Consider the following 115,343-nt stretch of genomic DNA (forward strand, 5'->3'; position numbering starts at 1 on the left):
GTGGCCGACGACTTCTGGGAACGGGCCCGCCAGTTGCAGCGGCAGCTCTGGCGGGACATGGCACACAGCGACGTCACCGCGGTCCGGGTCACCCGGGAACTGGCCGCCCGTCGCGGCTGGACCAGTCGCGCGGCGCTGCCGTACGTCTTCAACAGCATGCTCGCGCCGCGACGGCCCGGCGGCGACGTGGTGGGCCGCCCGGTCTGCCGGCAGGTCGACAGCCACCTGCGCACCCCGCAGGTGCTGGTCGACAACCAGCTCCAGGACACCCCGGACGGGGGTGTGGACTGCATCTGGGACGTGGTGGACGATGCCTTCCCGCCCGGGCTGGCCGACCTGGCGTTCGAGGCGTACGAGCGGACGCTGCGGGCGCTGGGCCAGGACGCCGCGACGCCCGCCGAGCCCGTACCGCCCGCCCACCGCACGGTGGTGGCCCGGGACAACGCGCCGGCCGGACCGCCGCCGGCGGGGCGGCTGGAGGACGGCTTCCTGCGCCGCGCCACCGAGCGGCCCGACCACCCGGCCGTGATCAACGACGCCCGAACGCTGACCTACCGGGAGTTGGCGGCGGCCTCGGCCGGCGTGGCCGAGCTGCTGCGGCGCCACGGCGTGGGCCCGGGTGACCTGGTGCCGGTGGTGATGGCCAAGGGCTGGGAGCAGGTGGTCGGCGTCCTCGGCGTGCTGCGCGCCGGCGCCGCGTACTGCCCCGTCGACGTCGCCCTGCCGGCCGAGCGGATCGGCCACCTGATCGACGAGTGCGCGGCCCGGGTGGTGCTGGTCCAGTCCCACCACCCCGCCGACCTGGGAGGCCGGGACGTCACGGCGGTCGAGGTGGACCGGTTCCCGTCCACCTCGGACGCGGCGTCGACCGCCGGGGAGCCGGCCGCGCCCGCCGGGCCGGGGACCGACCTGGCGTACGTCATCTACACCTCCGGCTCCACCGGCCGGCCGAAGGGGGTCGCGGTGGAGCACCGGGCCGCCCTCAACACGGTGCTGGACATCAACCACCGGTTCGGGCTGGGCCCGGACGACCGGGTGTTCGGCATCTCGTCGCTCAGCTTCGACCTCTCGGTCTGGGACGTGTTCGGCGCCCTCGCGGCCGGGGCGACGCTGGTGCTGCCCGCCGGGGGCAGCCGCCCCGACCCGCTCGGCTGGGCGGACGCCGCGACCCGGCACGGGGCGACCGTGTGGAACTCGGTGCCGGCGCTGGCCCAGATGCTGGTCGAGGTGGTGGCGAGCCGGCCGGCCGGGGATCGGCCGCCGATCCGGGCGTTCCTGCTCAGCGGGGACTGGGTGCCCACCGGGCTGCCCGACCGGCTGCGCGAGACCTGGTCCGGCAGCCGGGTCACCGCGCTGGGCGGCGCCACCGAGGCGGCGATCTGGTCCAACAGCTACGAGATCGGCGCCGTCGACCCGGCCTGGCGGAGCATCCCGTACGGCCGACCCCTGCCGAATCAGACCATGCGGGTGCTCGACGACCGGTTCCGGCTGCGTCCACCCTGGGCGGTCGGCGGCATCTACATCGGCGGGACCGGGCTGGCCCGGGGCTACTGGCGGGACCCGGAACGCACCGCCGAACGGTTCGTCACCGACCCGGCCACCGGGGAGCGGCTGTACCGGACCGGCGACCTCGGCCGGTACTGGCCCGACGGCACGATCGAATTCCTCGGCCGGGAGGACCGGCAGGTCAAGGTGCAGGGATTCCGGGTCGAGCCGGGCGAGATCGAGGCCACCGCGCGTACCCATCCGGCGGTCGTGGACTGCGCCGTCACCACCCAGCAGGTCCCGGGCGGGCAACGCCGGCTGGTCGCGATCGTGGTGCCCGCAGCCGGCGCCACACCGGACCCGGCGGAACTGCGGGCGTACCTGCGCGAGCGGCTGCCGGCGTACCTGGTGCCGGCGCGGATCCACCTGCTGGACCGGCTGCCGCTCAGCGGCAACGGCAAGGTGGACCTGGACCGGGCGCTGGCGGCGGCCGAGGCCGCGACGCGGGCCGACACGCCGGGCGACGCGCCGGGCGACACGTCGGGCGACGCCCCGGCGGTCTCCGCACCGGCCGACTCCGGCCACCCGAACGCCCTGACCGAGCGGCTCTGCCGGATCTGGGCCGACCTGCTGGAGGTGCCGGCGATCCGGCCGGACGACGACTTCTTCGCCCTGGGCGGGAACTCGCTGCTCGCCCTGCGCCTGGTGCAGCGGCTGCGCGGCGAACTCGGCACCGAGGTGCCGTTCGGGCAGATCTTCGACGCGCCCACGGTACGCGGCCTGGCCGCCCGGCTCGCCGCCGGCGACGGCACCGTACGCTGCGCCGTGCCGCTGGCCGACGGCACCGGCCGGCCGCTGTTCCTGTGCCATCCCGTCGGCGGATCGGTCGCCCGGTACGCCGACCTGGCCCGCGCCTGGGCCGGCCCGGTGTACGGCTTCCAGAGCCGGGCACTGGCCGGCGACGACGCCGGGGCCGCGCCGAGCCTGGCCGCCATGGCCGCCGGATACCGGACCGAGCTGCGCCGGCTGGCGCCACACGGGCCGTACCTGCTCGCCGGCTGGTCGATGGGGGGCGTCCTCGCCCACGAACTGGCCGCCCAGCTGCGGGACGAGGGCGAGGCGGCCCAGGTGGTCCTGGTCGACAGCGACATCCGCACCCTGCGGATGCCGGCCGACGACCGGGAGCGGCACCAGGAGTTCCTCACCGACCTGGCCGGCGGCCGGCTGCCCGACCCGGTGGCCGGCGCCCTCGCCACCGCCCCGGAAGCCGGACTGGCCGGGGCGGCCCACGCCGCGGCCCGAGCGGCCGGGCTGCTTCCTGCCGAGCTCGACGAGGCCGGATACCGGCGGCTGGTGAGGGTGCACGGCGACAACCTGGCCGCGCTGGCCGCCCACCGTCCCACCCCGGGCGTGGCGCCGGCTCTGCTCATCGTGGCCGAGCAGGTCGACCGCCCCGACCCGGTGCCCGCCTGGCAGGCGGTCTGCCCGGACCTGACGGTCGAGCAGTGGCCGGAGGACCATCACTCGATCGTCTCGGCCGCCTCATCGGCCCGGCTGGCCGAGCGCATCGCCGCGTTCGCCGCCGAGACCGCGACCGCCGAAGCCACGCCGCACGCGCTCGGCGTACCGTCCGGGCGGGCGCCGAGCGGTCGGTAGGGCGACGCGGGATGCGGCACGTCGGGGTCTCCCGGAGGCCGGATACTCCGACATGCCGCACCTGACGGTGGACCCGGACGGCCTCGCGTCCCCCGGACGGCGGTGACCGGCCGGGAGACGAGGGCGGCGGTCAGGACCAGTCGAAGGCCTGCGCGTCGGAGAAGAGGTAGCTGCCGTCGACGGAGTCCGACCAGGTGGCGTACCGGCGCAGGCCATACAGCAGGGGGCGTTGCGGACGCAGCCGGGTCACCGCGCGGACCCGACCCAGCACCACGACGTGGTCGCCGACCACGCTGTCCTCCACCACCTCGCAGTCGGCGATGGTGTGCGCGGCGTCGAGCAGGTGCGGACCGGCGGCCTCGCCGTCGGCGCTCCAGCGGACCTGCTCGAAGCGGTCGACCGCACCGGAGGCGAACAGCTCGGCGAAGGCCCGGGCCTGCTCGTGCAGCAGGTTGACCGCGAACGACCGGGTGGCCGCGATGGCCTCCAGGGTGGGGCTGCCGCAGCGCAGGCAGACCAGCAGGATGGGTGGGTCGAGGGAGACGCTGCACAGCGAGGTGCAGGTCATCCCCCACGGCCGACCGTCGCTGTGCAGCGCGGTGGTCACCGTGACGCCGGACGGGAAGCTGGCCATCAGGGGTCGCATGTCGACTGGCGCGGTGCTCGACGCCGAGGTGGGATCTGCCGGGGCGAGGCGGTTCGTCGTGTTCAAAGCGCACTCCTCAAACCGGGCGACGCGGCCCCGGCGGCGACCACGCCGGGAGCGGGCTGGGGGGTGGACCGGAGCACCGCGCGGATCTCCGCCACCAGCGCGGCGGTGAAGGACCCGAACTCGGCGCCGAGAAAGTGGAAGTGGCCGCCAGGAAAGAGTAGCCGCCGAAACGGTCCCGTGGTCTCCTCCGCCCAGGCCGCGATCGCCGCCGGCGGGGCCCAGTCATCGGCCGTGCCTCCGAAGGCGGTGAGCGGCACGGTCAGCGGCGGCCGGTCCGGCGGCGGCGCGTACGCGGCCAGCGCCCCGAGGTCGGCGCGGACCAGGCGGAGCAGCTGGGCCCGGAATTCGGGCACCTCGTGGATCCGGTCCGGCATGCCGCCCAACTCGAACAGGTGCCGCATCATCTCGTCATCCGAGACGTCGTGCGGCAGGGACGCCTTCGGCCCCCGGTAGTCGACGGCCGGCCGGCCGGACACCCCGACCCAGAGCGGTTCGACGCCGAGCGCACCAAGCGCCCGGGCGGTCTCCGCCGCCACCACCGCGCCCAGGCTGTGCCCGAACAGGGCCAGCGGCGCGTCGGCCCAGTCGAGCAGGTCCTGCACCAGCCGCGTCACGATGGCGGGGATGTCCCGCAGCGGCTCCTCCCGATGGCGGCGTCCACGGCCGGGCAGGTCGGGCAGGAGCAGGTCCCACTCCGCGGGGACGCCCTGGCTGACCGGGAAGTAGGCGCTGCCGGAACCGCCCGCGTGGTGGAAGACCACCAGGCGCAGGTCGGGGTCGGGGACCGGCCGCGGCCGGAGGAACGCGCTCACCGCTTCACTCCCGTTCCCCGGCCGCCACCGGGCGGCCGGTGATGTGGTCGGCGATCGTCGCCAGCAGTGCCGCCAGCGGGCGGTCGATGGGCAGGTCGTCCGGGGTGAGCGCCACCTGGAACCGTTCCTCGATCCGGGTCATGAAGAGGGTGGAGACGAAGGAGTCGCCGCCCGTCTCCAGGAAGGAGCGGCTCGGGTCGAGTTCCTCGTCGGCGCGCAGCACATCGCGCAGCTCGGACATCAGGTACGCCTCGATGCCCGCCCGGTCGGTGGGCAACGGCTCGTCGGCGCCCGCGCCGGGCTCCGCGTACGCGGTGGTCGCCGAGCCGACCGGCTCGTCGACCCAGAACCGGCGGCGCCGGAACGGGTACGTGGGCAGGTCCGGCCGGAACCGGGCGCCGGCCGGTCGCAGGTGGTCGAAGCGGACGTCGAGCCCGGCCAGGAAGAGCGCGGCGAGGGCATCGAGCAGCAGCCCGGGAGCCGCCTCGGGCACGGCGGTGACCAGCGGCGCGACGTGTGCCGTACCGTCCACGCCCGGCCACTGTAGGCGGGCCACGTCGGCCGGTCGGCCGGTGTCCCGGCGGCACCGGACCCGGACCCCGAGCCGGCCGAGCAGGGCCACCCACCGGTCGGGGACCTCCGCGCCGGCGTCGGGCGGCAGCAGCCCTGGATACCGGGCGTGGAGCGCGTCCAGCGCCACCGCCAGCGCGGTGTGGTCGGCGGCTACCCAGAGCGTGACCGGGCGCAGCCGGCCGACCGGTTCGGCCGGGCGCCGTACCGCCGCCGCCACCCGGACGGCCAACTCGTCGGCCGTGCCGCCGACGACGGCCACCCGATAGCCGAGCGGCGCGCGGCCGCTGCGCAGGGTGTGGCAGAGCGCCGGCAGGTCGGCCGGGTCGGTGGTGCGCAGCCGCGCCACCACCGCCGCGCCGAGGGTGGCCAGCGCCTGCGGGTCCCGGGCGGAGAGGGTGAGCAACTCCGGCCCGCCCGTGTCGGCCGGCCCGTTCTCCTCGCCCGCCGGCTGGTACGCCTCGAGCACCACATGCGCGTTGGTGCCGCTCATCCCGAACGAGTTCACCCCGGCGACCCGGCGGGGCAGTTCCGCCGGCCAGGGCGCGTTGCGCCGGGGCACGGTGAAGCCGAGCCGGTCCCACGGGATGTGCTCGTTGAGCGGGCCCTCGGACTCGCTCAGTGCCGCCGGGATCTCGCCGTGGTGCAGCATGAGCACGGTCTTCATCAGCCCGGCCACCCCGGAGGCGGCCTCCAGGTGGTTGAGTCGGGCCTTGACGCTACCGATCGCGAGCGGTACGCCGCGCTCGCGGACCGCGTCGCCGAGCGCGGCGTCCAGCGCGCCCACCTCGACCGGGTCACCGAGCAGCGTCCCGGTGCCGTGCGCCTCGACGCAGCCCACGTCGGCCGCGCCCACCCCCGCGTCGGCGAGGGCGGCCCGGACCACCTCCTGCTGGGCGGGGCCGCTCGGCACGGTCAGCCCGGAGGCGGCGCCGTCGTGGTTGACCGCGCTGCCCCGCACCACGGCCAGGATGGGGCGGCCCTCCCGTTCCGCCTCGTCCAGGCGCATCAGCACCAGCACGCCGACGCCCTCGCCCCGGCCGTACCCGTCGGCGGAGGCCAGGAACGACTTGGAGCGACCCTCGGGGGACAGCGCCCGGCTCTGGCACAGCGACACCATCAGGTTCGGCGACAGGAGCAGGTTCGAGCCGCAGACCAGCGCGTACCGGCACTCGTCGGCGCGCAGCGCGCGGCTGGCCAGGTGCAGCGCGACCAGTGAGGACGAACAGGCCGTGTCCACGCTGACCACCGGGCCGGCGAAGCCCATCACGTAACTGATCCGGCCGGCGCCGAAGCAGAGCCCGCCGCCGGTGGCGTAGTACGGGTCGAGTGGCGTCTTGTCTTCCTGGACGGCGAGCCGTTCACCGTACTCGGAGGCCATCATGCCCAGGAAGACACCGACGTCCAGCCGGTCGGCGCGGCGGACCGCCACCCCGGCCCGCTCCAGCGCCTCCCAGGCGGTCTCCAGCAGTAGCCGCTGCTGCGGGTCGAGCAGCTCGGCCTCGCGCTGTGAGATGCCGAAGAAGTCCGCGTCGAAGTGGCCGATGTCGGTCAGGAAGGCCGCCCGGTCCACGTAGGACCGGCCCGGCCGGACCGGCCCCGCCTGGTACGCGGCCCGCAGCCCGGGCCGGTCGTCGGGGATGCCGGTGACCGCGTGCGCGTCCCCGCGCAGGAAGTCCCAGAGCTGTTCCGGCGTACGCAGGTCACCGGGGAACCGCAGGCCGAGCCCGACGACAGCGAGCGGTGGCCGCCGTTCCTCCTCCAGCTCGCGGATCCGGGCCTGCTGCCGGCGGGAGAGCCGGAGCTGCTCCTCCACGAGTCGCCGCAGCTCGGTCGTGTCCATGGTCACGTCCCTCACTCCTCCATGGCCAGGTCCGCCCGGACGGCCCGGACCAGCTCGTCGATCGACAGGTCCGCCAGGTCGTCGGCCGTCCCGGCCGCGTCGTCCGCCGCGCCGGGCCAGCCGCCGACGCGGGACGGCTCGCCGGCCGGTTCGTCGTCGGGATAGAGCAGGTCGATCGCGTACGCGGCGACCTGCGCGATGGTCGGATGGTCGATGGCCACGGTCGCGGGCAGGTCCGCCGCGAGCGCGTGCGACAGCCGGGTCCGCAGGTCGATCACCATGATCGAGTCGAGGCCGAGGTCGGCGAAGCCGGCCTCGTCGTCGAGCGCTCCCGGATCGCCCAGCGCGTCGCCGGCCACCCTCCGCACCGCCGCCCGGAGCCGGTCCTCCCGCTCGTCGGCGGCCGTCCGGTCCAGTTCCTCGCGCAGCCAGCCGCGCGGCGTCGCCGGTGTGGCGGCCCGTGCCGGCCGGGCGTCCCGGTCGAGCAGCGGGAGCAGCAGCGCGGCCCTCGGGTGGCCGGCCGCCCGGTCGACGTACTCGCGGGCGTCGACGGCCACCGCGACGAGCCGGTCCCGCCCCGCGGTGAGCGCCGCCCGCAGGATGGTCTCGGCCTCCTCGTCGGTGAGGGCCCGGACACCCAGCCGGTCGATCGCCCGCCGGGTCGCCTCGGTGGCGGCCAGACCTCCCTTGCCTCGGGGGGTCCACGGGCCCCAGTCGATGCTCACCGCCGGCAGGCCGTGGTCACGCAGCCGGGTGGCGAGGCCGGCGAGGTAGCCGTTGGCGGCGGCGTAGTTGGCCTGGCCGGCCGAGCCGAGCACCGCGGAGACCGAGGAGAAGTGCACCAGCGCCGCCGGTCGCCGCCCGGCCATGGCCTCGAGCAGCCGGTCCGCGCCGGCCGCCTTGCCGGCGAACACCTCCTCGAACGCGGCCTCGGTGAGCTGCGCGAAGGCACCGTCGGCGGTGCTTCCTGCGAGGTGCCAGACACTGCCGATGGTGCCGTCGCGTTCCGCTTCGGCCACCATCCGGCGGCAGTCCTCGGCGTCGGTGACGTCGCCGCGTACCACCCGAATCCGGGTGCCGACGGCGGTGATCTGGTCGATGGCCGCGCTGGCGGCCGGATCGGGGGCCGAGCGGCCGACGAGGGTGATAGCCGGCACGCCCTGCCGGGCGAGGAAGCCGGCGACACTCAGCCCCAGCGCGCCGAGCCCGCCGGTGACCAGCGCGGTGCCGGTGGTGACGGCGTCGGGCAGATCGACGTCGGGGGTCGGCAGCGGTCGCAGCCGGGCCACCTGCAGCCCGTCGCCGTCGATCCGCAGCCGGGTCTCCGGCAGGCCGCGGCGTAGCTCGTCGAGGAGCAGCCCGGCGGCCGGCCCCGGCTCGGCGTCGGCGGCGAGCACGACCCGGACCAGGCGGCGGTCCGGCTGCTCCGCCTCGACCGCGGCGAGCATCCCCCACAGCGCCTCGCGCACCGGGGCGGCCTCCGCACCGTCGGCGCAGACCACCAGGTACGGCACGGACGCGGGGGCGGTCCGCAGGTCGTCGACGAGCCGGCGTACGGCCAGGCGGGCCGCGTCGGCCGACGCCGCCGGCTCGGCGGCGAACCGCAGGTCGAGCACCAGGTCTGGCGGCTCCTCGCCGGGGTACGCGGCGTGGTCGGCCAGCCCGGCGACCGCGTCGGCGAGCGGCGGCAGAACGTCGTCACCGAGCACGGCGACGCGCACCGGCGTCGCCGGCGTCGGCGCCGGCCGGTCCGACTCCGGCGGGGTCCAGGCCAGCTCGTGCACGTGGACGGGGGTGTCCCGCAGCGACCGTTCCAGCAGTTCCCGGGGGGCGTGCCGGATCCGGAACCCGTCGACCGCGAGCACCGTCCGCCCGCGCCCGTCGAACAGGTGCAGGTCGGCCTCGTGCACCTGCCGGCCGCCGTCCGGTGCGGTGGTGGCGTGCCGGGCCCGCACGTGTCCCCAGAGTTCGCCGGCGTGCTCGGGCCGGCGGGCCAGGGTGAGCCGGGCGGCGGCGAACGGGATCGCCAGTCCGCTCCGGCCGGCGTCCGCCGCCGTGCCGTCCGCCAGGTGCGGGGCGACGCCGAAGGTCACCGTGCTCTGCAGGCAGGAGTCGAGCAGGCCGGGGTGGATGATCCAGCCGGCCGGGTCCTCGTTCATCCGGTCCGGTTGGGCGTACCGGACCAGGGCCTCGTCGCCGTGGATCCACACCTCGTCGATCCAGCGGAACGACGGGCCGAGCAGGTAGCCGATCTCCCGGAAGTGCTGGTAGAAGTCCGCGCCGGCGAGGTGCCGTTCGGCGGCGGCCTGGAAGGCGGCGAGGTCGGGCACCGGTCGTGGTTCGACCTCCGGGTCCGGCAGCAGCCGGGCGGAGAGGTGCTCCTGCCAGCGGTTCCGCTCCGGGTCGACCAGGCTCTGCACGCTGACCGTACGGCCGCCGTGCTCCGGCTCGGCCTCGATGACCTGCAACTCGTAGCGCTCGCCGTCGTGCAGCACGAGAGCCCGCGGGAAGACCAGGTCGGCGAGGGCGGGCGGGGTGCCGTCCCCGGCCAGCGCGGAGAGGGCGGTGGCGGTCTGCGACGCGCCGGGCACCGAGACGGTCCCGTACAGCCGGTGGTCGGCCAGGTGGGGCGGGTACGTCGTGCTTCGCTCGGAGTGGAACACCCGGCCGCGCAGGGCCGGCGAGCGGACCGGCGTACCCCAGGCGGGCGCACCGGCGGGCGGGCCGGCCGGCACCGGTTCCCCGGCCGGTGCGGCGGCGGCCCAGTAGCGGGTCTCGGCGAACGGATAGCGCGGCGCCTCGACGCGCCCGCCCGGTCGGCGGCGGGGCTGCACCCGGTCCCAGGTCACGTCCTGGCCGAGCGGGTAGAGCGCGCCGACCGCGGCGAGCAGGGCACCCCGGTCGGCCGAGCCGCGGCGCAGCGACGACACCAGCCCGCCGGCGGGCGCGAGGCCTGCGGCACGGACCAGGTTGACCAGGGTACGGTCCGGACCGATCTCCAGGCACGCGTCCACGTCGAGCGCGGCGAGCTGCCCCGCCCCGGCGTGGAAGCGGACCGGCTGGCGGGCGTGGCGCACCCAGTAGTCGGCGTCGTAGGTGTCAGGGCCCGCGACCGCACCGGTCAGGTTGGAGATGACCGGGATGGTCGGCGGCTGGTGGCTCAGCCCCACACAGACCGTCCGGAACTCGTCCAGCGCCGGGTCCAGCAGCCGGGAGTGGAAGGCGTGCGAGACGCTCAGCGCCCGGTGCCGGACGCCCTCGGCGCGCAGCCGCTCGGCCAGCGCCTCGATCTCCTCCGGCAGCCCGGAGACCACGGTCGCCTCGGGGCCGTTGACCGCCGCCACGTCCAGGACGGTGCCGGCGATCAGGTCGCGTACCCGCTCCTCGGTGGCGGTCACGGCGAGCATCGCGCCCGGCCGGGTGGCCTGCATCAGTCGGGCCCGTTCGACGATCAGGTCGAGACCGGCGGGCAGGTCCAGCACGCCGGCCACCACGGCCGCCGCGATCTCGCCGACGCTGTGGCCCATCACCACGGCCGGGGTCACGCCCCAGGAGCGCCAGAGCTCGGCCAACGCCACCTCGAGGGTGACCAGGGCCGGCTGGGTGACCCGGGTCTCGTTGATCGCGGTCCGGTCGTCGCCGCCGAAGACCAGGTCGGCGAGCGAGCCGCCGAGGGCCGGCGCGAGCCGCCGGTCGCACTCGTCGAAGACCGCCCGGAACACCGGCTCGGTCTCGTAAAGTTCGCGCCCCATGCCGAAGAACTGGCTGCCCTGCCCGGAGAATAGGAACGCGATCCGGGGCGGACGGGACGCCGCCACCGGGTCGGCCGGCGGCTCGGCGGCGGCCACGAGCCGGTCCCGGTCGCGGCCGGACAGCGCCACCCGGTACGGCAGGTGGGCGCGGCCGGATCCGGCCAGCGCCGCCAGGGCGGGCAGGTCGGCCTCGGGACAGTCCGCGATCCGGTCGCGCCAGCGGGCGACCAGCCGCCGCAGCCCGTCCGGGTCCGGGGCGGACAGCGGGACGAGCAGCGGGACGCCGCCCGGGACCGTCCCGTCCCCGGCCGCCGGGGATGGCGTCACGGGGACCGGGGCCGAGCCGTTCACCGCCTGGCCGGGCCCCGGCACCGCCGGTGTCGAGCCGTTCGCGGCGTGATCGGGTCCCGGTGTCGAGCCGTTCGCGGCGTCATCGGGCTGCGGCAGGGCCAGCGTCGACCCGGCCGCCGGGTCGGCGGGCGAGAGGCGGGTCGCGGCCGATTCCGGGTCGGCGAGCAGGACATGGGCGTTGGTGCCGGTGAACCCGAAGCCCGACACGCCGGCCAGCCGGGACCGGTCGGTACGCGGCCAGGGCAGCTCGTCGGCCACCACCCGCACGTCCATCCCCGCCCAGTCGATGTGCGGGTTGGGCTCGCTGAAGTGCAGGTTGGCGGGGATGCGATCGTGCCGCAGGGCGAGCACCGCCTTGATCACCGAGGCCATGCCGGCGGCCGACTCGCAGTGGCCGATGTTGCTCTTGACCGCGCCGAGGTGCAGCGGCCGGTCGGGCGACCGGCCCGGGCCCAGCACCCGCCAGGCCGCGCCCACCTCGACCGGGTCGCCGAGGGAGGTGCCGGTGCCGTGCGTCTCCAGGAAGTCCACCGCCGCGCCGGTCACACCCGCGTCGGTGAGCGCGGCGCTGATCACCTGTTCCTGCGCGCGGCCGTTCGGCGCGGTCAGCCCGGAGGAGCTGCCGTCCTGGTTGACCGCGCTGCCGCGGACCACCGCGAGTACGGCGTCGCCGTCCCGGCCGGCGTCGGCGAGTCGCTTGAGGACGAGAACGCCGCACCCCTCGGCCCGGACGAAGCCGTTGGCGTCGGCGGAGAAGGTCCGGCATCGGCCGTCCGGGGACAGCATGTGTGCCCGGCTCACCGCCACCGAGGCCAGCGGGTCGACGATGACGTTGACCCCGCCGACGATGGCGGCGTCGACCTCTCCCGCGCGCAGCGCCCGGACGGCGAGGTGCAGCGCGACCAGCGAGGAGGAGCAGGCGGTGTCCACGGCGAGCGCCGGCCCCGCCAGGCCCAGCACGTACGCCAGCCGGCCGGCGACCGCGTTGAGGGCGGTGCCGGTGCTGTAGTACGCGTCGAGCCGGTCCACCCCGGCGCCGGCCAGCACCCGGGCATAGTCGCCGTTGCTCACCCCGACGAAGACGCCGGTGCGGGTTCCGGCCAGCCGTCCCGGGTCGATGCCGGCGTCCTCCAGGGCGTGCCAGGCGCACTCCAGCAGCAGCCGCTGCTGCGGGTCGAGGTTCTCCGCCTCCCGCGTCGGGATGCCGAAGAACGCGGCGTCGAAGCGGGCCACGTCGCGCAGGAACCCGCCCTGGTCGGTGGTGATCCGCGGGCCGGTTTCCGGGCCGGCGGCGTGGAAGGTCCGGTGGCTCCAGCGCTGCGGGGGCACCGCGCCCACCGCGTCCCGGCCCGAGCGCAGCAGGTCCCACAGCTCCTCCACCGAGTCCGCACCGGGGAAGCGACCGGCCATCCCGACGATCGCCGCCGGCTCGGCCGGGGACGCCACCGACCCGGCCACCGCGGCGACCGGGGCCGGGTGTTCCCCGCCGTGCGGCGCGACCGGGGTGGCCGCGACGTCGCGGTCGGCGGCCTCGGTGAGCGCCGCCGCGACCGCCCCGGTGGCGGCCGCCGCGGTGGCCGGCCCGCCGTTGAGCGCCGGGGTGGTGGTGCGGACCCGGGCGGGGTCCGCCGGTCGGACGCCCGCCACGGCCGGCGCGGGTACGGCCGCCGGGCCGTCGCGCAGGGCCAGCAGGTGTGCCGCGAACTGGTGGACGGTCGGATGGTCGAACACGTCGGCGACCTGCAGTGGGACCTCGAACGCCTCGGCGAGCCGGCGGGCCAGGTCCACCGCCATGATGGAGTCGAGCCCGAGGTCGAAGAATCCGTCGTCCTCGCGGATGACGTGGCCCTCCGGGTGCCCGAGCTGGGCGGCCAGCAGCCGCGCCACGTGCGCGCGCGCCCCGGCCGGTCGGGCGCCCACCGGCAGCGCGTCCAGCTCCGCCGCCACGGACGGCTCCCGCTCCTCGCCCGGGGTGGCGTCGACGGCGACGGACGCGACGGCGACGGTCGGCGCGGACGCGAACAGGCCGCGCGGGCGCAGCCCACCCAGCACGCTGTCCAGCCGCGGCCGGTCGAGCGGGCAGGCCACCAGGTAACCCTCCGAGGCGGGCACCTCGGCCCGCAGCACCGCGCACCCGGTGGCCGGGTCCAGCGCGCCCACGCCGATCCGGGCGAACCGCTCCCGGGAGTCGCCGTCAGCCATGCCGGACACCGCCCACGGCCCGTACGCGATGCTGACCGCCGGCAGCCCGCCCGCGCGCCGGTACGCGGCCAGCGCGTCCAGCCCGCCGTTCGCGGCGGCGTACGCCGCGTAGCCCTCGGTGCCCCACAGCGCGGAAACCGAGGAGACCAGGATGAAGAAGTCCAGCGGCAGGTTGCGGGTCAGCCGGTGCAGCCACCAGGCGCCGCCCACCTTGGCCCGCAGCGCGTCGGCGATCCGCCCGCTGTCGAGCTCGACGGCGGGCACCCGCTCGATGGTGCCGGCGGCGTGCAGCACCCCGCCCAGCGGCGGCATCCCGCGCAGCGCCGCGACCACCTGCCGCCGGGAGTCGGCGGTGTCGAACCCGCCCCCGACGTAGCCGACCCCGATGCCGTCGCCGCGCAGCCGGGCCAACAGCTCCCGGGCGTCGACGTCCAGCTCGGACTCGGCGCGCCGGCCGATCAGCAGCAGCCGGCGGGCTCCCCGCCGGACCAGGTCGGCCACGAGTTCCCGGCCGACCGCGCCGAGCGCGCCGGTGACCAGGTAGGTCGCGTCCGCGCGGACCGGCAGGCGGGCGGGCGCCGTGGTCGCGTCCCCCAGCCGGGCGGCCTGGATCCGCCCGCCCCGCACCGCGACCAGGTCCTCGAGGACCGGCCCGGTCGGCGCGGCGAGCAGGTCCAGCACCGGGTCGAGGTCACCGGGGGTCGGCTGCCACGGCAGGTCCACCACCCCGCCGAACGCCGTGCCGAACTCCAGCCCCAGCACCGGCGCCAGACCGTGCAGCGGCCCGTGCGTGGTGGCCGACACCTCGTCGGCCGGTCCGGTGCGGCGGGTGCCCCGGGTGAGTACGACGGCGCGGCGGCCGGCGACCCCGCTGCCGGCCACCGCCGCCACCGCCGTGGTCACCGCCGCGACGGTGTCCGCTGCGCGGCGTACCGGGTCGGCCGGGTCGTCGGCGTCACCCCCGGCGTCGGCCGGATCGTCGGCGTGGGCGTCGTTCTCCGCCGGGGCGGCGTCGTCGAGGACGGGATGCGCGACGGGCACGAGCACCAGGGTCTCGGCCGGTCCGTCCGGGCGTCCGGCCCAGAACCGCGCCCAGCCCTCGGGGTCGGCCGGCAGCGGTGCCGTCCGCCAGCCGGCCGGTGCGGCGACCGGGTCCGGGCTGAGCAGCGTGCCGGGTCGGCCGTGGGCCGCCGCGGCGGCCGCCAGGTCGGAAAGCAACGGCGCGTCGTCGCCGGCGAGGACCAGCGGATCGGCGTGGCCGGCGGGGGACGGCCGGTCCAGCTCGACCCAGGCCACCTCGTGGCTGTGCGCGGCGGGCACCGGACGGTCGGGCTCGCCGGTGGCGGGCCGATCCGGGGCATGCCGCTGGCGCTGCCAGGGGTAGGTGGGCAGGTCCAGCACGGCCCGCCGATCGGCCGCCGCGGCCAGCACGGCGGGATCGATCTCGACCGGCGGCGCGCCCGAGGCCAACGCGGTGAGGGCGGCGTACGCGGTGGCCGGATCGGTGGCGGCGACCCAGGCGGCGACCGGCAGCCGGCTGCGCCCGGTGTTGGCGGTGGCGGCGAAGGCGGGATAGTCCGCCGCCGGCAGCCGCAGCACCCGCTGCGCGTACGCGGCGGCCAGCTCCCGCAGCGCGGCCGGCGTACGGGCGGAGACGACGAAGCCGGCGACCGGGCCGCTCGATGGTGCCGGCCGTTCGGCCAGCTCGTCCGGCTCGACCGGGCCGAGGAGCAGGTGGGCGTTCGTGCCGCTCATCCCGAACGAGCTCACCCCGGCCAGCCGCCCGGCGCCGTCGGCCCAGTCGACGAGCCGGTCCGGCACCACGATGCCCGTGCCGTCCAGGTCGATGCGGGGGTTGAGGGTACGCAGGTGCACCACCGGCGGCACCTGCCGGTGCTGGATGCAGAGCACCGCCTTGACCAGCCCGGCCACCCCGGCGGCGGCCTCCAGGTGACCCAGGTTGGTTTTCACCGAGCCGACCGCCAGCGGGGCGCCCCCGTTGCGCCGGCCGAGCACGGTGGCCAGCGCCTCCAGCTCGATCGGGTCGCCGAGCGCGGTGCCGGTGCCGTGCGCCTCCACGTAGCCGACGTCGGCGGGCCCGGCCTCGGCCCCGGCGAGTGCCTGCTCGATGAGGGCCACCTGGGAGAGCACGTTCGGCGCGGTGAACCCGCTGGACCGGCCGTCCTGGTTCACGGCGGAACCGCGGATGACGGCGTGGATCCGGTCACCGTCGCGGACCGCGCGCGCGAGGGGCTTGAGCACCAGTGCCCCGGCGCCCTCGCCGCGGGTGAAGCCGTTGGCGCGGGCGTCGAACGCCTTGCACAGCCCGTCCGGGGCCAGCGACCGGGTCTGCACGACCAGCCTGGTCGAGCGGGGCGACATGATCAGGTTGACGCCGCCAGCGATCGCCACCTCGCACTCGCCCCGGCGCAGCGCCTGCACGGCGAGATGCACCGCGACCAGGGACGAGGAGCAGGCCGTGTCGACGGCCATCGCCGGGCCGGTCAACCCCAGGCTGTACGCGAGCCGGCCGGCCGCGAAGCAGTGCCCGTTGCCGGTGGCCCAGTAGGCGTCCGGCTCGCCGGGCAGCCAGTCCCGGTAGTCCTGGCCGGTGATGCCGACGTACAGCCCGACGGGCCGGCCGACGAGCTGGTCCGCCGGCGCCGCCGCGTTTTCCAGCGCTTCCCAGGCGACCTCCAGCAGGAGCCGGTGCTGCGGGTCGAGCGCACGGGCCTCGCGGGGGCTGATGCCGAAGAAATCGGCGTCGAAGTCCAGCACCTCGTCGAGGAACCCGCCGCGCTGCGGCAGTTCCGTCCACTCGGCGGCGAACGGGCCCTGCCGCCGCGACGGCATCGGGCCGACCAGGTCGCGCCCGGCGGCCAGCGCGTCCCAGTACGCCTCGGTGCCGTCGATCCCGCCCGGCAGCCGCAGGCCTACCCCGACGATGGCGACGGGCTGGTCACCGCCCTGCTCGTCCAGTCGGCGGCGGAGCGTACGGATGGTGGCCAGGGCCCGCTTGAGCTGGGCGTCCTGCCGCTTGGTGGCGGCGTTGTCGGTGTCGTCCATGACCTCGGTTCCTCGCGGCGGGTGCGGTGACGCGGACATCAGCCGGCGGTGCTCGGCGCGTGCTGGTCGGCGGGGTCGCCGTCCGGGCCGGCCCCGGTCTGTTCCGCACCGGACGGCTCGGCGGTCCGGGCGAGTTGCTCGCAGAGCGCCCCGGCAAGTGCCTGGGCGGTGCCGTACGTCCACAGCAGCGTGGGCGACAGCCGCAGGCCGAACGCCTGCTCCAGCCGGTTGCGCAGTTCGAGTCCCATGAGCGAGTCCAGGCCGAGCTCCTTGAACGGTGTCTCCCGGTCGACCCGGTCGGCGTCCAGCCGCAGCACCCGGCCGGCGAGTTCGCGGACCTTGGTCTCGGCCAGCGGGGCCCGCTCGGCGGCCGGCGCCTGCAACAGGGCGGCGCGGAAGCCGTGCGACGGGCCGGCGGCCTCGCCGTCCCGGGCCGCCGCCCGCAGCCACTGCCAGCTGGGCAGCCCGGCGGTGTCCGGGTACGCGTCGAACCAGCGGCGCAGGTTCAGCGGCACGTACCCGACGACCGGCTCGTCACGGCCGAGCATCCGCAGCAGCGCTGGCCACGCCTCGTCGGTGGCGAAGCTCTCCATGCCCCGCTCGGCGAGCCGGGCCCCCCGGTTCTCGTCGGCCGCGGCCAGTCCGACGTCACCGAACGGTCCCCACTGCACACTGAGCGCGGGTCGTCCGGCCCGCCGCCGGGCCTCGGCGAAGGCGTCCAGCCAGGCGTTCGCCGCCCCGTACGCCGCCTGGCCGGCGTTGCCGATCAGCGCGGCGGCCGAGGAGAAGAGGACGAACAGGTCCAGCGGGTCGTCGGCGGTGACCGCCTCGAGGGCCAGTGCCCCGTCCACCTTGGGCGCGAGCACCCGCCTCACCTGCTCGGCGGTGAGGGTGCCCACGGTGGCGTCGTCGAGCAGGCCGGCGGCGTGGAACACTCCGCGTACCGGCGGCAGCCCGCCGCGTACGGCGTCCAGCGCCCGGCGCAACGCGGCCTCGTCGGCGACGTCGCACCCGAGCACCTCGACGGCCGCCGAGCGACGCAGCGCCGCCACCCGGGCCTGCGCCGCGGCGTTCGGCGCCGAGCGGCCGAGCAGCACCAGCCCGCCGGCACCGTGCGCGACGAGGAACTCGGCGAGCGAGAGGCCGAGCGCACCCAGGCCACCGCTGATCAGGTACGTGTCGGGGCGGAGCCGCCCCGCCGGCAGCGGCACCGCGGCGACCGCGCCGACGGTGGTCGGGTCGGCGACCACCAGCTTGCCGATGTGGTTGCCGTGCGACATCTCCCGCAGCGCCTCGGCCGCCTCGGCGAACGGGCTGACCCGGGTGGGCAGCGGCGACAGGGTGCCGTCGGTGATCCGGTGCCAGACGTCGGCGAGGAGCCGACCGAACCGCTCCGGCCGCCGGTCCATCAACCCGGCCAGGTCGACGGCGCTGAGCGTGATGCCCTTGCGGAAGGCGTCCAAGCCGATCGGCCGCCCGGCGTAGATGTCCTTCTTGCCGATCTCCACGAACCGGCCGTCCTCGGCGAGCAGGTCCAGCCCGAGCGGGATCGCCGCGCCGGTGAGCGAGTTGAGCACCAGGTCCACGCCCCGGCCGCCGGTCGCCGCGCGGACCTGCGCGGCCCAGCCCAGGTCGCGCGAGTCGAAGACGTCGGCGACGCCGAGCGCCCGCAGGTGGTCGCGCTTGGCCTCGCTGCCGGCGGTGGCGACGACCCGGCCGCCGAGGGCGTGGGCCACCTGGACCGCGGCCAGGCCGACCCCGCCGGCGGCCGAGTGCACCAGCACCGTCTCGCCGGGCGCGAGGCGGCCCAGGTCGGCCAGGGCGTACCAGGCGGTCGTGTAGGCCAGCGGAAGCGCGGCGGCGGCGGCGTCGGCCAGTTCCGCCGGCACCGGCCGGGTGTGTTCGGCCCGTACGGTGACGTGGCTGGCCAGCGACCCGAAGGCGCAGGCGACCACCCGGTCGCCGGGCCGGGGCTCGGTGACGCCGTCGCCCACGGCGACGACCCGCCCGGCGCACTCGCCGCCGAGTGCGTCGGCCCCGCCCGACGGGTCGGGGTACGTGCCCACGGCCTTCATGACGTCGATGAAGTTGAGCCCGGTGGCGGTCACCTCCACCTCCACCTCGCCGGGGCCGGGCGCGCGCCGGGCCAGCGGGACGGGGACCACGGATTCCCACCGTCCCGGCCGGGCGGCGGTGACCCGGAACGGCTGCGCCGTCGTCCGCGGGGCGGACAGCTCACCGCCGTCCTCCTCGGCGAGGTCGCCGCGGGCCAGCCGGCCGACCCGGCGCCCGTCGGCGCGCAGCGCCACCTGGTCGTCCTCCCCGCCGAGCAGCTCGGCCGCGCACCGGGCGGCCCAGTCGGGGGCAGCCGGATCGACGTCGATCAGGCGTGGGTCGAGTTCGCCGTGTTCCCGGCGCAGCGCCCGCAGGTAGCCCCAGTACAGGGCGGCGCCCGGGTCGGGCCGGTCGTCGGGGGTGACCGCCTGCGCCCGCGCGGTGACCACGGCGAAGCGGGGCGGGACGCCACGCCCGGCGCAGGCGCGGGCGACGGCGGTGAGCCGGAGCAGGCCCTGCCGCTGCGCGCCGAGCCCGGCGTCGGCGTCCGGCGCGACGAAGATCACGCCGGTCGTCTCCGCGCGGGTGTCGGTCGCGAGCACGTCGTTGCCGTCGTCGACCGGGTCGGCGCCGGCCGCCCGCAGGGCGGTGACCAGTTCACCGCGCGGGGCGGGTCCGCAGACCAGCCACCGGCCGGTGGCCGCCGGCGCGGCGGGCGGCTCGCCCGCCGTCCAGGCCAGCCGGTGCAGCCGCCCGGCGTCGTCGGTGTCGGCCACGGTCCGGGTCAGCGGTCGCAGCCGCAGCCCACGCAGGGTCAGCACCGGCTGCCGCTGGTCGTCGAAGACGCGCACGTCGTAGTGCTCGGCGTCATGCCGGATCACGTGCGAGTGGACGGTGGTCGGCGGGTTGTCGAGGTCGGCGTGGAGCAGGATCCGGTCGACGGCGACCGGCACCACGGCGTCCTCGCCGGGGCAGAGCGCGAGCGCCACCTGGAGGGCGCCGTCGGCGAGCGCCGGATGCAAGGTGTGTGGGCGGTTGCCGGCCCGCAGCCGGTCCGCCAGAACCACCTCGCCGACCGCCTCCGCGCCGTCCGGGTGCACCCGCAGCGCGCGGACCGGCCGGAACGCCGGGCCGTAGCGCAGACCGCGGGCGGCCCAGTCGCGGTAGAAGTCGTCCGCGGTCGTCGGGTCCGCGTCGTTTGCCCAGGCGGGATAGCCGTCGGCCGGGTCGGTGACCGGCCGGTACGAGGCGCGGGCGGTGGCCGCCGCCGTCCAGCTCCCGCCACCGTCGGGCAGATGCAGCAGGCGTACGCTGCCGCCCTCGGTGACGTCGTCGCGCCACTCCACGGTCAGCCGCACGTCCTCGCCGGCGAAGGTGATCTCCCGGGCGAACGCGACCTCGTCGAGGCTGCCCGGCCGGCCGCCGGTACGCGCCCGCGCGGCCAGCAGCAACAACGCCAGCATGGCGGCGCCGGGCAGCACCACCGCGTCGTGCACCCGGTGGTCGGCCAGCCAGGGCTGCTCGGCCAGCGTCAGCCCGACCGGGGCGTGCCAGGTGTCGACCTGCCCGGGCGCCGGGGAGAGCTCGACCTCGAAGCCACGGCTGCCGCTGCTGCGTCGGGGTCGGTCCGCCGGCCAGTACCGCTCCGGCTGCATCGGGTAGCCCGGCAGGTCCACCCGGCGGCCCCGGGGCAGCCCGCCGAAGGGGGCCAGTCCGGCGACGTACGAGCGGGCCAGCGCCCGGGCCATGTCCTCGGCGGTGCCGTTGTCCCGGCGCAGGGTGGACAGTACGGCGACCGGCTCGGCGCGCTCGGCGGCGAGCTGCTCGACCGCGGGGGTGAGCACCGGGTGCGGGCTGACCTCGACGACGTGGGTGATGCCGTCGTCGAAGGCCTGCCGCATGGCGTCGGCGAACAGCACCGGGCGGCAGAGGTTCTCCACCCAGTACGCGGCGTCGAGTTCGGTGCCGCCGAGCAGTCCCACCTGGACGGTGGAGAGCAACGGGACGGTGCCGGCGACCGGGCGTACCGGCGCCAGCGCGGTGAGCAGGTCGTCGCGGAGTTCCGCCATCTGGGGGCTGTGCGAGGCGTAGTCGACGTTGACCAGCCGGCAGAAGACCTCCTCGGCGTCCAGCAGCTCCTTGAGCATCAACACGTCGTCCCGGTCGCCGGAGAGCACGCAGGAGCGTGGCCCGTTGTGCACGGCGAGGGAGACCGTCTCCTCGAAGCCCTTGAGCGCCTCGCGGGCGCCGTCCCGGTCCAGGTCCACCGCGAGCATCAGGCCGCGCCCGGAGGTGCGCCGGGCGATGGCGCTGCGCCGGGCCATCAGCAGCGCGCCGTCTTCGTACGAGATCGCGCCGGCCAGGGTGGCCGCCGTGATCTCGCCCTGGCTGTGGCCGAGCACCAGGTCCGGGTGCACGCCGTTGGCCCGCCACAGCTCGGCCAGCCCGAGCGACATCGCCCAGAGCGTCGGCTGGAGCATGTCGATCCGGGTGGTCCACTCGTCACCCGCCTGGTCGGCGACGATCGCGCTCAGGTCCCAGGTGACGTGCGGGCGCAGCGCCTCGGCGCAGCGGCGGATCACGTCGGCGAAGACCGGGCTGGTCTTGTAGAGGTCCCGGCCCATCCCCCGCCACTGCGAACCCTGGCCGGGGAAGACGAACGCGGTGCGCCGGTGCGGCACCGCCCGGCCGGTGGGCAGGTCGGGCTCCTCGGGCTGGTCGGCACCGGCGGCGGCGAGCCGGGCCAGCCCGTCGCGCAGCGCGGCCGGCCGGTCGGCCAGCACGGCCGCGCGGACCGGGAAGTGGTCCCGGTGCCAGGCCAGGGCACCGGCGACCTGGGCGACGTCGGCGTCCGTGCCGGGGAGCCGGTCGGCGAGTTCCCCGGCCAGCCGGGCCAGCGCCGGCTGTTGCCGGGCGGAGAGCGGCACCACCGGTGGCAGCCCGGTGTCCGGCGGTTCGACGATCGGGGTGCCGGTGGGTGCGGGGGCCGGGCCGACCACGACGTGGGCGTTGGTGCCGCCCCAGCCGAAGGAGTTGACCCCGAGGTAGACCGGCTCGTCGGTGGGGAGTGCCAGCTGCTCCCGGACCACGGTGACGTTCAGCTCGTCGAACGGGATCTCCGGGTTCAGCGTGGCGGAGTGCAGGCTGGGCGGCACCGTGCGGTGCCGCAGCGCGAGCAGGACCTTGAACAGGCCGGCCATCCCGGCGGCCGCCTCGAGGTGGCCGATGTTGGTCTTGACCGAGCCGATCGGCAGCGGCCCGACGGTGCGGTCCCGCCCGAGCACCTCGCCGATGGCGCCGGCCTCGATCGGGTCGCCGCGGCCGGTGCCGGTGCCGTGGGCCTCGACGTAGCCGACCCGGTCCAGCGGCACCGCCCCGTCGCCGTACGCGAGGCGGAGGAGTTCGCGCTGCCCCTCCGGGCTCGGGGTGACCAGGCTCTCCCCGCCGCCGTCGTTGTTGACCACCGAGCGCACCAGCACCCCGTGCACCCGGGCGCCCTCGCGCAGCGCCCGGTCCAGCCGTTTCACCAGGATGGCGGCCACGCCCTCGCCGCGGACGAAGCCGTTCGCGTCGGCGGCGAAGGCGGCGCACCGGCCGTCCGGGGAGAGCCCGCCGAAGTGGGTCAGGCCGATCGACACGTCGGGCGCGAGGATCAGGTTCACCCCGCCGACCACGGCCGCGTCGATCTCCCCGGACCGTAGCGCCTGCGCGGCGAGGTGCAGGGCGACCAGCGAGGACGAGCAGCCGGTCTCCACCGTCAGGCTCGGGCCGCGCAGCTGCAGCGCGTACGACACCCGGGCGGCGATCACGTCGAGCGCGTTGCCCACCAGGCTGTGCTGGCTGGTCGGGGCGCCCCGGTCACGCCGGGCCATCTCGTAGTCGTGCCAGGACGCGCCGACGTAGACGCCGGTGCGGGTGCCGGCGAGCCCGGCGGCCGGCTGCCCGGCGTCCTCCAGCGCCCGCCAGGTCATCTCCAGCATGAGCCGCTGCTGCGGGTCGATGTCCTCGGCCTCGCGCGGCGAGATGCCGAAGAATCCGGCGTCGAACTGGTCCACGCCGTCGAGGAATCCGCCCACCGCCTGGACCTCGCGTTCCGGGTCCAGCTGTGCCGTGGCGTCCCACCGCTGCGCCGGTACGCCGACGATGGCGTCGCCGCGCCCGGCCAGCAGGCGCCACAGGGCGTCCGGGTCGTCGGCGCCGGGAAACCGGCCGGCCATGCCGACGATCGCGATCTGGTCTGCCGTGTCGAAGTCTGCCATCGCGTCCATTCACTGCCTTTTTCGTCGACGGGACCACGGCGGAAGATGCAGAAATTGCGGGGGGTGTGATCGACCGTTCGTCGCCGAGGCTGCGGGAATTCCACGGGGCGGCTGAATTGTCGCCGCCACCAGAATCTACGCGGGCGACGAATGGGCGGTAACCCCGATTCGACCTGTCCGTACCCGAGGCCGACCCCTATCGCGACCAGCCGAAGACAACAACGGAGAGCAATGTGGACGGAGCCCGTACACACGTCGGCGGCGGTCCCGGTGAAGACACCAGGACCGCCGCCGGGGCGGGCAGCGGGGCGCGGTCAGGGGCGCAACCGCATCCGGACCAGGCCGGCCGTGGCCCGGGTCATCATGCCGCCGATCTCCTTCGGAGCCTTGCTCCGGCTCCACACCGCGTTACGCGCCATCTTCGACGGGGAGGCGCTGAAGCAGCGGTTCGCCGGGGTACCGAAGCCGAACGACGGGGGCAGGTAGTCGGCCGAGGCGATCTTGGCGAAGATCCGCGTGGCGCCGTCCTTGGCGGAGAGGGTGCCGGCCTCCACCGCCTGGCAGGTCTGCCGGGTGAAGATGCCCAACTCACTGAACTTCTCGCTGACCGGGAACGGCGAGCCCGGGTGCCGGCTGTCCTCCAGGTCGAGGAAGACCTTGTCGTCCCCGCTACGGGAATAGCGGAAGTAGGCATCCTCGATGACGACATTCCCAAGCATGGTGCCGAGCTGCCAGGTGCGGTTCACCGCATTCCACAATTCGTAGTCGCGGAACGCGACGAACGAGCTGTAGACGATGTCGTCGTGGAAGTCGAACAACCCCTGCTGGAGCGTCTCCAGGTACTCGAACCGCTCCATGGCCCAGTTGCCGTCCCGGGAGGCGGCGATCAGCCGCCAGGCCATGATGTTGATCAGTTCAAGGGTGTTCGTCATGCCGCGCGAGTAGAGCGGGTCGATGAAACCCGCCGCGTGCGAGGTCAGGCAGAACCGCTCCCCCACGATCTGCTTGGCCGAGTACTGGAGCCGTCCGGTGGACACCCAGGGGCGCACCGGCTTGGCGTCCTCGAACTGCCAGGCGATGTCCGGGAAGCGCTTCAGGAACTGCTGGAACTCCTCGGCCGGCGGCAGGTCGGTCTTGGGATGCACCCGAGGGTCGAGGGTCAGGCCGACGCTCACCAGCGGGTTGAGCGAGTCGGGGTGGTTGTCGAACGGGATCACCCACATCCACCCGCCGTCGAAGACATGGTGCAGGGTGCCATGGTGCCACGGGTTCGGCTGGTCGTGGCCGCGCGCGGCGGCCGGCGACCGGTCGTACGGGCGGACGCCGATGAGGTGGGTGAAGACGCTGCGTGAGTGGGTCCGGGCCCGGGTGGGCACCTCGCGCAGCTCGAACTTGTCGGCCAGCGGCGAGCGGAACCCGCCGGCGTCGACCACATAGCTCGCCCGGAACTCCTCACCCCGGTCCGAGCGCAGCACCGCGCCCTCGTCCGGGTCGATCTCCACGTCCACGATCCGGGTGTTCAGCCGGGTGTCCGCGCCGTGCTTGACCGCGACCTGGAACAGGTAGTTGTCCACGTCCTGCCGGAACAGGTGCGACTCGGTACGCAGCATCGACGGGACGACCAACTGGTTGACCTGCTTCGGGTCCTGCGGGGACCCCTCACGGTGGTAGATGAAGCCGAAGTTCTGCTTGCGGCCGCAGTTGCGCGACACGTGCTTCTGCACGCCGCGGAAGCTGGACAGCGGCTTGATCTCCGGTACGCCGTAGCGGTCGGCGATGATCCGGGTCATCCCGGACGTGAACGGGATGGTGGACTCCCCGATCGCGAACCGTGGATGGGTGCCGGCGTCCAGCAGCAGCACCTTGACGCCGTTGCGGGCCAGCACCGCACCGAGCATGCCGCCAGCGATACCACTGCCGAGGATCGCCACGTCGTACCGGTCGTCGCGCCCCGCGCCGGAGCTGTTGAGCGGCAATCTTCTCACCTCCTTCTGTTCGGGAAACGGTGTGCGGGGGCCCGGCGACCGGCGGGGATCAACCCGCCACCGCCATGTCCAGCACGATCTCTTCGGGCAGGTCCGCCCGGGTCTTGACGCCGAGCTTGCGGAACGTCCGGGTCAGGTGCTGCTCCACCGTGCTGACCGTGATGCACAGCCGGCGGGAGATCTCCCGGTTGGTGTGGCCGCGCGCCGCCAGCGCCGCGACCCGACGTTCCGCCCCGGACAGCAGCGACAGCGCGGCGACCCGGCTGACCTGCTCGGCCGGGTCGGCGGGTTCGGGGCGGGGCGGTCCCGCCTCCAGCGGCAGCCGGCGCAGGATCGGCCGGGCTCCGCACGCCCGGGCCAGCCGCGCCGCGGTCTCCACCAGCGGCCGGGCCCGGGCCGGACGGCCGGCCTGGTAGTGCAGGCAACCGAGGTCGCCGAGCGCCTGGGCGAGCTGCGCCTGGTCACCGCAGCCACGCAGCACCTCGACGGCCTCGGTGAGCAGATCGGCCCGTTCCCCGGGCGGGCTGACCGAGGCCAGCACCCGCAGCGACATCCCCCGGGTCCGCGAGGGCCGCGTACCGATCAGCGCCACCTGCTCACGGGCGAAGGTCCGGGCCCGCGCCACATCGCCGGCGAGCAGGTACGCCTGGGCCGCCTCGGCCCGCCACGGCACCAGCGCCGGCCGGTCGAAGCCCCAGGCGGTCATCAGCTGCCCGCAGGTGACGAGATCGTTGAGCGCGGCGTGCGGGCGGCCGTTCTCCATCTGGAACCGGCCGCGGGCGTGCAGGTAGTACAGGCCGAACCGGCTCTTGAACATGCCCTCCGGCACCGGCATCTCCAGGTACGTCGACGCCGCCTCGTGGTCCCCGGTGTCGGTGGCGGCCTGCACCAGGTTGGCCAGCGGCCCGCCGATGCACACCCCCCAGCTCTCCAGCGGCACCTGCTTCAGCGCCGCCTCGGCGAGCTGCCGGGCCAGCAGCGGGTTGCCCTGGCGCAGCGCGATGCTGGCGCGCATGGAGGCGAACTCGGCCTCCCAGAGCGGCACCTGCCAGGCGCGCGCCTCGGCCAACCAGTGGTCGCACCAGCTCGCCGCGGCGGGCAGCCGGTCGGCGAACTGGAGGGTGGCCACCGCGCACATCAGCGCTTCCTGCGTCTTCTTGGTCAGCCGCATCGCCCGCATGCACGCCTCGGCGTCGGCCACCGCCTCGTCCTCGTCGCCCCCGGTGAGCAGGGAGGACAGCGCCGCGGCGCTGCGTACCCGTGGGTCGCGGGTGGGTCGGGCGGTCGATTGCTCCTGCGGGCGCAGCCGGCCGGACACCAGGGCCGGGTACGACGCGGCGAGGATCTCCCGGGTCGCGCGCAGTTCGGCCGAGCCGGCCGGGTCGCTCTCCTCGCCCCGGGCGACGATCCGCTCGATCGCCTCCGCCGCCTCGTCGAAGCGGCCGTGCCAGAGCAGGTACTTGGCCAGCATCAGCGCGTGCCGGTCGCCGAGCCGCCCCTCGCGCAGCGCGTCGGCCAGTTCCCCGAGGTGCCGGGCGCTCATCGACGGGTTCAGCAGCCAGGCTGCGCTGGTCAACAGGGCCTTGAGCGGTACGCGCAGACTCTCGTCGTCGCAGATCCGCAGTGCCACCTCGACACAGGCGTACGCGTCCGCGGCCCGGTTCTCCACCAGGTGCCGCTCGGCGGCGGACCGCAGCACCGGCAACGCCCAGCCGGGCAGCCCCCGCTCGGCGGCGACCAGGTGGCGGGCCACCCGGGTCGGCGGCGCGCCGTCGGCGTAGAGCAGCTCGGCCGCGCGCCGGTGCAGCCGGGTCCGGTCGTGCGCCGGCACGGTGGCGCGCAGCGCGGACGCCGCGACCGGATGCCGCAACGCTCCCCGGTCGAGCAGGCCCGCGGCGTCCAGCGCGGCCAGGCCGCCCCGGACCGTGGCCGGCTCCTCGTCGTCGAGCAGCCGGACCGCCAGCGGCGCGCTGTCGGTGCCCTCGTCGAGCACGGCGAGCGCCTGGGCCAGCCGCATCAGCACCGGACGGCCGCGGAGTACGCAGCTGAGCACCGCGTCGCCGTACGCCTCGTCCACGCGGGGTCGGGCGCCGACGGCGGGCGGCCGCTCGGCACCGCGCTGGTCCTCGACGAGCGCCCGGACCAGCAGCGGGTTGCCGGCGCTGACCTGGTGAACCTCGGCGGCCAGCGGGACGGCGGTGTCCGGGTCCAGGTGGCGGTGCAGCACCGCGCCCACGCCGGCCGGGGACAGCCGGTGCACCGGAACCCGGCGGTAGTTCGGCAGCCGCAGCAGCTCGGCGCGCAGCCGGGGGCTGGTCGGCCGGGACAGCACGCACTCGGCCACGACGAGCGCCACCCGGGCGCTGCGCAGCCGGCCGATGAGCTGGATCAGCCAGTGCTGGGACACCGCGTCGGCGAACTGCACGTCGTCGACGCAGATGAGGACCGGGACGCGTTCGGCCACCTGGAGCACCTCGGTGCAGAGCTGGTGCAGCGCGGCGGTGGTGGCCGCGTCGAGGGTTTGCGGCTCCGCCTCCGGGACCGGCCCGCCGGAGCCGAGCCCGTCGAGCTGCTCGGCGATCCGGTCGGGCGACGCCCATGGCGCCTCGGCGTAGCGGAGCAGCTGCCCGAGGACGCCGCCGGGCGACTCTCGCTCGGCCCAGCAGCCCACCGCGGCGAGCACCACGAAGCCGTCCTGCTCGGCCCGGGCCCGCACCGCGTCGAGCAGTACCGACTTTCCGCAGCCGATGCCGCCGGTGACCAGGACGGCCCCACCGGTTCCCGCCGCCGAGGCGGCCAGCACCTCCGCCAGCGCGGCCAGCTCCGGTCCACGTTCGACAAGGTCCATCTGTTCTTCCTCCTATGCCGACGACCGGGCCGCCGGCACCAGGTCCGACGCCCTTTCCGGGGTGGCGATCTCCACCGGCCGGCGGTAGATCCAGGCGAGCATCGGACCGGTCATCGCCGTGGTGACCAGCGCCATGACGACCATCAGCGAATAGAGGGAGTCGTCGAGCAGCCCGATCCGCAGCCCGACGCCCAGGATGATCAGTTCGGTGAGACCCCGGGTGTTCAGCAACGCGCCCAGGGCCAGCGATGCGCGGGGCGGCACCCCCTGCAGCCGCGCCGCCAGATAGCTGCCGCCCAGCTTGCCGGCGACCGCCACCAGCAGGATCGCGCCGAAGTCCAGCAGCCCGTCCAGACCCAGCCCACCGAGGTCCACCTTGAGCCCGGCCACCACGAAGTAGACCGGCAGCAGCACGGCGGTGAGCTGGCTGGTCTGGCGCTGGATGGCCTCGCCGCGTTCCGCCGCGCCACCGGTCGGCATCACGAGTCCGAACAGGAACGCGCCGAAGATGAAGTGCATCCCCATCGCCTCGGTGGCGGCCGCCGACAGCAGGGCCCCGCTGAGCACTGCGGCGAGCCGGGGGACGCTGACCGGGTTCGCCGGATCGCCGCCGGTCAGCAGCCGGCCCAGCAGCGGACGGACGACCAGGAACATCACCGCGATGTACGGCAGGAGCAGCAGCACTCGCCAGTGCCCGTCCTCACCGCCGATGGACGCCTGCACGGCGGCCAGGGCGATCCAGGCGACCACGTCCACCACGGCGGCGGTGGCCAGCGCGAAGGCGCCGACGGTGGTCCGGGCCAGCCGCCGGTCGGCGATGATGCGGGCCAGCACCGGGAACGCGGTCACCGAGACCGACAGGCCGACGAAGACCACGAAGGCGCCCGCTCTCCCGGAGCCGTGGCCGCTCAGCAGGTGCCAGCCGAGCCCGAGTCCGAGGACGAAGGGCACCAGGATGGACCCGGCCGCCACCACGGCGGTGCGCCGGCCCATCCCGCGCAGCACGCCGCGTTCCAGCTCGAGACCGACCACGAACATGAACAGGGCCACCCCGACGTCGGCCATGCCGGACAGCAGCGGCCGGACCGACAGCGGGAAGAACGTCTCGGCGATCCAGCCGCCGAACAGCGTGGGCCCGAGCAGGATCCCGGCGAAGATCTCGCCGACCACCGGCGGCTGCCCCAGCCGCACGGCGAGCACGCCGAACCCGCGGGCGAGCAGCAGGATCAGCGCCAGGTCGACGAACAACATCTGGATCGTGTGGCTGGTCATCAGGCCCCAATTCAGGTCCGGTACGGGGCCACGCGGCAGCCGCCGGGGCGGCTGCCGCGTGACACGTCAGGCTCCGACCGGGGCGGTCGCGGCGCGCTCGGCGATGAGGTCGTCGACGTTGATGTTGAACAGCGGGTGACGGCCGCTGAGACCGGAGACCAGGGTGACGAAGTCCTCCCGCGGGTCGCGCTCGCGGCTCGGGTCGACGATCGTCTGGGCCTGCTCCCAGTAGAACTCCTTGTACTTCGTCCGGTCGTAGAACTTCCCGACGAACTCGCGGATCTCCTCGAAGAACGCCCGGTACGCGGTGGCGTACCGCTCCAGCGCGTCCTTCTCGATCTCCGGGTGCTCCAGCACCTTGTCGACGATCTTCGACAGGGCGCTGCCGGCCAGGGTGGCCAACGCCACGCCGGTGGAGAAGAGCGGGTCGACGAAGGCGGCGGCGTCACCGACCAGCGCCCAGCCCGGGCCGTAGAACTGGTCGCAGGTGTACGACCAGTCCCGGGCGGACCGGAACCCGCTGGACTGACGTGCGTTCTGCAGCAGTTCCTTGAGCTGGCTGGAGCGGGCGAGCTGGGTCCGGAACAGCTCCTCCAGCGAGTCGTCGGAGGCGGCCGCGGCGGCGGACGCCGTGACGTAGCCGACGCTCATGGTGCCCTTGTCGATCGGGATGCCCCAGAACCAGCCACCCTCGAGACCCTCGATGAGGATGTTGGTGTACTCGTCGCCGGGCAGCCGGGCCGCGTTGTCGAAGTACGTCCAGACCGCGACGTTGCGCATGTCCTCGTGCCAGTTGACGTTGGTCAGCTTTCGGCCGAGCACACGGGCCTGGCCGGAGGCGTCCACCACCAGCGTCGCCCGGGCCTCCTGGACCTCCTCGGAGCCGCGGATCGTGTAGCGAACGCCGACGATCCGGCCGTCCTCCTCGATGGCCTCCTTGACGGTGGCCTCCTCGATCACGTGCGTGCCCAGCTCCCGCGACCGGTCCAGGATCAACGAGTCCAGGTCGGCCCGGCGGACGTGGTACGAGTAGCTGTACGGGCCACCCTCGATGAAGGAGAAGCCCCACGGGATCTTCTGCGCGCCCCAGACGAGCGTGCCGCCGTGCTTCTTCTCGAAGCCGCGCTGCTCCAGCCGGTCGAGGAGCTTCAGCTCCTCCATGGGGCGCATGAAGCCGGGGATGAGCGACTCCCCGATGTGGTAGCGCGGGAAGCGCTCGCGGTCCAGGACGAGGACCCGGCGGCCGCGCTCGCTCAGCAGCGCTGAGAGGGTGGCGCCGGCGGGGCCGCCACCGATGACGACGACATCGAAGTCGCCTGGGATTCCGTAGAGATTGGACGGCATTCGCAACTCTCCCTTTATCGGGCCACGGAAGGGGGCGGGCGCCCCGGGAGGACCGATGCCTGACGACCGGCCCCCGCGGTCGCACGAGCGGGTCCCCGGGGTGCGCCACGCCAGTCTGCGGAGTGGGCTCTGCAGACCCTCTGGATGCGGTCTTAACGGTGTCTCTCGATGGGTGCCGCTGTCCGGTCGGCGGCTGCCCGGCATCGGACGGGGCGTCGCCGACGCGCTGCCCGAACCGCGGCGCCCACCGGCATCAGTGCAGCTCAACGCCCTTCGAATCGGTGTCGGGGGCACCCCTGGCCGGGTCGGGGACCCGGCTCGCCGGCCCGCCGACCAGCCCCGGCAAATCCCATGTGGCGGGATCTGGGCGTCCGTCAACCTGACCCAGGTCCCGCGCACGGGACCGGTCGCCGAGCCTGCCCGGCCCGAGATGGCACCACACGGCTCCGCGGCCGGAAGGGGGCGTCGGGCCGAAAGGCCCGGCATCCGGTCCGGGCTCCTGTTGCCCTGCGCTGGGCACGCCGGGACCGCTGGTCCCCCGTCGACGGATTCCTGGTCCGACTGCCACGGTTCGTCCCGGTAACCGGCACCCGATCGGGGCCCTCGTCGGCCACGGCTGCCGGCCGGTTTCCCGCCGGCCGGCGCGGTCGCGCGGCTGCCGCCCTCGAAACGGCACCAGGGCTGCGTCAGGCGGATCGATCCGCGACGGCCGGAGCGGGCCGCCGTGCCGTCCGGGCCGGGCCGGTGGTGGGCGGCGGGCCGAACCGGCCGGTGGCGGCGATCCCGGCCGCGAGCAGCGCCAGCCCCGCACCCACCAGCACGGCCGCGTGCAGGCCGTCCAGATAGGCGAGCCGGGCGGCCGAACGCAGTCCGGCGCCGGCGGAGCCGGCCTCCGTCGCCCGGTTCAGGGCGGTGCCGAGGTGCGAGCCGATCACCGACGGGTGATCCCGGTACACCAGGCTCAGCGTCGTACCGGCCAGCACCACGCCGACCGCTCCGGCGACCTGGCGGACGGCGGTGGTCCACCGGACCACGCCGAGCAGGTCGTCCGGCGCGTCCGCGGTGGCCGCCCGGAGCGCCGAGGTGAGCATCGCGCCGAGGCCGGCCCCGACGGCGACCAGGCCGGCGGTGACCCGGGCGGCGGCGGTGGCGGTGCCGACCGTGGCGAAGACGGCCAGGCCGGCCGCGAGCAGCAGGGCACCCGCCACCGCGGGTGCCCGGGGTCCGACTCGCGTGCCGAGCCGCTCGCCGAGCGCCGCGCCGAGCAGCAGCGCCCCGACCAGCGGCAGCAGCCGCACCCCGGCCGCCAGTCCACGGGCGGAACCGACGCCGTCAAGGTATGGGGTCAGCACGAACAGGAACCCGGTCATCAGCACGTACACCAGGGCCAGCACCAGCACCGGGCGGCTCGGCCGACGGTCGGCGCGGGCGGCCGGACTCGACGCCCGCGACTCGGGGAACAGCGCCAGCACGAGCAACACGGCCAGCAGCACGATCGGCACGTCCACCAGGAAGACCGAGCCCCACCAGTACCGTTGCAGCAGCGCGCCGGCGACCAGCGGACCGAGGCAGAGACCGAGGCTGACCGCGGCGGACGCGACCGCGAAGGCGCGGGCCCGCTCCGCCGGCGGAAAGAGCACCGGCAGCATGGCCATCGCGGTGGGCATGATCACCGCCGCGCCGAGGCCCATGCCGGCGCGGGCGAGCAGCAACGCGGAGGCGTCCGCGGCCAGCGCCGCGCCGGCCGCGCCGAGCCCGAAGAGCAGCAGTCCCGCCAGCAGGACGCGCCGGCGGCCGATGCGGTCGGCGAGGGCTCCGAGCGGCATCATCAGCAGGCCGAAGGTGAGCAGGTACGCGACGAAGACGCCCTGGAGCTGACCGGCCGACGCGGGCAGCGCGATCATCAACTCCGGCAGCGCCAGGAAGACGGTCGTGGTGTCGAGACCGATCAACAGCAGGCACGCCACCACCGCGGCCAGTGCCCACCAGCGTCGCGGCTGGGGCGGAGTCGACGGTGACACGGGGGCTCCTCGCTCGACTGTGGACGGTCTGGACGGCGATCGGTGGACGCGCCGACGGACGGGCCGGCGTACCAGCGCACGGCCCGTCCGCCGGGGCTCAGGATCCGGGCGCGGCGATCTTCGCGGCCACCGCCGCCCGGGCCGGCGAGCGGCGGGCGGCGCTCAGTGACCGCGCCACCGTGGCCGGCCGCAGCAACGCCGACGGCGGGACGAGCAGATGCTGCAGGTCGAGCAGGACGCGGTGCACCTCGGGCGAGACGTGGGCGGCGAGCATGGCCTCGCGGGCGTACCGGTTGACCAGGTCGGTGCCCAGCGGCTTGGGGCCACTGGTCTGCGGGTACGCGAAGTCGCCGCCGGTGGCCATCCGCCAGGGTGTCTCCAGCACCTTGGCGGCGGCGCGGTAGTAGTGGCGGGCCATCTCGGCCGAGGTGTTGCCGAACTTGTCGAGGCTCCGGCCCAGCGCGAGCGCCTCCAGGGTGGCGGCGGTCATGCCCTGCCCGTAGAGGGGGTTGAAGCTGCAGACGGTGTCGCCGAGGGCGACGTACCCGGCGGGCAGTTGGCGGAGACGCTCGAAGTAACGGCGGCGGGCCGCCGGGAACTGCCGGGTCTCGATCTCGCTGAGCGGCTCCGCCTTCTTGATCAGGTGGGCGATGTGCGGTGACGGCAGGCCTTCGGCGAAGGCGAGGAAGCCGGCCGGGTCGGCCGGCGCGTGGTCCTTGTGCCAGCCGCCGATGGTGACCACCCACCGGTCGCCCTCGACCGCGAAGGCGGCTGCGGCCCGCTTGTGGTGCGGCGGCACCGCGGCCATCAGCGCGAGCAGCGCGCCGTCGGGCAGGTCGCCGGGCTGGCGGCTGTACAGCCGGCTGGTGTAACCGACATCGATCCGGACGACGGCGTTCTCCGGGGCCGGGCAGTCGAGCTTTTCCAGCCAGCGGTCCGAGCGTCCGCCGCTGCGGCCGGTGGCGTCCACCACGAGGTCCGCGTCGAGGGTGCGGCCGTCGTCCAGCTCCACCCCGGTGACCCGGCCGCTGACGCCGGCCAGGCCGGAGACGGCGAGCCGGTCCATGATGGTCACGTTGGGCAGCCGGAGAACCCGCCGGCGTACGGTCAGCTCCAGGAACGCGCGGGTCTGGCTGATCCCGAGCATGCCGCTGGTGAACCGGACCCGCATCGCGCCCATCTGGTGGAACAGCAGGTCGGCGCCGGGGTCGAAGGGCACCGCGCCGCCCGCGATCAGCTCCTCGGTCAGGCCCGGGTACAGCTCCTCAAGCGCGAGCCGGCCGCTGATCAGCAGCGCGTGCGCGTGCATGCCGTGCGGTACGCCCCGGCGGTCGCGCGCCTGCTCGGTCGGCAGCGCGTCCCGGTCGATGACGGTGACCCGCTCGAACCGGCGGGAGAGGGCGGTGGCCGCGACCAACCCGCCGATTGAGCCACCTGCGACGATGGCGTGGCTACCGATCATGCTCACGAACTCTCCTCATGGCTAGCAGTCGGGGAGCGGGACCATTGGCTGGCGCCGCCGGTGGGGCTGCCGCCGCTGCGACGAGTCTGCCGCCGCGGGTCTGAAGGTTCTCTGGTCGATGTCTGCACGGCCGCGGCGGATCGTCTCGGGATCGCGGTCAGGCCGCGGTCTCCTCGAACCGCGGTACGGTCTCCTCGCGGCGCCGCAGGCCGAGCATCCGGCCCAGGGCCGCCATCCGGCTGGCCCGGGTCTCCAGCTCGCCGCACTCGGTGGCGTAGATCCGGACCAGCGGCGGAAACCGGTGCAGGCAACCGCTCACCTCGTCGAGGAGATGGTGGTCGACGAGGACCTGAAGCTGGTGGTGGGCCTCGGCCTGGGTCAGCCCGGCGAGGGCCGCCGCCATCTGGGTGGTGATCGCCGCGCTCGGGCAGCAGCCCAGCATCCGGAACACCCGGGCCGTATCGGGGGGCAGTGCGTCGTAGGACACGGCCAGCGCCGCCCGCACGTCGGTGCTCGCGTCACCGCGTACGGCGAGCTGGTCGAGCCTGGTATGTGGGAGGCGGTAGCGGCGGACCAGTTCGGCCGGGGTGAGGCCGGGGTCGGCCGCCAACGCCCCGGCCGAGATCCGCAGCGCCAGGGGCAGATGCCCGCAGAGCTCGGCGAGCTCGGCGACCTCCTGTTCGCGACCCGCCAGCCGGCCGGTGCCGGTCAGTTTGGCCAACAGCTCGGTGGCCTCCGTCGTGGAGACCGGCCCGAGGGTCAGCCGGTACGCCCCGTCGCGCGCGGCCAGCCCGCGCTGCCGGCGCCGGCTGGTGACCAGGACGCAGGCCGGACCACCGGGGATGAGCTGGCGGACCTGCTCGGCGTCCGCCGCGTCGTCGAGCACCACGAGCACCCGCCGGCCGTGCAGCAGGCTGCGGTAGAGAGCGCTGGCGGCGGAGAGGTCGCTCGGCACCTGTCCCCGCTCGACGCCCAGACTGACCAGCGCGAAGGCCAGGGCGTCCAGCGCGGACAACGATCGGTCACCGTCCTGGGCGGAGCCGCGCAGGTCGACGAAGAGCTGCCCGTCCGGGAAACCGGCGGCGATCTCGTGGGCCAGCTCGACGGCGAGCGCGGTCTTGCCGCTGCCCGGCCCGCCCTCCAGCACGGCGACGGTGGTCGCGCCGGGACACTGCCGGTCCCGCTCCACCAGCTCGCGCAGCCGGCCGAGCTCGGCGTCCCGGCCGGCGAATCCGCGCGGGCGGCACGGCAGTTGCGCCAGGGGGCGCAGCTCACCCGGGCGCGGTTCGACCCCGACCGGGCCCTCGATGTTCGGCTCGGCCGGCATCGGGTCGTCCAGGTCGGGATGCCCGACCAGGATCTGGTTGTGCAGGTCGCGGAGTTCGGGCACGGGTTCGATGCCCAGCTCCTCCAGGAGCAGCTGCCGGGTCTCCCGGTAGAGGCTCAGCGCGTCGGCCTGCCGGCCGCCACGGTAGAGCGAGAGCATCAACAGCCCGCGCAGCTTCTCGCGCAGCGGTTCCTTGGGCACGGCCTCGGACAGCACGGTCACCGCGTCCGCCGGACGATGCAGGTCGAGCAGGAGTTCGGCCAACTCCTCCACCACGCTCAGCCGCAGCTCGTGCAGCCGGGTGCGCTCCACCGCGGCGAACGGCCCGGGGACGCCGAAGTACGCCTCACCACGCCACAGGCGCAGCGCGGCGTGGTAGATCTCCGCCGCGCCCGCGCCGTCGCCCGCCTCGCGCAGCCGTCGGGCGCGCCGCCGCTGGGCCGCGAAGAGCGTCGTGTCCAGCTCGTCCGGGTCCATGAACAGGGCGTACCCGCCACCCGTGGAGACCAGGACCTCGCCCATGTCCCGCCGGCTGCGGCCCGGTTCGATCACCCGGCGCAGGCCGGCGATGTACGTGTGCACCCCGTTCGCCGCGGTTGGCGGGACCTCGTTGCCCCAGACCGCGTCAATGATCTCCTCGAAGCCGACCACGTCGTTGACCCGGCTGGCCAGTAGGCCGAGCACCGCCCGTTGTTTGGGCGGGCCCAGCGTGATCTCGTCCCCGTGGCGCCAGGCCCGCATGGGCCCGAGCACGGCTAGGCACAGTGATTCCTGAAGTTGTCGCACCGAACGCCTCCCCCAGCGTCCGCGCGGATCCCTCGGCCGGTTGGCGACCCGGCCCGTGGGCCCGGCGGCAGACCACCACCATCGTTGCCGCCCACCGTGCTCGGGCTTCGACCAGTCGACCCGCCAGGCGACCGATCTGATCCACGAGCGTCATTTTCGATGGGCGATTCTAAATAGGCTGCCCGCAGGCCGGGATGGTCCCGTCCGGAAAGTGGACAGCCGTATCCTGTCTGTCGATTCTAGTCGTAGGTGAATTGGGCTACTGCGTTTCCTTTTCGGCGACGCCGACCGGCCGGAGGTGGCGGTGGCGACGGCGGGACGCCAGCCCCCGATGCCGGTGACATCGCCAGGATCGGAAAAGACTTTGCCAGGCAGCATCCTTCCCGACCACTCCCAAATTGCTCTGCGCGAGGACATTCTTGCAGAGGGTAGCCATCGGCGGCAATAGATCGGTGTCACGCTTCCGACAAACGCTACATGCGGGGTATGCGGCATACGACCGAATGCGCCATCTGCCCGAAACATTTCTCGACCACGGCGTTTACCGACACCTCGCCGAAAGCTACAAGAAATGCGAGGTGAACAGTTTCGGTGTCAATTCGGAACAGCCGTCACGCCGCGCCGCTGGGCAGGATGTTGTGATTGATCCGGAAAAGGTTCCCCGGGTCGTACACGGCCTTGACCCCGGCCAGCCGCTCGTGGACGGCCGGGTCGAAGGCAGCCCGCACGGTGGCCTCGGTGGCGTCGTGCACGCCGAGGAAGTTGAGCAGAGCACCGCCGGTGCGCCACGGCCGCAGGCGCTCGTGCAGGCCGTCGTGGGCCGCGCGCAGGGTCTCCAGATCGGTGCCGCTGGCCAGGGACATCGACGAGAGACTGAAGCCGGCGTCCCGGCCGCCAACCGCGTTGGGCACCACCGGCGGGCGGGCGTACGCCCCACCGAGGTGACGCAGCTCGACCGCGTACGGCGCGTTGGCGTCGGGACCGGCCGCGGCCAGCAACGCCTCGACCGCCGGCTCCAGCTCGCGCAGGGCGATGTTCCGGCCGTAGCTCGCCGCCGGATCGGTGGGCTCGTGGTGGATGGAGCCGACCCGCTCGTACGGCAGGACCCCGAGGGTGTCCATCAGTGGGGAGGCAACCTTCCGCAGCGGCTCGACCAGCCGCTCCCCCTCCTCCGGCGCGCCGCAGTAGGCGATCCGCAGGTGCATGACGTACTGCCCGCGCAGCGGTGCGGGAGCGGCCTCGATGTCCGGCACCTGGACCATCAGCACCGAGGAGGTCATCTCGTCCGGCACGGTGCCCGCCCACCTCGCGTACGCCGCCAGCGCGTCGGGGACCGCCTCGGCACCGTAGTACAGGCCGCCGCCGTACAGCTGGGCCACCGGGAAGAGGTCCACCTCCAGCGAGGTGACCACCCCGAAGTTCCCCTTGCCGCCGCGCACCGCCCAGAACAGCTCCGGCTCCCGGTCCGCCGTGAGCCGGCGCACCTGACCGTCGGCGGTCACCAGTTCGACGGCCCGTACATGATCCGCGGCGAACCCGTACCGCCGGCCCAGCATGCCGATCCCGCCACCGATGGTGTAACCGATCGCGCCGACCACCGGACTGGAACCGTTGAGCGGCGCGAGCCCGTGCGGCGCCGTCACGGCAAGGACATCGCGCCAGCGCACGCCCGCCTCGATCCGCGCGGTGCGATTCGCCAGGTCCGTCTGCACGCCGGTCATCCGTCCGGTGTGGATGAGCAGCGCGCCGTCGGCCGACACCGCCGGCCCGTGCCCGGTGGCCTGCACCGCCACCGGTCTTCCCTCGGCGACGGCGAGGCGCACCGCGGCGGCCACGTCATCGCCGTCCACCGCCTCGACGATCAGCGCCGGCCGGTGCTCGATGACCCGGTTGTACCCCGAGCGGCGGCTGTCGTAGCCGGCGTCGCCCGGACGGTGGATCCGTCCCGTAATCCCATTCATGGCAGCAACCATAATGGCCGCACGGGTGGTCCGACCGGGTGTTACCTCCTCGTGATCAGAGGCCTTCGGCCCTTTTCAACAAGCAGAACAAGGTGGCGTACGTCGATGGTCCGGGAACCGTCAGGCAGATGTCCGATAGTCGACTCGGCCACGCCGTCCGCGCGCCAACCCGCGAGGTTGATCACCATCAAGGCACTCTGACCTGCACAATCGTCCAGGACCGAGGATCACGGTCGACCGACGGGGCCGAGGGAGCGCCGGCCCGAAGACAGCAATATGCGCGAAGACTTTTCGCGAACCGGGGGACATGCTGAAGCGGGTCGACCGGGCCGTTGGCGCCGCACCGCGTCCATTCCGCGGCACCTATGCCCGCGCCTCCCGTGTCCTTTCCCGCGAGTCGGCGGCCCGTGATTGGTGAACCCATGACGACCAATTCGCACCTGGAAACCCGCGACGCGCCGGACCTCGGCGACGCCGCCGTCGTCCACCGGCACCTGGTCGGCGCGCCCGGGCCGGACGCCCCGGTCGTCCGGCGGCAGACAGGCGCCCGGATCGAGGCCGTTGACGGCTCCTCGTGGCTGGACGCGGCCTCGGCCGGCTTCGGGCCCGGCCATCCCGTGGTGACCGGGAGCCTTGTCGAGCAGGCCGGCCGGGTCGCGCTCTCCAGCCGGATCCTGGTCAGCCGGCCACTGGCCGAGGCGGTCACCGCGCTGCACCAGCTGTGCCCGGATCCGCTGACGGTGTCGTACCTCTGCAACAGCGGGGCCGAGGCACTGGACTCGGCGCTCAAACTCGCCAAGGGCACCCACCGGTCCCGGCGGCTGGTGGCCGGCTTCGCCGGCGCGGAGCACGGCACCCTCGTCCACGGGCTGTCGCTGACCCACGGCTTCCCGCTCCTGCCCGACCAGCCGCTGAGCCCGGTCGCCGTGCCGCGCGACCGCCCCGACGAGCTCGTCGAGCGGATCCGCGACGACGTCGCCGCCGTGGTGGTGGCCGCGGCGGCGCCCGGCTACCGGCTGGCCGAACTGTCGCCGCAGTGGTGGCGTCGGCTCCGGGCCGCCTGCGACCGCAGTGGCACGCTGCTGGTGCTCGACGAACGACTCACCGGGCCGGCCCGGCTCGGCACCTCCCTGGCCGCCAGCCAGCTACCGGTGCTGCCGGACGCGCTGGTGCTCGGCGAGACGCTCGGCGCCGACGCGGTACCGGTCGGCTGCCTGGTGACCAGCCGCGCCACCTACGACCGGGTCTACGCCCGCCGCAACCCGAGCCTGCACGGGTCGACCTTCGGCGCCAACCCGCTCTCCTCGGCCGCTGTGGCGGCCGTCCTCCGGGTGTCCGCCGACGAGCGGCTCGCCGAACGGCAGCGGGACGTCGCCGGCCTCGCCCGCTCCCGGCTGGAGCCGCTGGTCGGCACCGGCACGGTGACCGAGGTCGGCGCCGACGGCTCGCTGATCTGGTTGCGGGCGGTCTCCCCGGCCGCCGCCCGGGAGCTGGTCACCGAGCTGGCCGGCGAACGGGTGCTGGTGCGCCCGCCGGACGGGGACGTGGTCGCCGTGCTGCCCCCGCTCACCGCCGCGCCGGACGACGTGGCCGAACTCCTCGACCGGGTCGCCACCGCCGGCGACCGGCTCGCGACGACCTGGCCCGACGGCCAGCGGGAGGTGCGCCGATGACCGCGCTGGACGACCGGCAGCGGATCTTCTCCGCGCTGGGCCGGCACTGGAACCCCACGGCCGCGACCATGCTGGCCGCCGCGGGGCGGTCGGTGGAGAGCCACGCCAGCGGCACCCAGGTGTACGCCGAGGACGGCACCGCCGCCCTCGACCTCGCCGCCAGCTACGGCGTCTTCCTGGTCGGCCACGGCAACCCGCGGGTGGCCGAGGCGGTCACCGAGGCGCTCCGGCAGGCCCCCGCGGTCCCGCCCGGCGCGGTGCACCCGGCCACCGCCACGCTGTTCCGCGCGCTGCTGGAGATCCTGCCGGCCGGGCTCGACCGGTTCGTGCTGGGCAGCTCGGGAGCGGAGATCTGCGAGACCGCGCTGCGGGCGGTCCGGCTGGCCCGCCCCGACCGGCAGCGGATCGTGGTCGCGGACGGCAGCTACCACGGCAAGACGCTGGCCGCCCTGTCCCTGCTCGGCCAGGGCAACCACCGCGCGCCGTTCGAACCACTCGGCGCGCACCTGGTCGTGGTCCCGTACGGTGACGCCGCGGCCGTGCGCGCGGCGGTGGCCGACGGTTCGGTGGCGGCGGTGTTCCTGGAACCGGTGCTGGGTGGCGCGCACCTCACCGTCCCACCGCCCGGTTACGTCCGCGAGGTCGCCGCCGCCTGCGCGGCCAGCGACACCCTGTTGGTGGCCGACGAGATCCAGACCGGCTTCGGTCGCACCGGGCGGATGTTCGCGGTCGAACACGACGACGTCCGGCCGGACGTCATGCTGCTGTCCAAGGCACTGACCGGAGGTTTCGTGCCGGTCGGTGTCTGCGCGCTGAGCTCCGCGATCGTGGAGGCCGCCGGTCGGCACCCGCGGTGGCACCCGTCGCTGCTGGCCTCCGGCTCCTCGGTCACCGGCGTCGCGGTCGCCGCCGCGGCGGCCACGATCGCCGAGGTCCGCGAGCGGGACCTGCCGGCCCGGGCCGCCGAACTGGGCCCGCGCCTCACCGAGGGCCTGGCGGCCGCCGTACGCCGGCACCCCAAGCACCTGCTGGCGGCACCCGGGATCGGGCTGATGGCCGGCCTGCGGACGGCCAACCCGGCGGTGGAGCTGATGGTCTCGATCGGCATGGGGCAGCGGGGCGTGCACACCGGGCACTCGCTCAACGAGCAGATCAGCGAGCCGGTGCTGCGCACGTACCCGCCGTTGACCTGCACCGCCGAGGACATCGACCAGGCGCTCGCCGCGCTGGAGGAGACGTTGACCTGGCTCGACCGGCAACCCCGCGCGCTCACCCGGGCCGCCACCGCGCTGCTGCGCCGGCAGTACCGGATCCCCCCACGGCTGATGCTGCGGCTGAACCGTTCCCCGATCCGGATGGACTGGCAGGCGGCATGACGATGACCCGATCCGCCACCGCCCTGGGCGGGCCGGCGGCGAGCATCGGCGCGGAGGCCCTGCGGGTCCGCGTCGTGGCACCACCCTCACCCGAATGGGACGCGGCCGCCGCGTTCGTCCGGACCGGGTACGCCGAGATCTACAACGCCCTGATCGACCCGGCGCCGGACTGCTTCGTGGTCGCTACCCGGCGCCGCCCCGGCCGACCCGAGGAGATCGTGGCCTGCGGCGGGATGACCTTCCACTCGCACCAGGGCTTCTTCTCCGAACGCTACCTCGACCAGCCGCTGGAGGAGGTGCTCCAGCGGGTGGCCGGGGCGCCGGTGTCCCGCGACGACGTGGTGGAGGTCGGGAACTTCGTGGCCCACGGCGGCAGCGGCGCCGAGCTGATCCGGCTGCTGCCACTGCTCGCCTGGTGTCAGGGCATGCGCTACGCGCTCTGCACCGCGACCGCTTCGCTGGCCGCGGCGCTGCCGCAGTTCGGGGTGCCGTTCGTGGCCCTCGGGCGGGCCCGGCCGACCTGGATGAGCGCCGGCGAGCGGCTGCGCTGGGGGACTTACTACGACCAGGCGCCGACCACCGGGCTGGTGCCGCTGGACCGGATCGGCGAGTTGGTCCGCGCCTGCACCGGCCGGTACCGCTTCGACAACCTCGACGTCGCGCTACGACGGGACCTGCCCGGGGAGACGATGACCGATGCTCATTGAGGAACGGCTCGCCCGCCTGGCCACCGACGGGCGCGCGCTGGTACAGCGGCTGGACGCGAACGGAAAGGTCGGCGACGCCCTGTCCTACCGGGACGGGATCGGTGCGGCCTGGATGCTGGCCGACCGGCTCCGCCTGGCCGACACCCGGCCGGTGGTGGGGGTGCTCACCGGCAACACCCCGGAATTCGTGGTCGCCGACCTCGCGCTGCTGCTCTCCGGCGCGGTGGAGGTGCCGGTGCCGCTGGCGTTCTCGGCCGACCAGGCGAACAGCCTGCTCCGCGAGGCCACCATCTGCCTGGTGGACTCCGCCGGCCGGCGGCGGCTGGCGGAGTGGGACGCCGACCGGGTGCTGCCGCCGGGCTGCCGGGTGGTGCCGGTGGAACTGCCCGACCTGGTGACCGCCGCGCGGGAGACCACGTCGGAGCGCTCCTGGCCGGACTCCCCGTGGCGCGACGAGCAGGCGATCTGCAAGGTGGTGCACACCTCCGGCACCACCTCCCGCCCCAAGGGGGTACGCATCCGCGGCGCCGGCCTGGACGCGTTGCTCCGGTCGCTGGACCGGGTGATGCCCGCGGGCGCGTACGCCCGCTACCTGTCGCTGGTCCCGTTCAGCCTGCTGATCGAGCAGGTGGCCGCGATCTACCTGGTGATCTGCCACGGCGGCACGGTGCTGCTGCTGCCGCCGGACGAGCCGCTCATCGGTACCTCCTCGTTCGCCGCGAGCGGGGTGTTGCGTTACACCCCGGCAGCCCGGCCGACCGCGCTGGTGGCCACGCCCGCGCTGGCCGAGGAACTGGCCGACCGGGCGGATCGGGCGGCGGCGCTGGGACGGCCGGTGGCGCCCGAGCTGTTCGGCCGGGACGAGGCCCCGCTGATCTGCTGCGGCGGCGCCCCCGTCGACGTCGGGACGCTGCACCGGCTGGACCGGCACGGTCTGGTCGTGTACGAGGGCTACGGACTCAGCGAGAACAGCTCGACCGTCTCCTGGAACGTCCCCGGCAACCGGCGGATCGGCACGGTCGGGCAGCCGCTGGACCACGTCGAGGTACGCCTGGCCGATGACGGCGAACTGCTGGTGCGCAGTTCGTCGCTGTTCGCCGGCTACACCGGCACCGACCCCTCCGCCTGCCTGGTCGACGAGGACGGTTGGCTGCACACCGGTGACCTGGCCGAGATCGAGGAGTCCGGCCACATCCGCATCGTCGGGCGGAAGAAGAACGTGATCGTCACCTCCGCCGGACGCAACATCGCCCCGGAGTGGGTGGAGGCACAGTATGCGACGTTGCCGTTCGTCCGGGCCAGCGCGGTCGTCGGCGACGGGATGCAGACGCTGCACGGGCTCTTCCTCATCTCCGAGACGACCGACGACGTGAGCGCCCGGCGCGGGATAGCGGCCCTCGGCGCCGAGCGACTCTCCGCGGTGGAGCAGGTCTCCGCCGCCTGTGTGCTACCCGCCAGCGACGAGCTGTACGGCCGGTACTTCACCGTGACCGGCCGGCCCCGGCGGGACGAGATCAGGGCCGCCATCGCAGACGGACGGCTGCCCTGCCGGCCGCTGAACTCGCCGACCGAACGGCCGGCATCGACGCCCACCCCCATCGACACCACTCTCGGGAGATGACGGGAATGCTGACGACCACGTTCGCCATGAGCCGGTACGGCACCGGCAACGGACTACTTTGCACCGGGCCGGCCATCGCCGACCTCACCGACCTCGACCCGCTGGTCACCATCCGACTGCTGCGCGAGTCGGGCTTCATCCTGTTCCGCGGCTTCCGCGCCGACCTGGAGCTCTTCTCCGCCCTCGTGCACTCGATCTCCGGCCGGATCACCCTCGACCCGGCCCGGGAGTTCCACGGCGGGGACGTGGCGCAGAAGGTCGACGCCGGAACCGCCGGGGTCGGTCTGCACATCGAGAACGGCAACAGCCCGTTCGCCCCCGATCTGACGTGGTTCTTCTGTGAGAAGGCGGCGGCCGAGGGGTCGGAGACCACGGTCTGCGACGGCTACCGGGTCTGGGATGCCTTCAGCGAGGAGGTCCGCGCCCAGTTCGCCGCGCAGGACATCGCGTACAGCCGGCGGGTCGAGGAGAACCGCTGGAAGGCGTTCGTCCAGCACCAGACCGGCGGCGAGAAGCCGGCCGAGGAGATCACCGTGGACGACATGCGGGCGTTGGCCACCGGGCCGGGCCGGACCGTCATCGAGCCGCTGGACGGGGGCGCGATCCACTACGAGTTCCAGGTGCCGGCCGCCCACCCGACCCTCTTCGGGTCCCGCCTGGCGTTCGCCAACAGCATCCTCGGCCCGTCCTACAACTACGAGAAGCCCCGCATCACCTTCGCCGACGGCACCGAGTTCTCCGCGGAGCTGGCGAAGGAGGTGGAGGAGCGTACGGCGGCCCTGACCGAGAACATCGAGTGGCAGGATGGGGACGTGGCGCTCATCGACAACACCCGGGTGATGCACGGGCGGCGGGACATCCTGGACCCGGCACGCACCATCTACAACGCCCAGAGCTACCTCTCCGAAGAGCTACGCACGGCGGCATGACGGAGGTCGTCCAGGAGCGGATCATCGTACGGGCGCCGGCCGCCGCGGTGTACGCGGCGGTCAGCGACGTCCGTCGGATGGGTGAGTGGAGCCCGGAGTGCGTCGGCGCGACGCTCGACGCCCCGGGCTCCCCGCTCGGCGTGGGCAGCACCTTCCGCGGCCACAACCGGCAGGGCCGGTGGCGCTCCTGGACCACCCGGTGCACCGTGACGGCGGCCGATCCCGGACGCTGTTTCGCCTTCGACGTCCGGCTGGCCGGCACGCTGGTCTCGACCTGGCGGTTCGAGCTGGCACCCGCCGCCGACGGCGGGACGGAGGTCGTCCAGTCGTGGTGGGACCGGCGCGGACCGGCCCGACGCAGGGTCGGCGCCCTGACGTCGGGGATCCGCGACCGGTCCCGGCACAACCGCGACGGTATGCGGCGTACGCTCGCGGCGCTGAAGGTCAGCGTCGAGTGCGTAGCACCGCCTCACCGTTGATCTGCCGCTGCACGAACTCGAACGCGCGGTCGCCGATCTTCCGGCCCATCTCCCACGACGCCTGGATAGCGGCCGGGAAGTGGACCCCGCCCCAGTAGCGACTCATCCCGCAGTCGTGCATCCAGTCGGTCCAGGTGTCCCAGCTCAGTACGAGGTCCTCGCGCGGGGTGATGCCGGGCTCAATCAGCGAGGAGCCGGCCTTCCGCTCGAACCGGAACCGCACCTGGTCGGTGCCGAGGTAGCGGCGGGCCGCCTGCACCTCGGCGGCGCAGAGCGCAGTCGAGCCGGACGGGTACTCCGAGTGGTCGGCCACGAGGAGGTAGGCACGCCACTGCTCGGCGGGCAGGTCGCGGACGGTGCCCTTCCCCGGGCCGCCCCAGGCGGTCACCTTCTGCCCCTGGTAGACGTGGCGGATGGCGGTGAACGGGCGCACCGAGTCGTAGACGTTCTTGTTGTACCAGGCGGCGATGGCGGCGTCGAAGGTCGCGGTCTCCGCTACCGCGTGCAGGTGCACCCATTCGTCCAGGCCCAGCTCGCGGTTCTGGATCGCCGCCCCGACGGCGAGTCCGAGGCTGGCGAACTTGTCGTCGAAGAACTCGGCCTTCGTCTTCTGCTCGTCGGTGAGCCCGGCGGAGGTGGCCAGCATGGCGTCCACCTGCGCCTTGTAAGCCGCCTTGTTGCGGTGGTTGCTGGCGGTCGGCGCCGGCACCAGGAACTCTCTCGGGTCGGTGTAGCTGTACGGGGTGACGTGCTGCAGCTGCGGGGTGACGAACTGCTGCACCTGGAAGATGCCGTTACCCTTGGTGACGATGGCCGGCTGCCAGTGCGACGCGTCGGTCAGCTCGTACGCGGTGTTGCGGGGCCGGTAGCCGGTGTAGTCGGTGTACGGCTGCCGGTTGTAGACCCGACCGCCGTGGTCGCCGAGCTGGTTCATGCCGTCGTGCTCGCGGGCGGCCGCCAGTCCCTTGCCGGCCAGGTTGCCGATGCCCACCGGGGTGCTCGGATCGGTGCTGTCGTCGGCCGGGTCCAGGTCGACCGACTGGAGCATCTCCCGCCAGGTCTGGGCGTACTGCGGCATGACGCTGTTGAACACCCGGAACGAGGCGTACAGGATGGCGATGTTCTTGTTGCGGTTGGTCGCCGCCTCGGCGCGGGGCCGGCGGGGCAGCTGGGTGTAGATGCCCACGGCCGTCGGGTGGTAGGGGGCGATAGCGTCGAACCAGCACAGTTCCAGCATGTTCGCGAACCGGATGATCAGGGTGGCGTCGCTGGGCGCGACGGTGGCGTAGACCGCCGGGCCGGCGAACGGCCCGAGCACCTCCTCGGCGGCGTTGCCGGTGTCGAAGTCGAACGCCGGCTCTGCGGCCGCGGTGGTCGGGGCGGCCGCCGAGGCGGTGCTGGTCCCGCTGAGGGCCAGGCCGGCGCCGGCGCCGGCCGCGCCGAGTAACACCGAGCGGCGGGAGGTGGCGTGCTGGCGCAGCCGGGCCAGCCAGTAGTCCTGCATGGTTCGTCCTTTGGGGAGGGCGCCGGCGTTCGACCGACGCGGGCGGGAGTGGTGGACCGGGCCGCCACCGCCCGACACGGAGGGCCGGCGCGACACCTGACACGCGGTGTCGACGTGGTGGAAGCGGCGACGGGCCGCGCGATCACTGGTGCGGTTGGTCCGACAAGGACGGTCGGGCTGATCCGGAGCAGCCGGACCGGCGCTGAGCAGCTCATGACCGCCCGGCGCAATTCCCATCCTGGGGAGCAGGGACGATCAATGTCTTCTCCCAGATTGCTGGTCGGACGGCACCCCTAAAAACCCCTGTCCGAACGACCGTCCCCCCGTCACCCGAGTGGCCCACCGGCACCCCGCCGGTCACTGCGCCGCGTGGTAGAAGTACGCGCCCAGCCCCACCGTGAACGCCAGCACCCCGTACGCGGCGTGCTCGACCCACACCACCAGCAGCGACCGGGTACGCAGGTAGCGGCGCGCGAACAGCACCCCGCCGACCAGGGTGAGCAGCACCGACAGCCAGGAGCCGAAGATGACGTGGGCGAAGCCGAACGCCCCCGCGCTGGCCGCCACCAGGCCGCCGCCCCGGCCGAAGACCGGAGCGTACCGGTAGCAGAGGAACGCCCGGAAGATCAGCTCCTGCGGATAGACCGAGAGCACCGGATAGAGCACTACCACCGCCACCCAGATCACCGGCTGCTGCCGGGGCAGGTCGAACAGGCGCTCCGGGGTCAGCACCGCCACCGCCGCGACTGCCAGCACGAAGGCGACCGCCCAGAGCCGGAGCACGGCCGGCAGCGCCGGTCGCAGGGCGGCCGGCCGGCCGAGGTCGGCCCGGTCGAACGTCGGCTGCCGGCGCAGCCACCACCAGGCCAGCGCGCCGAGCAGAACCAGCTCCGGGACCGGGCCGCCGGGCACGTCCCACCAGGCGAAGGCCGCCACCGCGCCGTAGAACAGGACCACGTACTCGACGGCGAGCCGTAGTCGGCGCCCCCGGTCCGTCGCACTCCGCCCCGTCGTGGGGCTTGTCAGCGTGCCGCTCATGCCGGGCACGGTACGGCCGCGGCGGGACCGCCGGGAGCGGTCGCGGGCCGGGTCGACCGCTGTTCGTCGAGCGTTCTCCGGCCCGTTCCCGCCGGTACGGGCGAGCGGGTCGCGGCGGCCCCACCACCCGCAGGGGGCGACCATCCGGATAGGGGTCGACCGCGGTCACTAGGGGTTGTTCCCGCCGACCCGGTGCGTTTGGCTGAGTTCGGCTCACGTTCCCGCACGCCGGTCCGGGCCGGGCCGGCGGCGCATCGCCCGCCCGAGCGGGGCGGCCACATCCGGGAGGGATCGTATGACGGTACAGGTCGAGGCGGTCGTCGAGGCACTCTACGACGGGCTGAAGCGGATGGACGCGCCGGCGGTGGTCAGCCTGTTCGACCCTGAGGCGGAGATCGTCACGCCGAAGTCGTTGCCCTGGTCCACCGGCCACTACAGCGGCCTGGACGGGGCGATGCAGTACTTCACCGGCGCGCTGGAACTGCTCGACGACAACCGGTTCGACGTGGAGGAGATCCGCGTCTCCGGCGACAGCTGGGCTGCCGCCATCGGCATGTGGTACGGCCACTTCCGCAACGGTGGCGAGTTCAACGTGCGCTTCGTGCACTTCTGGACGCTGCGCGACGGCAAGGTGATCAAGGGCGAGGGCATCTCCGACACCGACGGCATCGTCCGGGCCAGCCGCGGCGAGACGGCGTCCTGACCCGGGTCACCGACCCTCCACCCACGACCAGCCGCCAGCATCGGACCGATACGTCCGTGCCGTGCCCGGCCCCGCTGCCCCACGGGTCGGGCACGGTCGTGGGGGTGGTCCGCCGTCGCGGACACCATTCCGGCGGTCGCCGAGGGCCAGCGGGTACTGGGCGGCACAGTCGTCTGAGAGGCGGACCGGGCGCGCTCCTCCTTGCCCGGCGCCGCCACTCACGAGCTGGTCGTTCCCGCCAGCAGCGCCAGCCCGGTCTCCGGGTCGACCCGCTTGGCGAGGCTCGCCCCGACCTCGGAGATGACGACCTCCAGCGTCGGCCAAACCTCGCCGCGGAGCAGGTGGCCGCCGACGGTCGAGCCGTCCCGGCGGCCCAGCACGGCGTGCACGTGCAACGCCGGCTTCCCCTCGTGCTCGGCGATGTCACCCAGCAGCGACAGGACCTCGACCTGTTCCCCGACCGGGATGGTCCGGAAGTTGCGCTTCTCGCGCTCGAAGTAGGCGAGGTCCGCCGAGGCGAACCCGCCGACGGCGGTGACCCGGGCGCCGCGAATGCCGTGCCGCTGGGCAGCCTCGTTCACCGCGGCCACCGCGTCCTCGCCCTTGTCGACCACGACCACCAGTACGCGCCGGTCGCCGTCGCCCAGTTCGATTTCTCTCATGGTCACCCTCATCTCGCCGCCGGGCCGTCGATCCACGCCCGGAACGCCCCGGCCGCCGCGGCGGTTCGGTCACTCGCCACGCTATCGGCGCGGCCGGCGCGGACAGGCTCGATCGCCGTACTTGCCGGGTCTGCCCGTCCCGGCTCGGCCTTGGTCGACTCCATGTGCGGCATCTGGTGGTCTGCGCGGCGATGTGGTCTGCGCGGCGATGGAGGCCGCCGTCTGCGGGCGATGGAGATGCCCGGTCTGTGGCCGAACCACCGATGGCACGGGCACCCAGCCCCGGCCGGTGGACGTCACGGGCGGTTTGCCGACGGTGCGGTCGGGAAGCCAAGCGGTTGCCACGGCGCGGGGTCCGGTAGCCGCGCCGACGTTGAGGCGGGAGGTTGACATGGGTAACCAGGATCGACTCCACGACCTGCGCAAGCAGGCCCACAATGCGGGAATCGAGGGCAACTCCAAGATGACCGAGGGCCAGTTGCAGAACGCGCTCAAACAGGTCGGCAAGGGTAAATCGCCGGAGATGGCCAAGCGACAGGCCAAGGGCTGACGTACGCCTCGACGCCGGGATCCCACCGGGGTGCCGGCGTCGAGGCGCGATGCCTGGCCGGTTTCGGCGCCGCGCGACCCGTCGCGGGCAGGTTCAGCGCCGCGCGACCCGTCGCGGGCAGGTTCAGCGCCGCCCGATCAGCGGCGCGTAGTCGATCGCGGTGAGCGGCAGCCGGGACAGTGATCCGTCGGCCCGTGGCACGTCCAGCGGCTGCCCGTCCCGGCGGAAGGTGACCCCGTGCACGTCGGCGCGGCTGGTCAGCGTGCAGACGATCTGGCCGAACGCGAGGATCTGGTCGCTGCGTCCGGTCTCGTCCCCGGCCCCGCCCACCTCGACCTCGGCGACGCCGCCGCTGAGCCGGGCTCCGGCCACGGAGGCGGTGCCGGTCAGGGCGCTGATGAAGCCGGCGTCCCGTTCCGTGTTCCCGGGCCCGGCCAGCAGGTGTCGCAGGTGTGTGTCGACGTCGGGCAGGTAGTCCACCCGCCGCACCACGGTGCCCAGCCGGTCCTCCCGCACGAAACAGAGCGACTCGTTCGCCCGTCCGGCGTTCGAGTCGGCGCCGCCGCTGGCCGTGCTGTTGAAGGGACCGGGCCGGCCCGCCGCGCGGCGAGGAGCGTCGTCCACCGGAACACCGCACCCGGTCAGCAGGAGCGCGGCGACGGCCACGATCAGCACGCGGCGGATCACGGCCGGCACCCCGGCAGCTCCACCCGGAACCGGGCACCGCCCTCGGGGCGGTCCGCCACCACGGCTCGGCCCCCGTGCACGGCCGCGTGTTCGGCGACGAGCGCGAGACCGAGACCGGTCCCGTCGGTGCCGGCCCGGGCGTGGGCCGCCCGACCCCGAACGAAGCGGACGAAGACCACCTCGCGGTCCGGCTCGGGCACGCCCGGCCCGGCGTCGTCCACCTCGATGACGCCGGTGCCGTCGTCGTCGCAGCTCAACCGCACCGCGACCGGCCCGCCGGCGTAACGGACGGCGTTCTCCACCAGATTGAGCAGGATCTGCGCGACCCGACGCCGGTCCACGAACCACTCACCGCCGGCCGGGGTGGACCGCACCAACTCCTCCGGCAGCCCCTGCGCCCGGCAGGCATCCCGGGCGAGCGCCTCGACGTCAACGCGTTCACGGTGCGCCGGCTGCTCCGCCCGGGCCAGTTCGATCAGGTCGTCGACCAGCCGCTGGAAGCGGGCGATCTCGTCGGCGACAAGTCCGGCGGCCGTGGCCGTGCGTTCGTCGTGGTGCTCGCGACGGCGCTCCAGCACACTCGCCGCGGCGGCCAGCGTCTGCAGCGGTGAACGCAGTTCATGGCTGACGTCAGCGGCGAACCGCCGGTCCCGCTCGATGTGCCGCACCAGTTGTTCCACCATCCGATTGAACGAGGTGGAGAGGCGGGTGAGATCAGGATCGGTGGCGGGATCGAGGCGCGTGCTGAGGTCACCCGCGACGATCCGCTCGGCGGCGTCGGCGACCGCGGTCAGTGGCCGCAGGCTGTGCCGGGTCGCGTACCAGCCGAGGGCGGCGCCCGACCCGGCGACCATGATGGCGACCGCGGTCAGCGTCAACCCCACCAACTGGACGGTCTGCTCGACCTCACGCAGCGAGGTGAATTCGTAGTAGCTGGTCGTCGGCGAGAGCGGGACACCGACCAGCAGGGCCGGCTGCCCGTCCGTCCGGATCCGCTGCACGGCCGGCTCGCCCGAGCGGACCATCCGCTGCAACTCCGGCGGGACCGCGCTGGCACCGATCTCCGCGCTGCGCGCGTACCACCCGCCGTCACGATGCAGCAGCGGACGCCGGGCACTGCCCGTGTCCACCGACCGGAGCACCTCCGCGATGTCTGGCGTGTCCGTGTCCAGCCCCGAACGGACGACCGCGGCGTCGAAGTACGCCGCCCGGATCGCGGCGCGTTCCCGCTCGTCCAGCAGCGACCGCCGGGTCAGGTCGTACGAGAAGAGGGCCATCGCCGCCGCGAGCAGCAGCGCGCCGATGGCGAAGGCGGCGGTGACCCGGGCGCGCAGTCCGAGGCGGTTCATCTCTGCAGCTTGTATCCGAGACCACGGAGGGTGACCAGGTGTCGCGGGTTGCCCGGGTCCTCCTCGATCTTCTGCCGCAACCGGCCCACGTGCACGTCGACCAGGCGCTCGTCACCGGTGTCGTATCCCCACACCCGCTGCAGCAACTGCTGGCGGGACAGCACCTTGCCGGCGTGCTGGGCCAGCTCGCAGAGCAGGCGGAACTCCGTCCTGGTGACCGCGACCGGCCGGCCGGTGCGGCGGACCTCGCCGGCGTCCGCGCTGATCTCCAGATCACCGAAGACCTGCACCGCGGCGGGTGCCACGACGGCCCGCCCCCGGCGACGCAGGGCCCGCAACCGGGCGGACAATTCCTTGATCGCCACCGGCTTGACCAGGTAGTCGTCGGCGCCGGCCTCCAGCGCGGCCACGATGTCGTGCGTGTCGTCGCGGGCGCTGACCACCACGATGGGTACGTCGTCGTCGCGGCGGAGCTGCCGGATGCACTCGAACCCGTCCAGTCCGGGCAGCATGAGGTCGACGAGCACGTTGTCCGCCGGGTCCTGGCGTTGCCGGCGCAGCCCCTCCTCGGCGCTGGCCGCCCCGTACGCCGTGTAACCCTCCTCCTCGAGCGCGAGCAACAGTGCGAGCCGGATCCGGTCGTCGTCCTCGATCACCAGTACGGCTGCCACCCGGGAATCATCCCTGGCCTGCCCCCGGATCACCAAGCCCTGATTCTTGACGCGGATTTGTCACACAACTGTCATACCGCCGCGTGACGACCTCCACGATCGGCACCCAGGGTGTGAAACAGCAACGAACCGAACCACAGAGGAGCCGTCAGTGACCGCGCACCACCCGCTCCCACCGGAGTGCCGGGTGCCCCGGGTCGAGCTGGACATCACCACGGAACTCGACCTGCGCCGGCTCTCCGACGTCGGGGCGGTCCTCGACCGGGTCCTGTCCCTGCAGCCCGAGGAGGTCGTGATCGACCTGTCCGGATGCCGGCACCTCGACGCGGCCGCCATCGGGCTTCTGCTCGACGTCCAGCGCCGGCTCACCCGGCGAGGCGGTGCGCTCACGCTGCGCAATCCCCACCCGCGGATCCGCCGCATCCTGGACACGGCCCGTCCTGACCAGCCGCTGCCGGTCGCCGACCGTGCCCCGCATCCACCATCCGGCAGCGGCGACGCGGTCGGCAGCGAGCCGGCGAGACCAGCACTGGGGCGGGCCCGGGTCGTCACCCGGCCCTGAGCCCGCGGGAGCGAAGTCCAAGGAGGAATCAGTGACCGGCAGCGCGCTCCTCAGCGCCCTCGCCATCGGCTTCGGCGTCGGCGTCGTGGGCCGGCTCGTCCTGCCAGGCCCGAAGGCCGCCCCGGTGTGGCTGACCGTGGCGCTCGGCGTGGCCGCCGCGCTGCTGGGCTCCGTGACCGTCCGCCTGCTCGGCGTCGACTCGAACGGGGCGCTCCCCCGGGTGCTCGCCCAGGTCGGCTTCGCGGTCTCGGCGGTGGTGCTCGGCGTCGTCACCGCACGCCGGGGCGCCGGGGACGCCACCCGGTCCTGAGCAGCCGCACCACCCGGCAAACCGCCGGGGCCGCACGTTGGCACGGGCAAGAAGCGAGAGGAGTGAGCATGACGGTCGTACCGGCGGACCACCTGATGAGCTTGATCTGCGACGACTGCGGCGACACGATCACCGGTACCGCCTGCGTCCTGCCTGACGCCGAGGTCGTCTGGACCCTGGTGTTCGAGCACGGCTGGACGGGCTCACCCTTCGCCTCCGGCCCCCATTTCTGTCCCCGGTGCGGCCGCGGGCCGGAGGACGGCGGTGCCGAAGGCGCCGGCTCGGTCCGGAACCACGAGTTCGACGACGCCCTCGGGGTCGGCGACCTCGACGGGGTCGGCGACGGCCGGGCGGCCGGGCACGCGGAACCGGCGGAGGCGGTACGGCGGGCGCTGGCGGAATCGGTCACCCTCGGCCGGCAGGTGCTGGTCGACCTCGTCGAGGTGCGCACCATCGAGTCCGTGGGTCTCGGCCTGCTGGTGCGCGCCCATCAGGAAGCACGGCAGGACGGCAGGGTGCTCTGCCTGGTGGCGCCGTCCCGCTTCGTCCGGACCGTGCTGCACACCATGCGGCTGGACAGCGTCTTCCCTGTCATCCCCACCCGGGCGGCCGCCTTCCGGCGCGCCAGCCGGCCGCCGGTGGGGTCCACCCGCCCCGCCCCCACGACCGGCGCTGCCCGGCCGGGTCGGCCGCGTGGGGAACATCCGCCCGTTCAGCCGAGTCCGACGGCAGCCGCGCCGCCGGTGACGACCACGGAGGTCGCAAGGTGATGCCCTGGCCATACCCCGAGCAGAACCCCTACGTCGGCGACGACGGGGTCCACGACGAGGACCTGCGCCTCGCGGCGCTGGTGGCACAACGGCTGAGCGCGGACTGGACCACCCGCCGCCAGCAGATCTCGGTGAGCGTGCAGAACCGGGTGGTCATCCTGACCGGCCTGGTCGCCGACTCGGCGACCCGGCAGGCGGCCGGCGACCTGGCCTGGGACGTTATCGGCGTCTTCGACGTCTGCAACGCGCTCACCTTGTACGGTCGGAGTCGTGGCCGACGATGAGCTCGGGTCGTCCGGAGCCGGCAACCGGGGGCACGACAGCCGACCTCAGCGGCGGACCGACACCCGCCGGCCCCGCGGGGTGCGCCCGCCCGGCGGCCCGCCGGGGCCGGGGCGCCGTCGTCCCTCCCGGTGAGCCACGACAGCTTCCCTGACGATCGCACCGACGACGCCCTCCGCGCCGTTCGGCGTTCCGTCCTGGCGCGGCGGTACGCGCGGCCGACGCCGGGAACGCGATGGATCTGCAACGATGGGCCATGGCCTCCGGACGACGCGACGGTTGGGATCCGCTGCCGGCGGTCGCCGCCGCGATCGCCTTCGTCATGCTCGGTCTCTACGTCGGACTGATCGCCCAACAGGGCGGCGAGATCGCAGCCTGGTTTCTCGCCGGGTTGGCCGCCGCGGCGCTCGGCTCGGTCTACGGCGTGGTCCGCGCCGCACCACTACGGAGGCCGGCGCTGGCGGTGTCGGGCGTGGTGATGGCGCTGCTCGGGCTGCTCGGCATCCTGTCGATCGGCTGCCCGATCCTCGGCGCCGGCGTGCTGGCGCTGGTCGCCGCCGCGCGGCAGCCGAGGTCCACGGCCTAGCCGACTCGATCCGCTGCCGGCAGCGCCCGGGCCGGAGGTCAGGTCAGCAGCAGCTTCACCAGCGCAGCCAGCCCGACGACCACGATCACGGCGCGCAGCGCCGTCGGCGGCAGCCGGCGTCCCCAGCGGCCGCCGATCAGGCCACCCACCACGGATCCGGCCGCGATCAGCAACGCCGGCTGCCACGCGACCGTCCCCAGCGCGAGGAACAACACGGCCGCCACCCCGTTCACCAAGCCCGCGAGCAGGTTCTTCACCCCGTTGAGCCAGCGCAGGTCGGCGGAGAGCAGCACGCCTAGCAGGCCCAGCAGCAGCACCCCTTGGGCGGCGCCGAAGTAGCCGCCGTACACGCCGGTGCCGAACACGCCGAGGAGCAACAGCGGCCCGGCCCGTCGGCCGTCCTCGCCGCGCCAGCCGGCCAGCGCCCGAGCCAGCCGCGGCTGCACGACCACCAGCACCAGCGCCAGGCCGATCAGCGCCGGGACGATGGCGCGAAACGCGCCAGGGGGCAGGCACAGCAGCAGCACACCCCCGGTGACTCCGCCGAGTACGGCGGCGATGCCCAGCCGCAACAGCAGCCGGCCGTGCCCCGCCAGATCCTCGCGATAGGCGTACGCCCCGGAGAGCGATCCCGGCACCAGCCCCACCGTGTTCGACACGTTCGCGACCACCGGCGGATATCCCAGGGCCAGCAGCACCGGGAAGGTCACCAGCGTGCCCGAGCCCACCACCGCGTTGATCGCGCCCGCCGTAGCCCCGGCGGCCAGCACCGCCAGCCCTTCGGCAGCATTCAGCGCTGCGTCCATTGTTGCCCGCGCTCTCCCCGGGCCGGTCGACGCCCGCGGGTCGCCGCCACCCGGTTACCTCGGTACCAGATGCGGGCGCCAGCATAGGTGGCGGTTCCCTGGCTCCCACCGCCCTGCGTTGAAGATCACGCCTCACGGTCTCGGACGGCGCTAGTCGAGCGAGTTGGCGATCTCGATCGCCTCGGACATGGTGAAGTCACCCTCGAGGCGATAGCTCACCGCCGCGTGCTGCCAGATCAGGGTCGAGGCGGCGAGCCGGGCGGTCTCCACCCGAACGGTGCCGGTTCGGTCCACGTAGGCCACCGAGTGTGGACCGCCGATCCAGATGGCGAAGCCGCCGTCGACCTCGACCCACTCCAGCCCCGGCCCGCTGGCCTGTTTGTGGAAGGCCGGGTCGAGCTGACCGTCGAAGGCGTCGAGACGCAGCGTTCCCCCGCGGTACAGCAGCGTGGCCACCCGGTAGGCGCCCGTGGCGTCGGGGTCGGCGACCAGTACCTGCTCGGGTGGGCCCAGCTTCGCCGGGAGCCGGATCGGAAAGCGCACCTTCCGCTGTGCCTCGACCAGGGCGGCGGGCCGCTGCGCCGGCAGCGGCGATGGAATGCCGGTGGGCAGCGGGCCGGGTGACGTGACGATGGTGATGCCGGCGAAGCGCAGCAGCCCCGCCACGGCGTCGGCGACGGCGGCCCGTCCCGGCGGCAGCACCGCCACGAGCAGCGCGACGAGCGCCGCCACCAGGTAGCGCCATCGGCGTGGCCGGCCATCACGCCGACGACCGGCGGCGGGCGCGGTGAGCCGTGCCCGTACCCGGGCGGCCACCTCGGGCGGCTCGGGAGTCTGCAGCCAGCCGGCGAGGTCGCGCAGCTCCCGCTCGAGGTCATCCACGCCGCACCTCCTCGCGGTCGAGCAGGCCGCGAAGCTTCACCAGCGCACGGGCGGTCCGCGACTTCACCGTGCCCCGGGGCCAGCCGAGCATCGTCACGGTCTCGTCCTCACTCAGATCGAGGAAGAACCGGCAGACGATCACCTCACGGTCCCGCACCGGCAGCCGGCGCAGGGCCTGCACCAGCGCGGTGCGGCGTTCTCCGGCGAGGACCGCCTCGACGGCGAGGTCGCCGGCGACCTCCGGCACCGGGTGGGCCGCCGCGGCGCGCAGTACGAGCCCGTCCCGCCGGCTGCGCGAACGGTGCAGGTTACGGGTCTCGTTGGCCACGATCGCCAGCAACCAGGAGCGGAAGGACGACTCGCCGCGGTAGCGGGAAAGGTTGCGATGTCCCTTCACGAACGCCTCCTGCATGACGTCCTCCGCGTCCGGGCCCGCGCCGAGCAGCACCGCCGTCCGGTACGCGGACGCGGTGTGCCGGGCGACCAGGAGTTCATACGCCTCCAGGTCACCGGCCCGGGCTTGGGTGACCAGCTCTGCGTCGTCCAGGGCAACCTCCGGTGGGGACGAACTCTTGACACCGGCCAGGCCGCGCGGGTTCCGACGAATCCGGTTCGGCGCCCGCTGGCGCCGCGCCCGTCGTCCGCCGCTGGCGGAACCCCGGCCGTTCCGGCGGTGTCACTCGGGCATGATGGCAGGAGAGACGATCTCGCGACGTACCGTGCTGACCGCGCTCGCCGGCACCGGCGTCGCGGCGCTGATCGGCTGCGATCCGATCCGGCGGACCCGAACGGGTACCGCCGCCACGGTCCCCGACCCGCTGCTCGTCCAGGTCGACGGCGGCCTCGGCGTACTGCGCGGCGGCGAGCGGCTGACGATCCCGCGTGCGGTCGCCACCGCCGACGGGCGGGCGGTCTACGCGACCGCGCCCGACGGCGCGGGCACCGCGTTCTGGCGGGTCGACCTCGCCACCGGCCACGCCTCCACCCGGGTCACCCTGCCCGGGCGGTGGCTGCCGCAGGCGGTCTCCGCCGACGGTACGCAGGTGGCGCTCGCGTCGAACGCCGAAACCGCCACCGGCGGACGCCCGGACGGGCGGGACGTGACGCCGGTGTTGATCGCCGACGTCACCGGGGTCCGGCACCGGTTCGAGCTGCGGGGGAACTTCGTGCCGGAGGCGTTCACCGAGGACCTGGCCGGACTGTTCGTGCTCGAGTGGCTGCCGGCGCGGGCTCCGGACCGCTACCGGGTCCGGGTCGTCGATCTCGCCACGAGGGCGCCCGGCCCACTGTCCACCAGGGCCAAGACGCCTGTCCCGCCCGGTGCCGAGGAGGAGATGCGCGGCGACGGGCGGCAGGCCGTACTCGCGCCGAACCGCACCACCCTCTACACGCTCTACACCCATCAGCCCGATCACCGGCACACCCGTGACCTGGTCAGCGGGCGGCCGGGCAACGTGCACGCGTTCGTGCACACGCTGAACCTCGTCGAGCGCTGGGCCTACTGCGTGGACCTGCCGCACCCGTTCGGGGAGGCGTCCGCGAGCGGCCACGCCGTGGCGATCAGCCCGGACGGAAACCGGCTCCATGTCGTCGACGTGACCTCGGGCAGCGTCGCGGAGATCTCCACGGAGGAACTCACCGTACGCAGGACGGCCGTCCTGGCCCGGGGCACCGGCGCCGGCCACGCCACCGCCGGCCACGACCGCCTTTTCGTCGCAGCCGGCACGACGGTACGCGTGGTGGACGTCGAGGCCCTCCGCGACGTCGCCGGCTGGTCGGTCCGTGAACCCGTCACCGGCCTCGCGCTCAGCCCCGACGGCAACCGCCTCTACCTGGGCCAGACCGATGCGGTGAGCTGGCACGATCCGGCCACCGGCGCGGAGCTCGGCCGCGCGGAGGTGCCCGGCCTGGTGGTCGTGCACGGCCTCGCCGGACGCGCCTGACCCCGCACCCGCCGGGTGGTCCGCTCAGGCGACCCGGAGGACGAGCTTGCCGCGCACGTGGCCGCCCTGGCTGAGTTCCTGGGCCTCGGCGGCGTGGTCGAGGTCGAAGGTCCGCGCCACCGGCAGGTGGAAGGCATCCGCTTCGGAGAGCCGCGCCACCTCGTCGAGCGCCTGATACGACCGGCCCTCGGCGCCGCTGGTCATCCGTACCCCGTACCGCTGGGCGTCCGGGTCGGAGATGGTCAGCACCCGGTCGGGCGTGCCGGTGATCTCGACCAGGTCCGGCAGGGCACCCTTGCCGGCGGTGTCCAGGGCCTCGTCCACACCGTCGGGCGCGAGCTCCCGGACCCGGTCCACCAGTCCGGGGCCGTAGCTGGTCGGGACAACCCCGACACCGCGCAGGAAGTCGTGGTTGGCCGGGCTGGCGGTACCGAGCACCGTGGCGCCCCGCACCCGGGCGAGCTGCCCGGCGGTCAGGCCCACCCCGCCGGACGCGCCGTTGATCAGCAGGACGTGACCCTCGCGTACGCCGAGCAGGTCGAGGCAGCGCACGGCGGTCTCCGCGACGACCGGCAGTCCCGCGGCCTCCTCCCACGACATGGTCGGCGGCTTGGCGGCGAAGTGCTCCAGCACCGCGTACTCGGCGTAGCCGTCGCCGGTGGCGAAGCCGAAGACCTCGTCTCCCGCGCCGACCCCGGTGACACCCGCGCCGACCTCGTCGACCACCCCGGCCACGTCACTGCCCGGGATGGCCGGCAACGCGAGCGGCGCCACCTGGCGCATCGCGCCGCTGCGCAGCTTCCAGTCCATCGGGTTGACCCCGACGGCGCGCACCGCCACGCGGATCTGCCCCGGGCCGGCGTGCGGCTCGGGCACCTGGACGGGCCGGAGGACGTCCGGCCCGCCGTAGTCGGCGAACTGCACCGCCTTCACCTGTCACCTCCCCACGTCGGTCTCGGTCAGCCGGCGGACGTGCCCGCCATCTGCGCGAGGATGCCGGTGGCCTGTCCGAGTTCGATCAGGTAGCCGTCCGGGTCTCGCAGGTAGCAGCGGATCTCGACCCCGTGGTCCTTGGGCTCGGTCAGGAACTGCCCACCGCGGGAGCGCCACTGCTCGTAGACGGCCCGCACGTCGGTGACCCGGATGTTCAACGCGCTGCTGAGCGAGTCCGGGTCCGGCGGCGCCTGGGCTTGTACGGTCGGCTTGTCGTCGGTGGGGCCGCCCTCGTTGTTGATCACGAGGTAGCTGTTGTGCAGGCGGAGGATCGCCGGCTCGCGTTCGCGTATCACTGTCGCGCCCAGCACCTGCTGGTAGAACTCGCGGGACCGGTCCACGTCCCGCACGATCAGCAGGTGGGTGAGCACCATGCCATGCTCTGGCCGGAAATAGTCCGGTGCTTCCTGCGTCATCGGCACCTCCCCTGGTCGGCACCCCGGTTACCCGCGGCGGGACGGATGACACCGCTACGCGCCGGCGACGTGGGGCGCCCGCCGGGCGAGGAGCGAGACCGCGACGACCACCACCGCCAACGCGAGCACCTCGCCCAGCACCATCCAGGGGCCGGTCCTGATCTGCTCGTCCAGCCACAGCAACCCGACCGCGATGGACACCAACGGGTCGGTGACGGTGATGGTGGCCAGGGCTGGGGCGCCCATCGGGCCGGCCTGGTAGGCGTTCTGGCTCAGCAGCACGCCGAATGGTCCGAGCACGGCGATCGCGTACACCTGCCACTGGCCGAACACCGCGAACAGATTGGGTTCGGACTGCAGTCCGAGGCTGCTGATCAGCCCGGCTGTCACGCCGTAGCAGATGCCGGCGGCGATGGCCAACGGCAGCGGTCGCCATTTGCGGCCCAGCTTGAGGGCGCTCATCAGGCACAGGCCCACGGTGACCGCCACCGCGACGCCGAGCAGCGCGGCCGACCCGAACGATTCGAACCCCCTGCCCTGGCTGCGGGCCGGCTGCGCGATCAGTAGGAAGGCGCCGAGCCCGAGCAGGCACAACCCCGATTCCAGCAGGCTCCGCGCGTCCGGTCGCTGATGCTGGACCGCGCCGAACAACAGGACGTACCACACCAGGCCGGTCACCAGCAGCGGTTGCACCAGCAGCAGCGGCACCAGGCTCAACGCCGCGACCTGCAGGGCGAAGGCCGCCGCCGCGAGCAGTGTCGACCAGCGCCAGCCCCGGATCCGGATCAGGCGTACCAGCAGCCGCGGCCGCCCGGCCCGTTCCTCTGGTACCGCGCGGGAGGCGCAGAACTGCAGCACCGAGGCCGCGCCGAACGCCGCGGCGGCGCCGATGGCCAGCGGGCCGCCCACCGCCAGCTGTCCCACGTCGTTCACCATGCGCTCGATGCCCTCCCTTCTCGTACGCCACGACGGCCGGCCGAACGTTGGTCGGGACGGCCGGCCGCTCGGTCACGCCGCGGGCGATCCGGCCGCGGGTGGGCGTGACCGCGGCGGTCCCACCGGTCAGGGTGATGGTCGGTCCAGCCGGCGTGGGAGGGGAACGGTCCGCCACGGCACCCGCAGGAGCAGCCGCGCGATCAGCAGTCCGAGCAGGTATCCACCGATGCTGTCGGTGAACCAGTGGTAGCCCAGGTAGGTCGTGCCGATGAAGGTCAGCACGCCGGGCAGCCACTGCACCAGACGGCGAACCGCCACGGGCAGGTACGGCGCGAGCAGCATCGCCAGCACGGTGAAGTAGACGATCGCGTTGCTGACGTGCCCCGACGGGTAGAACTCCTCCGAGCCGTGGCTGAACAGTCGTACCGAGCCGTGGTGCGGTGCGCCTCGTGAGGTCCACCGCTTCAGCCCGACAATCAGCAGTGTACTGATGATCGGGGCCAGCCCGGTCGGGATGACGGGGCGCACCGTCCGGTGGCGCCAGGCCAGCCAGGCGGTCACCAGCAGGGTAACGACGATCAGCGCTCCGCCCTGCCCCAGATAGTCGAAGCCCTGCATCAGCACCTTCACCGGCGGGGGTCGGTGCCGGTCGCACCAGTCCCGTACGGCGAGGTCCACGTCGAGCAGCGGCGACCACCAGACCAGTGCCGCGGTGAGCGCGGCGAGGGCGGCGACCAGCAGGCCGTCGAGCCACCAGCCAGCCGGGACCGGCCGCAGCACGGGTACGCCCAGCGGACGGCGTCGCGCCCGCCCGGTTCGCGGTGTTCCCCCTGTCATGGCACCTCCCCGGCGTTGCCCGACGGGCGTCTGATCTTCGAAGATATCCCATATCTGGGCAAAGCAGCAGTTAAGCTGATGAACGCCTCCGAGGGGCGGCTCCGGACGCCCCTCCCGCGCCTTGCCTGGGAGAGCATCCGACATGTCAGCGACCATGCGCCCCGTGCCGCCCCTGGCCGTCGGAGAGTCGACCGCCACGGACCGCGCCGAGGCCCCGAGTTCGGGAGCGCCGGGCGGCGGCACCGAGCCGATCGCCCGGCGGGTGCTGGTCGTGTCGGCCAACATCGGCGGCGGGCACGACGCCACCGGGCGGGCCCTGGCCGAGCGGGTGGGTGTGTTGTGGCCGGGCAGCCGGGTGGGCTGGGTGGACACCCTCGAGGTGATGGGCCGGGGGGTCGGGCGCTCGTTCCGGCGCACCTACCGCACCAACGTCGCCGCGACGCCGTGGCTGTACGAATTCTTCTGGGCGTCGATCTGGCGGCACCGCTGGTTCGCGACCGCCTCCAAGTGGTTCACGGGGGCCTGGGCCGGTCGCGGGCTCGCCCCGGTCGTCGAGGGGTTCGACCCGGACCTGATCGTCTCCACCTACCCGCTGGGCAGCGCCGGACTCGCCTGGCTGCGGCGGCATCGTGGTCTCGGCGTACCGGTCGGGGCGTGGGTCTGCGACTTCGCGCCGCACCCGTCCTGGGTCTACGCCGATCTCGATCTGGACCTGGTGGTCCACCCGGCGGCGCTGCCGGTGGCGGCGGTCGCCGCGCCGGGGGTACGCCTGGGGGTGTGCGCGCCACCGGTGCTCGACCGGTTCCACCCGGGTGACCGGGTCGAGGCCGCCCAGCGCGCCGGCCTCGACCCGAGGCGGGCGGCGGTGGTGGTGGCCTGCGGCTCGTACGGCTTCGGGCACGTCGAGGAGGCCATCCAGGCGCTGGTCGGCATCGGCGACGCGGTGCAGGTGGTCGCCGTCTGCGGGCACAACGATCGGCTCGTCGCCCGGTTGGAGGCGCTGGGCGAGCCGGCCGACCGGCTGCTGGTGCGGCGTTGGGTCGACGACATGCCGACCCTGCTGCGGGCCGCCCGGCTGGTCGTGACCAACGCGGGCGGGGCCACCGCCCTGGAGGCATGGGCCACCGGCACCCCGATCGTGATGTACCGGCCCATCGCCGCGCACGGCGTCGCCAATGCGGCACTGATGGCCGCCGCCGGCCTGGCCGAGACGGCCAGCACGCCGGACGCCCTCGTCGCGGGTGTTCGCAGCCGGCTCGTCGGCCCGCGGGCCACCGACGCGATCGCGGCCGCAGCCCACCCGCACCTGCCGGACCTCGGGCTACCGGCGGTGGCCGACGCGCGGGGCCCGGCGGACGACGCCCACCCGCCGGCGGCCGGCCGGCCGGCCAGCTGGCCGGTCCGGTCCCAGGACGCGTTCTTCCTGCACGTGCAGTCGAAGACGGTGGCCCAGCAGATCGGCACCGTGCTGGAGCTCGGCCCCCGCAGCGACGGCCGGGCGCTCACCGCGGCGAATCTCATCGCGCTGCTGGAGCGGCGGGTACCCGTCATCGCCTCGCTGCGCCGCCGCCTGGTCGACCGGGGCCGGTGGCGCCGGCCCGGGTGGGTGGTCGACCGGTACGTCGATCCCGCCGCCCACCTCGACGAGGTCACGGTCGGCCCCGGCGACGACGGTGCCGCCGCCCTGGACCGGTTCTGGTCCCAACCGCTGGCCGGTGACCGGCCGCTGTGGCGGATGCTGCTGATCAGCGGCCTTCCGGACGGGCGTACCCGGGTGGCGGTGAAACTGCACCACTGCCTCGCGGACGGGGTGTCCGCGATCGGCCTCATCAGCCGGCTGCTCGACCGCCCCGACGGCGCGGCGCGGCCGGCACCGGGCCCGGTCGAGCCCGCGGCGATCACCCCACCCGAGCGGGGCGAAGCGGTCCGCCGGCTCGGCCTCGCCGCGCGCGGCCTGGCCCGGTTGGCCACCCAGGGACCGGCGCCGACCACCGGATTCAACCGTCCGGCCCGTTCGCCGGCCCGCCGGCTGGTCACCGCGACCCTGCCGGCCGCCGAGGTGCTGCGCGCGGCGCGCGCCTGCCGGGCGCACGCCAGTGACCTGATGCTCGCGCTCACCGCCGCGGCGCTGGGCGTCGTCCAGCCGGCCGGCACGCCGCCGCGGCTGCGGGCGATGTTCGCGGTCTCCAACAACCCACGGCATCGGGCTCCCACCCAGGGCAACTGGACCGGGGCGGTCACTCTCGACCTGCCGCTGGGGCGCCTCCCGGCACGGGCCCGGGTCGCCGCCGTACGGCAGTCGCTGCGCACCGCGCTGGGCAGCGGGGAGGCCGAAGCGGCCGGCCTGGTCATGCGGGCGATGGGCGTCCTTCCCGCGCCGCTGCACGCCGCATTCGCCCGGCGCGTCTACACCAGCCGGCATCAGAACGTCATCGTGTCCTACATGGCGCTGCCGTGGGACACCCGGGTGCTCGCCGGCGCCCCGCTGCTGACCCCCACCCCGGTCGTGGCCCTGGCCGAGGGCGTACCCCTGGGCATCGGGGTGCTGCGGTGCCGGAGGACCTTCGAGATCGGCGCGCTGATGGACGAGTCGCTGGCCGACCGCGCCGAGGCGTTCGTCACCGCCCTGCACACCAGCCTGGCCGAACTGCTCCACGAGGTCGACGCCGGCGCGGGCACTGTCGACACGCCCGGCAGCGGGGCCGACCGGGTGGCGGCCGGCGAACCAGCCGGACAACGGACGGAGCCGGCTCCGCCGGGGGTGCCGCGGTGCGCCTGAGCGGCGCGGTGGTGCTGGTCACCGGCGCCTCCTCCGGCATCGGGGCGGCGGTGGCGCGGCGATTCACCCGGGCGGGCAGCCGGGTGCTGGCCGCCGGCCGGGATCCGGAACGACTCGGCCGGCTCGCCGCCGAGACCGGCGCCGCCGCGCTGCCGTCCGACCTGGCCCGACCCGGCGCCGGGCGGGACCTGGCCGAGCGGGTCCTCGCCCGGCACCCCCGGGTGGACGTGCTGGTCAACAACGCCGGCGTCGGCTGGGCCGGCGCGTTCGCCGAGATGCCGGACGCGGCCGCCGACGAGCTGATCGCGGTGAACCTGCGCGCGCCCATCGAGCTGACCCGGGCCCTGCTGCCCGGGATGCGCCGCCACGGCGGCCACCTGGCCTTCGTGGGCTCGATCGCCGGCCGGCTCGGCGTGGCCGAGGAGGCCGTCTACGCGGCCAGCAAGGCCGGTCTGGACATCTTCGCGCAGAGCCTCCGGCCGGAACTGGCCCGCCACCGGATCACCGTGAGCGTGGTCGTACCCGGGGTCGTGGACACGCCGTTCTTCGCCCGCCGGGGGCAGGAGTACCGCCGCCGCCGGCCCCGGCCGCTGCCGCCGGAGCGGGTGGCCGACGCGCTGGCCGACGCGATCGTCCGGGACCGGGCCGAGGTCTACGTGCCGGGCTGGCTGCGCCTGCCGGTGGCGGTACGCGGGCTGCAACCGGCGGTGTACCGGCGGCTGGCGGCCCGCTTCGGCTGACCGCCGCCGCCCGGGCGTCACGTCGACCGGACGGCCAGGCTCGCTCAGTTTCGCATGGCGCGCAGCGACTGTCGCAGCGAGGACATGGTGGCCAGCACGGCGGTCGGCTCGTACCCGCAGTGCGCCATGCAGTTCGCGCACCGCGCGTCGCGCCCCCGGCCGTAGCTGTCCCAGTCGGTCGAGTCCAGCAGGTCGCGGTAGCTGGCGGCGTACCCGTCGGCCATCAGGTAGCAGGGCCGCTGCCAGCCCAGCAGCGAGTACGACGGGATCGCCCACGCCGTGCAGGGGAAGTCCACCTTTCCCTCGAGGAAGTCCAGGAAAAGCGGCGAGTGGTTGAGCCGCCAGCGGCGGCGCCGGCCCCCGCCGAACGCCTTGCGGAACAGCTCGCGGGTCTCCGTGACGCCCAGGAAGTGCTCCTGGTCCGGCGCCCGCTCGTAGGCGTACGCCGGGGAGAGCATCATCTCGTCCACCTGCAGGTCGTCGTTGAGGTAGTCGAGCACCTCGATGACGGTCTGCGGGGTGTCGGTGTTGAAGAAGGTGGTGTTGGTGGTGACCCGGAAGCCGCGCTGCTTGGCCTCCCGCACGGCGGCCACCGCGGCGTCGAACACGCCGTCCTTGCACACCGCCGCGTCGTGTCGCTCCCGCAGCCCGTCGATGTGCACGGTGAACGCGAAGTACGGCGACGGCCGGAACTTGTCGATGTGCTTCGGGAGCAGGACCGCGTTGGTGCACAGGAAGACGAACTTCTTGCGCCGCACCAGTTCGGCGACGATGGTGTGGATCTCCGGGTGCATGAGTGGCTCACCGCCGGCGATGGAGATCATCGGCGCGCCGCACTCCTCCACGGCGGCCAGGGCCTGTTCCACCGGCATCCGGCGCTTCAGCAGGTTCGCCGGCTGTTGGATCTTGCCGCAGCCCGCGCACTTCAGGTTGCAGGCGAACAACGGCTCCAGCTCCAGCAACAGCGGGAACTGTTTACGGCCGCGCACCTTCTGTTCCATCAGGTAGCTGGCGATCCGCAGGCTCTGGCGCAACGGCATGCTCACGGCTGACGTACCTCCTTCGGCAGGGTGAAAGCGACGTCCTCGACGGTCGTGGTGTGCTCGCTCACCTCCCTCGCCCCCAGTCCGGTGAGCGCGGCGACGACCTCGTCGACCAGCGCGGGCGGCGCCGAGGCGCCGGCGGAGACCCCGACGGTCGCGGCGCCAGCCAGCCATCGCAGGTCCACCCGGCTCACGTCCTCGACCAGGTACGCCCGCGCGCCGGCCCGCTCGGCCACCTCCACCAGCCGTCGCGAGTTCGAGGAGTTGTCCGAGCCGACGACCAGGACGACGTCGGCCTGGGCGGCGACCTCGGTGACCGCCTGCTGGCGGTTGGTGGTGGCGTAGCAGATGTCGTCGGAGCCGGGGCCGCTCAGCGCCGGAAACCGGCGGCGCAGGGCGTCGGCGACCCCGGCCGCCTCGTCGGTCGCGAGGGTGGTCTGCACCAGGTAGGACACCTGGTCCGGGTCGTCCACCTGCACCGTCTCGGCCGCGGCCGGGTCGGGCACCAGGCGGATCCGCCCCGGCGCCTCGCCGAGCGTGCCGTCGACCTCCTCGTGGCCGGCATGCCCGATCAGCAGCACGGTGTCGCCCCGGCCTGCGAAACGGCGCGCCTCGGCGTGCACCTTCGCGACCAGCGGGCACGTCGCGTCGATCACCGGCAACCGCCGCTCGGCGGCCGCCCGGCGTACCGCGGGTGCCACCCCGTGCGCGGAGAAGACCGTCAAGCCGCCCTCCGGCACCTCGTCGAGTTCGTCCACGAAGACCGCCCCGCGAGCCCGCAGGTCGGCGACGACCCGGGCGTTGTGCACGATCTGCTTGCGGACGTACACCGGCGGGCCGTGCTGGCGCAGTGCCTGCTCCACCACCGCGATGGCGCGCTCCACCCCGGCGCAGAAGGAACGGGGCGAGGCCAGCACGGCCTGGCGCAGGCTGCTCGCCGCCGCCCACTCGGCCAGTGCCGACGCCACTTCGGGCAGCACGGCCAGCGCGGTACGCACCCGACGGAGGGTGGCCGGCCGGTACAGCGGCCCGCCTGCGGGGTCGGCGACCACCCGGACGCAGGCCGCGGGCCGCTCGCCGCGGCCGGCCAGCAGCCACGCCGACTCGCAGTCGGCGACCAGCGCGCCGGTCTCGGCCAGCCGGGCCCGGGCCGCGCCGTCGACCAGCCGGTCGGTGCTGACCACGGGCCCGACGTGCACCCGCAACCCGCGACGGCGCAGCGCGGCGGCGAGCAGGGGGGCGTCCGGCAGGAGCACCACGCGCGCCGGGCCGGCGTGCGCCACCGGGTCCACGCGCACCTCGCTGGCCACCACGACGTCGCCCGGCGACAGTCCGGCGGCGAGCCCTCCCCCGATCCCGGCGACGGCGACCGGAGCGCTCCCGACCGGGCGGCGGGCGGCGGTCGACCGGGCCCGCCGCGGCCCGACACCGGTACGGCGCAGCGTCGGTCGTCCGGGCGAGCCGTGCCGGGCCAGCCCGCGCCGCAGCGCCGACGCCTCCATACGCATCGGCGCGTACAGCGTCCAGGGCGGTCCGTCCACGGGTGTGGTCACGGCAGTGCCTCGGCGTCGAGGCCGGTGGCGCGCGCGTCCAGGATCCGGCCGAGGGCGCTGATCGGGAAGACCAGCCGGTACAGGCCATAGTTGATGTAGAAGTCGCCGGGGAAGCCGGTTCCGGTGTACTGCGGCTCGTCCCAACCGCCGTCCGGGCGCTGGGTGTCGACCAGCCAGCGCACCCCGCGGGTGGCGGCCTCCCCCGACCCGTGTCCGGCGGCGTGCAGCGCCAGCAGCGCCCACGCGGTCTGCGACGCGGTGGACTCGCCGCACCCGATCCAGGCCGGGTCCCGGTACGAGCGCAGGTCCTCGCCCCACCCGCCGTCGGGATTCTGGTGCGAGAGCAGCCAGTCGACGGCCCGGCGGATCGCCGGGTGCCCGGGCCGCAGGCCGGCGGCCACGAGGGCCGGCACCACCGCGCCGGTGCCGTAGACGTGGTTGGCTCCCCAGCGGCCGAACCAGGACCCGTCCGGCTCCTGCGCCCGCAGCAGCCAGGCCACCCCGCGCCGTACCGGCACCGTGTCGGCGAAGTTCTCCGCCGCCAGCGCCTCGACGATGTGCGCGGTCACGTCGGCGCTGGGCGGGTCGATGACCGCGCCGAAGTCGCAGAACGGAAGGTCGCCGAGCACCTCGCGGGTGTTGTCGGCGTCGAAAGCGGCCCAGCCGCCGTCGCGGCACTGCATGCCGAGCAGCCACCGGGTGGCCCGCAGCACGGCCGCGTCGGCGGGCCGGCCGGTACGCCGCAACGCCATGATCACCTCGGCGGTGTCGTCGGTGTCGGCGTACCCGTCGTTCTCGAATTCGAAGGCCCAGCCACCGGTCGGGGTGTGCGGCCGGCGCACCGCCCAGTCGCCGCGGACCCGGATCTCCTCGCTGAGCAGCCAGGTGCCGGCCCGGTTCAGGGCGGGGTGCCCGGCCGGCAGCCCGGCGTCGGAGAGCGCGGTGACGGCGAGCGCGGTGTCCCAGACCGGTGACTGGCAGGCTTCCAGCCAGCGCATCGGGCCGTCCGGGCCCGGCTGGCGCACCGTGAACCGGTCCAGTCCGGCCAGCCCGCTGCGGAGCACCGGGTGCTCCAGCGGGTAGCCGAGCAGGTGCAGCGCCATCAACGAGTACACCCAGGGCGGCTGGATGCCGCCCCACGATCCGTCGGCCTCCTGTCGCGCCACGATCCACTCGGCGGCTCGGCGCAGCGCGTTGCGGCGCAACGGGCCACGGGCGATCCGCTCGTAGCCGGCGGCGAGCCGGTCGAGGCGGTGCAGCACGCCCGGCCGGGAGAGCAGCCGGGGTGGGCGCGGCGGCGTGGCCGCGACGTGCAGTTCGTCGACGGTGAAGCCGAGGTTCCGCACCGGGCGCAGCGCGCGGACGATGGACAGCGGGACGATGGTCTGCCGGGCCCAGCAGGCGAAGTCGTAGATGTTGAACGGCATCCAGGGCGGCAGCAGCACCAGCTCGGGCGGCACGGCGGGCAGCCGGGACCAGGGCCAGTGGCCGAACAGGGCCAGCCAGAAGCGGGTGAAGACGCGGCTGGCGGCCAGCCCGCCACGCTCCCGGACGAACGCGGCGGCCGTCGCCATGTGCGGCGCCGCGGGCGGGTCACCGGCCAGCCGCAGCGCCAGGTACGCCTCGATCGTGGTGGACAGGTCTCCCGGGCCGCCGTGGAACAGGGCCCAGGAGCCGTCCGGCCGCTGCTGCGAACGGATCCACCGGGCGGACTCGGCGGTCTGCTCGGCGGTACGGATGCCCAGGAACTGCCGCAGCAGGAGGTCTTCGGCGTCCATGGTGACGTTGGTGGCCAGGTCGCCCTTCCACCAGCCGGCCTCGTCCTGCAGCCCGAGCAGGTGGTCGCGGGCGCGGCGCAGGGCCTCCCGGGCGGCGTCGGACGGCGCTTCGCCCGCCGGCGGGGCAGCGACGACGGACCCGGTGGGCTTCGGCGAGAGCAGTTCGGTCATCAGTGATCCCGTCCGGTGATGAAGGTGGTGATGTCGGCAAGCTCGCGGCGGACGTGTTCGGGTAGGTCCAGGGCGGCCAGTTCCGCCCGGGCCCGCTCGGTCTCCCGCGCCGCCTGCTGCCGCGTCCACTCGTGCGCCCCGGTCGCCTCGATCAGGGCGGTCGCGCGGGCCACGTCGTCGTCGGCCAGCGGCGCGGGCGACCGGTACAGCTCGGCCAGGGTCCGGCCGGCCCGGCCGCCGTCGGTCACCGCCCGGACCACCGGGATGGTGCGCTTGCGGGCGCGCAGGTCGGAGCCGACCGGCTTGCCGGTGCGCCGGGGGTCACCCCAGATGCCGAGCAGGTCGTCGACGAGCTGGAAGGCGAGCCCGAGGTGCAGGCCGAACCGGGACAGCCCGTCGACCAGCGTGGCGGGGCCACCGCAGAGCAACGCACCGAGCGTGCACGAGCCGGACAGCAGGGCGGCGGTCTTGTCACCGGCCATGGCCAGGCACTCGTCGAGGGTGACGTCGTCGCGGTGTTCGAACGCCAGGTCGGCGGCTTGTCCACGGATCAGGGCGCGCACGTCCAGGCCGAGCCGTCGCACCGCCGGACCGCCGCCGGGGACCTCCGCGAGGGCCTCGTACGCCAACCCGATCAGGGCGTCCCCGGCGAGGATGGCCGAGCTGACCCCGAACACGGTCCAGGCGGTGGGCCGGTGGCGGCGTTCGGTGTCGCCGTCCATCACGTCGTCGTGCAACAGGGAAAAGTTGTGCGTCAACTCGACCGCGGCGGCGGCCGGTACGCCGGCCTCGGGTTCCGCCCCGGTCGCCTGGGCCGACAGCAGGGCAAGCGCCGGACGCAGTCCCTTGCCCTGGCAGACAGCGGGTGACCCGTCGGCGTTCCAGTAGCCCATCTGGTAGCCGGCGACCAGCCGGTTGCCCGGGTCCAGCCGGTCCAGCAACATCCGGATGGCCGGTTCCACGTGCGTGTGGATCTGGCTGGTGCTGTGGCTGTGCGCGATGGTCATCGTGCGGCCTCCGTATGGTGTCGGGGCCGGGACGCGAGCTGGCGGGCGACGACGTCCGCGGCCTCCTGGCCGCTGCGCACCGCGCCCTCCATCGTGTCCGGCCAGCCCGTGTCGGTCCATGCGCCGGCCAGCACCAGCCCGGGTAGGCGGGTCGTCGTGGCCGGCCGGTACGCCCGGGTGCCGGGTGCCTGCCGGAAGGTGGCCCGCGGCTCCCGGGTGACGAACGCGTCGCGTACCGGGGTGTGCCGCGCGGCGGGAAACAGCGCGGCGAGCGCCGCGCGTTGGGCGGCCACCAGTTCGGCGGCGGGCCGGTCGATCTCGGTGTCGGCGGCCGACAGGGACACCACCACCTGCTGTGCGCCGTCCGGCAGGGGCCGGGTGAAGATCCACTGTGCCGGGGACTCCACCGCGGCTGCCATGGTCAGCTCGGTGACGCGGTGCGCGTAGCGCAGGTGCACGTTGACGATCGGTGCCGCGCCGAGCCGGTGCCAGTCGCCGGCGCCCGGCGCGGCGACCGGCGGGACCAGCGAGGCCGCGACCTGGTGCGGCACGGCCAGGACGACGGCGTCCGTGGCGATCTCGCCGTCGCTCAGGCCGACGCGGAAGCCAGGGGACTCCGGGTGGATCCACCGGACCCGGGACCGGGTGCGCACCCGGGCGCCGAGCTCGTTCAGCAGCCGCCGGGCCGGGACGGCGTGCAGGTCGGTCAGCGGGACCAGCGGGCGGCCGATGTCGCCGGCGTCGGCAGCGTTGAGCAGTCCGGTACGGAACACGCGGGCGGCCAGCGCCAACGACGCGTGGGCGCTGGGCAGGTTCAGCGCGGCCACGGTGATCAGATCCCAGAGTCGACGCACGGCCCGGTCGCTCTGGCCGTGGGCGGCGAGCCAGTCGCCGAAGCTGCGCGCGTCGGTCTCCGGCAGGTCGGGGTCGACGTGCCGGAGCGCGGCGGCGGCCCGCACGGCGGCGAGCCGCTCCGCGGGGGTGAGCAGCCGGTAGCCGGCCAGTCCGGGCAGCAGGTGCGCCGGCGCCGGCAGCCGGCGGCGGGCCAGCAGGTGCGGTGCCCGTCCGGGAAGCAGCACCGGCACCGCGAAGCGTGGTTGCACGTCGGCGTCGTCGGTGACGCCGAGCCGGTCGAGCAGCCCCTGGTAGGCCTGGTAGCACCGGAGAAAGACGTGCTGGCCGGTGTCCACGGTCAGCCCGTCGCGGCGGAAGGAGTAGGTCGCTCCCCCGAGTTCGGGCCGGCTCTCCAACAGCGTCACGCGCAGCCCCTGGTCGGCGAGCCGGACCGCCGCGGCGATGCCGGCCAGGCCGCCCCCGATCACGCACACGCTGCCGGCGCCGCCCGGCACCCGCGAGGTGGTCATGCGGAACGTCCGACGAGCGCGCGCGCGGCCACCCACGCCTTCTCCCGGCCGGGCAGCGACACCCGGCTGCGGGTGACCGCCAGCGGGTCAGCCGCGATCCGGGCGAGCAGCCGGCGGTAGATGCCGGCCATCGCGGCGGTGCAGGCCGCGCTGCGCCGGTCGAGCAGGGGCAGCAGCCGCAGCCCGGTGTCGTACCACTGGGCGGCCCGGCGCGCCTGGAAGCGGACGAGTTCGGTCAGCCGCTCGGGCGGGTCGGCGAACCGGGCGCCGTCCAGCCGCAGGGTGCAGCCGAACCGGTCCAGGTCCTCGGCCGGCAGGTAGATCCGCCCGTTCACCCGGTCCTCGACCAGGTCACGCAGGATGTTGGTCAGTTGCAGCGCCACGCCCAGGGCATCGGCCAGCGGCCCGGCCCGGCCCGGGTCGGTGGCGCCGAACACCCCGAGGGACAACCGGCCGATCGAGCCGGCCACACAGCGGCAGTACCAGTGCAGGTCGTCGAAGGTGTCGCAGGTGCGGCCGGTCACGTCGGCGGCACAGCCGTCGATGAGCTCGTCGAAGGCCGCCAGTGGGATGGGCATCCGGACCGCGGCGTCGGCGAGCGCGGTGAGCACCGGGTCGCCGCTGTCGTCGCCGGGCAGCAGGTGCAGCGCCTCCCGGGTCCGGGCCAGTTGGTCCAGCTTCTCCTCCGGCGGCAGGGTGCCGTCGCCGATGTCGTCGATGCGCCGGGCCGTGGCGTAGATGGCCGACAGGGCGCGGCGCTTCACCAGTGGCAGCAGCCGGATCCCGTACGCGAAGTTGGCCGCCTGGCTGCGGGTGATCTGCTCGCAACGCCGGTAGGCCGTGTCGACGTCGAAGACCGCGGTCATCCGGCGCTCCTCAGGGTGGCGGCCGACCAGCGGTGCAGGACGCGCCGCCCCCGGGGGCGGACGGTGGCCGGGAGCGGGTCGTGGCCGGCCGCCGCCAGCGCGTCGAGGGTCGCCCGGCCGCCGGCCAGGTAGCCGCTCACCGCGAGCCGGGCCCAGCCGTGCAGGGCCGCCACGAGCGGAGCGCCGGCGTCGAGCCACGCTCGCGCCCGCTCCGCCTCGAACTCGATCAGGTCGCGGAGCTGGCGGTTGGCGGTGGGTCGGGCGAGGTCGGCCTCGGTGACGTCGAACCGGTCCATGTCCTCCGCCGGCAGGTAGATCCGGCCGCGCTGGTGGTCCTCGGCCACGTCCTGCAGGTGTTCCACGAGCTGCAACGCCGTGCAGACCCGGTCGGACAGCGCGATCCTGTCCCATCCCACCTGCCCGAAGACGTGCAGGACCAGTTCGCCGACCGGGTTGGCCGACAGGGTGCAGTACTCGACCAGTTCGTCGAAGGTCGCGTACCGGCTCACCCGTTGGTCGACCCGGTTCGCCTCGATCAGCCGGACCAGCGCGTCGAGGGGCAGCCCGCACTCGGCCACCGTGGGGGCGAGGGCGCGCACCACCGGATGGGTCACCTCACGGTCGGCGTAGAGGGACCGCAGCTCGGCCTCGATCTCGTCGAGGGCGCCGATCCGGTCGGTCAGGCCTGGCAGGGGCTCGTCCCCGAGATCGTCGATCTGGCGGGCGTACGCGTAGACCGCGAGCAGATGCCGTCGGTACCGGCCGGGCAGGACCCGCAACGCGACCGGAAAGTTCTCCCGCGACCGGGCCTGCTCGACCCGGCGAACCGCCGCGACGGCCGTGCGTTGGCTCATCAGCTTTCCTTCCTGGCCGGGCACGGGGCCGACGGTGTCTGCTCGTCCGGGCAGCGCCCGGTGCGGACGCCGCCGGTGTCGTGGGGCGTCCCGCCCGATGCGGGCTGGAGCGGCCGATCGGGACCGCGCGCGGCGATGGGCGGCGCGGGTGGCGCCGGGGAAACACCGACCCCCGAAGCCAGCTTGAATTCACCTTAACCATGCAGATCGGTGCCAATTCCCTGAATCGCGCCAAATCCCTCCGCGCCGAGGCGGTGTGCGCGGCCCCGGCTCAGGCCCTGGCGGAGCGGTGGGACGCGGCCGCCGTCGCCACGTCGACCGGGTACACCCGCCGGGCGGCGAACAGGATGAGCCCGTTGGCCGCCAACGGCACGAGCATGATCAGGAAGGTGTCGCGCAGACCGATGGCGTCGGCCTGCCCGGTCGCACCGCCGAGCCGGTCGGCCAGCCACCCGAAGGTGGCCGGGGCCCCCGCCTCGGCCACGAGCCGCAGGACCGTCCGTAGACTCTCCGCCCGGCCCCACAACCGGCCGGGGACGATGTCCAGCCGGGCCGCGTCCAGCGGTGGGTTGGCCGCCGCCAGGGTGGCCGCACCGAGCGCGATCAGCGGCAGCGCCGCCGCCAGCGAGGGCAGCCACACCCCGGGGACGAAGAAGATCGCGGCGGCGACGTAGCCGAAGGCGGGCACGACCACCCGTACGTCGACCCGGCCCCGGGCCAGCGCGCGGTCGGCGAGCCGGCCGGAGAACACCACACCGGCGAGCGCCGCCGCCCCGATCAGCAGCAGCGGACCGCCGAACGCGGCCTGCGAGATGCCGAAGTGCCGCGTGGCGAAGACGACGACGAAGGTGCGCAGTCCCGCGAAGAAGAAGTATCCGGTCGCCGAGGCCACGATCAACAGCCGGTTGGTGGGAATCGACAACAGGTAGACCAGGGCCCGCGAGATCGACCACTGGTTCGGGTCGTCCCGTAGCACCCGGTCGCGGGCCGGCTCGATGCCCTGGGTGGACACCACCGCCCGCGCACGGTCGGCCGCCGGTCGCTGTGGGCTCGGCCGTTCCGGTTCGGCTCCATCCCGCTGCGGGGGCGGCCAGGCCGCACCGGCCCGGGCGGGCTCGCGCAGCAGCCGCCACAGCGCCACCGCCAGCCCCGCGCTGGCGACCGCGAGCAGGAAGAACGCGGCCCGCCAGGAGATCGCCGCGGCGATCTCGCCACCGGCCAGCAGGCCGAACCCGGCGCCCACGATCTCGCCGGTGAGAATCCAGCCGAGCACCGTCGCGCGCTCGGCCGGTGGGATGAGATCGCCGATCAGAGAAACCACCACCGGGCCGGACGCGGCCACGGCCGCACCGAGCAACAGCCGGGAGCCGAGCAGCCACCAGTAGCTGGGCGCCAGCCCGCCGGCGACCATGGCCACCGCCCACACCGCAACGGTGATCACGAGCAGGCGTACCCGGTTGGTCCGGTCGGCGAGCACGCCCAACGGCACGACCGCGATCACCCCCACGCCCGACGACGCCGTCGCCAGCAGGCCGAGCTGGGCGTGGTCGATGCCCAGCCCCGCCTCCAACTGCATCGCCGCCGCACCGACCGTGCCGACGTCCGCGCCGTTCAGCGAGAGCACCATGGCGAGCAGGATCACGGCACGAACCGCCTGCGGCCCACCCGCCAGCCGGCCGGCCAGCCACCCGCGGCCGCGCTGGTTGTCGTCCCGGCTCGCCCCGTCCGACCTGGCCATCGTCGTCCGACCCGCCGTTCTCGGACACCGGTCGGTGCCCCGCCCTCCGACTCTGCCGCACGGGCGGGCCGCCCACCTCGCATTCGGGGAGGGCGACCAGCGCAACGCAGCCGCCGCCGGGAACCCGCCCGGGCCGGCGGCGAGCCTCACGGGCGCCGATTCACAAGATCGCGTTCGTTCCGAGAAGTAGCGCGGCCGCCGGTCGCGCTGGCATCCATGTACGGCACGGTTGCGCGCAAGCCCTGAGCCCTGACGCCCAGTCGACCGGCTGACCGGCAGGCAGGTCGAGTCGGTCGACCGCCCGATGGACCGGCTGACCGGCAGGCGGGTCGGTCGACCGTCACCTCGGCTCCGGCACCACCTCGGTCCACGGCTGCCTCAGATGCGCGGTTGCCAGCACGGTGCGGCGAACCCTGGCCTCGGTGAGCAGCCGCTGACGGGTCCGCCGGGCGGCGTCGGGATCCGCCTCGTACCGGTAGGCCACCCCGGGATCGACGAGCTGGACCGCGTGCACCAGCACGTCACCGGTGACGATCACCTGCTCGCGGCCGTGCTCGACGACGACCGACTGGTGACCCGGAGTGTGTCCCGGTGTGGGGATCACACGGATCGACCCGCCCGACCGCCCAGGGGCGGTGGCGAGGCGGACGCCGCCATCGACCTCGTCGAGCTGGCCGGTCGCGCGCAGCGGCTCGACGACGTACGCCAGGGCCGCGTCGCCGTCCGGCAGGGCGGCCACCTCGCTCCGCTGGACGACGTACCGGGCGTTGGGAAACATCGGGGTCCCGTCCAGCCCGACGGACCAGCCGAAATGGTCCTCGTGCAGGTGGGTCAGCACCACCGCGTCGACGTCCGCCGGGTCGATCCCGGCGTGCCCGAGTTCGGACGGTAGCCGGCCCGGCGTCGGCGCCCAGCCCCCGGCCGGACTGCCGTCCGGCCCCACCCCGGTGTCGACCAGCGTCAGCCGGCCCCGGGGCCCGCGGATCGCGTAACAGCGGAAGTCGAGCTGCCAGGTCTCCCCCGGGCCGAACGCGCCGGGGTCGATACCCCGGGCGAGGTCCCAGTCGTGCGGGGTCGCCTCGGGAAAGGCCGCCTGCCGGTCGAGGAAGAACGGCCCTGCCGCGTCGAGCAGCGGGATCACCTTGAACGCACCGGCCGATCGTGACGCCACCGGCCTCCCTTTCCCGCCGGCCGGGCCGGCGCTCGCAGGCTCGGCGACGCCGGAGCCGGCGACCGTCAGGGCCGCGCCGGCGAGCAAAAAGGTCCGCCGCCTGACCGCGGGGAAGCTCTCGTTCACGGTGGCCACCTCTCGTCCGGCCCGGGCGACGCACCCGGCGCGTCAGGAACCGACGCTAGAACCGCAACCGGTACGCCGGTACGGCCGCGGCGCTGCGCCGACCTGATCCTGCCGACACCTGACCGGATACGACCGCCGATCTCCCCGGCCCCGGTTCCTAGGATCGATGCCACGAACCCGGTCCCGTCGGGCCGACGGGCGGACGGGTGAGGCGGAGGAGGTCGCCGGATGCCGCTGGACGGACCCGGCGTGGCCATGCTGGCCTACCCCGGCGCGGGCAGCTTCGACTACGTGACCGTCAACGAGATCTTCGGCGTGGACTACTCCGACCGGTTCGGCTCGTGGTACCGGGCCCGGACGTGTGGGCTGGTGCCGGGGCCGGTCGACCTCGACGGCGGGGTCACCGTCCAGGCAGCGTACGGGCTCGACGACGCCGAGCGGGCCGATCTGCTGGTGGTTCCCGGGTGGACCAGGGAGCGGGAGGTCCCGCCGCAGGCATTGCTGGCGACGCTGCGCCGGGCACATCGGCGTGGAGCACGGATCATGTCGATCTGCACCGGGGCGTTCGTGCTCGGTCACGCCGGCCTGCTCGATCATCGGCGGGTCACGACGCACTGGGCGATGGCCCCGCTGCTCGCCGAGCTCTTCCCAGCCGCGATGGTGGATCCGCGCGCCCTGTTCGTCGACGACCGCCGCGTTCTCAGCGCCGCGGGGATGTCGGCGGGGATGGATCTCGCGCTGCACGTCGTACGTGGAGACTTCGGCGCGGATGCCGCCGCCGCCCTCGCCCGCCGGCTGGTGTTGGCCGGCTACCGCAGCGGGGGTCAGGCTCAGTTCGTCGACTCTCCGCTCAGCCCAGACCCGGATGACCCGCTGCCGGACCTGCTCGACTGGATGCGCCAGCACCTGGCGCAACGGTGGTCGCTGGACTCGCTGGCGGCCCGGGTGCACATGAGCCCGCGTACCCTGGCCAGGCGCTTTCAACGCCTCACCGGGACGAGCCCGCACCGATGGCTGGTGCGGGAGCGGATCCTCGCCGCGCAACGGCTGCTGGAGACCGGTGAGGAGTCGGTCGATCAGATCGCGGCCCGGACCGGCATCGGCTCGGCCAGCAACCTGCGGCACAGCTTCCGCCGCGAACTCGGCGTCTCGCCCCAGACGTACCGCACGACGTTCCGATCGCGTCGAGGAGAGCCGCGTTGAGGCGTCCACATCGGCGCTTCACGGTGGCCCTCCGGAGCACTAGCCTGTCCGCTCCACGCGTGGCTGCCTGCCCAAGTTGTGGACCTTCGACGGGCACATCGCGTCGCACGGTAACTGGTAGCCTACTCGGCGCTCGACAGTTGACCCGACGACGCCAGGCAGGGGAAGACAGTGGCTGATTGGCAGGGAGACATCCGGCGAGCGTCGAGCGCTGACGCCGAGCTCGTCGCGACCGTCATGGCGGAGGCGTTCATGCCGGACCCGGTCAGCGGATGGATCTTCCCGGACGAGGAGCATCGGGCGAAGGCACACCCGGCGTTCTTCGGCGCGTTCGTCGACCTCGTCCTCGATGCGGGTGAGGTCTATCTGGCCGGCGAGGGCGCGGGCGTCACGCTCTGGCTGCCGGCCGACGGCGACGACGAGGCCGACGAGGGACCGGACCTGTTGCAGGACCTCGAGGCGTCGATCGGCGTGGAGGCGACCAAGAGGTTCGCCGTCCTCGACGGCCTGATGACGGCCAACCACCCGAGCGAGCCGCACTGGTATCTGCCGTTCATCGCGGTGCACCCCAACCGGCAGGGCACGGGAGTGGGTTCCGCGCTGCTTCGGCACCAGCTCGCCCGGCTCGACGAGGTCGGCTCGGCGGCCTACCTCGAGGCAAGCTCGCCGCGCAACGCGGCGCTCTACGCCCGACTCGGGTTCGCGTCCGGGTCGACGACCGTGGACCTGCCCGAGGGCCCGAGCCTCTATCCGATGTGGCGGGCCCCGGCCTGACCTGACCACCCGCTCAATCCGGGAGCGGGGTACGGGCGCGGCGCCGACCTGAATCGGCGGACCGTCGTGTCCCGACCCCGCACCGCGGTCAGCGCCGTACGCTGACCGTGCTCGCGTCGAGCGCGGCGACGACGGCGCCGAGGAGGCTGCGCAGCGGCGGCGGCAGGAACCTTTCGCACTCCCGCATGCGGGCGTTCACCGGCGTGTCGAAGACACCGGTGCCCAGGCCCACCGCTTCGACGAGTGCGGCCAGCAGGAGCGATTCCACATCGAGTTCGGCGGCATTCTGACGCATCATCATCGCGGTCAGCCGAACCCGTGGTGAGGCGGCCTGGTTGGGGTCGACCGCCGGCCAGCGGACGGACCGGCCGAGCAACCGTCCCTGCTCCCGCCGGACCACCCCGGCGGTCGCCAGCCGGGTGCCGACGCGCTCGCAGATGTTGAGGTGATCGCGCAGATACCGTATCCACAGCCGAATCGGGTGCGCGCCCTCGCGCTGCATGATCTCGGTGGCCAACAGATCGGTCAACGGCTCCTGCCACAAACGTCCGTCGACCGCGGCCATCCTGCCGTCTTCCACGGCAATCCGACGCTCGAACATCAGTTCCGCCAGGGCGGCGCCGGCGAGGGCGCAATCGAGCCGATCGGCGGCGCCGTGCGGTTTGCCGGAGAACTCATCATGACCGATGAGAAAAAGCGCGTCTGCGAGCCGGTATGTCGGGTGTGCGCTGGGGTAGGTCATGAGTCCGTCCTCAACAGCCGGCCTGAGCGTCGACACGGCACGGTACGGCATGAACACGCGCAGTTCAATTCGGACGATCGGTCGGCATATCCGGTGATCATGCGAAGCGGGGTTGTGACGATCCGTGATCGCCAATACTCTGCTCCCCGGCTGTTCTAGCACGGACCTCCAAACCCTCAACTGCCCTGGAGAAGTCTTGTCGGCTGATTCGTTCTTTTCCGATAGTGGCCTGCGCCGTGGCCGTCTCGGCACCCTTCATCTCGTTTTCTTCACCGTCGCCGCCTCGGCGCCGTTGACCGTTCTCGGCGGCGGTGTCACCACGATGTTCGCCGTCAGTGGCAACGTCGGCGCCGCCCTCGGATACGTACTGCTCGCCGCAGTTCTGGCGGTGTTCGCCACCGGCTATGCCGCGATGAGCAGACACGTGGCCAACGCCGGCGCCTTTTACGCCTACATTGCGAACGGCCTCGGCCGGGCCGGCGGCGTGGCCGGTTCGGCGGTCGCCCTGGCAGCGTACAACGCGATCCAGATCGGTCTCTACGGCCTGATCGGCGCGATCCTCCAGGAGTTCCTGGCCGCCAAGGCGGGGCTGGATCTCGCCTGGTGGATCTGGGCGCTGCTCGCCTGGGCGGTCGTCGGACTGCTCGGCGTCCTCCGGATCGACCTGAACGCCACCGTGCTGGCGGTCCTGCTCGGTCTCGAGTGCGTGGTCGTACTGATCTTCGACGCGGTCGCCTTCACCCATCCGGCGGGAGGCGCGGTCAGCTACGACGGCATCGATCCGAGCAAACTCTTCACCACCGGGATCGGCGCGGTGCTGGCGTTCACGATCGCCTGCTTCACCGGCTTCGAGAGCGGCGCCATCTACAGCGAGGAGGTCAAGGATCCCCGGCGGACGGTGGCTCGGGCCACGTACGTCGCGGTCGCCTTCACCGGCCTGTTCTACGCCGCCTCCGCCTGGGCGCTGACGGTGCTGACCGGTCCGCAGAACGCGGCCCAGGAATCCGCGGAGGCCGGCCCGGGCGTCATCTTCGGCGCGCTGGACCAGTACACCGGCGCGGCCGTCGCCGACATCGCGAACGTCCTGTTCATCACCTCGGTGCTGGCGGCGCTGCTCTCCTTCCACAACGGTGTCGCCCGGTATCTCTTCGCGCTCGGCCGAGAGGGCGTCCTGCCGCGCTTCCTCGGTGCGACCTCGCGCCGCAGCGGCGCTCCCCTCGCCGGCTCGCTCGTGCAGAGCGCGCTCGCGGTGGTCGTCTTCCTGGTCTTCGCACTGGCGAATCGGAACCCGATCATCGACCTGTTCACCTGGTTCTCCGGCGCGGCGGCGGTCGGCGTGGTGCTGCTGATGACGCTGACCTCCGCCGCCGTGTTCGGGTTCTTCCGCGGCCGTCCGGGGCCGGAGACCGTCTGGCAGCGGGTGCTCGCGCCGGTGCTCGGCACGATCCTGCTCAGTGCCGTCCTGGTGGTGCTGCTGATCAACTTCGACGCGCTGCTCGACCCCGAGACCCCCGCCTATCTCAGGTGGGTGCTGCCGGCGATCCCGGTGCTCGCCGGGGCGGTCGGTCTCGTCTGGGGCTTCGTCCTCAAGTCGGTCCGCCCGCAGACGTACGCCCGGATCGGGCGGGTCGCCGAGGACGGGCTGCACGAGCCCGGACTGCACCCGTCGCCGGAAGCGGCCCGCGACCAGCGGGTTCACGCCGGTCAGCGGTGACGGCGGCGCCCTGACCCACCGAATGACGGCCCGTCCGGCCTCGCCGGGCGGGCCGTCTGCCGGGAACGGGACCTGGCGAGTTCCACAGGGGACTCAAGCTGGCCGACTCGTCCCGCCACCCCACCGGATATTGACAGCATTCGACGGCGGCCCTAGCTTTGCGACTGCTGGCGGCCGGCGGCGCCGGCATCCGCACGCCAGGACACGTCGTCACCCCCGGCGACACGACGCCGACGACGGACCGGAGGGCCGGACGCGCGATGACCCTGCAGCCCTGGTTCGCCGACGCCAAGCTCGGCATATTCGTGCACTGGGGCATATACGCGGTCAACGGGATCACCGAGTCGTGGTCGATGTTCAACGGCGAGATCTCGCCGGAGGACTACCTGCGACAGCTGGACGGCTTCACCGCGGCGCGGTTCGAACCGGACGTGTGGGCGGAGCTGTTCCACCGGGCGGGCGCCCGCTACGCGGTCCTCACCGCCAAGCACCACGACGGCGTGGCGTTGTGGGACACCCACGCCGGCGACCTGTCCGTCGTGCGGCGCGCGCCGGCCGGGCGCGACCTGGTCGCCGGGTACGCCGCGGCGATGCGCCGCCGCGCCCTGAAGGTCGGGCTCTACTTCTCCCACGCGGACTGGTCGCATCCGGACTACGCCACCGTCCGGGGCCCGGTCGTGGACGCCAACTCCGACAACCCGCTGGCGTATGCGCCGCCGGGTCGCCAGGCTCCCGAGCGCTGGGAACGGTTCCTGGCGTTCCACCGGGCGCAGCTCGACGAACTGCTCGACCGGTTCGCGCCCGACCTGCTCTGGTTCGACGGGCAGTGGGAGCGCGACGAGAGCCAGTGGCGGTTCGCCGAGCTCGGCGAGCGGATCCGGGCCCGGGCGCCGCACACCGTCGTCAACGGGCGGCTGGCCGGCTTCGGCGACTACGCCACCCCCGAGCAGGGACTCCCCGTCACCGCACCCGACGGCCCGTGGGAGTTGTGCCTGACCGTCAACGACTCGTGGGGCTACCGGCCGCAGGACCGCAACCACAAGTCGGTACGGCAGCTCGTCCGCACCTTCGCCGAGGTGATCGGCGCGGGCGGGAACCTGCTGCTCGATGTCGGGCCGAAGGCGGACGGCACGATCACGCGCGAGCAGACCGACCGGCTGCTCGGCCTGGGCGACTGGATCGGACGCAACCGCGACGCCGTCTACGGCACCCGCGCCGGGTTGCCACCCGGGCACCACTACGGCCCGTCCACGCTCTCCGCGGACCGCCGGGTGGTGTACCTGGTCTGCTTCGACGCGCCGCGTGAGTTCGTCGCCGTGCGCGGCCTGCGCAACGCCGTACGCCGGGTCTCCGTGCTGCACACCGGCGCCGAACTGGCCCACCGGGTGGTCGGCGGCTTCGCCGACGTCCCGGGCGTGCTCTACCTCGACGCGCCCACCGCGCTCGACGAGCACGCCACCGTGCTCGCCGTCGAACTGGACGGCGAACTGGACCTCTACCGGGGCGACGGGCACGGCTGACGGCGATCCCGCCGGACGATCACCTCCCAGGACGCGCGCGCAAATACGCGTTGACGTGCGCACATGTCAATCCCCGACAGATCTTGACCACTCGAAAGCACCGGTCATAGGCTCCGATCTCACTGTGACGCAATTCCCCAGTGGAAACAGAGGTACCGTAATGCCCCTGTCGAAGCAATCACCCGGAACAGTCCTTACCAGACGGCTGGCCGGCGCCGCTGCGATCCTCCTCCTGTCCGGCACGGCGCCGCTCGCGTTCGGCGCCCCGGCCGGCGCCACCGCACCGGCTCCCACCTGCAGCAACGACCCCTCCGCCCGACTGTCCACCGTGCCCAGTCCCGAGTCGGTGCTCGGCTTCCCCCTCGGCCTCGGCCAGGAACGGGTCGTCAGCAACGACGAGGTCCGGACCTACCTGAACGCCGTCGACGGCGCCTCCGACCGGGTCGTCACCGGCGTCATGTCGACCAGCGCGCTCGGCCAGCCGCTGCCGTACGCCGTGGTCTCCAGCGAGCGGCACGTCCGGCAGGGCACGCTGCGGCAGGTCGCCGACGACATCCGCGACCTGCGGGACCCGCGGCGGACCACCGCGCACAAGGCCGCCCAGACGGCCGCCGACCGGCCGGCCATCGTCTGGGTGACGGCCAACATCCACGGCGGCGAGAAGAGCGGCACGGACGCGGCCCTCAAGACCCTGTACGAGCTGGCCGCCGGCCTCTCCTGCGACGTGCAGCAGCGCAACGAAAACCTGGTCACCGTCATCGTGCCGACCCAGAACCCGGACGGCCGGGACGCCAGCCGCCGGCAGAACGAGTACGGCTTCGACATGAACCGGGACTGGTTCGCCCGCACCCAGCAGGAGACTGACGGCAAGATCGAACTCATGCGGCAGTACCCGCCGCAGGTCTTCATCGACGCGCACGAGATGGGCGGCCGGCAGTACTTCTTCCCGCCCAACGCCGACCCGATCCACCACGAGATCGCCAGCGAGGCGGTCGACTGGATCAACCAGATCGGCGAGGCCAACAAGGCCGGATTCGGCTACAACGGCGCGTGCGGCGGGGCCGTCACCACCGAGTGCTACTTCAACTATTCGACGTACGACCTGTTCTTCATGGGTTACGGCGACACCGTGCCGGCCGCCGGCTTCGGCGCCGCCGGCATGACGTTCGAGAAGGGCAGCGCCTCGGCGGTGGCCGACCGGGTGCAGCAGCAGTTCCACACGCAGTGGTCGACCCTCGGCTGGGCCGCCACGCACCGGCACGAGCTGCTGACCGGCTACTACAAGATCTGGACGGACGCGCTCGCCGAGGGCAAGGCCGGGACGCTGGAGCCGAACGAGGTGGTCCAGCCGACCAACACCGTCCAGTTCCCGGTGCCCGACGTCAAGATCCGCTCGTACTTCCTGCTCCCCGACCGCCAGCTCGCTGACGTACGCCAGCTGGTCGAGCGGCTGCGCGGGATGGACGTCGAGGTGTACGAGGTGACCAAGCCGACCAGGGTGCCCACCGCCCAGGTCTTCGGCGGTCGCACGGCCACCGACGTCACGGTGCCCGAGGGCGCGTACTGGATCCCGATGGACCAGCCGCAGAAGCACTGGATCCAGGCGATCCTGGGCGAGGACCCGTACGTCCCGTTCCCCTACTTCTACGACGTGTCCTCCTGGAGCAATCCGCTGCTGATGGGGGTGAACGCCCTCTACACCGGCGACGACGTCCGGCCGCACGCCCAACTGGTCCGGAAGATTTCCGGCGGGAAGACCTCGGCGGCGGGGGCGAAGGGCTCGTACGCGTACCCGCTGGACTCGGCGGCGGCGGCGGAACTCACCTTCCGGCTGCTCGGCCGGGGCGTGCCGCTCGTGCGTGACCTCGACACCGCCGAGGTCGGGTTCCCCGCGAAGAGCCTGACCCCGGAGATCGACCAGCTTGCCCGCTCGCTCGGGGTCACCCTGAACCCGAACGGCGCGGCGGCCAGCGGGACGCCGGTGGACCTGCCGGATGTCGGGCTGTTCGAGGGTACCGGCATCGCCACCACCTCCGGCTCCCACGGTGAGGCCCGGTACGTGCTCGGCAAGCGGTGGGGGCTGGACCTCAGGCCGGTGACCACCGCCGACATCAACGACAACACCCCCGCGTTCACCGAGCGCTCGGTGCTGGTCGTGCCGGACGGCAGCAACGCGACCGGCGGCCTCACCGCCGCCGGGCAGGCCAACCTGCGCAACTGGATCGCCCAGGGCCACACCTACCTCGGCCTGCGTAACGAGGGCACCCGGATGGCCCGCGCCGCCGGGCTCACCTCGACCGTCGAGCGGCAGAAGCCGAGCGGCTACCAGGTGATCGGCTCCCACCTGCGGGTCGACGTCAGCCAGGACAGCCCGGTCGCGCTGGGCCGTCCGGCGGAGGACTTCGAGTTCAACAACGGCGACCCGATCCTGAGCCCGAGCAGCACCGGCACCAACGTGCTCAGCTACCCGTCCGGCGACACCTTCTGGGCCAACGGCTACACGGTCCACGGTGACGCGCTCAAGGGCTCGGTGGCGCTGGTGGACGAGCCGACCGGCGCCGGCCGGGCGGTGCTGTTCGCGTTCAACCCGCTGTTCCGGGCGTACAACGAGAACGGTCTGCATCTGGTGGCGAACGCGCTGCTCTACCCGAGCGCGGGCGGGGCGTCGGCGCGTACCGTCGCGCCACAGCGTGCGGCCGGGGTCGACCCGGTCCGCGCTGCCGCCGCGGCCGCGCCGGCCCCGGAGAACCTGGGCGGCGAATGGCGGCCGATCACCATCGAGGTGGCGGCCGGCGACCTGGACCGTACCCGGCAGGTGGTGGCCGGGTTCACCGACACCGCCCGGGTGTCCGTGGCCGACTCCTCCGCCTACCTGGTGATCCCGAACCCGGACGGTCTCCAGGCCGACGAGCACCCGTTCGTGAATGACCTGGTGCGCGCCCTGCGGGACGAGCAGATTCCGCTGCGGTCCGTGGTGGCCTGATCGCGCGTCCGGGTCCGGCCGGCCTGATTCGTGGGCCGGCCGGACCCGGACGGGTCTCCCGCACCGGAAACCACCGCCCGGACCGGGTTCAGCGGGTCACCGGTCGCGGGATCGGCGGCGCGCGGTCACGCGTCGCCAGGGAATCACCAGCACGAAGACGGCCAGGACGACTGCCGCACCGAGGGCGAGGCCGGTCGGCAGCGACCACGTCGACCAGTTCACGGCCCCGCCGCGCCGGTCGCCGTGCGCCGCGGCGACGGCGTGGTCGTCCTTCTTGTCGTCGGGTGTGACGAGACGGCCGACGGACGCGTCGGGCGCCAGGCCGTAGCCCCAGTTGAGCAGGGCTGACGCCTCCCCGAGGCTGCCCAGCGGCGCGGTCTCCGCACCGAGCAGGGTCACCGCGAGCCGCCGGCCGTCGCGTTCCGCCACCCCGACGTACGTCTGCCGGGCCAGGTCGGTGAAACCGGTCTTGCCGCCGAGCGTCCCCGGGTAACTGTCCAGCAGCGTGAGATCGTGGGTGAGCGCGAGCGCCGGGGTTCCCGGCTCGCCCGGTATCTGCGCCGTTCTGGTGGCGATGTACCGCCGGAAGTCCTCGCGGGCGAACGCGGCCCGGGCGATCAGCGCGAGGTCGTACGCACTGGTGTACTGGCCGGCGCCGTCCAGGCCGGAGGGCGTGGCCGCGTGGGTCTGGTTGGCGCGCAGCCGGTGCGCCTCGTCGTTCATCGCCTGCACGCCGCCCGGCCGGCCGGCGTTGCCGCCGCCGACCCGGGCCAGCACGTTGGCCGCGTCGTTGCCGGACTTGAGGAGGAGTCCCAGCCACAGGCTCTCGATCGAGTACCGGCCGCCGTCCACCAGTCCCATCAGCGAGCTGGCCGGATCGAGATCGCGCAGGTCATCCCGGCTCACCTCGACCACCTGGGCCGGATCGAGACGGGGCATCAGGGTCTCCGCCAGCAACAGCTTCTGCACGCTCGCCGGTGCCCGGTACTCGTGGGGGCCGCACCCGCCCAGGACCACCCCACGGTCGAGGTCCGCCACGAGCCATGAGGTGGCGGTCACCGCCGGCACCGCCGGCGCACCCGCCGGCACGGCCAGCCCGGCCGTCGCCAGCGCCGCACCGCCGACCGTTGCCTGGACGGCGTCGACCGCCGGCGGGGGCGGCGCGGTGGGCGGGGGCACCGGCGGCTTCACGGCCGGGCAGGACACCTGCGGCGCGGCCGCCGCGGGCACCGCTGGCACGACCACCACGGTGGGCACGGCGAGAATCGCGCCGAGCATTACGCGAAAGATGGTCACGTTAACGTACGGTAATCGCCTACGGGATGAGCGCGGTCCGATTGGCGAAAGCGGCCCGGGCGCGCCGCCGAGCGCCGTGGTGGTGGCGGCCGTCCCCCGGCCCGCCGTCGCCCCGCTTCAAGGGGAGCCGACGGGCCGGCGGCCGCCACCCGGCATCGTCAGTGATCGGCGCAGCACGGGGTGGGGTTGGGCACCTCGAAGGGGGCCACCCGACCCGGCCCCGCCGGCGTGACGATCAGCGTGAGCAACCGGTCGCGCCACTGCGGCCGGACGAAGTCGCGAGTCAGCACCAGATCCTCGGCGTCGGCCGGCTCGCCGCCCAGCAGGATGACCTGGTCGATCGCGCTCGCGGCCAACAGCTCACCCACCGTGACCGCGCCCGTCAGCCGCTCCACCCCGGGGAAGAGCACCGCCCGACCCGAGCGCAGCGCGGCATGTTCGGTCGCGGCGTACTCGGCCGCCGCGCACAGCTCTGCCGGGGTCGCCGGCAGCCAGGACGGCCGGCCCGCCGGTGACGTCCCGCGGCCCGGTCCGGCCCTACCCACGTCCGCCTTCGCCACGGTCAGGCTGATCGCGACGTGCGGCCAGGGCTCGCGTACCAGGTGGGTGCAGGCGACCATGCCGGGGAGGCCGAGCGGGCGCACGGTGTCGCGCAGCCAGTGCTCGGCCTCCTCGTCGGTCCGGTGCCCCAGGCTGAGGCCGACCGTTCTCACTGGGGCAGCACCCAGATCGGGTTGGCGTAGAACCACAGGTCGGTCCACGGGTCGGCGGCACCCATCACGTCCATCGCCGGCCCGAACGGGTCCACCCCGGCGCCCATCAGGCCGGGCGTACCGCGGTTGCCGTCGGTGCCCCGCAGCCGCACGTAGAACGGCTCGGTCACCTTGCCGAACGAGTAGGTGAACGACGCCCGCGCGCTCCCCCTGGTCACCTCGAACGACTTGACCACGCGGGTGTTCGGGGCGGTGAACGTGTCGCCGTCGGCCACCGGGCCGGTGACGGCGCCGGCGATGACGTCGACCCGGGCCAGCACCGGCACGAACTGGGACCAGTTCGGCGTCGTCGCCAGATCGATGTCGATGGTCAGCTCGACGGCGGTGCCGCGGCGCACCCGCAGGACGCCACCGAGCGGCGTACCCGAGTTCGGCCGCCGGTCGCCGGCCTCCCGGGCCCGTACGTCGAGCCCGCTGATCAGCCCGCCGTGGTCGACCCAGACCCGCCCGGCCCGCAGCCCAGCCATCACCGCGCGGTAGTCGAACGACTCCGCCCCGACGTGCGTACGGCTGTACTGGCCCGGCCAGAAGTCGCCGGCCGTGGTGAGCAGCGGGCCGTGCACCGGGTCGTTGTAGCGGCCGTTCGCGGCGAAGTCGCTGTTCGGCCCCCGCATCGCGGTGTCCAGGTAGTTGACGTGCGAGTCGGAGTTGGCGCTGATCCACCAGGCCTTACCCTCGGCGAGCAGGCTGTCCCACAGCCCGCCGACGGTCGAGGTCATCCAGTCGAAGCCGCCCCAGGTGCGGTAGCTCTCCAGCGGGTACCCGGGGAAGGAGGCCGCCGACGGGCTGCCCTCGTAGTAGCCGCGGCCGCCGCCCGCACCCTCCGGCTTCGGGATGCCGGCGGCCTGATGGCCGGGCGCGCCCTCCATGCCGATCGCCACGCTGGGGTCGGCGTCGCGCCAGCCACGGATCTCGTGCGGCGAGTCGACGCCACGGCGGGCCGGGTGGTTGGCCAGGAACAGGGCGGCGTCGACCCGGCGGCGGCGGACCGCGTCGCCGAGGAACTTGATTCCGGCGATGGCGAGCGCCTCGTTGGCCGGGGTGGGGTCGTTGGCGTTGACCACCGTGCCGTCGTACGCGTTCTCGAACTCCTTCAGCACGGCGACCTCGTTGCGGCCGGGGCTGACGAAGACCGTGCCGTGCTCGGCGGCCGGGATGTTCCACTCCAGGCCCTGGTAGACGAGCAGGTCCCTGAGCTGCGCGCGAGTGGCCACGATGTCCGGGTTGACCTTCTCCACGCCGATCTTGGCGTGCGCCTCGCTGCCGTGGTCGGTGACGACCATCCAGTCCAGGCCGTTGGCCCGCGCATGCCGTGCCTGGTCGATGACCCGGTACATGCCGTCGGAGCTGTGCTGGGTGTGGATGTGGTGGTCGCCGGCCAGCCACTGGAACCCGCCGGTGCGCCGGCGGTCCTGGTTCTGGTCCTGGTCCTCGTTCTGGTTGGCGTGCGCGAGCCCGGGGGTGGCCAGCACGGTCGCGGCGGCGCCGGCGCCGAGCAGGCCGGCGTTGCGCAGGAAGCCGCGCCGGGACAGGTCCGCCGGCGAGAGCTCACTGTCGGGTACGGACGTGTCCAGCGCCGTCGGCAGGTCACCGCCGACGGCGTGCTCCGGGTGCGCGTGGTGATGATGGGTGTGGCCGTGACCCATGGCCCTCGCTCCTTCGTCCGGGAGACTTGTCGGGGCCAATCTCGTCGATCGAGAGGAACACGAGGTGACCTGCCCACGGCAGGTATGCGAACGCGCAGTACCGACCGCGGTGACGGCCATGGTGGACCAACCGGCACGATAGGCGGGTGACTGTCCCTGCTCGTCCCCCGCTGGCCGTGCTGGACGCGGTGCTGGAGCGGCTGACCTACGTCAACGAGGAGACCGGGTACACCGTGGCCCGCGTCGCCACCGAGCGCGGCAGTGACCTGTTGACGGTGGTCGGCGCGCTGCTCGGGGCACAGCCCGGGGAGAGCCTGCGGCTGCACGGCCGCTGGTCGTCGCACCCGAGGTACGGGCGGCAGTTCGAGGTCGACACCTACACCACCGTGCTGCCGGCCACCGTCCAGGGCATCCAGCGCTACCTCGGCTCCGGCCTGGTCAAGGGCATCGGCCCGGTCTTCGCCGAGCGGATCGTGGCCCACTTCGGCCTGGACACCCTGCGGGTCATCGAGGACGAACCGGCCCGGCTGGTCGAGGTGCCCGGCCTGGGACCGAAGCGCACCGCGAAGATCACCACCGCGTGGGAGGAGCAGAAGGCCATCAAGGAGGTGATGGTCTTCCTGCAGGGGGTCGGGGTGTCGACGTCGCTGGCGGTACGGATCTACAAGCAGTACGGCGACGCGTCCGTCGACGTCGTGACGAAGGAGCCGTACCGGCTGGCCGCCGACGTGTGGGGCATCGGATTCAAGACCGCCGACACCATCGCCCAGGCCGTCGGCATCCCCCACGACAGCCCCCAGCGGGTCATGGCCGGCCTGCGCTACACCCTCTCCGAGGCCACCGACAACGGCCACTGCTATCTTCCCGCGCCCGAACTCGTCGCCGACGCCACGAAGATCCTCGACGTACCGGGCGATCTCGTCACCCGCTGCCTCGACGACCTGGTGGCCGACGAGGGTGTCGTCCGGGAGACGCTGCCGAACGGTGCGGGCGAGCCGGTGCAGGCGGTGTACCTGGTGCCGTTCCACCGCGCCGAGCAGTCCCTCGCCTCCTCGCTGCTACGGCTGCTCGGTGACCGGGCCGACCGGCTGCCGCATTTCGAAGGCGTCGACTGGGGCAGGGCCCTCACCTGGCTGAAGGCGCGCACCGGCGCGGACCTGGCCCCGGAGCAGGAACAGGCGGTCCGGCTCGCCCTCACGTCGAAGGTGGCGGTGCTGACCGGCGGGCCGGGCTGCGGCAAGAGTTTCACCGTCCGCTCGATCGTCGAGCTGGCTGCCGCGAAGAAGGCCAAGGTGACCCTCGTCGCGCCGACCGGCCGCGCCGCCAAGCGGCTGTCCGAGCTGACCGGCCAACCCGCCGCCACGGTGCACCGGCTGCTCCAGCTACGCCCCGGAGGGGAAGCCTCCTACGACCGGGACAACCCCCTCGACGTCGACCTGCTCGTCGTCGACGAGGCCTCCATGCTCGACCTGATCCTGGCCAACAAGCTCGTCAAGGCCGTCCCGCCCGGGGCGCACCTGCTCCTCGTCGGCGACGTCGACCAGCTCCCCTCCGTCGGCGCGGGTGAGGTCCTGCGCGACCTGCTCGCCGCCCCGGCCGTCCCGCGGGTACGGCTGACGCAGATCTTCCGCCAGGCCGCCCAGTCCGGCGTGGTCACCAACGCCCACCGCATCAACTCCGGACGCCCACCCATCCTGCACGGCCTGCCGGACTTCTTCCTGTTCGCCTGCGACGACACCGACGCCGCCGCCACCCTGACCGTCGACGTCGCCTGTGCCCGCGTACCGGCGAAGTTCGGGCTCGACCCCCGCCGGGACGTGCAGGTGCTCACCCCGATGCACCGCGGTCCCGCCGGCGCTGGCGCCCTCAACACCCTGTTGCAGCAACGCCTCACCCCGCACCGCGAAGGCCAACCCGAACGGCGGATGGGTGGGCGGGTGTTCCGGGTCGGCGACAAGGTCACCCAGATCCGCAACAACTACGACAAGGGGCGGGCCGGCGTCTTCAACGGCACGCTCGGCGTCGTCACCGCCCTCTCCACCGAGGAGCAGACCCTCACGGTGCGCACCGACGAGGACGAGAGCATCGACTACGACTTCGACGAGCTCGACGAACTCGCCCACGCGTACGCGATGACCATCCACCGTTCCCAGGGCTCCGAGTATCCCTCGGTGGTGATCCCCCTGACCACCAGCGCGTGGATGATGCTGCAACGCAATCTGCTCTACACCGCCGTCACCCGCGCCCGGCGGCTCGTGGTCCTCGTCGGCTCCCGCCGCGCCCTCGCCGCCGCCGTACGCACGGTCGGCGCCGGACGCCGCCACACCGCCCTCGACCACCGCCTGCGCTGACGACCGTCCTCGACCGGCCTCCCCCGACGCGACACCCACCCGGTCCGGTGACTGCCGTCGTCGCCTAGGAACGCCGTGCACTTACGGACACCCCCCGCGCCGGGCTAGACCGGGGTGACGGTTCGCACCGAGGGGGTTGACGGCATGCATCCGCGCTGTTCGAGCGCCGGCTTCGGCAGCGCCGAGGCGGTCGCCGACGCGATCCTGTACGAGGGCTACTTGCTCTACCCCTACCGGCGGTCGTCGGGGAAGAACCGGGTGCGGTGGCAGTTCGGTGTCCTCGTACCGCCCGCCTGGGGTGAGGCGCACGGCCTGGTCGACAGCGGCGTGGCGGGCTCGGCGGAGTCGCCGTGGCAGCAGACCCAGAGCCTGATGGAAGCCCCGGACAGCGCGATCGTCCGGATCAGGCTGCGCTTCCTGCACCTGCAACGCAAGGCGGTCGAGGAGCGGACTGCCGGCGGCGGCCACCGGCCGGTCGACCGCGTCGAGGTCGGCGGTCGCACCGAACTCAGCTTCGACGAGGCGGTCCCGCAGGAGTTCGACACCGAAGCCCCGGTCGGCGAGCTACGGCGCGGGCACCGGTTCGACGTCCGGGTGCCCGGAGGCGAGGACGTCGAGGTGCTGGCCGACGGGCGGGGTGAGCCGGTGGGGCGGGTGGTGCGCCGCCGTTCTCCGCTGTCCGCGTCGGTCAGCGTCTCCGTCGACCCGTGTCAGGCGCCGTTCCGGTTGCTGCGGCTCACGGTGCGCGTCGAGAACACCGACCGGTCGACCCCGGCCGGCAGCCGGCGTGCCGAGGCGCTGCGGTGCTGCCTGCTCGCGACGCACACCCTGATCGCCGTCGACCAGGGTCGGTTCCTGTCGCTGCTCGACCCGCCCGAGTGGGCGGCGGACGCGGCCCGGGAGTGCCGGAACGTGCACACCTTTCCGGTGCTCGCCGGTGAGCCGGGCGCCGCCGACGCCCTCCTGTCGTCACCCGTCATCCTCTACGACCATCCGCGGATCGCCCCGGAGAGCCCGGGTGACCTGCACGACGCGACCGAGATCGACGAGATCCTGTCGCTGCGTACGCTCACCCTCTCCGACGCCGAGAAGCGCGAGGTCCGGGCGACCGACCCCCGCGCCGCGGCGCTTCTCGACCGGGTGGAGACGATGCCGCCCGAGGTCCTCGAACGGCTGCACGGCGCCATCCGCTCGCTGGCACCCGCCCGCCCGCCCGCCGAGGCCGCCGAGGCCGCCGAACGGACCTCCTGGTGGGAGCCCGGGGCCGAACCGGCGGTCGAGCCCGAAGCCGAGACCGTCCTCGTGGCGGGCACCCGGCTGGGGCGCGGTAGCCGGGTCCGGCTGAGACCGCGCCGGCGGGGCACCGACGCGCACGACATGTTCCTGGCCGGCCGTACCGCCCAGGTGGCGCAGGTGCTCCTCGACGTGGACGGGACGCGGTTCCTGGCCGTGACCGTCGACGACGACCCGGGCGCGGACCTGCACCAGTGGTACGGCCGCCTGCGGCACTTCCGCCCCGACGAGGTCGAACCGCTGCCCGAAGCGGTCGAGGCCCACCCCGGAGAGGTCCCGTCCGGCGAGGTCCCGTCGCGAGAGGTCAGGTCCGGCGAGGTCCCGGCCGGAGAGGTCCGGTCGCGATGAGCGGGGGCGGGCGGGTCCTGGTGGCCGGCATCGGCAACATCTTCCTCGGCGACGACGCGTTCGGCGTGGAGGTGGTCGGGCGCCTGCGGGACGCCGTCCTCCCGGCCCGGGTGGATGTGTCCGATTACGGGATCCGGGGCATGCACCTGGCCTACGATCTGCTGGACGGCCGCCACGACGTGCTGGTCCTGGTGGACGCGTTGCCGTTGGACGAACCACCCGGGACGCTGGCCGTCCTGCAGGTGGATCTCGACGACCCCGGCTGGACCCTGCGGCCGTCGGACGTGCTGGAGGCGCCGGCCGCCGACGGGCACGGCATGGATCCCGAGTCGGTGCTGCGCCTGCTGCGCAGCCTCGGCGGCAGCATCGGTCGCGTCCTCGTGGTGGGCTGCCAACCCGCCGTCCTCGACGAGCGGATGGGGCTGTCGGCGCCGGTCGCCGGCGCGGTCGACGAGGCGGTCCGGACGGTGGTCGGGATCGCGCAGGAGCAGGCCGCGCGGCTCGCCGAAGAGACCGGTCAGCAGGAGCGTTCCGAGCAGAGAGCAGCCGAGAAGGGGGTGACCGCCGATGCATGAGACAGGTCTGTCGGAGGCGATCGTGGCGGCGGCGGTACGCCGAGCCGCCGGGCGCCGGGTCACCGGCCTGCGGGTACGGATCGGCGGCCACCCGGTCGACCCCGCTGTCGTCACGCAGGGCATCCGGGTCGCCGCGGCCGGCACGGTCGCCGCGGACACCGCCGTCGATCTCGTCCTGGAACCGATGACGGTCCGCTGTCACGAATGCGGTCGCGACGGCCCGATCACCGACCACCTCGCGATGGTGGCCTGCCCGCAGTGCGGGGGCGTCGACATCGATGTCACCGGCGACGACGACGTCGTGCTGGAGTCCATCACGGTGGACGCCGCCGCACTGGGAGCGGTCTGATGGAGGCCACCGAACTGCTGCGGCACGACCATCGCGTGGTCGAACAGCTGTTCCGCGACTATCGGGCGGCGAAATCGGCCGCGCAGCGCCGTGCCGTCGTGGAGATCCTCGTCCGCGAACTGTCGAAGCACGCCGCGCTCGAGGAGGTGCTCTTCTACCCGTTCGCCGCCAGGGTGCTGGCCGACGGGCAGGTCGACCGGCACCTCGCCGGACATCAGCCGATCAAGGCGTTGCTGCTCGACCTGGACCGCTGCCGGGCCGGCGATCCCGGGCAGGACGAGCTGATGGAGCGGCTGTCCTCCGCCGTGGCCCGGCATGTGCACGACGACGAGAACGAGCTCATGCCGTTGCTGTGCTCGCAGGCCGACGAGCAGGCCCTCCGCGAGCTGGGCCAGGAGATCGACCAGGGCAAGCAGCGCGCCCCGACGCGCCCGCACCCGCACGCGCCGGACGAGCCACCGGCGCTGGCCGTCGCGGCGCCGGTGGCGGCCATCTACGACCGGCTCCGGGATCGGATGCAAGGGAGGCCCCGCACATGACACAGCAGACGCGCGACACCGCGGTGATCCCGCAGGAGAACGGGTTCGACGAGGTCACCATTCTGTGGATCTCCGAGGGCATGAGTTGTGACGGGGACTCCGTGTCGATGACGGCGTCCGAGCAGCCGGCGATCGAGGACGTCGTGCTCGGTCTCGTCCCCGGTCTGCCCAAGGTCAACCTGCACAACAAGGTGTTGTCGCCGGCGGCTGGCGGCGAGGAGTTCCTCGCGCCGTACCGGAGGGCGGCCCGTGGCGAGATGCGCGAGCCGTTCATCCTGGTCATCGAGGGGTCGATCCCGAACGAGAACATCAACGGCGACGGGTACTGGACCTCGTTCGGCAACGACGAGCGCACCGGTGAGCCGCTGACCCTGAACTGGTGGATCGACCAGCTTGCGCCGAAGGCGTGGGCGGTCGTCGCCGCCGGCACGTGCGCGGCGTACGGCGGCATCCACGCCATGGCGGGCAACCCGACCGGGTGCATGGGCCTGGCCGACTACCTCGGCTGGGACTTCCGGTCGCAGGGCGGCCTGCCGATCGTCAACGTGCCCGGCTGCCCGATCCAGCCGGAGAACTTCATGGAGACCCTGACCTGGGTGCTCTACCACGCCGCCGGCTCGGCGCCGCCCCCGCCGCTGGACCACATGCTGCGGCCGCAGTGGCTGTTCGGCAAGACGGTGCACGAGGGCTGCGACCGGGCCGCCTACTACGAGCAGGCCGACTTCGCCAAGGACTACAACTCACCCAAGTGCCAGGTCAGGATCGGCTGCTGGGGGCCGGTCATCAACTGCAACGTCCCCAAGCGCGGCTGGATGGGCGGCGTGGGTGGCTGCCCCAACGTCGGCGGCATCTGCATCGGCTGTACCATGCCGGGCTTCCCCGACAAGTTCATGCCGTTCATGGACATCCCACCCGGCGGCAGCCTGTCCGCACTGCTCATCAAGCCGTACGGCGCCCTGGTCCGCCGGCTGCGCGGCATCACCAACGCCACCGCGAACCGGGAACCGAAGTGGCACCACAACGGTCCCGAGCTCACCAGCGGCTACAACCCCCGGTGGCGTCCGTACGGTCCGGCGGATCCCCGCCGACAGGCCGCGATGGAGAGGAACAAACCTTGACCGCGACGAAACCGAAGCCGGCCGCCGCCGCGAAACCCGGCGAACTGGTGGAGATGGCGTGGGATCCGATCACCCGGATCATCGGCAACCTCGGCGTCTACACGAAGATCGACTTCGCGAACCGCGTGGTCGCCGAGTGCCACACCACGTCATCGCTGTTCCGCGGCTACTCGGTGTTCATGAAGGGCAAGGACCCGCGCGACGCCGGGTTCATCACCAGCCGGATCTGCGGCATCTGCGGCGACAACCACACGACCTGCTCGGTGTACGCGCAGAACATGGCATACGGCATCAAGACCCCGCCGCTGGCCGAGTGGATCATCAACCTCGGCGAGGCCGCCGAGTACATGTTCGACCACACCCTCTTCCAGGACAATCTCGTCTTCGTCGACTTCTGCGAGGCGATGGTCAAGCAGACCAACCCCAGCGTCCTCGCCCGCGCGGAGGCCACCGCCGCGCCGGGCCGCGACATCCACGGCTACCGGACGATCGCCGACATCATGCGGGCCTACAACCCGTTCGAGGGCGAGGTCTACAAGGAGGCACTGAAGGTCAGCCGGACCACCCGGGAGATGTTCTGCCTCATGGAGGGCCGGCACGTCCACCCGTCGACGGTCTACCCCGGCGGCGTCGGCACCATGCCGCAGCCGACCCTGTTCACCGACTACCTGAGCCGGCTGATCAGCATCCTGGACTTCGTCAAGAAGGCCGTCGCCATGAACGACGACATCTTCGACTTCTGGTACGAGGCGCTGCCCGGCTACGAGGAGGTCGGCCGGCGCCGGGTCCTGCTCGGCTGCTGGGGCTCCTTCCAGGACCCCGACGTCGTCGACTACCGCTACGAGAACATGTCGAACTGGGGGCGGGCGATGCACGTCACCCCCGGCATCGTCGTCGACGGCAAGCTGCTCACCACCGACCTGGTCGACATCAACCTCGGCATGCGGATCCTGCTCGGCAGCTCCTACTACAAGGACTGGGCCGGCCAGGAGGAACCGTTCGTCAGGTACGACCCGCTCGGCAACCCGGTCGACATCCGCCACCCCTGGAACCAGACCACCCTCCCGGATCCCGGCAAGCGCGACTTCAACGACAAGTACAGCTGGGTGATGAGCCCCCGCTGGTTCGACAAGAACAGCGGGCAGCATCTCGCACTGGACACCGGCGGCGGCTGCTTCGCCCGGCTGTACACCACCGCGCTGGCGAAGCTGGTCGACACGCCGTACGTCAAGTCGACCGGGCACAGTGTGCTGATCTCGCTGCCGAAGAGCCGGACCCTGCCCGAGACGACGTTGGAGTGGAAGATCCCGCGCTGGTCCAACGCGCTGGAGCGGGACCGCTCGCGCGCCTACTTCATCGCGTACGCCGCGGCGATGGCGCTGCACTTCCTGGAGCAGGCGATGGCGCGGATGCGCGGCGGCGACATGCGGGTCTTCGCCGAGTTCGAGGTGCCGGACGAGGCCATCGGCTGCGGCTTCCACGAGGCCGTCCGGGGGATCCTGTCGCACCACATCGTGATCCGGGACCGCAAGATCGCCAACTACCACCCGTATCCGCCGACGCCGTGGAACGGCAGTCCCCGCGACAGCTACGGCACGCCCGGACCGTACGAGGACGCGATCCAGAACACCCCGATCTTCGAGGAGAACGGCCCGGACAACTTCAAGGGCGTGGACATCATGCGCGCGGTACGCAGCTTCGACCCCTGCCTGCCGTGCGGGGTGCACATGTACGTCGGCGGCGGCCGTACCCTCAAAAAGATCCACTCACCGATGTTCGGTGCCTCGCATGGCTGAACAGCCGGACGTGCAGCGGCTCGACGACGGGGCCGTCGAGCCGCGGCTGGCCCGCCTGGACACCGTGCTCGGTCAGCTGGAGCAGACCCCCGGGCGCACCGCCGAGCTGGCGCTGGAGGCCGTCGAGCTGCTGACCGGGGTGTACGGCGAGGCGCTGGCCCGGGTCACCGACCTCGTCGCGGACAGCGGTCCCGCGCTCGACCGGCTCACCGCCGACGAGCTGCTGCGGCACCTGCTGCTGTTGCACCGCATCCACCCGGATCCGCTGGACCGGCGCGTGGCCCGGGCGGTGGACGATCTGCGGCCGCAGCTGCGCACGCAAGGCGCCGAGATCACGCTCGTCGGCGTCGGGGACGAGGTGGCGACGATCAGCCTGTCGGCGAGTTCGTGCGGCACCGCGGCCCTACGTGACCTCGTACGGGAACAGGTGTTGACGTTCGCCCCGGAGCTTTCCACGGTCGACGTGGTGGCCCCCGCGGCGGCTCCGGCGTTGATCCCGGTCGCCACCCTGTGGCGGCGGCCCGACGGGACGCCGGCCGGTCGGCCGGCGGCGGGCGACCGGATGCCGCAGGTCGCCGGGCCGCCGACGCCGGGAGGCACGGCGTGACGACCGGCGCGCTGCGCCGGGCGATCCGCCGTGCCGGGCAGCGTACGGCCTCGGCCGAACGGTGCGGAATGTGCGCCGGCCCGGTCGGCGCGGAGCACCGGCACGTGTGGGACGAGCAGGACCGGGAGTTGATCTGCGCCTGCGCGCCGTGCTCCCTGCTGTTCGACCGGGAGGCGGCCGGCGGCGAGCGGTACCAGCTCGTGCCCACCCGCGGCACCCGGTTGGCGGGTCCGGCCGCCGACGAGCTCGGCGTGCCGGTCGGTCTGGCGTTCTTCGTCAAGCAGCGTGACGGCCGGGTGTTCGGGCACTACCCGAGTCCCCTCGGCACGACCGAGTCGGAGATCGACGCCGATGCCTGGCGGGCCGCCGAGGCGCGATCCCCCGCGCTCGCCGAGCTGAGACCACGGGTGGAGGCGCTGCTGGTGTGGGCGGGCACGCGCCACGGCGCCGGCCAACAGTGGCTGGTGCCGGTCGACGACTGCTTCCGGCTGGTGGCGCTCATCCGCCGGCACTGGACCGGCATGTCGGGGGGCGGCGCGGTGTGGCGGGAGATCCCCCGGTTCTTCGACGACCTCGGCCGGCGGCACGGTCGGCCGTCCGGCAACCACGGATGAAGGGGGCAGGAATGGGCGAGATCCGGGTCGGCGATCCCGATGTCGAACTCGACGCGCCGGCGCACACCAAGGGCATCGAGGAGGGCAACTCGCGGAGAACGAGGCAGGCCGGTCACCACGACGACGGAACGGTGGACGCCCGCCGCTCGACCGGTATCCGGCCCAAGAAACACGGCCCGATCCTGCCGATCATGCCGAACCTCCCGCCGGGCTGAGCGGAGCCGGGCGGGACCGAGGAGGAGATGAGCCATGCGGAAGCTGTTCGCGCTGCTGGCCGGCGCGGCCGTTGTCGGCCTGTTCTGGAAGGAACTGCCGGCGGTACGGCGCTACCTGAAGATCGAGAAGATGTGAGCGGGAAGGGCGAACCAGCCGATGTGTCTAGGGATCCCGGGCGAGATCGTCGAGATCAAGGCCGGTCACGACGATCTCGCCATCGTGGACGTCGTGGGCGTCCGGCGGGCGATCAACATCGGCCTGCTCGGCCAGGACCAGGTGGGCATCGGCGACTGGGTGCTCGTCCACGTCGGGTTCGCCATGTCGAAGATCGACGAAGCCGAGGCCGCCGCCACGTTGACATTGTTGAACGGCCTCGGGCAGGCGTACACCGACGAGCTGCAGGCGCTCGCCGAGTCCGACATCACCTAGGGAAACGACCAGATGCGTTTCGTTGACGAGTACCGCGACGCGGACCGGGCCCGGGCGTTGGCCACCCAGATCGCCGCGTTGTGCGAGCCGGGCCGGCAGTACAAGTTCATGGAGGTCTGCGGCGGCCACACGCACACCATCTACAAGCACGGGATCGAGGACTACCTGCCGGAGAATGTCTCGCTGGTACACGGGCCGGGCTGCCCGGTGTGCGTGATCCCGATGGGCCGGGTGGACGACGCCATCGCGATCGCCCACGAGCCCGGGGTCATCCTGACGGCGTTCGGCGACATGATGCGGGTGCCCGGCGGGAACGGCTCGTTCTTCGACGCCAAGGCCTCCGGCGCCGACATCCGCATGGTGTACTCGCCGCTGGACGCCCTGAAGATCGCCCGGAACAATCCGGACCGCCGGGTCGTGTTCATGGCGATCGGGTTCGAGACCACCTCACCGTCGACGGCGATGACCGTGCTGCGGGCGGCCGCCGAGGGGATCGACAACTTCTCGGTCTTCTGCAACCACGTCACGATCCTGCCGGCGATCAAGGCGATCCTCGACTCACCGGACCTGCGCCTCGACGGCTTCCTCGGGCCCGGGCACGTCTCCACGGTCATCGGGTGCCGGCCGTACGAGTTCATCGCCCGCGGCTACGGCAAGCCGCTGGTGTGCGCCGGCTTCGAGCCGCTGGACCTCCTGCAGTCGATCTACCTGCTGCTCAAGCAGCTCGCCGACGGCCGCTGCGAGGTGGAGAACCAGTACACCCGGGTGGTGCCCTGGGACGGCAACCTGCGGGCGCTGGAGGCCATCGGCCGGGTCATGGAGCTGCGGCCGTACTTCGAGTGGCGCGGCCTCGGCTTCATCTCCCACTCCGCGCTGCGGATGCGCGACGAGTACGCGGCCTTCGACGCCGAGCGACTCTTCGACGTGCCCGGGGTGCGGGTGGCGGACCCGAAGGCCTGCCAGTGCGGCGAGGTCCTCAAGGGAGTGCTCAAGCCCTGGGAGTGCAAGGTGTTCGGCACCGCGTGCACGCCCGAGACGCCCATCGGCACGTGCATGGTCTCCTCGGAGGGCGCCTGTGCGGCCTACTACAACTTCGGCCGGTTCACCCGGCGGCGACTGACGGAGGCGGTGCGGACATGACGACCGAACGCACCGCGGACTGGGCCGAGCGCGCCGTAGCCGAGGCCGCGGGCCTGGCCGACCGGGCACCTGGCCCGCTGTCGGCGGAGCAGCAGGTGCTGGAGCGGATCGAACAGGCCCGCCGGCGCAGGCCGAGGATCAGGGAGCCCCGGGTCACCCTCGCGCACGGCGCGGGCGGGAAGGCGACCCGCACCCTGGTCGAGGGGATCTTCGTCGAGGCGTTCCGCAACCCGATCCTGGAGGCGCTCGACGACGCGGCGGTGCTCCGCCCGGGCGTCGACCGGCTGGCCTTCACCACCGACTCGTACGTGGTGTCGCCGCTGTTCTTCCCCGGCGGGGACATCGGCGACCTCGCCGTCAACGGCACGGTCAACGACCTCGCGGTGAGCGGCGCCCGTCCGTTGTACCTGTCGGCCGGGTTCATCCTCGAGGAGGGCTTTCCCGTCGCCGACCTGCAACGGATCACCGCCTCGATGGCCGAGGCGGCGCGGCGGGCCGATGTCCAGGTGGTCACCGGCGACACGAAGGTGGTGCAGCGCGGCAAGGCCGACGGCTGCTACGTCAACACCGCCGGGGTCGGCCTGCTGGAGCGCCCGGTGACGTTGGGCGCCGGGCAGGTCCGACCCGGCGACGCGATCATCGTCTCCGGGCCGATCGGCGACCACGGCGTGACCGTCATGCTCGCCCGCGGTGAGCTGGACATCGAGGCCGACCTCGTCTCGGACACCGCGCCGCTGCACGGTCTCGTGGCGGCCCTGCTGGACGCGGTGCCCGGCGTACGGCTGCTGCGCGATGCCACCCGGGGCGGCGTGGCGACCGTCCTCAACGAGGTCGCGCAGGCCGCGGAGGTCGCCGTCGTCGTCGACGAGGCCGCGGTGCCGCTGCGTCCCGCCGTCACCGGGGCCTGCGAGCTGCTCGGCATCGACCCGCTCTACGTCGCCTGTGAGGGACGCTTCGTCGCGGTGATCGACGGGGCGCAAGGGGAGGCGGCCGTGACAGCGCTGCGCCGTCACGAACTCGGCCAGGACGCGGCCGTCATCGGTCACGTCGCCGCCGATCCGCCCGGCCTCGTGCTGCTCAAGACCGCGTTCGGCGGCACCCGCGTCGTCGACCTCCTCGTCGGAGACCCCCTCCCCCGCATCTGCTGACCCCGCGCCCGCCCCTGTTGATCAAGGAGTTTGCGTCTGCCGGCGGCGTTGGCCCGACGCAAACTTCTTGATCAACCGACGTCGGCGGAGCGGCGGGCGGCGGCGACCACGGCCTGGCCGAGGGAGATGCCGCCGTCGTTGGGCGGCACCCGGGAGTGCACGAGCGGGCGGAACGCCGCTGCCTCCAGCGCGGACACGACGCGGTCGAGCAGGAGCACGTTCTGGAACACGCCACCGGAGAGCGCCACGCTGGTCAGACCCGTGCCGTCCCGGGCGGCTGCCGCCGCCCGCACCACGGCGTCCGCGAGGCCGTGATGGAAGCGCGCGGCGATCCGGCCCCGGTCCACGCCGGCGAGCACGTCGTCGACCACGCAGCGGACCAGTTGGCGCCCGACGTCGGCGAGCGGCACCGGGCCGGACGCCTCGACCCGGTAGCCGCCGCGCTCGTCGCGGTCCGCCCGCTGCTCCAGGGCGATGGCGGCCTGCCCCTCGTAACTGACGCGATCGTGCAGGTCCAGCAGCGCCGAGACCGCGTCGAAGAGCCGACCCGCGCTGGAGGTTCGCGGCGAGTTCAGCCCGCTGCGCGCCAACGCCACCACCGCGGGCCAGCGCCGCTCGTTCCGTCGCAGCACCGGCAGGTCCGGCGGCGCGTCACCGTACAGCTCGTCGAGGTACGCCGCGGCCATCCGCCACGGCTCACGGATCGCGGCCGGCCCGCCGGGCAGGGGCACCGCGTCGAGGTGGCCGACCCGCTGAAACCCGGCCAGGTCGGCGACGAGCAGCTCACCGCCCCAGAGGGTGCCGTCCGAGCCGTACCCGAGGCCGTCGAACGCGACGCCGAGCACCGGGCCGGGCTCGCCGTTGTCGGCCAGGCAGGCGGCGATGTGGGCGTGGTGGTGCTGCACGCCGACCAGCTCGACGTCCTCGCGCCGCAGCGCGTACTTCGTCGACAGGTACTCGGGGTGCAGGTCGTGGGCGACGACCTGCGGCCGGATGCCGAACAGCCGGCCGAAGTGCTCGATGCCGTCGGTGAACGCCCGCAGCGTCTCGAAGTTCTCCAGGTCACCGATGTGGTGCGAGACGAAGGCGCGGCGTCCCTTCGCCAGGCAGAAGGTGTTCTTCAGCTCGGCGCCGCAGGCGAGCACCGGCCGGTCGAACCGCCACGGCACGGTCACCGGCGCGGGCACGTACCCCCGGGACCGGCGCACCGGCAGTTCCCGGCCGCGGAAGACGCGTACCACGGAGTCGTCGGTGCGGACGTGGATGCGCCGGTCGTGCGTCAGGAAGCCGTCGGCGATGCCCGCCAGCCGCGCCCGGGCGTCGTCGTCGCGGTGGGCGATCGGTTCGTCGGAGACGTTGCCGCTGGTCAGCACGATCGGCATGCCGAGCCGGCCGATCAGCAGCTGGTGCAACGGCGTGTACGGCAGCATGACGCCCAGGTCGCGGTTGTCCGGCGCCACCGACGCGGCGACCGGGGCGTCCGGGCGGCGGGGCAGCAGCACCACGGGGTGCCGTGGGCCGGTGAGCACCGGCACGGCCGCCGGTGCCACGTCGACCAGGTCACGCGCCGCCGCCAGGTCGGCGGCCAGCACGGCGAACGGCTTCTCCTCGCGGTGCTTGCGGGCCCGCAGCGTGGCGACGGCCCGTTCGTCGTCGGCGCGGACGGCCAGGTGGTAGCCGCCGAGCCCTTTGACCGCGACGATCCGCCCGTCGCGCAGCCACCGCACCGCGCCGTCCAAGGGCGAGCCGGGGACCGGGTCGCCGGCCGCGGTGACGAACCGCAGGGTAGGGCCGCACATCGGGCAGCACACCGGCTCGGCGTGGAAGCGGCGGTCGGTCGGGTCCGCGTACTCGGCGGCGCAGTCCGGGCAGAGCGGGAACGCGGCCATGGTGGTGGCGTGCCGGTCGTACGGCACATCCGTGACGATGGTGAAGCGCGGCCCGCAGTTGGTGCAGTTGGTGAACGGGTAGCCGTGCCGGCGGTCCGCCGGGTCGGACAGCTCGGCGAGACAGTCCCGGCAGGTGGCGGTGTCCGGGGAGATCAAAGCGTCCCGGCCGGTGCCGGTGACGCTGGTGACGATGACGAAGCCGGGTTGCCCGGTCGGCACGACGGGTTCGGTAGTGACCCGCTCCACCTGGGCCAGCGCGGGTGCGCGGCGGTGCAGGTCCGCGACGAAGGCGGCCAGACGGTGCCCGTCCCCTTCGACCTCGACGAAGACGCCGCCGGTGTCGTTGCCGACGAACCCGGCGAGGCGGTGTTCCGTCGCCAGGGCGTGCACGAACGGGCGGAAGCCGACGCCCTGCACGATGCCCTCGACGCGGACGTGCAGCCGCGCCACGCTGACCTGGCCCATGGCAGCCGGTCAGAGTTCCCTGGCCAGGGCCTGCTGGATGAGTTCCCAGAGCACGTGATAGAGGGTGGTCTGCGCCTCCTGCACCCGGTGCACGGATGCGGACGGCACCACGAACAGGTGGTCGATGTCGGATTCGGCCATCCGGCCGCCGTCGTATCCGGCGATGCCGACGGTGACCAGGCCCCGCTGGGCCGCCTCGGCGAGCCCGCGCAGGACGTTGGCCGAGCCGCCGCTGGTGGACAACGCCACCGCGATGTCCCCGGGGCGGCCGAACGCCGCCACCTGCCGGGCGAAGACCACGTCGAAACCCACGTCGTTGGAGAGTGCCGTGATCAGGGCGACGTCGTGGGTCAGCGAGATGGCCGGCAACGGGCGGGCGGCCTTCGGCGGGTGCAGGAACAGCTGCGCGACGTCCTGGGCGTCCGTGCTGCTTCCGCCGTTGCCGAAGGCGAACAGCCTGCCGCCGGCCGCGAAGGCCGCGGCGCAGCGACGGGCGCAGTTGACCAACCGCTCGCCGTGCTCGGCGACGAGCGACCCGCGCAACGCCACGATCTCCGCGGCCTTCTCGGCGGTGGACGCCGCGACCGCGGCGAGCACCGCGTCCACGTCGGCCGGGCGTTCGTCGAGGAACGGATAGAGCGCCCCGAGGGCGCCTTCGACCCGGGTGCTCATCGGGTCCTGTCCACCACTGCGATCGCCTCCTTGGCATGCACCAGCACGATGTCGCCCGGCACCGCCTCGACCAGGGCGACGCTGACTTCCTCCGGGCCGGCCTCGGTGTCGACCACCGCCAGGCCGTCACCGGTCAGCTCGCGGACCCGGACGGTCACCGCCGCGTCCGAGCAGGTGATGCAGTGGTCGTCGGGGCACTCCGGAACCGGGCCGGTCGGTCCGCTCACCGGGCCGCCTCCCGCTCCAGCACGCCCGGCTGCTCGAAGAACACGTGCACCAGTTCCCACAGAATGTGATAGATCGTCACGTGCACCTCCTTGACGATGCACGGATCGTCGGAGCGGGCGACGACGACGTGGTCGGCGACCGCGTCACGAGCGATGTCACCACCGTCGCCGCCGAGCAGTGCGACGGTGAGCAGGCCCAGGTCGCGGGCGGTCACGAGCCCGTGGCGTACGTTGGCGCACCGGCCGTCGGCGGACAGGCCGAGCGCGATGTCCTCCGGTGCGGCGAGCAGCCGAAGCTGCGCCGCGAACACCTCGTCGAAGCCGTCCGCGCGGGCGATCCCGGTGAGGGTCGCCGCGTCGTTCGTCAGGGAGATCGCCGGCAGCGCCCGCTTGCCCACGATGACCGGGTGGACGAACTCGACGACGATGTGTTGGGCGTCCGTTGCCGGCCCGCCGTTGCCGAACACGATCAGCTTGCCGCCACGGTGGAACCGCACGGCCATCTCGTGGCAGGCCCGGGCGATCCGCTCCGCGTCGGCGGCGAGCGCCTCCCCGGGCGCGAGCCGCCGGGCGAACGCCTCGTCGACCGCGGGTGGCACGGGAGATCGCATGGTCCTCCAGTCAGCCGCGAACGGCGTAGGGATCGCGACGCCCGGCCCGGGCCGCCCGATCGAGGGCGTCCGCCGAGCGCCGTACGCAGGCGTCGACGACCTGGTTGAGGTAGGTCAGGTGGGTGGCCCAGGAGCGGAGGTCGTCGTGCCCCTGGGCGGTCAGCGTGTAGCACCGGCGTGCCGGCCCGGTGCGGTCCGTCTCCCAGGCCGAGGTCACCGACCGGTCGCGTTCCAGGCCGCGCAGCACCCGGTAGACGTGGCCCGGCTCGACGTCGGACACGCCCATCGTCTCGAGCCGCTCGATCAGGTCGTACCCGTGACCGGGCCGTTCGAGGATCAGCAGCAGGAGGAACGGGGACAACAGGCTCCGCAGTTCACGCCCGTGCACGCCTCATCCCTCCCCCCGTCCGGGCCACTGTTTGCTCCGTGCAGCTAAGCACAAAAAGGGATAGAACATGCCGGTTTATCCCATTCAGGCGGACGAATCAACAGATTCAGCAGCGGACGGCGTCGCCGGTCTGTGACCCTGACCGCGTGGGCACAGCACCTGAGGGTGAGGCCGTCGAGTTGCGGGTGCACGGGGTGTCCGGCGCGTCGGCGGACAAGATCCTCGACCACCCGATCGTGGTGCGCGTCGCCGGGGACCGGCACGCCGGGTTCTACCGGCCCAGGCCGGGAACCGGTCCGGCCGGCGGTGCCGCCCCCGGAATCGTCGTCGAGGCGTACCGCTGGGGTTCGCTGACCGCCGGCGCCGCCGTGCGCACCGCGTCCATGCTGCTGCTGTTGCCGTTCATGCTCGGCAACCTCGCGATCTGGCTGCGCCCGAAGTCGGCCGACCGGTTCGGTCTGCTCGGCGCGCTGTGCCGGCTGCTCGCCGGCAGCCTCACCGCCGCACTCATGCTCGCGATCATCGGTGTCACGGTGAACCTCGTCGGCTGGCAGTGCGTACCGTACGCCGAGTGCCGCCAGGGGCGGTCCTACCTGTCCTGGCTCGTCACGCTGCCGGTGGGGCCGCGCCTGGCCCTGCTGTCGCTGATTCCGCTGCTGGCGCTGCGCCTGTGCTGGACGATCGGGGCCCGGTCGGCGCAGGCGTTCGAGGGCTTCGGCCCGACCTCACCGGAACCGAAGCCCTCCGAGCAGACCGAGAGCCTCTCCACGCCCGGCTTCTGGGACGATGAACGGATCACCTCCTGGCTGCGCCAGGTCCACGTCGGGATCGGCGCCGGCACGGTCGACGTCAGCCTGCTCGCCGGCCTGTCCGGCGACGAGAACGGCACGATCCGGCTGCTGCTGCTCTACGCCGCCGCCGCGCTGGTGGCGTTCTGTGCGGCGCTGCTCTGCCTACCCGTGCCGGCCGGCCCGGCGCAGGCCCGGCGCCTGCTGCGCCCGCTGTGGGCGGCCGTCGCCGCGGTGACCGGCCTGAGCCTGGCGTACGCGATATTCACCCGCTCGATCCACGAGGCGGTGGTCGGGCAACTACCGGGCTACGAGGGCAGCACGGCCGGCCTGATCGCGACGCAGGGCGTCCTGCTGGTGGCGATCGCCGTGGTCACCCTCGCGCGGTCACGCCGGCAGGCGGCCCCGACCGAGAGCAGGCCACTGCTACGCGGACTCGGCACGCCGGTCGTCTCGGCCATGTCGGTCAGCATCGCCGCGGCCTTCACCGCCACGCTGGTCTTCCGCGTCGCCGACCAGCTCGACCGGGGCTACATCCCCGATCCGATCCGGCCGAATCCGCCCGCCTTCGGCCCCCTGGAGCCGCCGGTCGCGTACTGGTGGGCGGCGCTCGCCGGGCTGGCCGCGCTGCTGATCGTCACCGCGGCGGCCGCCGCCACCGTCCTGCTCACCCGCCGCCGCCGGCGCGGCCTGGCCGAACGCATCATCGAGCGGGACTTCCCGCACGTGCCTCCGGACGCGGCGGCCCGGGTGGGCCTGGTGCGGACCGCCGTCGCCAGGTCCCAGGTGACCGAGGAACTCGGACCGATGCTGGTCGTGTTCTTCGTGGTCTCCGCACTGGGTCTGGCCACCGTCGCTCTCGACCTGCTCGGGATTGGTCCCACCGAGCTGGTGAGCCGGCTCAGTGGGACGCACGACGGCATCGGTCTGCTCGCCGCGTACGTCACCGACGCCGGAATCTGGTTCATCAGCGTGCTCGTCGTCGGCCTCATCCTCGTCGGCTATCGCGCATATCGATCGCGGGAGACCCGGCGCCTCGTGGCCATCGTGTGGGACCTGGGCACCTTCTGGCCCCGCACGGTGCACCCCTTCGCGCCGCCCTGCTACGCCGCCCGGGCGGTGCCCGAACTGGCCAAGCGGGTCTCCGCGCTCGCCTCGCGGGGCACGGTGGTCATTTCCGGGCACAGCCACGGCTCGGTGCTGGCCACGGCCACCATCCTGCAACTTCCTCCGGCCGCCCTGCCCAGCGTCGCCCTGCTGACCTACGGCTGCCCCCTGCGCCGAATCTACGCCCGCCTGTACCCGGCCTACTTCGGCGATCAGGCCCTGTGCGACCTGGGCGACCGACTCGACTGGCGCTGGCGCAACCTCTGGCGGGACACGGATCCGGTCGGCGGTCCCATCTTCGGCCACCACCGGGGCGCGCTGCCGAGCTGCGGCAACCCGGCGGCCGGCGCCGTCGACATCCGGCTCCGCGACCCGCGTGCCGTCACCATCGACCCGGCCGACACCGTGCCACCACCGGTAGAGCGCCACTGGCCCTACCACACCCAGCCGGAATACCAGGCGGCCGTGCGTTGCCTCGCCGAGCAGGCTGGACACGCCAGCACGGGCAATCCTGTGGCGGGACCGGAACCCCCGCCACCGCCCGGCTCCCCGCCGCCGCCCTGATCCTCCGCCTCCTGACCGGCATCCCGGGCCGCTGGCCTTCGTCGAGGACACCGCGGCCATGCTGCTGGTCGCGATCGCCGCACGCCGCTACCCTCGCGCCGTGCTGTGGGACCGCCGCCGCCCGAATTCACTGGTTGCGAACCCGGTGGCCGGCGAGGCGGTCGTGCCGACCCACCCGTGCCGGCGGAAATGTCGGAGGGCGCGGTTAGCGTGCCGGTCGTGACCGACCGCGCAGACGTACCGCCCGAGTTTCTCGATCGACTGCGGCCCATCTGCCTCGGGCTGCCCGAGACCTACGAGGAGCCGGCCTGGGTGGGTGTCCGCTGGCGCGTACGCAAGCGGACCTTCGCCCACCTGCTCACCGTCGGTCCCGACCACCAGCTGGCGCGGGCCCGAGCGGCCGGGGCGGCCGGGGCGGCCGAGCCTCTCAGCGTCCTGACGTTCCGGTCACCGGGGGACGAGGTCCACGCCCTGCTCGCGCAGGGTGATCCGTTCTACGCGCCCGGCTGGGGTGCCGACGTCCTCGGCATGGCCGTCGACGACGAGACCGACTGGGACGAGGTCGGCGAGCTGCTCACCGAGAGCTACTGCCTGCTTGCGCCCAGGAAACTGGTCGCCCAGGTCACCCCGCCGGGCGCACCGCGCGAGCCCGACCGGACGGTCCGGACCAACCGGGTGGAGGGTCAGGCCGGCGCAGCCGGCACGCCGACCTGACAAGCCACTCCTAACTACGCTTGGCCACGTTGGCGGCCAGGCTTTCGCGAGCTGCGCTGCGGCCAGAGTCAGTCAGCGGCGTCCGTGCCAGCTTCGGCAGGAGCGGTCCGGCCATCGCCGTCGTGACCAGCGCCATGATCACCATCATGGTGAACATCTGCTTGTCGAGTACGCCGAGGCTCACGCCGACGTTCAGGACGATCAGTTCGGTCAGGCCGCGGGTGTTCATCAGGATGCCCAGGGTGCGGGCGTCTCGGCCGGTCAGGCCGAGAGCCAGCGCCGGAGTTGCGGCCCCGATGGTCTTGCCGAGGCAGGCGACCAGGATGATCGCGGCCAGCTGCACGTAGTTGGCCAGCGTCAACGAGGCGATGTCGACGCCCAGGCCGGTGACGATGAAGAAAACCGGCAGGAGCACCAGTCCGATGTTCTCGAATGGTTCCTGGATCTGCTGCCGCAGTTCTTTGACGGGCTCGCGCGGCATGATGAAGCCGAAGGCGAACGCGCCGAAGATGGCGTGAATGCCGACCCAGGTGGTCGCGAAGGACGAGAGGAACACCCCGGCAGCGACGAAGATCGCCAGGTAGGCCGGCCGGTTGAGGAACGCGACCCGGCGGACGAAGGCCGCCAGCACCGGGCGCACCACGGCGGACATGACGGCGATGTAGGCGAACGAGAGCGCTGCGATCTGGATCAGGTCGGTGCCGTCGCGGGCGGCGGCGATCGCCGCGACCAGCGCCAGGATGCACCAGGCGAGAACATCGTCGATCGCCGCACTGGCCAGGGCGAGCGCACCGACCTCGGTGTTCACCAGGCCCCGGTCCTTGAGAATGCGCGCCAGCACCGGAAACGCGGTGATCGACATCGCCGCGCCGAGGAAGAGCGCGAACACCACGAACGGCACTCGCTTGCCGGCGACCATGGCGTGGTCGGCGTAGATCAACGAGGCGAGCCCGACGCCCAGGGTGAATGCGAGGGCGATCGAGGTGAGCGAGACCGACAGCGTCATCACCTTACGCCGGGCCAGGACCCGGCGATCGAATTCCCAGCCCACCAGGAACATGAAGAGCAGCAGCCCCACCTGGGATATCGCGCTCAGGTAGGGCCGGGCGGCAGCGGGGAAGATCACCTCGGTCGGGTTACCGGGCAGCAGTCCGAGCAGGCTCGGACCCAGCGCGATGCCGGCGAGGATCTCGCCGATGACCACCGGTTGCCCCATCCGGCGCAGCCAGCGGCCGAAGAGGTGACCGACGATCAGAACAATGGCGACATCGGCCAACACCGTGGCAATTGTGAGTTCACTGTGGCTAGCGAGTGATTGCACGCCACCCTCCGAAAGGACGCGATCGACGAGAATTTGTCAAGCATCGATGCGTTGCGGAGTGAGGCTAGCAATGTGCCAGCTCGGCCAGCAATGGACGAAACGAGGCTGTCACAAGAAAAGCAATCACGGATAAAGATCGTTGTCCGGTGACTCACACCGGACCCGATGAGCATCGGGCCGGAGGGAGCGTTCCGTTTCGGGACGCTCCCTCCGGCCTCAGTCGGTGCCGGTGCCGGTGATCAGCCGGCGATGAACTTGAAGTAGCTGCGGTACTGGAATCCGTTGTCGAGGGTCAGCACGAACTCGCGGCAGGTGCCGGCCCACGACGGGTCGGTCTTCCACGGGTAGTTGTACTGACCGTTGGCGTTGACCGACATGTGCGACCCACCCGGGTTCCGCGCCGCGACCGGAGTCGGCCGAGGCGTGACCGACCCGTCCGGGTTCACCGTCCTGAGGGTGTCACAGTCCACCAGCCGCGAGTACGGCGAACCACTGGCCAGAATGTCCAGACCCCGGTTGGCGGCCAACCTGAACTTCATCGGCGCCGCGTCACCCGCGACGACCGTGTTCAACGCCGGCTGCGCACCACGACCCACGAAATCACCCCGACACGACGGGTGAGTGTCGAACGCCTCGGTGTTGTCGTTACGGTTCGTGGTGCCCTGCACCGCGCTGTAACCCAGGCCACGACGCGCGAACGAACCCCAGATGATGCAGGCGTTCTCACCACCGGTCAACGCCGCGTCCGCCGCGATGATCGCGTTACGACCCGTCACGAAGCCCGGACCACAACCCTGAATCTTCAACCCGTCGATGACCAGCTGGAGGGCGAGGTTGTTACCACCGCTGCTCCACGGGTCGTAGATGTTCGGGTTGAACCCGTGCCGATCGATCAGGTTCCAGGTCATGTCCCACAGCACCGAGGTCCAGCCGTGGCCGATGCCGTGCGGCGCGGCCAGGGAGGTGCCGTTCAGCCAGCCCCCGGTCTTGATGCTGTCGTAGGTGAACGGCTGGATGTCCATGTTCCGCGAGTACGGCCGCGGCCGGATGCCGGCACCGCTCCGGTCGTCCTGGAACAGCACGTACGGGCCCATGCCGCGCTGGCCGTCGGCGGTGTCGAACTTCGGGTCGAGCAGCAGGGTGAGCGCGACGTAGTCGCTCCAGCCTTCGCCCATCTGCTCGTCGCCGCTGAGGCAGTTGACTCCCGGGCCGCCGGTGAGCCGGTTGGAGATGCCGTGGGTGTACTCGTGGAGGATCACGCCGGCGTCGAGGTCGCCGTCCCGGATGCCGGGGTGGTTCGGGTTCTTGCGGACCGAACCGGCGACGGTGCCGGCGGCGATGGCGGCCTTGATGGCAGCCCCGTCGGCCTGGGTCACGGCGACCGCCGGGATGGTGACCGGCGCGGTCGTCATGGCTCCGGTGAGGACCGGGGCGGCGCCGGTGGCGTTGTGGGCGATGACCACTGCCTTGGCGCCGGCGGCCTGGGCGACCTGGGCGCGCTGCAGGTAGGTGCAGGCGGTGGTGCCGCCGTCGACCACGCTGATCCAGCCGCCCGAGGGCAGCGTGGCGGGGTACGCGGCCGCGGTGCAGCCGGTGCCGGCGTAGACGAACTGGTGCCCGGGCAGGCCGGCCACGGTCGGCGCGGCGGAGAACCGCGAGTACGACGCGTTGAAGGAGCCCACGCCGTCCACGACGACCTGGTTCGGGTCACCGAACTGGGTGCCCGGCCACAGGTACATCTGCATCCGCGGGGTGCCGCCGTCGGCCGCCGGGGTGGAGAAGTTCGCGTTGTTGGTGCCGCCGCCGTCGGCCGCCTCGGCGCGGACGTAGTCGCCGCCCGTGCCGCCCCGGCCGTAGTTGTTCGTCTGGAAGTTGCCCGACGCCTCGTCGAAACCGTACTGGTAGGTGACGTCGTGGATGATGTTGTTCCAGTAGAACAGGTTGGCGGTCGCCGCATCCCGGTAGTTCTGCGCGTGCTCGGCCAGGTCGAGCGGGAAGTCGAAGTTCAGGTTCGCCCCGCCCTCCGGGCTGCTGCCGAAGTCCGGAGCGTTGTTGTTGTCCTGGTCCTGGTAGGCGTGGACGTTGTTGCCCTGGGTGGTGGTGTACTCGGCACCCGCGGCACCGTTGGTGTCGTGCCAGCCGTACGGGGAGGCGGTGCCGTCCGCCGGGTTGGTCACCAGGGTCCGCGGCCCGTCGTTCGGGCTCTCGGTGGGAGCGGCGAGCACCCGGTAGCTGGACCCGTCCTGGACGGGGTTGTTCGTGCCGGGGCTCGCCGGGCTGAGCGTCGTCGACTTCGACGTCACGCTGCGGCCCAGGTTGCTGGCGACCTCCTCGGCGTTCTCGTGGGTGGTCCAGTCGTCGGCGTTGAGCAGCTTGCCCGTCTCCGCATCCACCGCCGCGTTCCACAGGTGGGCATCCGACGAATCATCGATCACCAACTGCCAGGCCAGCCGCAGCCCGTCAGCGGTCGGCTGCCAACCAAGCTTCGCCGGAATCGGCTGATCCGAGATCCCAGCCTCGGACACCACCGTCCGCTGAGCCGCACCACCACTACGGCTCATCACCTTCGCGTTCTTCGGATCCGCCAGATCCAAGGCGTCGGCCGCAGCCTCCACCGCCTCCACCGCGCCCAGCGACGCGCCACCGGACGCCTTGCCGGCCAGACCCGACTCCAGCGTGTCACCAACAAACACGACACTGCCGTCACGGGCGACGTTGACCGTCGCGGTCGCGCCGAAGACCTCCAGATCCTCGTGCCGCTGCGTCAGGTTGACATGCGTCACCCCACTGTGCCGACTCGTGTAACTCGACGACACCACCAGATCCGACAGATCCGCGGCACTCACGCCGTAGTCAGCCGGATGCGCCCGCAGATACCGCATCGCGATGTCGTTCGGCGCACCCTCGTTCGGGCCGGTCAAGAAAATCGGACTCGCCGGGGCCTGATCGGACTCAGCCCACGCAGGCTTCGCCGACAAGGTGGTCATGGACGCCACCAACGTCGTGGACAACAACAACGCCGCATGGCGTCGACCACGGGACAGATACGGGGGCACCGCTGCTCCCTTCGGGGGTTGGACAGGACAGCACGAAGCGCCGATCCACGACCGCCACAAGCGGCCCGCCACGCTGATCCGCGACGCCCGCCCGGCGATCACGTTCAGCAGTCAGACCCGGGCAAGGTGAATTGCATCGACGTTAATGCTTGGCTTGTGGCCGATCATCCGACGGTTGGCGGAATCTTCGAGCAGCCACTCCTACGCATGTCGCGACCTCCGGCCCACCGGTCGGGGACGCGCTCCTGGGCAGCGGGGGATCCACAAAAGCCCTGCCAGCGGCGGCGCCGACCGACTGAGCCCGATCGACTGTGGTCGGCTGTGCCAGCTCTCATCACGACTACGCACTAAGTTTACTTACGCAAATACGCGCATACCTCGCCGCCTTCTTGACCCATGACCGATCGCCGGTACGGTCCTTACTCACACGACGCGCCTCTCCCAACATCTGGACGGCGCGTCAGGTCTTTCGATCGGAAGGCGGCAGATGAAACTTCGATTGGGAATTGGGCCACGCCGGGGGCGTCAAGCCCTCGGCCTGATGGCCGCAGGAATCCTCATGGTTGGCGTGCTGCCCGGCACGGCTTCGGCGGCGGAGAACGATCCACGCATCGGACTCGGCGCCGGCTGGCTCGACGCGCAGTCGGCGATCAGCAACCTGGAGCAGGTCGCGCACCGCGACAAGCCGGCGGGTATGGTCGACCCGGCGAACCCCGGCAACGGCGGGTTCTACAACTCGGACTTCGCCTTCGGCGGCAAGTACGCGTTCACCGGCAACTACAACGGCTTCAACATCTACGACGTCTCGAAGCCCAGCGACCCGCAGCTGGTCACCAGCGTTGTCTGCCCGGGCGGGCAGGGTGACCTCTCGGTCCACGGCAACCTGCTCTTCATGTCGGTCGAGGAGACCCGCGGGCGGGTCGACTGTGGCACGAACGCCAACGTCGGCACCCGGTTCCAGGGCGTCCGGATCTTCGACATCAGCGACGTGCGCAACCCGGTGCAGGTCTCGGCGGTTCAGCTCTGCCGCGGCTCGCACACGCACACGGTCGTGGCCGACCCGAAGGACGCCAGCAACGTCTACGTCTACGTCTCGGGCACGACCTCGGTGCGCCCGGCGACGACGATGGAGGGCTGCAACAACAACGCCGCGAACGGCGACAACCCGTCGCGGTGGCGGATCGAGGTCATCAAGGTGCCGGTGGCGGCGCCTCAGCAGGCCGCCGTGGTGACCGAGTCGCGGCTGTTCACGGACCCGGCGACCGGCCGGATCGACGGTCTGCAGAACGGGCCCCAGACGCCCCAGCACCCGTCAGGATCGAACTGGTCGCCCACGCCGAACACCAACGCCTGCCACGACATCACCGCGTACCCGGAGATCGGGCTGGCCGCCGGCGCCTGCCAGGGCAACGGCATCCTGATCGACATCTCGGACCCGGCGAACCCCCGCCGGATCGACGAGGTGTCCGACCCGAACTTCGCGTACTGGCACTCGGCGACGTTCAACAACGACGGCACCAAGGTGATCTTCACCGACGAGTGGGGCGGCGGTAGCGGTGCCCGCTGCCGGAACACCGACCTGCCGGAGTGGGGCGCGAACGCGATCTTCGACATCGTCGGCGGGAAGATGAAGTTCGCCAGCTACTACAAGCTGCCGGTTCCGCAGACGCTGCAGGAGAACTGCGTCGCGCACAACGGGTCGCTGATTCCGGTGCCCGGTCGCGACATCATGATGCAGGCCTGGTACCAGGGCGGCATCTCGGTGTTCGACTTCACCGACTCGGCTCACCCGCAGGAGATCGCGTTCTTCGACCGCGGGCCGGTCAACCCGAACTCGCTCGTGCTCGGCGGGTTCTGGTCGGCGTACTGGTACAACGGCAACCTCTACGGCAACGAGATCGCCCGCGGCTTCGACGTGTTCAAGCTGACGCCCAGTCAGTACCTGTCCGCGGCGGAGATCAAGGCCGCGTCGGAGGTGCAGCTCGGCCAGTTCAACGCCCAGGGCCAGCCGAAGATCGCCTGGACGCCGAGCTTCGCGGTCGCGCGTGCGTACTACGACCAGGCGGTGCGGGCCGACGCCATCGGCCACCCGCTGAAGTCGCAGGTCGACAAGTTCCTGGAGCGGGCCGAGGGCTT

General features: G+C 73.3%; 85 protein-coding genes and 1 pseudogene (2 of these 86 cut by a window edge). 40 read left to right on the forward strand and 46 right to left on the reverse strand.

Annotation, left to right across the window (positions count from 1 at the left end; translation table 11 throughout):
* Nucleotides 1-3,141 carry the 3' portion of an amino acid adenylation domain-containing protein gene (locus ACIRG9_RS04960; protein ID WP_402850355.1) on the forward strand. It extends 927 nt beyond the left edge of the window, so the window shows 3,141 of its 4,068 coding nt (coding positions 928-4,068); its start codon lies off the left edge, out of view; its stop codon occupies nucleotides 3,139-3,141.
* Nucleotides 3,142-3,271: 130 nt separating this feature from the next.
* On the opposite strand, the gene ACIRG9_RS04965 is transcribed toward ACIRG9_RS04960, so the two are convergent.
* The 13 genes from ACIRG9_RS04965 to ACIRG9_RS05025 all read right to left on the reverse strand — a co-directional run bounded on the left by ACIRG9_RS04965 (nucleotide 3,272) and on the right by ACIRG9_RS05025 (nucleotide 37,769).
* A complete protein-coding gene (locus ACIRG9_RS04965) occupies nucleotides 3,272-3,853 on the reverse strand; it encodes a flavin reductase family protein (protein ID WP_402850357.1) in 582 nt (193 codons plus the stop codon).
* Nucleotides 3,850-4,665 (reverse strand): thioesterase II family protein, encoded by an 816-nt coding sequence (locus ACIRG9_RS04970; RefSeq protein ID WP_402850359.1) that lies wholly within the window; start codon nucleotides 4,663-4,665, stop codon nucleotides 3,850-3,852. Before ACIRG9_RS04970 ends, ACIRG9_RS04965 begins: the two co-directional genes overlap by 4 nt.
* A gap of 4 nt (nucleotides 4,666-4,669) precedes the next feature.
* Complete coding sequence (locus tag ACIRG9_RS04975; RefSeq protein ID WP_402851845.1) at nucleotides 4,670-7,078, reverse strand: beta-ketoacyl synthase N-terminal-like domain-containing protein; 2,409 nt, start codon at nucleotides 7,076-7,078, stop codon at nucleotides 4,670-4,672.
* Nucleotides 7,079-7,089: 11 nt separating this feature from the next.
* A complete protein-coding gene (locus ACIRG9_RS04980) occupies nucleotides 7,090-16,449 on the reverse strand; it encodes an SDR family NAD(P)-dependent oxidoreductase (RefSeq protein WP_402850362.1) in 9,360 nt (3,119 codons plus the stop codon).
* Nucleotides 16,450-16,487: 38 nt separating this feature from the next.
* A complete protein-coding gene (locus ACIRG9_RS04985; protein ID WP_402850365.1) occupies nucleotides 16,488-22,763 on the reverse strand; it encodes an SDR family NAD(P)-dependent oxidoreductase in 6,276 nt (2,091 codons plus the stop codon).
* Between the two features lie 314 nt (nucleotides 22,764-23,077).
* Nucleotides 23,078-24,739 (reverse strand): NAD(P)/FAD-dependent oxidoreductase, encoded by a 1,662-nt coding sequence (locus tag ACIRG9_RS04990; RefSeq protein ID WP_402850367.1) that lies wholly within the window; start codon nucleotides 24,737-24,739, stop codon nucleotides 23,078-23,080.
* Between the two features lie 58 nt (nucleotides 24,740-24,797).
* The gene (locus ACIRG9_RS04995) at nucleotides 24,798-27,596 is read right to left on the reverse strand and encodes an AAA family ATPase (RefSeq protein ID WP_402850370.1); all 2,799 of its coding nucleotides are present in this window, start codon (nucleotides 27,594-27,596) and stop codon (nucleotides 24,798-24,800) included.
* A gap of 12 nt (nucleotides 27,597-27,608) precedes the next feature.
* Nucleotides 27,609-28,868 carry a cation:proton antiporter gene (locus tag ACIRG9_RS05000; RefSeq protein ID WP_402850372.1) on the reverse strand — a complete coding sequence of 420 codons (1,260 nt, stop codon included), beginning with the start codon at nucleotides 28,866-28,868 and terminating at the stop codon, nucleotides 27,609-27,611.
* Between the two features lie 66 nt (nucleotides 28,869-28,934).
* Complete coding sequence (locus ACIRG9_RS05005) at nucleotides 28,935-30,212, reverse strand: NAD(P)/FAD-dependent oxidoreductase (RefSeq protein ID WP_402850374.1); 1,278 nt, start codon at nucleotides 30,210-30,212, stop codon at nucleotides 28,935-28,937.
* Between the two features lie 686 nt (nucleotides 30,213-30,898).
* Entirely contained in the window at nucleotides 30,899-32,233 is a 1,335-nt protein-coding gene (locus ACIRG9_RS05010) for an MFS transporter (RefSeq protein ID WP_402850376.1), read from the reverse strand.
* A 97-nt stretch (nucleotides 32,234-32,330) separates the two neighbouring features.
* The gene (locus ACIRG9_RS05015) at nucleotides 32,331-33,695 is read right to left on the reverse strand and encodes an FAD-dependent oxidoreductase (protein WP_402851847.1); all 1,365 of its coding nucleotides are present in this window, start codon (nucleotides 33,693-33,695) and stop codon (nucleotides 32,331-32,333) included.
* 157 nt (nucleotides 33,696-33,852) lie between these two features.
* Nucleotides 33,853-35,775, reverse strand: coding sequence for a BTAD domain-containing putative transcriptional regulator (locus tag ACIRG9_RS05020; protein WP_402850379.1), 1,923 nt, complete (start codon nucleotides 35,773-35,775; stop codon nucleotides 33,853-33,855).
* 644 nt (nucleotides 35,776-36,419) lie between these two features.
* Entirely contained in the window at nucleotides 36,420-37,769 is a 1,350-nt protein-coding gene (locus ACIRG9_RS05025; RefSeq protein ID WP_402850382.1) for an FAD-binding protein, read from the reverse strand.
* A 422-nt stretch (nucleotides 37,770-38,191) separates the two neighbouring features.
* Between ACIRG9_RS05025 and ACIRG9_RS05030 the strand changes: the two genes are divergently transcribed.
* Genes ACIRG9_RS05030 through ACIRG9_RS05055 form a run of 6 tightly spaced genes read left to right on the forward strand, consistent with a single transcriptional unit; the run spans nucleotide 38,192 to nucleotide 44,554 of the window.
* Entirely contained in the window at nucleotides 38,192-39,442 is a 1,251-nt protein-coding gene (locus ACIRG9_RS05030; protein WP_402850385.1) for an aminotransferase class III-fold pyridoxal phosphate-dependent enzyme, read from the forward strand.
* Nucleotides 39,439-40,818, forward strand: coding sequence for an aspartate aminotransferase family protein (locus tag ACIRG9_RS05035; protein WP_402850388.1), 1,380 nt, complete (start codon nucleotides 39,439-39,441; stop codon nucleotides 40,816-40,818). Before ACIRG9_RS05030 ends, ACIRG9_RS05035 begins: the two co-directional genes overlap by 4 nt.
* Nucleotides 40,815-41,525, forward strand: a complete 711-nt coding sequence (locus ACIRG9_RS05040; protein ID WP_402850391.1) for a thermostable hemolysin — start codon at nucleotides 40,815-40,817, stop codon at nucleotides 41,523-41,525. The genes ACIRG9_RS05035 and ACIRG9_RS05040 overlap by 4 nt, the downstream gene beginning before the upstream one ends.
* Nucleotides 41,515-43,146: an AMP-binding protein gene (locus tag ACIRG9_RS05045; protein ID WP_402850394.1), complete on the forward strand. Its 1,632-nt coding sequence runs from the start codon at nucleotides 41,515-41,517 to the stop codon at nucleotides 43,144-43,146. The genes ACIRG9_RS05040 and ACIRG9_RS05045 overlap by 11 nt, the downstream gene beginning before the upstream one ends.
* Nucleotides 43,143-44,075, forward strand: coding sequence for a TauD/TfdA family dioxygenase (locus ACIRG9_RS05050; protein WP_402850396.1), 933 nt, complete (start codon nucleotides 43,143-43,145; stop codon nucleotides 44,073-44,075). The genes ACIRG9_RS05045 and ACIRG9_RS05050 overlap by 4 nt, the downstream gene beginning before the upstream one ends.
* Entirely contained in the window at nucleotides 44,072-44,554 is a 483-nt protein-coding gene (locus ACIRG9_RS05055; protein ID WP_402850399.1) for an SRPBCC family protein, read from the forward strand. Before ACIRG9_RS05050 ends, ACIRG9_RS05055 begins: the two co-directional genes overlap by 4 nt.
* Here ACIRG9_RS05055 and ACIRG9_RS05060 read toward each other — a convergent pair.
* Entirely contained in the window at nucleotides 44,520-46,058 is a 1,539-nt protein-coding gene (locus ACIRG9_RS05060) for a vanadium-dependent haloperoxidase (protein WP_402850402.1), read from the reverse strand. The genes ACIRG9_RS05055 and ACIRG9_RS05060 overlap by 35 nt on opposite strands.
* Nucleotides 46,059-46,415: 357 nt before the next feature.
* Nucleotides 46,416-47,096, reverse strand: a complete 681-nt coding sequence (locus ACIRG9_RS05065; protein ID WP_402850404.1) for a type II CAAX prenyl endopeptidase Rce1 family protein — start codon at nucleotides 47,094-47,096, stop codon at nucleotides 46,416-46,418.
* A gap of 295 nt (nucleotides 47,097-47,391) precedes the next feature.
* Between ACIRG9_RS05065 and ACIRG9_RS05070 the strand changes: the two genes are divergently transcribed.
* Nucleotides 47,392-47,799, forward strand: coding sequence for a nuclear transport factor 2 family protein (locus ACIRG9_RS05070; protein ID WP_402850407.1), 408 nt, complete (start codon nucleotides 47,392-47,394; stop codon nucleotides 47,797-47,799).
* A 218-nt stretch (nucleotides 47,800-48,017) separates the two neighbouring features.
* Here ACIRG9_RS05070 and ACIRG9_RS05075 read toward each other — a convergent pair whose 3' ends face one another.
* Nucleotides 48,018-48,461 (reverse strand): PPC domain-containing DNA-binding protein, encoded by a 444-nt coding sequence (locus ACIRG9_RS05075; protein ID WP_402850410.1) that lies wholly within the window; start codon nucleotides 48,459-48,461, stop codon nucleotides 48,018-48,020.
* A 391-nt stretch (nucleotides 48,462-48,852) separates the two neighbouring features.
* Between ACIRG9_RS05075 and ACIRG9_RS05080 the strand changes: the two genes are divergently transcribed.
* Nucleotides 48,853-49,011, forward strand: coding sequence for a hypothetical protein (locus ACIRG9_RS05080; protein ID WP_402850413.1), 159 nt, complete (start codon nucleotides 48,853-48,855; stop codon nucleotides 49,009-49,011).
* Between the two features lie 123 nt (nucleotides 49,012-49,134).
* Here the strand turns inward: ACIRG9_RS05080 and ACIRG9_RS05085 are convergent, their stop codons facing one another.
* The 3 genes from ACIRG9_RS05085 to ACIRG9_RS05095 are packed head-to-tail and all read right to left on the reverse strand — an operon-like array spanning nucleotide 49,135 to nucleotide 51,718.
* Nucleotides 49,135-49,698, reverse strand: coding sequence for a GerMN domain-containing protein (locus ACIRG9_RS05085; protein WP_402850416.1), 564 nt, complete (start codon nucleotides 49,696-49,698; stop codon nucleotides 49,135-49,137).
* Nucleotides 49,695-51,047 (reverse strand): sensor histidine kinase, encoded by a 1,353-nt coding sequence (locus ACIRG9_RS05090; protein ID WP_402850419.1) that lies wholly within the window; start codon nucleotides 51,045-51,047, stop codon nucleotides 49,695-49,697. Before ACIRG9_RS05090 ends, ACIRG9_RS05085 begins: the two co-directional genes overlap by 4 nt.
* Complete coding sequence (locus tag ACIRG9_RS05095; protein ID WP_402850421.1) at nucleotides 51,044-51,718, reverse strand: response regulator transcription factor; 675 nt, start codon at nucleotides 51,716-51,718, stop codon at nucleotides 51,044-51,046. Before ACIRG9_RS05095 ends, ACIRG9_RS05090 begins: the two co-directional genes overlap by 4 nt.
* A gap of 151 nt (nucleotides 51,719-51,869) precedes the next feature.
* Between ACIRG9_RS05095 and ACIRG9_RS05100 the strand changes: the two genes are divergently transcribed.
* From ACIRG9_RS05100 to ACIRG9_RS05120, 5 genes and pseudogenes are all read left to right on the forward strand, one after another.
* A complete protein-coding gene (locus tag ACIRG9_RS05100; RefSeq protein WP_402850424.1) occupies nucleotides 51,870-52,280 on the forward strand; it encodes an STAS domain-containing protein in 411 nt (136 codons plus the stop codon).
* 31 nt (nucleotides 52,281-52,311) lie between these two features.
* The gene (locus ACIRG9_RS05105) at nucleotides 52,312-52,590 is read left to right on the forward strand and encodes a hypothetical protein (protein WP_402850425.1); all 279 of its coding nucleotides are present in this window, start codon (nucleotides 52,312-52,314) and stop codon (nucleotides 52,588-52,590) included.
* Between the two features lie 68 nt (nucleotides 52,591-52,658).
* Nucleotides 52,659-53,204 (forward strand): annotated as a pseudogene (locus ACIRG9_RS05110) (STAS domain-containing protein); the annotation flags it as partial.
* Nucleotides 53,205-53,359: 155 nt separating this feature from the next.
* On the forward strand, nucleotides 53,360-53,644 hold the full coding sequence (locus ACIRG9_RS05115) for a BON domain-containing protein (RefSeq protein ID WP_402850428.1): 285 nt from the start codon (nucleotides 53,360-53,362) through the stop codon (nucleotides 53,642-53,644).
* Between the two features lie 254 nt (nucleotides 53,645-53,898).
* On the forward strand, nucleotides 53,899-54,228 hold the full coding sequence (locus ACIRG9_RS05120; protein WP_402850430.1) for a hypothetical protein: 330 nt from the start codon (nucleotides 53,899-53,901) through the stop codon (nucleotides 54,226-54,228).
* 38 nt (nucleotides 54,229-54,266) lie between these two features.
* Here the strand turns inward: ACIRG9_RS05120 and ACIRG9_RS05125 are convergent, their stop codons facing one another.
* From ACIRG9_RS05125 to ACIRG9_RS05135, 3 genes are all read right to left on the reverse strand, one after another.
* Nucleotides 54,267-55,034: a sulfite exporter TauE/SafE family protein gene (locus ACIRG9_RS05125; RefSeq protein WP_402850433.1), complete on the reverse strand. Its 768-nt coding sequence runs from the start codon at nucleotides 55,032-55,034 to the stop codon at nucleotides 54,267-54,269.
* Between the two features lie 150 nt (nucleotides 55,035-55,184).
* Entirely contained in the window at nucleotides 55,185-55,916 is a 732-nt protein-coding gene (locus ACIRG9_RS05130) for a hypothetical protein (protein WP_402850436.1), read from the reverse strand.
* The gene (locus ACIRG9_RS05135) at nucleotides 55,909-56,364 is read right to left on the reverse strand and encodes an RNA polymerase sigma factor (protein ID WP_402850439.1); all 456 of its coding nucleotides are present in this window, start codon (nucleotides 56,362-56,364) and stop codon (nucleotides 55,909-55,911) included. The genes ACIRG9_RS05130 and ACIRG9_RS05135 overlap by 8 nt, the downstream gene beginning before the upstream one ends.
* A 238-nt stretch (nucleotides 56,365-56,602) precedes the next feature.
* Between ACIRG9_RS05135 and ACIRG9_RS05140 the strand changes: the two genes are divergently transcribed.
* Nucleotides 56,603-57,859 carry a YncE family protein gene (locus tag ACIRG9_RS05140; RefSeq protein WP_402850442.1) on the forward strand — a complete coding sequence of 419 codons (1,257 nt, stop codon included), beginning with the start codon at nucleotides 56,603-56,605 and terminating at the stop codon, nucleotides 57,857-57,859.
* A 24-nt stretch (nucleotides 57,860-57,883) separates the two neighbouring features.
* Here the strand turns inward: ACIRG9_RS05140 and ACIRG9_RS05145 are convergent, their stop codons facing one another.
* The 4 genes from ACIRG9_RS05145 to ACIRG9_RS05160 form a co-directional block, all read right to left on the reverse strand.
* Nucleotides 57,884-58,792: an NADP-dependent oxidoreductase gene (locus ACIRG9_RS05145; protein WP_402850445.1), complete on the reverse strand. Its 909-nt coding sequence runs from the start codon at nucleotides 58,790-58,792 to the stop codon at nucleotides 57,884-57,886.
* Nucleotides 58,793-58,818: 26 nt separating this feature from the next.
* Entirely contained in the window at nucleotides 58,819-59,268 is a 450-nt protein-coding gene (locus tag ACIRG9_RS05150; protein WP_402850448.1) for a VOC family protein, read from the reverse strand.
* A gap of 54 nt (nucleotides 59,269-59,322) precedes the next feature.
* Entirely contained in the window at nucleotides 59,323-60,204 is an 882-nt protein-coding gene (locus tag ACIRG9_RS05155) for a DMT family transporter (protein WP_402850451.1), read from the reverse strand.
* Between the two features lie 126 nt (nucleotides 60,205-60,330).
* Nucleotides 60,331-61,041, reverse strand: coding sequence for a phosphatase PAP2 family protein (locus ACIRG9_RS05160; protein ID WP_402850454.1), 711 nt, complete (start codon nucleotides 61,039-61,041; stop codon nucleotides 60,331-60,333).
* 142 nt (nucleotides 61,042-61,183) lie between these two features.
* Here ACIRG9_RS05160 and ACIRG9_RS05165 point away from each other — a divergent pair, with 142 nt between their 5' ends.
* Nucleotides 61,184-63,820, forward strand: coding sequence for a wax ester/triacylglycerol synthase domain-containing protein (locus ACIRG9_RS05165; RefSeq protein WP_402850457.1), 2,637 nt, complete (start codon nucleotides 61,184-61,186; stop codon nucleotides 63,818-63,820).
* A complete protein-coding gene (locus ACIRG9_RS05170) occupies nucleotides 63,811-64,560 on the forward strand; it encodes an SDR family NAD(P)-dependent oxidoreductase (RefSeq protein WP_402850460.1) in 750 nt (249 codons plus the stop codon). Before ACIRG9_RS05165 ends, ACIRG9_RS05170 begins: the two co-directional genes overlap by 10 nt.
* 44 nt (nucleotides 64,561-64,604) lie before the next feature.
* Here the strand turns inward: ACIRG9_RS05170 and hpnH are convergent, their stop codons facing one another.
* The 9 genes from hpnH to ACIRG9_RS05215 form a co-directional block, all read right to left on the reverse strand.
* A complete protein-coding gene (gene hpnH / locus ACIRG9_RS05175) occupies nucleotides 64,605-65,600 on the reverse strand; it encodes an adenosyl-hopene transferase HpnH (protein WP_402851850.1) in 996 nt (331 codons plus the stop codon).
* A 2-nt stretch (nucleotides 65,601-65,602) separates the two neighbouring features.
* Nucleotides 65,603-67,156 (reverse strand): 4-hydroxy-3-methylbut-2-enyl diphosphate reductase, encoded by a 1,554-nt coding sequence (ispH, locus tag ACIRG9_RS05180; RefSeq protein ID WP_402850463.1) that lies wholly within the window; start codon nucleotides 67,154-67,156, stop codon nucleotides 65,603-65,605.
* Complete coding sequence (gene shc, locus ACIRG9_RS05185; protein WP_402850465.1) at nucleotides 67,153-69,105, reverse strand: squalene--hopene cyclase; 1,953 nt, start codon at nucleotides 69,103-69,105, stop codon at nucleotides 67,153-67,155. The genes ispH and shc overlap by 4 nt, the downstream gene beginning before the upstream one ends.
* Complete coding sequence (locus tag ACIRG9_RS05190; protein ID WP_402850468.1) at nucleotides 69,105-70,112, reverse strand: polyprenyl synthetase family protein; 1,008 nt, start codon at nucleotides 70,110-70,112, stop codon at nucleotides 69,105-69,107. The genes shc and ACIRG9_RS05190 overlap by 1 nt, the downstream gene beginning before the upstream one ends.
* Nucleotides 70,109-71,476 (reverse strand): hydroxysqualene dehydroxylase HpnE, encoded by a 1,368-nt coding sequence (gene hpnE, locus ACIRG9_RS05195; protein ID WP_402850471.1) that lies wholly within the window; start codon nucleotides 71,474-71,476, stop codon nucleotides 70,109-70,111. Before hpnE ends, ACIRG9_RS05190 begins: the two co-directional genes overlap by 4 nt.
* A complete protein-coding gene (hpnD, locus tag ACIRG9_RS05200) occupies nucleotides 71,473-72,342 on the reverse strand; it encodes a presqualene diphosphate synthase HpnD (RefSeq protein ID WP_402850474.1) in 870 nt (289 codons plus the stop codon). The genes hpnE and hpnD overlap by 4 nt, the downstream gene beginning before the upstream one ends.
* The gene (gene hpnC / locus ACIRG9_RS05205; RefSeq protein ID WP_402850477.1) at nucleotides 72,339-73,196 is read right to left on the reverse strand and encodes a squalene synthase HpnC; all 858 of its coding nucleotides are present in this window, start codon (nucleotides 73,194-73,196) and stop codon (nucleotides 72,339-72,341) included. The genes hpnD and hpnC overlap by 4 nt, the downstream gene beginning before the upstream one ends.
* Nucleotides 73,197-73,467: 271 nt before the next feature.
* Nucleotides 73,468-74,934, reverse strand: a complete 1,467-nt coding sequence (locus ACIRG9_RS05210; RefSeq protein WP_402850480.1) for an MFS transporter — start codon at nucleotides 74,932-74,934, stop codon at nucleotides 73,468-73,470.
* A gap of 340 nt (nucleotides 74,935-75,274) precedes the next feature.
* On the reverse strand, nucleotides 75,275-76,231 hold the full coding sequence (locus ACIRG9_RS05215; protein WP_402850482.1) for an MBL fold metallo-hydrolase: 957 nt from the start codon (nucleotides 76,229-76,231) through the stop codon (nucleotides 75,275-75,277).
* A 228-nt stretch (nucleotides 76,232-76,459) separates the two neighbouring features.
* Between ACIRG9_RS05215 and ACIRG9_RS05220 the strand changes: the two genes are divergently transcribed.
* Together ACIRG9_RS05220 and ACIRG9_RS05225 are read left to right on the forward strand one after the other, a co-directional pair.
* Nucleotides 76,460-77,434 (forward strand): GlxA family transcriptional regulator, encoded by a 975-nt coding sequence (locus ACIRG9_RS05220; RefSeq protein ID WP_402850485.1) that lies wholly within the window; start codon nucleotides 76,460-76,462, stop codon nucleotides 77,432-77,434.
* Nucleotides 77,435-77,605: 171 nt separating this feature from the next.
* On the forward strand, nucleotides 77,606-78,208 hold the full coding sequence (locus ACIRG9_RS05225) for a GNAT family N-acetyltransferase (protein ID WP_402850488.1): 603 nt from the start codon (nucleotides 77,606-77,608) through the stop codon (nucleotides 78,206-78,208).
* 88 nt (nucleotides 78,209-78,296) lie between these two features.
* Here the strand turns inward: ACIRG9_RS05225 and ACIRG9_RS05230 are convergent, their stop codons facing one another.
* Nucleotides 78,297-78,950 carry a GPP34 family phosphoprotein gene (locus ACIRG9_RS05230; RefSeq protein WP_402850491.1) on the reverse strand — a complete coding sequence of 218 codons (654 nt, stop codon included), beginning with the start codon at nucleotides 78,948-78,950 and terminating at the stop codon, nucleotides 78,297-78,299.
* 196 nt (nucleotides 78,951-79,146) lie between these two features.
* On the opposite strand from ACIRG9_RS05230, the gene ACIRG9_RS05235 reads away from it, so the two are divergent.
* The 3 genes from ACIRG9_RS05235 to ACIRG9_RS05245 all read left to right on the forward strand — a co-directional run bounded on the left by ACIRG9_RS05235 (nucleotide 79,147) and on the right by ACIRG9_RS05245 (nucleotide 85,167).
* Nucleotides 79,147-80,664: an APC family permease gene (locus ACIRG9_RS05235; RefSeq protein WP_402850493.1), complete on the forward strand. Its 1,518-nt coding sequence runs from the start codon at nucleotides 79,147-79,149 to the stop codon at nucleotides 80,662-80,664.
* Between the two features lie 260 nt (nucleotides 80,665-80,924).
* Complete coding sequence (locus ACIRG9_RS05240) at nucleotides 80,925-82,184, forward strand: alpha-L-fucosidase (protein WP_402850496.1); 1,260 nt, start codon at nucleotides 80,925-80,927, stop codon at nucleotides 82,182-82,184.
* 160 nt (nucleotides 82,185-82,344) lie between these two features.
* Nucleotides 82,345-85,167, forward strand: a complete 2,823-nt coding sequence (locus tag ACIRG9_RS05245; RefSeq protein ID WP_402850499.1) for a M14 family zinc carboxypeptidase — start codon at nucleotides 82,345-82,347, stop codon at nucleotides 85,165-85,167.
* 96 nt (nucleotides 85,168-85,263) lie between these two features.
* Here ACIRG9_RS05245 and ACIRG9_RS05250 read toward each other — a convergent pair whose 3' ends face one another.
* From ACIRG9_RS05250 to ACIRG9_RS05260, 3 genes are all read right to left on the reverse strand, one after another.
* Nucleotides 85,264-86,463 carry a D-alanyl-D-alanine carboxypeptidase family protein gene (locus tag ACIRG9_RS05250; RefSeq protein ID WP_402850501.1) on the reverse strand — a complete coding sequence of 400 codons (1,200 nt, stop codon included), beginning with the start codon at nucleotides 86,461-86,463 and terminating at the stop codon, nucleotides 85,264-85,266.
* 158 nt (nucleotides 86,464-86,621) lie between these two features.
* Entirely contained in the window at nucleotides 86,622-87,176 is a 555-nt protein-coding gene (locus ACIRG9_RS05255) for a hypothetical protein (RefSeq protein WP_402850504.1), read from the reverse strand.
* Nucleotides 87,173-88,882, reverse strand: coding sequence for a twin-arginine translocation signal domain-containing protein (locus ACIRG9_RS05260; RefSeq protein ID WP_402850507.1), 1,710 nt, complete (start codon nucleotides 88,880-88,882; stop codon nucleotides 87,173-87,175). Before ACIRG9_RS05260 ends, ACIRG9_RS05255 begins: the two co-directional genes overlap by 4 nt.
* A 146-nt stretch (nucleotides 88,883-89,028) precedes the next feature.
* Here ACIRG9_RS05260 and ACIRG9_RS05265 point away from each other — a divergent pair, with 146 nt between their 5' ends.
* The 14 genes from ACIRG9_RS05265 (at nucleotide 89,029) to hypE (ending at nucleotide 101,405) form a co-directional block, all read left to right on the forward strand.
* Nucleotides 89,029-91,233 (forward strand): ATP-dependent RecD-like DNA helicase, encoded by a 2,205-nt coding sequence (locus ACIRG9_RS05265; RefSeq protein ID WP_402850510.1) that lies wholly within the window; start codon nucleotides 89,029-89,031, stop codon nucleotides 91,231-91,233.
* A gap of 144 nt (nucleotides 91,234-91,377) precedes the next feature.
* The gene (locus ACIRG9_RS05270) at nucleotides 91,378-92,874 is read left to right on the forward strand and encodes a hypothetical protein (protein WP_402850512.1); all 1,497 of its coding nucleotides are present in this window, start codon (nucleotides 91,378-91,380) and stop codon (nucleotides 92,872-92,874) included.
* Nucleotides 92,871-93,449: a hydrogenase maturation protease gene (locus tag ACIRG9_RS05275; protein ID WP_402850515.1), complete on the forward strand. Its 579-nt coding sequence runs from the start codon at nucleotides 92,871-92,873 to the stop codon at nucleotides 93,447-93,449. Before ACIRG9_RS05270 ends, ACIRG9_RS05275 begins: the two co-directional genes overlap by 4 nt.
* On the forward strand, nucleotides 93,442-93,798 hold the full coding sequence (locus ACIRG9_RS05280; RefSeq protein ID WP_402850517.1) for a hydrogenase/urease maturation nickel metallochaperone HypA: 357 nt from the start codon (nucleotides 93,442-93,444) through the stop codon (nucleotides 93,796-93,798). The genes ACIRG9_RS05275 and ACIRG9_RS05280 overlap by 8 nt, the downstream gene beginning before the upstream one ends.
* Entirely contained in the window at nucleotides 93,798-94,337 is a 540-nt protein-coding gene (locus ACIRG9_RS05285) for a hemerythrin domain-containing protein (protein WP_402850519.1), read from the forward strand. The genes ACIRG9_RS05280 and ACIRG9_RS05285 overlap by 1 nt, the downstream gene beginning before the upstream one ends.
* On the forward strand, nucleotides 94,334-95,455 hold the full coding sequence (locus ACIRG9_RS05290) for a hydrogenase expression protein HypE (RefSeq protein ID WP_402850522.1): 1,122 nt from the start codon (nucleotides 94,334-94,336) through the stop codon (nucleotides 95,453-95,455). Before ACIRG9_RS05285 ends, ACIRG9_RS05290 begins: the two co-directional genes overlap by 4 nt.
* Nucleotides 95,452-97,251, forward strand: coding sequence for a nickel-dependent hydrogenase large subunit (locus tag ACIRG9_RS05295; RefSeq protein ID WP_402850524.1), 1,800 nt, complete (start codon nucleotides 95,452-95,454; stop codon nucleotides 97,249-97,251). Before ACIRG9_RS05290 ends, ACIRG9_RS05295 begins: the two co-directional genes overlap by 4 nt.
* The gene (locus ACIRG9_RS05300; RefSeq protein ID WP_402850525.1) at nucleotides 97,244-97,858 is read left to right on the forward strand and encodes a hypothetical protein; all 615 of its coding nucleotides are present in this window, start codon (nucleotides 97,244-97,246) and stop codon (nucleotides 97,856-97,858) included. The genes ACIRG9_RS05295 and ACIRG9_RS05300 overlap by 8 nt, the downstream gene beginning before the upstream one ends.
* Nucleotides 97,855-98,472 carry a DUF5947 family protein gene (locus ACIRG9_RS05305; RefSeq protein ID WP_402850526.1) on the forward strand — a complete coding sequence of 206 codons (618 nt, stop codon included), beginning with the start codon at nucleotides 97,855-97,857 and terminating at the stop codon, nucleotides 98,470-98,472. Before ACIRG9_RS05300 ends, ACIRG9_RS05305 begins: the two co-directional genes overlap by 4 nt.
* An 11-nt stretch (nucleotides 98,473-98,483) precedes the next feature.
* The gene (locus ACIRG9_RS05310; RefSeq protein ID WP_402850527.1) at nucleotides 98,484-98,687 is read left to right on the forward strand and encodes a hypothetical protein; all 204 of its coding nucleotides are present in this window, start codon (nucleotides 98,484-98,486) and stop codon (nucleotides 98,685-98,687) included.
* A 34-nt stretch (nucleotides 98,688-98,721) separates the two neighbouring features.
* Nucleotides 98,722-98,823, forward strand: coding sequence for a DUF6893 family small protein (locus ACIRG9_RS05315; RefSeq protein ID WP_402850529.1), 102 nt, complete (start codon nucleotides 98,722-98,724; stop codon nucleotides 98,821-98,823).
* A 21-nt stretch (nucleotides 98,824-98,844) separates the two neighbouring features.
* Nucleotides 98,845-99,117, forward strand: a complete 273-nt coding sequence (locus ACIRG9_RS05320) for a HypC/HybG/HupF family hydrogenase formation chaperone (protein ID WP_402850531.1) — start codon at nucleotides 98,845-98,847, stop codon at nucleotides 99,115-99,117.
* A 12-nt stretch (nucleotides 99,118-99,129) separates the two neighbouring features.
* A complete protein-coding gene (gene hypD, locus ACIRG9_RS05325) occupies nucleotides 99,130-100,257 on the forward strand; it encodes a hydrogenase formation protein HypD (RefSeq protein ID WP_402850533.1) in 1,128 nt (375 codons plus the stop codon).
* A complete protein-coding gene (hypE, locus tag ACIRG9_RS05330; RefSeq protein ID WP_402850535.1) occupies nucleotides 100,254-101,405 on the forward strand; it encodes a hydrogenase expression/formation protein HypE in 1,152 nt (383 codons plus the stop codon). Before hypD ends, hypE begins: the two co-directional genes overlap by 4 nt.
* A gap of 71 nt (nucleotides 101,406-101,476) precedes the next feature.
* Here hypE and hypF read toward each other — a convergent pair whose 3' ends face one another.
* The 5 genes from hypF to ACIRG9_RS05355 are packed head-to-tail and all read right to left on the reverse strand — an operon-like array spanning nucleotide 101,477 to nucleotide 105,657.
* Entirely contained in the window at nucleotides 101,477-103,759 is a 2,283-nt protein-coding gene (hypF, locus tag ACIRG9_RS05335) for a carbamoyltransferase HypF (protein ID WP_402850536.1), read from the reverse strand.
* Between the two features lie 9 nt (nucleotides 103,760-103,768).
* A complete protein-coding gene (locus ACIRG9_RS05340) occupies nucleotides 103,769-104,431 on the reverse strand; it encodes an SIS domain-containing protein (RefSeq protein WP_402850538.1) in 663 nt (220 codons plus the stop codon).
* A complete protein-coding gene (locus ACIRG9_RS05345; RefSeq protein WP_402850541.1) occupies nucleotides 104,428-104,658 on the reverse strand; it encodes a HypC/HybG/HupF family hydrogenase formation chaperone in 231 nt (76 codons plus the stop codon). The genes ACIRG9_RS05340 and ACIRG9_RS05345 overlap by 4 nt, the downstream gene beginning before the upstream one ends.
* Nucleotides 104,655-105,269: an SIS domain-containing protein gene (locus ACIRG9_RS05350; protein WP_402850544.1), complete on the reverse strand. Its 615-nt coding sequence runs from the start codon at nucleotides 105,267-105,269 to the stop codon at nucleotides 104,655-104,657. Before ACIRG9_RS05350 ends, ACIRG9_RS05345 begins: the two co-directional genes overlap by 4 nt.
* 10 nt (nucleotides 105,270-105,279) lie before the next feature.
* On the reverse strand, nucleotides 105,280-105,657 hold the full coding sequence (locus tag ACIRG9_RS05355; protein WP_402850547.1) for a helix-turn-helix transcriptional regulator: 378 nt from the start codon (nucleotides 105,655-105,657) through the stop codon (nucleotides 105,280-105,282).
* Between the two features lie 146 nt (nucleotides 105,658-105,803).
* On the opposite strand from ACIRG9_RS05355, the gene ACIRG9_RS05360 reads away from it, so the two are divergent.
* Both ACIRG9_RS05360 and ACIRG9_RS05365 read left to right on the forward strand, forming a co-directional pair.
* Nucleotides 105,804-108,116 (forward strand): hypothetical protein, encoded by a 2,313-nt coding sequence (locus tag ACIRG9_RS05360; RefSeq protein ID WP_402850550.1) that lies wholly within the window; start codon nucleotides 105,804-105,806, stop codon nucleotides 108,114-108,116.
* A gap of 219 nt (nucleotides 108,117-108,335) precedes the next feature.
* Nucleotides 108,336-108,830, forward strand: a complete 495-nt coding sequence (locus ACIRG9_RS05365; protein WP_402850552.1) for an MmcQ/YjbR family DNA-binding protein — start codon at nucleotides 108,336-108,338, stop codon at nucleotides 108,828-108,830.
* 10 nt (nucleotides 108,831-108,840) lie between these two features.
* Here ACIRG9_RS05365 and ACIRG9_RS05370 read toward each other — a convergent pair whose 3' ends face one another.
* Together ACIRG9_RS05370 and ACIRG9_RS05375 are read right to left on the reverse strand one after the other, a co-directional pair.
* Nucleotides 108,841-110,109, reverse strand: a complete 1,269-nt coding sequence (locus tag ACIRG9_RS05370; protein WP_402850554.1) for a cation:proton antiporter — start codon at nucleotides 110,107-110,109, stop codon at nucleotides 108,841-108,843.
* A gap of 281 nt (nucleotides 110,110-110,390) precedes the next feature.
* Complete coding sequence (locus tag ACIRG9_RS05375; RefSeq protein WP_402850557.1) at nucleotides 110,391-113,033, reverse strand: M36 family metallopeptidase; 2,643 nt, start codon at nucleotides 113,031-113,033, stop codon at nucleotides 110,391-110,393.
* A 103-nt stretch (nucleotides 113,034-113,136) separates the two neighbouring features.
* On the opposite strand from ACIRG9_RS05375, the gene ACIRG9_RS05380 reads away from it, so the two are divergent.
* Nucleotides 113,137-113,337 carry a hypothetical protein gene (locus ACIRG9_RS05380; RefSeq protein WP_402850559.1) on the forward strand — a complete coding sequence of 67 codons (201 nt, stop codon included), beginning with the start codon at nucleotides 113,137-113,139 and terminating at the stop codon, nucleotides 113,335-113,337.
* A 411-nt stretch (nucleotides 113,338-113,748) separates the two neighbouring features.
* A protein-coding gene (locus ACIRG9_RS05385) for an LVIVD repeat-containing protein (RefSeq protein ID WP_402850561.1) crosses the window boundary here: on the forward strand, nucleotides 113,749-115,343 show its 5' portion. 121 nt of this gene lie beyond the right edge of the window; 1,595 of the gene's 1,716 nt are visible here — the first part of the coding sequence; its start codon is at nucleotides 113,749-113,751; its stop codon lies beyond the right edge, outside the window.

Source organism: Micromonospora sp. NPDC093277 (genome assembly GCF_044765245.1).
Lineage (GTDB): Bacteria > Actinomycetota > Actinomycetes > Mycobacteriales > Micromonosporaceae > Micromonospora.

What these genes read in the sequence shown, in the direction of transcription:
- ACIRG9_RS05055 (WP_402850399.1), top strand. Translation starts at nt 44,072, where the DNA reads ATGACGGAGGTCGTCCAGGAGCGGATCATCGTACGGGCGCCGGCCGCC.
- ACIRG9_RS05190 (WP_402850468.1), bottom strand. Translation starts at nt 70,112, where the DNA reads ATGACCATCGCGCACAGCCACAGCACCAGCCAGATCCACACGCACGTG.
- ACIRG9_RS05015 (WP_402851847.1), bottom strand. Translation starts at nt 33,695, where the DNA reads ATGATCGGTAGCCACGCCATCGTCGCAGGTGGCTCAATCGGCGGGTTG.
- ACIRG9_RS05275 (WP_402850515.1), top strand. Translation starts at nt 92,871, where the DNA reads ATGAGCGGGGGCGGGCGGGTCCTGGTGGCCGGCATCGGCAACATCTTC.
- ACIRG9_RS04980 (WP_402850362.1), bottom strand. Translation starts at nt 16,449, where the DNA reads ATGGACGACACCGACAACGCCGCCACCAAGCGGCAGGACGCCCAGCTC.
- ACIRG9_RS05315 (WP_402850529.1), top strand. Translation starts at nt 98,722, where the DNA reads ATGCGGAAGCTGTTCGCGCTGCTGGCCGGCGCGGCCGTTGTCGGCCTG.
- ACIRG9_RS05090 (WP_402850419.1), bottom strand. Translation starts at nt 51,047, where the DNA reads ATGAACCGCCTCGGACTGCGCGCCCGGGTCACCGCCGCCTTCGCCATC.
- hpnC (WP_402850477.1), bottom strand. Translation starts at nt 73,196, where the DNA reads ATGAGCCAACGCACGGCCGTCGCGGCGGTTCGCCGGGTCGAGCAGGCC.
- ACIRG9_RS04995 (WP_402850370.1), bottom strand. Translation starts at nt 27,596, where the DNA reads ATGGACCTTGTCGAACGTGGACCGGAGCTGGCCGCGCTGGCGGAGGTG.
- ACIRG9_RS05000 (WP_402850372.1), bottom strand. Translation starts at nt 28,868, where the DNA reads ATGACCAGCCACACGATCCAGATGTTGTTCGTCGACCTGGCGCTGATC.
- ACIRG9_RS05320 (WP_402850531.1), top strand. Translation starts at nt 98,845, where the DNA reads ATGTGTCTAGGGATCCCGGGCGAGATCGTCGAGATCAAGGCCGGTCAC.
- ACIRG9_RS05350 (WP_402850544.1), bottom strand. Translation starts at nt 105,269, where the DNA reads ATGCGATCTCCCGTGCCACCCGCGGTCGACGAGGCGTTCGCCCGGCGG.
- ACIRG9_RS05375 (WP_402850557.1), bottom strand. Translation starts at nt 113,033, where the DNA reads ATGCGGTATCTGCGGGCGCATCCGGCTGACTACGGCGTGAGTGCCGCG.
- ACIRG9_RS05260 (WP_402850507.1), bottom strand. Translation starts at nt 88,882, where the DNA reads ATGGGTCACGGCCACACCCATCATCACCACGCGCACCCGGAGCACGCC.
- ACIRG9_RS05380 (WP_402850559.1), top strand. Translation starts at nt 113,137, where the DNA reads ATGGACGCCACCAACGTCGTGGACAACAACAACGCCGCATGGCGTCGA.
- ACIRG9_RS05160 (WP_402850454.1), bottom strand. Translation starts at nt 61,041, where the DNA reads ATGACAGGGGGAACACCGCGAACCGGGCGGGCGCGACGCCGTCCGCTG.
- ACIRG9_RS05005 (WP_402850374.1), bottom strand. Translation starts at nt 30,212, where the DNA reads ATGCCGTCCAATCTCTACGGAATCCCAGGCGACTTCGATGTCGTCGTC.
- ACIRG9_RS05220 (WP_402850485.1), top strand. Translation starts at nt 76,460, where the DNA reads ATGCCGCTGGACGGACCCGGCGTGGCCATGCTGGCCTACCCCGGCGCG.
- ACIRG9_RS05150 (WP_402850448.1), bottom strand. Translation starts at nt 59,268, where the DNA reads ATGACGCAGGAAGCACCGGACTATTTCCGGCCAGAGCATGGCATGGTG.
- ACIRG9_RS05290 (WP_402850522.1), top strand. Translation starts at nt 94,334, where the DNA reads ATGACACAGCAGACGCGCGACACCGCGGTGATCCCGCAGGAGAACGGG.
- ACIRG9_RS05245 (WP_402850499.1), top strand. Translation starts at nt 82,345, where the DNA reads ATGCCCCTGTCGAAGCAATCACCCGGAACAGTCCTTACCAGACGGCTG.
- ACIRG9_RS05210 (WP_402850480.1), bottom strand. Translation starts at nt 74,934, where the DNA reads ATGGCCAGGTCGGACGGGGCGAGCCGGGACGACAACCAGCGCGGCCGC.
- ACIRG9_RS05065 (WP_402850404.1), bottom strand. Translation starts at nt 47,096, where the DNA reads ATGAGCGGCACGCTGACAAGCCCCACGACGGGGCGGAGTGCGACGGAC.
- ACIRG9_RS04985 (WP_402850365.1), bottom strand. Translation starts at nt 22,763, where the DNA reads ATGGCAGACTTCGACACGGCAGACCAGATCGCGATCGTCGGCATGGCC.
- ACIRG9_RS04975 (WP_402851845.1), bottom strand. Translation starts at nt 7,078, where the DNA reads ATGGACACGACCGAGCTGCGGCGACTCGTGGAGGAGCAGCTCCGGCTC.
- ACIRG9_RS05125 (WP_402850433.1), bottom strand. Translation starts at nt 55,034, where the DNA reads ATGGACGCAGCGCTGAATGCTGCCGAAGGGCTGGCGGTGCTGGCCGCC.
- ACIRG9_RS05230 (WP_402850491.1), bottom strand. Translation starts at nt 78,950, where the DNA reads ATGACCTACCCCAGCGCACACCCGACATACCGGCTCGCAGACGCGCTT.
- ACIRG9_RS05080 (WP_402850413.1), top strand. Translation starts at nt 48,853, where the DNA reads ATGGGTAACCAGGATCGACTCCACGACCTGCGCAAGCAGGCCCACAAT.
- shc (WP_402850465.1), bottom strand. Translation starts at nt 69,105, where the DNA reads ATGACCGAACTGCTCTCGCCGAAGCCCACCGGGTCCGTCGTCGCTGCC.
- ACIRG9_RS05030 (WP_402850385.1), top strand. Translation starts at nt 38,192, where the DNA reads ATGACGACCAATTCGCACCTGGAAACCCGCGACGCGCCGGACCTCGGC.
- ACIRG9_RS05045 (WP_402850394.1), top strand. Translation starts at nt 41,515, where the DNA reads ATGCTCATTGAGGAACGGCTCGCCCGCCTGGCCACCGACGGGCGCGCG.
- ACIRG9_RS05240 (WP_402850496.1), top strand. Translation starts at nt 80,925, where the DNA reads ATGACCCTGCAGCCCTGGTTCGCCGACGCCAAGCTCGGCATATTCGTG.
- hypE (WP_402850535.1), top strand. Translation starts at nt 100,254, where the DNA reads ATGACGACCGAACGCACCGCGGACTGGGCCGAGCGCGCCGTAGCCGAG.
- ACIRG9_RS05120 (WP_402850430.1), top strand. Translation starts at nt 53,899, where the DNA reads ATGGCCTCCGGACGACGCGACGGTTGGGATCCGCTGCCGGCGGTCGCC.
- ACIRG9_RS05050 (WP_402850396.1), top strand. Translation starts at nt 43,143, where the DNA reads ATGACGGGAATGCTGACGACCACGTTCGCCATGAGCCGGTACGGCACC.
- ACIRG9_RS05025 (WP_402850382.1), bottom strand. Translation starts at nt 37,769, where the DNA reads ATGAATGGGATTACGGGACGGATCCACCGTCCGGGCGACGCCGGCTAC.
- hypD (WP_402850533.1), top strand. Translation starts at nt 99,130, where the DNA reads ATGCGTTTCGTTGACGAGTACCGCGACGCGGACCGGGCCCGGGCGTTG.
- ACIRG9_RS05280 (WP_402850517.1), top strand. Translation starts at nt 93,442, where the DNA reads ATGCATGAGACAGGTCTGTCGGAGGCGATCGTGGCGGCGGCGGTACGC.
- ACIRG9_RS05155 (WP_402850451.1), bottom strand. Translation starts at nt 60,204, where the DNA reads ATGGTGAACGACGTGGGACAGCTGGCGGTGGGCGGCCCGCTGGCCATC.
- ACIRG9_RS05300 (WP_402850525.1), top strand. Translation starts at nt 97,244, where the DNA reads ATGGCTGAACAGCCGGACGTGCAGCGGCTCGACGACGGGGCCGTCGAG.
- ACIRG9_RS05270 (WP_402850512.1), top strand. Translation starts at nt 91,378, where the DNA reads ATGCATCCGCGCTGTTCGAGCGCCGGCTTCGGCAGCGCCGAGGCGGTC.
- hpnD (WP_402850474.1), bottom strand. Translation starts at nt 72,342, where the DNA reads ATGACCGCGGTCTTCGACGTCGACACGGCCTACCGGCGTTGCGAGCAG.
- ACIRG9_RS05060 (WP_402850402.1), bottom strand. Translation starts at nt 46,058, where the DNA reads ATGCAGGACTACTGGCTGGCCCGGCTGCGCCAGCACGCCACCTCCCGC.
- ACIRG9_RS05340 (WP_402850538.1), bottom strand. Translation starts at nt 104,431, where the DNA reads ATGAGCACCCGGGTCGAAGGCGCCCTCGGGGCGCTCTATCCGTTCCTC.
- ACIRG9_RS05115 (WP_402850428.1), top strand. Translation starts at nt 53,360, where the DNA reads ATGCCCTGGCCATACCCCGAGCAGAACCCCTACGTCGGCGACGACGGG.
- ACIRG9_RS05310 (WP_402850527.1), top strand. Translation starts at nt 98,484, where the DNA reads ATGGGCGAGATCCGGGTCGGCGATCCCGATGTCGAACTCGACGCGCCG.
- ACIRG9_RS05035 (WP_402850388.1), top strand. Translation starts at nt 39,439, where the DNA reads ATGACCGCGCTGGACGACCGGCAGCGGATCTTCTCCGCGCTGGGCCGG.
- ACIRG9_RS05165 (WP_402850457.1), top strand. Translation starts at nt 61,184, where the DNA reads ATGTCAGCGACCATGCGCCCCGTGCCGCCCCTGGCCGTCGGAGAGTCG.
- ACIRG9_RS05070 (WP_402850407.1), top strand. Translation starts at nt 47,392, where the DNA reads ATGACGGTACAGGTCGAGGCGGTCGTCGAGGCACTCTACGACGGGCTG.
- ACIRG9_RS05140 (WP_402850442.1), top strand. Translation starts at nt 56,603, where the DNA reads ATGATGGCAGGAGAGACGATCTCGCGACGTACCGTGCTGACCGCGCTC.
- ACIRG9_RS05285 (WP_402850519.1), top strand. Translation starts at nt 93,798, where the DNA reads ATGGAGGCCACCGAACTGCTGCGGCACGACCATCGCGTGGTCGAACAG.
- ACIRG9_RS05075 (WP_402850410.1), bottom strand. Translation starts at nt 48,461, where the DNA reads ATGAGAGAAATCGAACTGGGCGACGGCGACCGGCGCGTACTGGTGGTC.
- hpnH (WP_402851850.1), bottom strand. Translation starts at nt 65,600, where the DNA reads ATGCCGTTGCGCCAGAGCCTGCGGATCGCCAGCTACCTGATGGAACAG.
- ACIRG9_RS05040 (WP_402850391.1), top strand. Translation starts at nt 40,815, where the DNA reads ATGACGATGACCCGATCCGCCACCGCCCTGGGCGGGCCGGCGGCGAGC.
- hpnE (WP_402850471.1), bottom strand. Translation starts at nt 71,476, where the DNA reads ATGACCACCTCGCGGGTGCCGGGCGGCGCCGGCAGCGTGTGCGTGATC.
- hypF (WP_402850536.1), bottom strand. Translation starts at nt 103,759, where the DNA reads ATGGGCCAGGTCAGCGTGGCGCGGCTGCACGTCCGCGTCGAGGGCATC.